Origin of the sequence: Gymnodinialimonas ulvae (genome assembly GCF_037543845.1) — a bacterium.
Classification (GTDB): Bacteria; Pseudomonadota; Alphaproteobacteria; order Rhodobacterales; family Rhodobacteraceae; genus Gymnodinialimonas; species Gymnodinialimonas ulvae.
In genome coordinates, this window is sequence record NZ_JBBIFX010000001.1 from 620,235 (window position 1) to 731,431 (window position 111,197).

General features: G+C 63.8%; 112 protein-coding genes, 1 tRNA gene and 1 other RNA gene (2 of these 114 cut by a window edge). 64 read left to right on the forward strand and 50 right to left on the reverse strand.

The annotated features are described in order from the left end of the window. Positions 1-2,109, forward strand: the 3' portion of a protein-coding gene (locus V8J83_RS02960; protein ID WP_339983329.1) for a Hint domain-containing protein. The gene continues 1,230 nt to the left of window position 1, outside the view; the window shows 2,109 of its 3,339 coding nt (coding positions 1,231-3,339); its start codon lies beyond the left edge, outside the window; the stop codon is at positions 2,107-2,109. A gap of 112 nt (positions 2,110-2,221) precedes the next feature. Here V8J83_RS02960 and V8J83_RS02965 read toward each other — a convergent pair whose 3' ends face one another. The 4 genes from V8J83_RS02965 to V8J83_RS02980 all read right to left on the reverse strand — a co-directional run bounded on the left by V8J83_RS02965 (position 2,222) and on the right by V8J83_RS02980 (position 7,316). After that, complete coding sequence (locus V8J83_RS02965) at positions 2,222-2,809, reverse strand: nucleotidyltransferase family protein (RefSeq protein WP_339983331.1); 588 nt, start codon at positions 2,807-2,809, stop codon at positions 2,222-2,224. Further along, the gene (locus V8J83_RS02970) at positions 2,806-5,214 is read right to left on the reverse strand and encodes a GcvT family protein (protein WP_339983333.1); all 2,409 of its coding nucleotides are present in this window, start codon (positions 5,212-5,214) and stop codon (positions 2,806-2,808) included. Before V8J83_RS02970 ends, V8J83_RS02965 begins: the two co-directional genes overlap by 4 nt. A gap of 417 nt (positions 5,215-5,631) precedes the next feature. After that, a complete protein-coding gene (gene aroB / locus V8J83_RS02975) occupies positions 5,632-6,744 on the reverse strand; it encodes a 3-dehydroquinate synthase (protein ID WP_339983334.1) in 1,113 nt (370 codons plus the stop codon). Beyond that, positions 6,741-7,316, reverse strand: coding sequence for a shikimate kinase (locus V8J83_RS02980; protein ID WP_339985956.1), 576 nt, complete (start codon positions 7,314-7,316; stop codon positions 6,741-6,743). The genes aroB and V8J83_RS02980 overlap by 4 nt, the downstream gene beginning before the upstream one ends. 137 nt (positions 7,317-7,453) lie before the next feature. On the opposite strand from V8J83_RS02980, the gene V8J83_RS02985 reads away from it, so the two are divergent. The 4 genes from V8J83_RS02985 (at position 7,454) to V8J83_RS03000 (ending at position 11,482) form a co-directional block, all read left to right on the forward strand. Further along, positions 7,454-7,588 (forward strand): hypothetical protein, encoded by a 135-nt coding sequence (locus V8J83_RS02985; RefSeq protein ID WP_339983336.1) that lies wholly within the window; start codon positions 7,454-7,456, stop codon positions 7,586-7,588. Between the two features lie 19 nt (positions 7,589-7,607). After that, positions 7,608-9,107 carry a hypothetical protein gene (locus V8J83_RS02990; protein WP_339983338.1) on the forward strand — a complete coding sequence of 500 codons (1,500 nt, stop codon included), beginning with the start codon at positions 7,608-7,610 and terminating at the stop codon, positions 9,105-9,107. Between the two features lie 4 nt (positions 9,108-9,111). Further along, the gene (locus V8J83_RS02995) at positions 9,112-10,053 is read left to right on the forward strand and encodes a tyrosine recombinase (RefSeq protein WP_339983340.1); all 942 of its coding nucleotides are present in this window, start codon (positions 9,112-9,114) and stop codon (positions 10,051-10,053) included. A 100-nt stretch (positions 10,054-10,153) separates the two neighbouring features. Beyond that, positions 10,154-11,482, forward strand: coding sequence for an HlyC/CorC family transporter (locus V8J83_RS03000; RefSeq protein WP_339983342.1), 1,329 nt, complete (start codon positions 10,154-10,156; stop codon positions 11,480-11,482). A gap of 222 nt (positions 11,483-11,704) precedes the next feature. On the opposite strand, the gene V8J83_RS03005 is transcribed toward V8J83_RS03000, so the two are convergent. The 4 genes from V8J83_RS03005 to fabI all read right to left on the reverse strand — a co-directional run bounded on the left by V8J83_RS03005 (position 11,705) and on the right by fabI (position 14,306). Next, positions 11,705-12,076: a hypothetical protein gene (locus V8J83_RS03005; RefSeq protein ID WP_339983343.1), complete on the reverse strand. Its 372-nt coding sequence runs from the start codon at positions 12,074-12,076 to the stop codon at positions 11,705-11,707. Positions 12,077-12,361: 285 nt separating this feature from the next. Then, positions 12,362-12,880, reverse strand: a complete 519-nt coding sequence (gene gpt, locus V8J83_RS03010) for a xanthine phosphoribosyltransferase (protein ID WP_339983344.1) — start codon at positions 12,878-12,880, stop codon at positions 12,362-12,364. After that, positions 12,877-13,497, reverse strand: coding sequence for a LysE family translocator (locus V8J83_RS03015; protein ID WP_339983345.1), 621 nt, complete (start codon positions 13,495-13,497; stop codon positions 12,877-12,879). Before V8J83_RS03015 ends, gpt begins: the two co-directional genes overlap by 4 nt. After that, positions 13,494-14,306, reverse strand: a complete 813-nt coding sequence (gene fabI, locus V8J83_RS03020) for an enoyl-ACP reductase FabI (protein WP_339983348.1) — start codon at positions 14,304-14,306, stop codon at positions 13,494-13,496. Before fabI ends, V8J83_RS03015 begins: the two co-directional genes overlap by 4 nt. Before the next feature lie 138 nt (positions 14,307-14,444). Between fabI and pdxH the strand changes: the two genes are divergently transcribed. From pdxH to modC, 8 genes are all read left to right on the forward strand, one after another. Then, complete coding sequence (gene pdxH, locus V8J83_RS03025; RefSeq protein WP_339983350.1) at positions 14,445-15,065, forward strand: pyridoxamine 5'-phosphate oxidase; 621 nt, start codon at positions 14,445-14,447, stop codon at positions 15,063-15,065. Between the two features lie 168 nt (positions 15,066-15,233). Further along, positions 15,234-15,752 (forward strand): cold-shock protein, encoded by a 519-nt coding sequence (locus tag V8J83_RS03030; protein WP_339983352.1) that lies wholly within the window; start codon positions 15,234-15,236, stop codon positions 15,750-15,752. Positions 15,753-15,819: 67 nt separating this feature from the next. Further along, complete coding sequence (locus V8J83_RS03035) at positions 15,820-16,299, forward strand: DUF192 domain-containing protein (protein WP_339983354.1); 480 nt, start codon at positions 15,820-15,822, stop codon at positions 16,297-16,299. Between the two features lie 112 nt (positions 16,300-16,411). Continuing rightward, a tRNA-Pro gene (locus V8J83_RS03040) sits at positions 16,412-16,488 on the forward strand. Between the two features lie 571 nt (positions 16,489-17,059). After that, entirely contained in the window at positions 17,060-20,734 is a 3,675-nt protein-coding gene (locus tag V8J83_RS03045) for a vitamin B12-dependent ribonucleotide reductase (RefSeq protein ID WP_339983356.1), read from the forward strand. A gap of 357 nt (positions 20,735-21,091) precedes the next feature. Further along, a complete protein-coding gene (gene modA / locus V8J83_RS03050; protein ID WP_339983358.1) occupies positions 21,092-21,820 on the forward strand; it encodes a molybdate ABC transporter substrate-binding protein in 729 nt (242 codons plus the stop codon). Beyond that, entirely contained in the window at positions 21,817-22,518 is a 702-nt protein-coding gene (gene modB, locus V8J83_RS03055; RefSeq protein ID WP_339983360.1) for a molybdate ABC transporter permease subunit, read from the forward strand. Before modA ends, modB begins: the two co-directional genes overlap by 4 nt. After that, positions 22,511-23,554: a molybdenum ABC transporter ATP-binding protein gene (gene modC, locus V8J83_RS03060; protein WP_339983362.1), complete on the forward strand. Its 1,044-nt coding sequence runs from the start codon at positions 22,511-22,513 to the stop codon at positions 23,552-23,554. The genes modB and modC overlap by 8 nt, the downstream gene beginning before the upstream one ends. Before the next feature lie 41 nt (positions 23,555-23,595). On the opposite strand, the gene V8J83_RS03065 is transcribed toward modC, so the two are convergent. The 6 genes from V8J83_RS03065 to miaA all read right to left on the reverse strand — a co-directional run bounded on the left by V8J83_RS03065 (position 23,596) and on the right by miaA (position 32,209). Beyond that, the gene (locus V8J83_RS03065) at positions 23,596-25,683 is read right to left on the reverse strand and encodes a dipeptide ABC transporter ATP-binding protein (RefSeq protein WP_339983364.1); all 2,088 of its coding nucleotides are present in this window, start codon (positions 25,681-25,683) and stop codon (positions 23,596-23,598) included. Positions 25,684-25,858: 175 nt separating this feature from the next. Beyond that, positions 25,859-27,310 carry an ABC transporter permease gene (locus tag V8J83_RS03070; RefSeq protein WP_339983366.1) on the reverse strand — a complete coding sequence of 484 codons (1,452 nt, stop codon included), beginning with the start codon at positions 27,308-27,310 and terminating at the stop codon, positions 25,859-25,861. 13 nt (positions 27,311-27,323) lie between these two features. After that, entirely contained in the window at positions 27,324-28,412 is a 1,089-nt protein-coding gene (locus tag V8J83_RS03075) for an ABC transporter permease (RefSeq protein ID WP_339983368.1), read from the reverse strand. Positions 28,413-28,580: 168 nt separating this feature from the next. Further along, entirely contained in the window at positions 28,581-30,236 is a 1,656-nt protein-coding gene (locus V8J83_RS03080; RefSeq protein ID WP_339983370.1) for an ABC transporter substrate-binding protein, read from the reverse strand. 244 nt (positions 30,237-30,480) lie between these two features. Further along, on the reverse strand, positions 30,481-31,287 hold the full coding sequence (locus tag V8J83_RS03085) for a helix-turn-helix transcriptional regulator (RefSeq protein WP_339983372.1): 807 nt from the start codon (positions 31,285-31,287) through the stop codon (positions 30,481-30,483). Between the two features lie 55 nt (positions 31,288-31,342). Beyond that, the gene (gene miaA / locus V8J83_RS03090; RefSeq protein WP_339983374.1) at positions 31,343-32,209 is read right to left on the reverse strand and encodes a tRNA (adenosine(37)-N6)-dimethylallyltransferase MiaA; all 867 of its coding nucleotides are present in this window, start codon (positions 32,207-32,209) and stop codon (positions 31,343-31,345) included. 116 nt (positions 32,210-32,325) lie between these two features. On the opposite strand from miaA, the gene pyrH reads away from it, so the two are divergent. Next, on the forward strand, positions 32,326-33,072 hold the full coding sequence (gene pyrH / locus V8J83_RS03095) for a UMP kinase (RefSeq protein WP_339983376.1): 747 nt from the start codon (positions 32,326-32,328) through the stop codon (positions 33,070-33,072). A 173-nt stretch (positions 33,073-33,245) separates the two neighbouring features. Here the strand turns inward: pyrH and V8J83_RS03100 are convergent, their stop codons facing one another. Further along, entirely contained in the window at positions 33,246-33,884 is a 639-nt protein-coding gene (locus V8J83_RS03100) for a CHRD domain-containing protein (protein ID WP_339983378.1), read from the reverse strand. 374 nt (positions 33,885-34,258) lie between these two features. Here V8J83_RS03100 and frr point away from each other — a divergent pair, with 374 nt between their 5' ends. The 11 genes from frr to lpxB all read left to right on the forward strand — a co-directional run bounded on the left by frr (position 34,259) and on the right by lpxB (position 45,614). Next, complete coding sequence (gene frr, locus V8J83_RS03105; RefSeq protein WP_339983380.1) at positions 34,259-34,813, forward strand: ribosome recycling factor; 555 nt, start codon at positions 34,259-34,261, stop codon at positions 34,811-34,813. A 70-nt stretch (positions 34,814-34,883) separates the two neighbouring features. Next, entirely contained in the window at positions 34,884-35,600 is a 717-nt protein-coding gene (gene uppS / locus V8J83_RS03110) for a polyprenyl diphosphate synthase (protein ID WP_339983382.1), read from the forward strand. An 8-nt stretch (positions 35,601-35,608) separates the two neighbouring features. Then, positions 35,609-36,439, forward strand: coding sequence for a phosphatidate cytidylyltransferase (locus V8J83_RS03115; RefSeq protein WP_339983384.1), 831 nt, complete (start codon positions 35,609-35,611; stop codon positions 36,437-36,439). Further along, entirely contained in the window at positions 36,436-37,623 is a 1,188-nt protein-coding gene (gene dxr, locus V8J83_RS03120) for a 1-deoxy-D-xylulose-5-phosphate reductoisomerase (RefSeq protein WP_339983386.1), read from the forward strand. Before V8J83_RS03115 ends, dxr begins: the two co-directional genes overlap by 4 nt. Further along, a complete protein-coding gene (rseP, locus tag V8J83_RS03125; protein WP_339983388.1) occupies positions 37,624-38,949 on the forward strand; it encodes an RIP metalloprotease RseP in 1,326 nt (441 codons plus the stop codon). It begins immediately after the preceding gene. 518 nt (positions 38,950-39,467) lie between these two features. Next, positions 39,468-41,726, forward strand: coding sequence for an outer membrane protein assembly factor BamA (gene bamA / locus V8J83_RS03130; protein ID WP_339983390.1), 2,259 nt, complete (start codon positions 39,468-39,470; stop codon positions 41,724-41,726). A 5-nt stretch (positions 41,727-41,731) separates the two neighbouring features. Then, positions 41,732-42,307: an OmpH/Skp family outer membrane protein gene (locus V8J83_RS03135; RefSeq protein ID WP_339983392.1), complete on the forward strand. Its 576-nt coding sequence runs from the start codon at positions 41,732-41,734 to the stop codon at positions 42,305-42,307. 108 nt (positions 42,308-42,415) lie between these two features. Beyond that, a complete protein-coding gene (fabZ, locus tag V8J83_RS03140; RefSeq protein ID WP_339983394.1) occupies positions 42,416-42,889 on the forward strand; it encodes a 3-hydroxyacyl-ACP dehydratase FabZ in 474 nt (157 codons plus the stop codon). Beyond that, positions 42,889-43,695: an acyl-ACP--UDP-N-acetylglucosamine O-acyltransferase gene (lpxA, locus tag V8J83_RS03145; protein WP_339983396.1), complete on the forward strand. Its 807-nt coding sequence runs from the start codon at positions 42,889-42,891 to the stop codon at positions 43,693-43,695. Before fabZ ends, lpxA begins: the two co-directional genes overlap by 1 nt. A 4-nt stretch (positions 43,696-43,699) precedes the next feature. Next, positions 43,700-44,473 (forward strand): LpxI family protein, encoded by a 774-nt coding sequence (locus V8J83_RS03150; protein ID WP_339983398.1) that lies wholly within the window; start codon positions 43,700-43,702, stop codon positions 44,471-44,473. 13 nt (positions 44,474-44,486) lie between these two features. Beyond that, a complete protein-coding gene (gene lpxB / locus V8J83_RS03155) occupies positions 44,487-45,614 on the forward strand; it encodes a lipid-A-disaccharide synthase (RefSeq protein ID WP_339985958.1) in 1,128 nt (375 codons plus the stop codon). On the opposite strand, the gene V8J83_RS03160 is transcribed toward lpxB, so the two are convergent. Beyond that, a complete protein-coding gene (locus V8J83_RS03160) occupies positions 45,598-46,077 on the reverse strand; it encodes a YbaK/EbsC family protein (RefSeq protein ID WP_339983400.1) in 480 nt (159 codons plus the stop codon). The genes lpxB and V8J83_RS03160 overlap by 17 nt on opposite strands. Positions 46,078-46,142: 65 nt before the next feature. Between V8J83_RS03160 and V8J83_RS03165 the strand changes: the two genes are divergently transcribed. Both V8J83_RS03165 and V8J83_RS03170 read left to right on the forward strand, forming a co-directional pair. Continuing rightward, a complete protein-coding gene (locus V8J83_RS03165) occupies positions 46,143-48,956 on the forward strand; it encodes a [protein-PII] uridylyltransferase family protein (RefSeq protein ID WP_339983402.1) in 2,814 nt (937 codons plus the stop codon). Then, entirely contained in the window at positions 48,949-49,236 is a 288-nt protein-coding gene (locus tag V8J83_RS03170) for a hypothetical protein (protein WP_339983404.1), read from the forward strand. Before V8J83_RS03165 ends, V8J83_RS03170 begins: the two co-directional genes overlap by 8 nt. A 19-nt stretch (positions 49,237-49,255) precedes the next feature. Here the strand turns inward: V8J83_RS03170 and V8J83_RS03175 are convergent, their stop codons facing one another. Continuing rightward, positions 49,256-50,251 carry a GlxA family transcriptional regulator gene (locus tag V8J83_RS03175; protein WP_339983406.1) on the reverse strand — a complete coding sequence of 332 codons (996 nt, stop codon included), beginning with the start codon at positions 50,249-50,251 and terminating at the stop codon, positions 49,256-49,258. A 202-nt stretch (positions 50,252-50,453) separates the two neighbouring features. Between V8J83_RS03175 and V8J83_RS03180 the strand changes: the two genes are divergently transcribed. Further along, positions 50,454-51,827 carry a class II 3-deoxy-7-phosphoheptulonate synthase gene (locus tag V8J83_RS03180; protein WP_339983408.1) on the forward strand — a complete coding sequence of 458 codons (1,374 nt, stop codon included), beginning with the start codon at positions 50,454-50,456 and terminating at the stop codon, positions 51,825-51,827. A 33-nt stretch (positions 51,828-51,860) separates the two neighbouring features. Here the strand turns inward: V8J83_RS03180 and V8J83_RS03185 are convergent, their stop codons facing one another. After that, on the reverse strand, positions 51,861-52,571 hold the full coding sequence (locus V8J83_RS03185) for a PAS domain-containing protein (RefSeq protein WP_339983410.1): 711 nt from the start codon (positions 52,569-52,571) through the stop codon (positions 51,861-51,863). A gap of 189 nt (positions 52,572-52,760) precedes the next feature. Between V8J83_RS03185 and V8J83_RS03190 the strand changes: the two genes are divergently transcribed. Genes V8J83_RS03190 through V8J83_RS03200 form a run of 3 tightly spaced genes read left to right on the forward strand, consistent with a single transcriptional unit; the run spans position 52,761 to position 54,792 of the window. Further along, positions 52,761-53,624: a YicC/YloC family endoribonuclease gene (locus V8J83_RS03190; protein ID WP_339985960.1), complete on the forward strand. Its 864-nt coding sequence runs from the start codon at positions 52,761-52,763 to the stop codon at positions 53,622-53,624. Between the two features lie 2 nt (positions 53,625-53,626). After that, entirely contained in the window at positions 53,627-54,274 is a 648-nt protein-coding gene (gmk, locus tag V8J83_RS03195; RefSeq protein WP_339983412.1) for a guanylate kinase, read from the forward strand. Beyond that, positions 54,271-54,792, forward strand: coding sequence for a gamma carbonic anhydrase family protein (locus V8J83_RS03200; RefSeq protein WP_339983414.1), 522 nt, complete (start codon positions 54,271-54,273; stop codon positions 54,790-54,792). Before gmk ends, V8J83_RS03200 begins: the two co-directional genes overlap by 4 nt. Here V8J83_RS03200 and V8J83_RS03205 read toward each other — a convergent pair. After that, the gene (locus V8J83_RS03205) at positions 54,789-55,412 is read right to left on the reverse strand and encodes a histidine phosphotransferase family protein (RefSeq protein ID WP_339983416.1); all 624 of its coding nucleotides are present in this window, start codon (positions 55,410-55,412) and stop codon (positions 54,789-54,791) included. The two genes, V8J83_RS03200 and V8J83_RS03205, sit on opposite strands and share 4 nt — an antisense overlap. A gap of 34 nt (positions 55,413-55,446) precedes the next feature. On the opposite strand from V8J83_RS03205, the gene V8J83_RS03210 reads away from it, so the two are divergent. From V8J83_RS03210 to olsA, 3 genes are all read left to right on the forward strand, one after another. After that, positions 55,447-55,635: a DUF3553 domain-containing protein gene (locus V8J83_RS03210; protein ID WP_339983418.1), complete on the forward strand. Its 189-nt coding sequence runs from the start codon at positions 55,447-55,449 to the stop codon at positions 55,633-55,635. 156 nt (positions 55,636-55,791) lie between these two features. After that, positions 55,792-56,565, forward strand: coding sequence for an L-ornithine N(alpha)-acyltransferase (olsB, locus tag V8J83_RS03215; RefSeq protein ID WP_339983420.1), 774 nt, complete (start codon positions 55,792-55,794; stop codon positions 56,563-56,565). Then, on the forward strand, positions 56,562-57,437 hold the full coding sequence (olsA, locus tag V8J83_RS03220) for a lyso-ornithine lipid O-acyltransferase (protein WP_339983422.1): 876 nt from the start codon (positions 56,562-56,564) through the stop codon (positions 57,435-57,437). Before olsB ends, olsA begins: the two co-directional genes overlap by 4 nt. Here olsA and V8J83_RS03225 read toward each other — a convergent pair. Next, positions 57,434-58,066, reverse strand: coding sequence for a thiamine phosphate synthase (locus tag V8J83_RS03225; RefSeq protein ID WP_339983424.1), 633 nt, complete (start codon positions 58,064-58,066; stop codon positions 57,434-57,436). The genes olsA and V8J83_RS03225 overlap by 4 nt on opposite strands. 107 nt (positions 58,067-58,173) lie before the next feature. Between V8J83_RS03225 and V8J83_RS03230 the strand changes: the two genes are divergently transcribed. The 3 genes from V8J83_RS03230 (at position 58,174) to V8J83_RS03240 (ending at position 61,684) form a co-directional block, all read left to right on the forward strand. After that, positions 58,174-58,941: an RNA methyltransferase gene (locus V8J83_RS03230; protein WP_339983426.1), complete on the forward strand. Its 768-nt coding sequence runs from the start codon at positions 58,174-58,176 to the stop codon at positions 58,939-58,941. A 137-nt stretch (positions 58,942-59,078) separates the two neighbouring features. Beyond that, positions 59,079-60,218, forward strand: coding sequence for a heme A synthase (gene ctaA / locus V8J83_RS03235; RefSeq protein WP_339983428.1), 1,140 nt, complete (start codon positions 59,079-59,081; stop codon positions 60,216-60,218). Then, positions 60,218-61,684, forward strand: a complete 1,467-nt coding sequence (locus tag V8J83_RS03240; RefSeq protein ID WP_339983430.1) for a carboxypeptidase M32 — start codon at positions 60,218-60,220, stop codon at positions 61,682-61,684. Before ctaA ends, V8J83_RS03240 begins: the two co-directional genes overlap by 1 nt. Positions 61,685-61,788: 104 nt before the next feature. On the opposite strand, the gene V8J83_RS03245 is transcribed toward V8J83_RS03240, so the two are convergent. After that, positions 61,789-62,580, reverse strand: a complete 792-nt coding sequence (locus tag V8J83_RS03245; protein WP_339983431.1) for an enoyl-CoA hydratase — start codon at positions 62,578-62,580, stop codon at positions 61,789-61,791. Positions 62,581-62,651: 71 nt separating this feature from the next. Between V8J83_RS03245 and V8J83_RS03250 the strand changes: the two genes are divergently transcribed. Continuing rightward, a complete protein-coding gene (locus V8J83_RS03250; RefSeq protein ID WP_339983432.1) occupies positions 62,652-63,071 on the forward strand; it encodes a PaaI family thioesterase in 420 nt (139 codons plus the stop codon). Between the two features lie 124 nt (positions 63,072-63,195). On the opposite strand, the gene speD is transcribed toward V8J83_RS03250, so the two are convergent. From speD to V8J83_RS03265, 3 genes are read right to left on the reverse strand one after another with little or no spacing between them, the layout of a single operon-like run. Beyond that, positions 63,196-63,582, reverse strand: coding sequence for an adenosylmethionine decarboxylase (gene speD / locus V8J83_RS03255; protein ID WP_339983435.1), 387 nt, complete (start codon positions 63,580-63,582; stop codon positions 63,196-63,198). Then, a complete protein-coding gene (locus tag V8J83_RS03260; protein WP_339983437.1) occupies positions 63,539-64,036 on the reverse strand; it encodes a hypothetical protein in 498 nt (165 codons plus the stop codon). The genes speD and V8J83_RS03260 overlap by 44 nt, the downstream gene beginning before the upstream one ends. 9 nt (positions 64,037-64,045) lie before the next feature. Further along, the gene (locus V8J83_RS03265) at positions 64,046-64,312 is read right to left on the reverse strand and encodes a hypothetical protein (RefSeq protein WP_339983439.1); all 267 of its coding nucleotides are present in this window, start codon (positions 64,310-64,312) and stop codon (positions 64,046-64,048) included. Positions 64,313-64,550: 238 nt separating this feature from the next. On the opposite strand from V8J83_RS03265, the gene rplM reads away from it, so the two are divergent. From rplM to V8J83_RS03295, 6 genes are all read left to right on the forward strand, one after another. Beyond that, positions 64,551-65,012 (forward strand): 50S ribosomal protein L13, encoded by a 462-nt coding sequence (rplM, locus tag V8J83_RS03270; RefSeq protein WP_339983441.1) that lies wholly within the window; start codon positions 64,551-64,553, stop codon positions 65,010-65,012. Beyond that, on the forward strand, positions 65,012-65,506 hold the full coding sequence (rpsI, locus tag V8J83_RS03275; protein ID WP_339983443.1) for a 30S ribosomal protein S9: 495 nt from the start codon (positions 65,012-65,014) through the stop codon (positions 65,504-65,506). The genes rplM and rpsI overlap by 1 nt, the downstream gene beginning before the upstream one ends. Before the next feature lie 251 nt (positions 65,507-65,757). After that, positions 65,758-66,774: a hypothetical protein gene (locus V8J83_RS03280; RefSeq protein ID WP_339983445.1), complete on the forward strand. Its 1,017-nt coding sequence runs from the start codon at positions 65,758-65,760 to the stop codon at positions 66,772-66,774. A gap of 102 nt (positions 66,775-66,876) precedes the next feature. Then, positions 66,877-67,941 (forward strand): ABC transporter permease, encoded by a 1,065-nt coding sequence (locus tag V8J83_RS03285; RefSeq protein WP_339983447.1) that lies wholly within the window; start codon positions 66,877-66,879, stop codon positions 67,939-67,941. After that, complete coding sequence (locus V8J83_RS03290; protein WP_339983449.1) at positions 67,938-68,744, forward strand: ABC transporter permease; 807 nt, start codon at positions 67,938-67,940, stop codon at positions 68,742-68,744. The genes V8J83_RS03285 and V8J83_RS03290 overlap by 4 nt, the downstream gene beginning before the upstream one ends. Next, positions 68,741-69,820 carry an ABC transporter ATP-binding protein gene (locus tag V8J83_RS03295; protein WP_339983451.1) on the forward strand — a complete coding sequence of 360 codons (1,080 nt, stop codon included), beginning with the start codon at positions 68,741-68,743 and terminating at the stop codon, positions 69,818-69,820. Before V8J83_RS03290 ends, V8J83_RS03295 begins: the two co-directional genes overlap by 4 nt. 131 nt (positions 69,821-69,951) lie before the next feature. Here V8J83_RS03295 and V8J83_RS03300 read toward each other — a convergent pair whose 3' ends face one another. Beyond that, positions 69,952-70,194, reverse strand: a complete 243-nt coding sequence (locus V8J83_RS03300) for a sulfurtransferase TusA family protein (protein WP_339983453.1) — start codon at positions 70,192-70,194, stop codon at positions 69,952-69,954. Positions 70,195-70,288: 94 nt separating this feature from the next. On the opposite strand from V8J83_RS03300, the gene V8J83_RS03305 reads away from it, so the two are divergent. From V8J83_RS03305 to V8J83_RS03315, 3 genes are read left to right on the forward strand one after another with little or no spacing between them, the layout of a single operon-like run. Beyond that, positions 70,289-71,044 (forward strand): cytochrome c biogenesis CcdA family protein, encoded by a 756-nt coding sequence (locus V8J83_RS03305; protein ID WP_339983455.1) that lies wholly within the window; start codon positions 70,289-70,291, stop codon positions 71,042-71,044. 41 nt (positions 71,045-71,085) lie between these two features. Next, the gene (locus V8J83_RS03310) at positions 71,086-72,315 is read left to right on the forward strand and encodes a hypothetical protein (RefSeq protein WP_339983457.1); all 1,230 of its coding nucleotides are present in this window, start codon (positions 71,086-71,088) and stop codon (positions 72,313-72,315) included. 56 nt (positions 72,316-72,371) lie between these two features. Continuing rightward, complete coding sequence (locus tag V8J83_RS03315; RefSeq protein ID WP_339985962.1) at positions 72,372-73,661, forward strand: cytochrome P450; 1,290 nt, start codon at positions 72,372-72,374, stop codon at positions 73,659-73,661. 83 nt (positions 73,662-73,744) lie between these two features. On the opposite strand, the gene V8J83_RS03320 is transcribed toward V8J83_RS03315, so the two are convergent. From V8J83_RS03320 to V8J83_RS03360, 9 genes are all read right to left on the reverse strand, one after another. Then, complete coding sequence (locus V8J83_RS03320; protein ID WP_339983459.1) at positions 73,745-73,966, reverse strand: ribbon-helix-helix domain-containing protein; 222 nt, start codon at positions 73,964-73,966, stop codon at positions 73,745-73,747. Next, the gene (locus V8J83_RS03325; protein WP_339983461.1) at positions 73,963-74,466 is read right to left on the reverse strand and encodes a hypothetical protein; all 504 of its coding nucleotides are present in this window, start codon (positions 74,464-74,466) and stop codon (positions 73,963-73,965) included. Before V8J83_RS03325 ends, V8J83_RS03320 begins: the two co-directional genes overlap by 4 nt. Beyond that, entirely contained in the window at positions 74,459-74,638 is a 180-nt protein-coding gene (locus tag V8J83_RS03330) for a DUF4169 family protein (protein ID WP_339983463.1), read from the reverse strand. The genes V8J83_RS03325 and V8J83_RS03330 overlap by 8 nt, the downstream gene beginning before the upstream one ends. Positions 74,639-74,647: 9 nt before the next feature. Next, positions 74,648-76,036: a class II fumarate hydratase gene (gene fumC, locus V8J83_RS03335; protein WP_339983465.1), complete on the reverse strand. Its 1,389-nt coding sequence runs from the start codon at positions 76,034-76,036 to the stop codon at positions 74,648-74,650. An 83-nt stretch (positions 76,037-76,119) separates the two neighbouring features. After that, positions 76,120-76,680 (reverse strand): class I SAM-dependent methyltransferase, encoded by a 561-nt coding sequence (locus tag V8J83_RS03340; RefSeq protein ID WP_339983467.1) that lies wholly within the window; start codon positions 76,678-76,680, stop codon positions 76,120-76,122. A 37-nt stretch (positions 76,681-76,717) separates the two neighbouring features. Continuing rightward, entirely contained in the window at positions 76,718-77,230 is a 513-nt protein-coding gene (locus tag V8J83_RS03345; RefSeq protein WP_339985964.1) for an SspB family protein, read from the reverse strand. Between the two features lie 99 nt (positions 77,231-77,329). Then, positions 77,330-77,695, reverse strand: coding sequence for a DUF4345 family protein (locus V8J83_RS03350; RefSeq protein WP_339983469.1), 366 nt, complete (start codon positions 77,693-77,695; stop codon positions 77,330-77,332). Between the two features lie 470 nt (positions 77,696-78,165). After that, positions 78,166-78,520: a transfer-messenger RNA gene (ssrA, locus tag V8J83_RS03355) on the reverse strand. Further along, positions 78,513-79,145, reverse strand: a complete 633-nt coding sequence (locus tag V8J83_RS03360; protein ID WP_339983471.1) for a GntR family transcriptional regulator — start codon at positions 79,143-79,145, stop codon at positions 78,513-78,515. Before V8J83_RS03360 ends, ssrA begins: the two co-directional genes overlap by 8 nt. 79 nt (positions 79,146-79,224) lie before the next feature. Here V8J83_RS03360 and V8J83_RS03365 point away from each other — a divergent pair, with 79 nt between their 5' ends. Then, complete coding sequence (locus V8J83_RS03365) at positions 79,225-79,788, forward strand: phosphatase domain-containing putative toxin (RefSeq protein ID WP_339983473.1); 564 nt, start codon at positions 79,225-79,227, stop codon at positions 79,786-79,788. Between the two features lie 368 nt (positions 79,789-80,156). Here V8J83_RS03365 and V8J83_RS03370 read toward each other — a convergent pair whose 3' ends face one another. Beyond that, on the reverse strand, positions 80,157-81,191 hold the full coding sequence (locus tag V8J83_RS03370) for an extracellular solute-binding protein (RefSeq protein WP_339983475.1): 1,035 nt from the start codon (positions 81,189-81,191) through the stop codon (positions 80,157-80,159). A 187-nt stretch (positions 81,192-81,378) separates the two neighbouring features. Between V8J83_RS03370 and V8J83_RS03375 the strand changes: the two genes are divergently transcribed. Continuing rightward, positions 81,379-82,287 (forward strand): hypothetical protein, encoded by a 909-nt coding sequence (locus V8J83_RS03375; RefSeq protein WP_339983477.1) that lies wholly within the window; start codon positions 81,379-81,381, stop codon positions 82,285-82,287. Here V8J83_RS03375 and V8J83_RS03380 read toward each other — a convergent pair. Beyond that, positions 82,257-83,012, reverse strand: a complete 756-nt coding sequence (locus V8J83_RS03380; protein WP_339983479.1) for a FadR/GntR family transcriptional regulator — start codon at positions 83,010-83,012, stop codon at positions 82,257-82,259. The two genes, V8J83_RS03375 and V8J83_RS03380, sit on opposite strands and share 31 nt — an antisense overlap. A gap of 301 nt (positions 83,013-83,313) precedes the next feature. Here V8J83_RS03380 and V8J83_RS03385 point away from each other — a divergent pair, with 301 nt between their 5' ends. The 3 genes from V8J83_RS03385 to V8J83_RS03395 are packed head-to-tail and all read left to right on the forward strand — an operon-like array spanning position 83,314 to position 85,276. Then, on the forward strand, positions 83,314-84,033 hold the full coding sequence (locus V8J83_RS03385) for a DUF2182 domain-containing protein (RefSeq protein WP_439649769.1): 720 nt from the start codon (positions 83,314-83,316) through the stop codon (positions 84,031-84,033). A gap of 13 nt (positions 84,034-84,046) precedes the next feature. Continuing rightward, positions 84,047-84,760 carry a DUF1326 domain-containing protein gene (locus tag V8J83_RS03390; protein WP_339983483.1) on the forward strand — a complete coding sequence of 238 codons (714 nt, stop codon included), beginning with the start codon at positions 84,047-84,049 and terminating at the stop codon, positions 84,758-84,760. A 27-nt stretch (positions 84,761-84,787) separates the two neighbouring features. Continuing rightward, positions 84,788-85,276, forward strand: coding sequence for a DinB family protein (locus tag V8J83_RS03395; RefSeq protein WP_339983485.1), 489 nt, complete (start codon positions 84,788-84,790; stop codon positions 85,274-85,276). Here the strand turns inward: V8J83_RS03395 and V8J83_RS03400 are convergent. Continuing rightward, positions 85,273-85,734 (reverse strand): hypothetical protein, encoded by a 462-nt coding sequence (locus V8J83_RS03400; RefSeq protein WP_339983487.1) that lies wholly within the window; start codon positions 85,732-85,734, stop codon positions 85,273-85,275. The two genes, V8J83_RS03395 and V8J83_RS03400, sit on opposite strands and share 4 nt — an antisense overlap. A 74-nt stretch (positions 85,735-85,808) precedes the next feature. Here V8J83_RS03400 and V8J83_RS03405 point away from each other — a divergent pair, with 74 nt between their 5' ends. Together V8J83_RS03405 and acuI are read left to right on the forward strand one after the other, a co-directional pair. After that, on the forward strand, positions 85,809-86,912 hold the full coding sequence (locus V8J83_RS03405) for a dimethylsulfoniopropionate demethylase (protein ID WP_339983489.1): 1,104 nt from the start codon (positions 85,809-85,811) through the stop codon (positions 86,910-86,912). Between the two features lie 45 nt (positions 86,913-86,957). Further along, positions 86,958-87,950: an acryloyl-CoA reductase gene (acuI, locus tag V8J83_RS03410; protein ID WP_339983491.1), complete on the forward strand. Its 993-nt coding sequence runs from the start codon at positions 86,958-86,960 to the stop codon at positions 87,948-87,950. A 211-nt stretch (positions 87,951-88,161) separates the two neighbouring features. Here acuI and arsC read toward each other — a convergent pair whose 3' ends face one another. The 5 genes from arsC to V8J83_RS03435 all read right to left on the reverse strand — a co-directional run bounded on the left by arsC (position 88,162) and on the right by V8J83_RS03435 (position 93,790). Further along, on the reverse strand, positions 88,162-88,566 hold the full coding sequence (gene arsC, locus V8J83_RS03415) for an arsenate reductase (glutaredoxin) (RefSeq protein WP_339983493.1): 405 nt from the start codon (positions 88,564-88,566) through the stop codon (positions 88,162-88,164). Between the two features lie 353 nt (positions 88,567-88,919). Then, entirely contained in the window at positions 88,920-90,134 is a 1,215-nt protein-coding gene (locus V8J83_RS03420) for an NADP-dependent isocitrate dehydrogenase (protein WP_339983495.1), read from the reverse strand. 298 nt (positions 90,135-90,432) lie between these two features. After that, positions 90,433-92,625, reverse strand: coding sequence for an NADP-dependent isocitrate dehydrogenase (locus V8J83_RS03425; RefSeq protein ID WP_339983497.1), 2,193 nt, complete (start codon positions 92,623-92,625; stop codon positions 90,433-90,435). 271 nt (positions 92,626-92,896) lie between these two features. Continuing rightward, positions 92,897-93,130: a hypothetical protein gene (locus tag V8J83_RS03430; protein WP_339983499.1), complete on the reverse strand. Its 234-nt coding sequence runs from the start codon at positions 93,128-93,130 to the stop codon at positions 92,897-92,899. 6 nt (positions 93,131-93,136) lie between these two features. Next, on the reverse strand, positions 93,137-93,790 hold the full coding sequence (locus V8J83_RS03435; RefSeq protein ID WP_339983501.1) for an alpha/beta hydrolase: 654 nt from the start codon (positions 93,788-93,790) through the stop codon (positions 93,137-93,139). A gap of 193 nt (positions 93,791-93,983) precedes the next feature. On the opposite strand from V8J83_RS03435, the gene iscR reads away from it, so the two are divergent. The 10 genes from iscR to V8J83_RS03485 all read left to right on the forward strand — a co-directional run bounded on the left by iscR (position 93,984) and on the right by V8J83_RS03485 (position 103,479). Continuing rightward, entirely contained in the window at positions 93,984-94,442 is a 459-nt protein-coding gene (iscR, locus tag V8J83_RS03440; protein ID WP_339983503.1) for a Fe-S cluster assembly transcriptional regulator IscR, read from the forward strand. 138 nt (positions 94,443-94,580) lie between these two features. Continuing rightward, positions 94,581-95,624 (forward strand): cysteine desulfurase family protein, encoded by a 1,044-nt coding sequence (locus V8J83_RS03445; RefSeq protein WP_339983505.1) that lies wholly within the window; start codon positions 94,581-94,583, stop codon positions 95,622-95,624. Positions 95,625-95,673: 49 nt separating this feature from the next. Then, complete coding sequence (sufB, locus tag V8J83_RS03450; RefSeq protein WP_339983507.1) at positions 95,674-97,191, forward strand: Fe-S cluster assembly protein SufB; 1,518 nt, start codon at positions 95,674-95,676, stop codon at positions 97,189-97,191. 205 nt (positions 97,192-97,396) lie between these two features. Then, positions 97,397-98,233: an FkbM family methyltransferase gene (locus V8J83_RS03455; protein WP_339983509.1), complete on the forward strand. Its 837-nt coding sequence runs from the start codon at positions 97,397-97,399 to the stop codon at positions 98,231-98,233. Beyond that, a complete protein-coding gene (locus tag V8J83_RS03460) occupies positions 98,230-99,036 on the forward strand; it encodes a polysaccharide pyruvyl transferase family protein (protein ID WP_339983512.1) in 807 nt (268 codons plus the stop codon). The genes V8J83_RS03455 and V8J83_RS03460 overlap by 4 nt, the downstream gene beginning before the upstream one ends. Further along, the gene (sufC, locus tag V8J83_RS03465) at positions 99,029-99,784 is read left to right on the forward strand and encodes a Fe-S cluster assembly ATPase SufC (RefSeq protein WP_339983514.1); all 756 of its coding nucleotides are present in this window, start codon (positions 99,029-99,031) and stop codon (positions 99,782-99,784) included. The genes V8J83_RS03460 and sufC overlap by 8 nt, the downstream gene beginning before the upstream one ends. Further along, positions 99,784-101,085 (forward strand): SufB/SufD family protein, encoded by a 1,302-nt coding sequence (locus V8J83_RS03470; protein ID WP_339983516.1) that lies wholly within the window; start codon positions 99,784-99,786, stop codon positions 101,083-101,085. Before sufC ends, V8J83_RS03470 begins: the two co-directional genes overlap by 1 nt. A gap of 5 nt (positions 101,086-101,090) precedes the next feature. Then, the gene (locus V8J83_RS03475) at positions 101,091-101,663 is read left to right on the forward strand and encodes a hypothetical protein (RefSeq protein ID WP_339983518.1); all 573 of its coding nucleotides are present in this window, start codon (positions 101,091-101,093) and stop codon (positions 101,661-101,663) included. Continuing rightward, on the forward strand, positions 101,660-102,259 hold the full coding sequence (locus tag V8J83_RS03480; protein WP_339983520.1) for a Yip1 family protein: 600 nt from the start codon (positions 101,660-101,662) through the stop codon (positions 102,257-102,259). The genes V8J83_RS03475 and V8J83_RS03480 overlap by 4 nt, the downstream gene beginning before the upstream one ends. Next, positions 102,256-103,479: a cysteine desulfurase gene (locus V8J83_RS03485; RefSeq protein ID WP_339983522.1), complete on the forward strand. Its 1,224-nt coding sequence runs from the start codon at positions 102,256-102,258 to the stop codon at positions 103,477-103,479. The genes V8J83_RS03480 and V8J83_RS03485 overlap by 4 nt, the downstream gene beginning before the upstream one ends. Positions 103,480-103,581: 102 nt before the next feature. On the opposite strand, the gene V8J83_RS03490 is transcribed toward V8J83_RS03485, so the two are convergent. The 8 genes from V8J83_RS03490 to V8J83_RS03525 all read right to left on the reverse strand — a co-directional run. After that, the gene (locus tag V8J83_RS03490) at positions 103,582-104,199 is read right to left on the reverse strand and encodes a TetR/AcrR family transcriptional regulator (protein ID WP_339983524.1); all 618 of its coding nucleotides are present in this window, start codon (positions 104,197-104,199) and stop codon (positions 103,582-103,584) included. Beyond that, positions 104,199-105,086, reverse strand: coding sequence for a polyphosphate kinase 2 (gene ppk2 / locus V8J83_RS03495; RefSeq protein ID WP_339983526.1), 888 nt, complete (start codon positions 105,084-105,086; stop codon positions 104,199-104,201). Before ppk2 ends, V8J83_RS03490 begins: the two co-directional genes overlap by 1 nt. A 71-nt stretch (positions 105,087-105,157) precedes the next feature. After that, complete coding sequence (locus tag V8J83_RS03500) at positions 105,158-106,102, reverse strand: alpha/beta fold hydrolase (protein ID WP_339983528.1); 945 nt, start codon at positions 106,100-106,102, stop codon at positions 105,158-105,160. After that, the gene (locus V8J83_RS03505) at positions 106,099-107,040 is read right to left on the reverse strand and encodes a homoserine O-succinyltransferase (RefSeq protein ID WP_339983530.1); all 942 of its coding nucleotides are present in this window, start codon (positions 107,038-107,040) and stop codon (positions 106,099-106,101) included. The genes V8J83_RS03500 and V8J83_RS03505 overlap by 4 nt, the downstream gene beginning before the upstream one ends. A 123-nt stretch (positions 107,041-107,163) precedes the next feature. Beyond that, on the reverse strand, positions 107,164-108,318 hold the full coding sequence (locus tag V8J83_RS03510; protein WP_339983532.1) for a hypothetical protein: 1,155 nt from the start codon (positions 108,316-108,318) through the stop codon (positions 107,164-107,166). 206 nt (positions 108,319-108,524) lie between these two features. Further along, complete coding sequence (locus V8J83_RS03515; RefSeq protein ID WP_339985966.1) at positions 108,525-109,379, reverse strand: ATPase; 855 nt, start codon at positions 109,377-109,379, stop codon at positions 108,525-108,527. A gap of 27 nt (positions 109,380-109,406) precedes the next feature. Next, positions 109,407-110,324 carry a DMT family transporter gene (locus tag V8J83_RS03520; RefSeq protein ID WP_339983534.1) on the reverse strand — a complete coding sequence of 306 codons (918 nt, stop codon included), beginning with the start codon at positions 110,322-110,324 and terminating at the stop codon, positions 109,407-109,409. A gap of 135 nt (positions 110,325-110,459) precedes the next feature. Next, positions 110,460-111,197: the 3' portion of an OmpP1/FadL family transporter gene (locus tag V8J83_RS03525; RefSeq protein ID WP_339983536.1), read on the reverse strand. It continues 366 nt past the right edge of the window; the window shows 738 of its 1,104 coding nt (coding positions 367-1,104); its start codon lies beyond the right edge, outside the window; it ends in the stop codon at positions 110,460-110,462.

Genomic DNA, 111,197 nt, shown 5'->3' on the forward strand with positions numbered 1-111,197 from the left:
ACGCTTCTGGGCGGGGACGGCGACGATGTGATCCGCGGCGAAGGGGGCAACGATAGCCTTCTTGGCGGTGCCGGGGCGGATGTGATCGACGGCGGGGCGGATGCCGACACGATCGTGGGCGGCACGGATGGCGACGTCGTGGATGGCGGTACGGGATCTTCCGCGCCGGGCGATGCAAATGACGACGATATTCTGGACCTGAGCGGCGACGGGCCGTTCCGGGTGATCAATGAGACACTGGACGCGGACGGCAATTCCACCTCCGGGACGGTTGAGTTTCTTGATGCGTCCAGCGGCGATGTGACCGGAACGCTGGCGTTCACGGAAATCGAGACGATTCTGGGCAATCGGATCGAAGACGGCGTCGAGGTTGTGGCCGCCGACAATGCCTTCACCCTGGACGAGGATGACCCGCCCGGCGGCGTGGAGGGCAACGTCCTGTCCAACGACAGCGCACCCGCCGATACAACCCTTCGCGTAGTGTCGGTCAGCAACGGAACCGATACGGCCAGCGTGTCTGATCCCTTTGGCCGCCTTGGTCAGGGGATGGTGGTCAGCGGCGACAATGGCGGTGTGATCCGGATCAACAATGGCGGCAACGTCCTGTTCAATGCCAATGGGGATTTCGAAGGCCTGGCCGGGGGCGAGAGCACGACGACCTCCGTCACCTACACGATTTCCGATCGGGCAGGCAGCACGGATACCGCAACCGTCACCTTTACCGTCACTGGGGTAAACGACGCGCCCGATGCAGTGGATGACGGCGATGTCACGGATTTCGAGACCGCAGTCGTGATTGACCTTTTGGCCAATGACACCGATCTGGATGGCGACACTTTGAGTGTGACGTCGGCCAGCGTGCCAAGTGTTCAGGGCTCCCTCGAAGACCTTGGCGGCGGGGCTTATCGGTTCACGCCTGCCGATGGGTTCGAGGGCGTTGCCGTTGTCTCCTACGCCATTTCGGACGGCAATGGCGGCACCGATAATGCGGCCCACGTTGTGCAGGTCAACGCCGACCCCACGCCCGCCGATGGCATCGTCGATGGCGAGGATTTCGCCGAAACTATGGGTCCGGGCTACAACGATGCGAACCTGCCAAGCGATGGTGGCGGCGATCAGATCGACGGCGACGACGGGCTGGATGATGTGATAGCTGGCAATGGTGGCGACGACACCATTGACGCCGGGCTTGGCGATGACGTCGTGCGGGGTGGCGACGGTGACGATCTGCTGCTTGGCGGGCAGGGGGCTGATCGCCTGGACGGCGGGGACGGTGACGATGTCTTCGATTTCGATGCGGGGCAGGACGGCGCCGGTGACACCATTGTCGGCGGGGAGGATGTTGATAGCGGAGATCGCGATAAGCTTGACCTGAGCGGTTCGGGGCCGCTTCGCGTGATCTTTGATGACAGCGTCGATCCAACCGGAACGCCGGGCGAAGCGGGGACGGTGATCTTCTACACCGACACCACGCAGACCGAAGTAGCGGGCCGTCTAACGTTCCGCGAGATCGAAAATGTCGTGCCCTGCTTTACGCCCGGCGCGATGATTGCGACGCCACGGGGGGAGTTGCCGGTCGAAAACCTGCGCGTCGGCGACAAGGTGATTACCCGCGACAATGGCATTCAGGAGATCCGTTGGACCGGCAAGCGCACGCTGACCCGGATGGAGCTGGCCGATCACCTCAACACAAAACCGATCTTCATCAAGGCGGGTGCCTTGGGTCAGGATCTTCCGGAACGTGACATGCTGGTCAGCCCGCAACACCGGGTGCTGATCGCCGGCGAAACACCGCAGCTCTATTTCGAGGAGAGCGAGGTTTTGGTGGCTGCCAAGCATCTGGTCGGACGGCAGGGCATCGGCATCATGGATACACTGCGTGCAACGTATATTCATTTCATGTTCGACCGCCACGAGGTCGTGCTTTCGGACGGCGCATGGACAGAAAGCTTCCAGCCGGGTGATCAATCCCTTGGCGCCTTGGCATCGGACAGCCGGGACGAGATCATTGCGCTGTTCCCCGAGCTTGCCACCCGCAGCGGGCTAACCAATTACGCGGCCGCGCGCCGCGCGCTTAAGGCACATGAGGCGACGCTTTTGCATCTCTGATTGTGCCTGGGGACCGCGTGTTGCTCGCACCGCGCGCGGTCCCAACCACTCTGCAGCCTGGGCGGTCCGTTTCTTGGGGAAACGAACCGCCCTATTTGCGTGTAGGGGGCATCTATCGGTTGGTCTTTACCCGCCAGGCCGCCCAATCCTCGGGAGTGTCGAGGTCGATCAAGGCCCGTCTGTCGGCCAGCGGGATCAGGGCCACGTCACGCGCATGCGCTTGCAGGATCGATCTGGCCCCTTCGTCGCCTTGCAGCTTTGCCAAATGTTTCAGGTATTTGGCCGCGAAGACCACTGGCTGGCCGGGTTGTCCGTCGGCGCTCGCCGCTTGCACGATCGGGCTGAGGTTTTGGGCGGCAAGCCCCAGAAGAAGGTGCAGGTCGGAGGCCGTGATCTCCGGCATATCCGCCAGCACGATCATCACCGCGCGGGCTTTGACGCCGTGCACACCGGCCCGGATCGACGCGGCCATGCCGTCGGTGTCCGCCGCTTCGACGATCTCCAGAGACAGGTCCTCAATGGCCGCGCGCCGCGCCGTTTGGCCTGGCCCCAGCACCACGCGCGTGTCTCCCGCCTTGACGCAGCGCTCGGCCATCAGACGCAGCAGCGGCATGCCGTCCACCTCCTCCATCAGCTTGTCTGCGCCGCGCATACGGGTCGAGCCGCCAGCGGCGAGCAACACGATCATAGGCGCGCTCATGCCCGCATCCTCGCGCCATCGGCATCAAAAAGCGGCTCGGTGACAAGCCGCGCCGGGCGCCTGCCGCCAAGGATCTCTATTTCGACCTCCAGGCCCGCAACCGCTTGATCGGACGGCACAAATCCAAGGGCGATGCTTTTGTCGGCATGGTGGGAATAGCCGCCCGAGGTGCAAAACCCTTTCACCTGTCCGCCGATCCAGATCGGTTCATAGGCCACGACATCTGCGTCATCTGCGTCCACCTCGAAGGCGGCGAGGATGCGGTCGGGCGGCACCGCGCGTTCGGCCTCCACCGCCGCGCGCCCGATGAAATCCGCGTTCTTCTTCCACGAGATGAAGCGGTCCAAGCCGGTCTCGGCGGGCGTGTAATCGGGTGAAAACTCTCGCATCCACGACCCGAAAAATTTGTCGAGGCGCAATGACATCATCGCTCGCATGCCAAAGGGGGCCATGCCCATCGGCGCCCCTGCGGTCCAGATCACGTCCCAAAGCGCGCGCTGCTCCATCGCGTCGACGTAGATCTCGAAGCCGAGATCGCCGGTATAGCTGACGCGCTGCACGATGGCGGTCGAGCACCCTATGGTCAGATGGCGCACGTCCATGAACCTCATGTCGCTGACCTCTTCGCGGGCCACGGCCTGAAGAACGTCGCGCGCCAGGGGGCCGGCAATCTGGAACCCCGTGCGGCGGTCGGAGAGGTTTTCGACTCTGACCCCGTCTTCCTTGTGCTGGTCGAACCAGCGCATGTGAAAATCCTGCGCGCCGTAGGAGCCGGTCAGAAGGAACTCGGTGTCGTTCAGGCATGTGATTGTGAAGTCGCCAATAATCCGTCCGCGCGGCGAAAGCATCGGGCTCAGCGACAGGCGACCGGGCGGCGGGATGCGCCCCGCCATGATCCGGTCGAGCCATGCACGCGCACCCGGCCCCGTGACGTTGTATTTGCCGAAATTCTGCACCTCGTTGATGCCGACCGCCCCACGCACCGCGGCCACTTCGCGCGCGGTGGCGGCGAATGCATTGGAGCGCCGAAACGACGGCGTCTCATAGCGGTCTTCGCCGGGATGCGCGAAATAATTGGGCACCTCAAGGCCGAATTGCTGCCCCCAGACGGCGCCCATCTGGTCGAACACATCATACATGGGCGTGGTGCGGAACGGGCGCGCGGCGGGCAGTTCTTCGTTGGGATAAACCACGGAAAAGCGCGTCTGATAATTCTCGATGACCTTGGGCAGGGTGTAGCCGGGTGTCAGGATGCGGCCAAAGCGGGCCACATCCATCGCCATCACGTCGCGCGCGGGCTCGCCCTCGATCATCCATTGCGCAAGGCTCAAGCCGACGCCGCCGCCCTGACTGAAGCCTGCCATGACGCCACAGGCCGACCAATAATTGCGCAGGCCGGGAACGGGGCCCACCAACGGATTGCCATCGGGGGCAAAGGTAAAGGGGCCGTGGATGACCGATTTGATGCCCGCGCGTTCCAGCACGGGGAATCGTTTGAAGGCAAACGCGATCGAGTCGGTGATCTTGTCGAAATCATCGGGCAGCAATTCGTGCCCGAAGTCCCATGGCGTGCCATCCACGGCCCAGGGGCGGCAGGTTTTCTCATAAAACCCGATGCACAGCCCGCGCCCTTCCTGCCGCAGATAACTTTCGCCTGCGGGGTCCATCACATGCGGGTGCTCGGTCGCGCGTTCGTAGATTTCCGGCGTCTCTTCGGTCACCAGATATTGGTGTTCCATCGGGTGAAGCGGCAGGTAACAGCCGGCCATCGCCGCCACTTCCCGCGCCCAGAGGCCTGCCGCGTTCACCACATGCTCGGCCACCAGAGCGCCTTTGTCGGTGACGATCTCCCACGTTCCATCCACACGAGCATTGGTCTCCAACACCTTGGTATGAATGTGAATTTCGGCGCCACCCATACGCGCGGCCTTGGCATATGCATGGGTCGTGCCGGAGGGGTCGAGGTGTCCGTCCAGTGGGTCGTAAAGCCCGCCAAGCACGCCGTCAGTGTTGGTGATCGGGGCCAGCGCCTTGATCTCGTCGGGGCCAATGATCTCGGTTTCCAGCCCCATGAAGCGGTGCTTGGCGCGCTCGGCCTTGAGCATATCCAGCCGTTCGGGCGTGTCGGCCAGTGTCACACCGCCCACATGGTGCAGCCCGCACGACAGGCCGGTGAGAGCCTCCAGCTCTTTGTAGAGGCGGATCGTGTAGCCCTGAAGGGCGGCCATGTTGGTATCGCCGTTGAGGGTGTGAAAACCGCCCGCTGCGTGCCAGGTGGAGCCGCTGGTCAGCTCGGATCGCTCCAACAGCGTCACGTCCGACCAGCCCAGTTTCGTCAGGTGATAGGCCACCGAACAGCCGACGACGCCGCCGCCGATGATGCAGACACGGGTGTGGGATTTCATGGACGGCCCTCGGGTTGGTTTTCCGCGCATCTGAAGGCGGGACGCGGCGCGGGGCAAGCCGGAAAGCGACACGGATGATCCAGATCAAGGTGGAAATGGGCGACGGGCGTTAACCTTGGTTAATTCTTGTAGAGGAGCGGATGTTTTGCGGGGTCTGAGGGTCATTGCTGCCACCGCTGTGGTCGGGGTCATCGCCACGGGCGCAGTCGCGCAGGCCGTGTCGAGCCCGGTCGGCACCCTGATGAGCCCTGAAAATATCGAAGGTTTCTGGGATGTTGTGGACCGTCTGCGAGATGACGATCCGGTGGTTCAATATGTCTATTGCTGCCGGGTGTGTCGGACGGGATACGCCTGCGGGAACTCGTGCATTAGTCGCAGCTACCGTTGCCACCAACCGCCCGGATGCGCCTGCAACGGCTAAAGCGCGGACAAACGCTCGGCCAGAAGGGTGTGGACCGTCTCGGACGGCACATCCGCCGTCACGAACGCCGCGCCGATGCCGCGTGCGAGGATGAAGCGCAACTGACCCGCAACGACCTTTTTGTCCTGCGCCATCAGGGCGAGAAGCGCATCGGCATCGGGGAGGTTGCCGGGAATGTCGGCGAGATCGCGTTTCATGCCCATCTGGGCCAGATGCGCGCGCACGCGGCTTGGATCTTCCTGCGCACAAAGGCCAAGGCGCGCGGACAGCTCGAACGCCAGCGCACATCCGATGGCCACCCCCTCGCCATGCAGCAGGCGGTCGGAATAGCCGGTCGCAGCCTCCAACGCGTGGCAGAACGTGTGGCCAAGGTTCAAAAGGGCGCGGTCGCCTTGTTCCGTCTCGTCGCGTGCCACGATATCGGCCTTCATCTGGACTGAGCGTCGCACGGCCTCTTGGCGTAGCGCGGCATCATCGGCCAGCGCGGGTCCGTTGACCTCAAGCCAGTCGAAGAAATCCGCGTCGCCAAGCAACCCGTATTTCGCAACCTCTCCGTAGCCCGCAAGAAAATCACGCGCCTCAAGGGTGCCAAGCACGTCGATATCGGCCAACACAAGCGAGGGTTGATGGAACGCCCCGATCAGGTTCTTGCCTTGGGCGGCGTTGATCCCGGTCTTGCCGCCAACCGAGCTGTCGACCTGCGCCAGAAGCGAGGTGGGCACTTGCACAAAGCGAATGCCGCGGCGGTGGATGGCGGCGGCAAAGCCCACAAGATCGCCAATCACGCCGCCCCCGAAAGCCACGACAATATCGCGGCGTTCGACCTTTTCAGTCAAAAGCCAGTCGGCCACGCGCTGCAGGTGGGGCCAGGATTTCGTCGCCTCGCCGGGGGGCAGGATCAGGGTGTCGTGGGCGACGTCAGCCGCCTCCAATCCATTCTGAAGGGCAGACAGGTGCAGCCTGGCGACGGTTTCCTCGGTGACGATCCAAACCTTCGGCCGGTCCAGAAGCGGCGCGATCTGCGCACCGGCGGAGGCCACAAGGCCCTGTCCGATGCGTACGTCATAGCGCCGCGCGCCCAAGGGCACCGATACGGTTTGGGTCTTCATTCGGCGCGGGCCCCCGTTGTCACCGTGCCGGTGGCGCGCAGGATCATCATCACGGCATCTGCGGTCTGGTCGATGGACCAATGCGGCGCAACGCGGACCTTGTGCGGGGCCAGCGCGTAGGCTGGTGTGCGCGCCTCCAGCAATTCGGCCAGGGTCGCCTTGGGGTCCGATGTGCGCAGCAAAGGGCGGTGAGATTTGTGTTTGACGCGCGACCATAGCAGATCGAGATCGGCCTCCAACCAGACCACGCTGGCCTTCGCGGTCAGCATTGCGCGGTTCACCTCAGACAACCATGCCCCGCCGCCCGTCGACAGGATGCACGGCGGCCCTTGGAGCAGGCGGGCGATCACCTGCCCTTCTTTCTCGCGAAAAAATGCCTCGTCGTATTTGTCGAATATCTCGGCGATGGAGAGCCGCGCGGATTTGACGATCTCGGCATCGGAATCGCGCAACTCCACGTTCAGCGTGGCCGCCAGCGCCCGCCCGATCGCGGTTTTGCCCGCCCCCATCATGCCCACCAGCACGACGGATCGCGTCAGCCGCATTTCGCCCTGTGGCACGCTTTCGCCCATCACCGAAAAATTTGCCTCCTGAAGTGGCGAAATCCCGCCGTCCATGGCTTATATGGAAAACACGGCGGCGGCAAACGCCTCGGGGTTTGCGCAAGCACGCGCAAGGGCAGGGAACAAAACGGGGTCCGGGCGCAGGCATGGGACGTATTATCATCACGCTGATTTTGCTCGGACTTCTCGGGTTCCTTGGGCTGCTCGGGTATGCCTATTCCGGTTTTTTGCAGCCCGATGTCGAGACGGTCACGCAACCGGTGACGTTGGATGTGGACTAGCGCTCGGGCCATTTTCTGCTTGGCATTGCTTGCCGGTCCGGCGGCCGCGCAGCAGGCGGATATCGACCTTTCGGGTTTGCCGGAACTGGGCACGCCGGATTGGCTGTCGGATGCGATCACGCGGCCCCATGCCAACGTGGCCTCCGATGCGTCTGTCCCGGAAATCACCGTCTTGCCGCTCGATACGATCCAGTTGGATGCTGTCGGACTCTTGCCGGCCACGATCACCGGCCTGCCGCGCGGATTGTGGGGCAATTCCGACATCGAGACGCTGGCGCGGTTGATGCGCGGCCAACCGGTGCAGGGCCTGCCAGCGATGCAGGCCTTCACCGAAGTGCTCGCCCTTGCCGAGCTTGACCCGCCGCGTGATGCCCCGCCTGAAGGCTCGGACCTGTTCGTGGCGCGGCTGGACATGTTGCTCGACCGCGGCGCATTGGACCCGGCTCAGGCCTTGATGGAGCGGGCGGGCCCGACCCAGCCCGACCTCTTTCGGCGCTGGTTCGATGTTTCGCTTTTGACGGATCATTCCGACCGGGCCTGCGCGACGATGAATGCCAACCCCGATATTGCGCCGACCTTTCCGGCGCGCATCTTCTGTCTGGCGCGCGGCGGCGATTGGTCGGCGGCGGCCCTGTCGCTTGGCACCGGAGAAGCGCTGGGGCGAATTACCGAGGATGAAGGCGATTTGATTGCTCGGTTCCTTGACCCGGAATTGTTCGAAGATGAACCGCCCCTGCCACCCGATCCGACGCTGACCCCGTTGGAATTCCAGATGCGCATGGCCATCGCGCAACGCCCCGATATGACCGGACTGCCGTTGGCGTTTCTCTACGCCGATCTCTCGCCGCTGGCAGGGTGGCGTGCGCAACTGGACGCGGCCGAACGCCTGACCCGGTCGGGCGCGATTGCGCCGCAGGAATGGATCGCGATCTACACGTCGCAATCTCCCTCGGCCTCTGGTTCGATCTGGGACCGTGTGGCGGCGGTGCAGGCGTTGGACGCGGCGCTTCTGGCGGGCGATCCGGTGGAAACCTCGCGCCGGTTGCCGCCGGCGTGGGCCGCGATGCAGGAGGCCGGGCTGGAAGTGGCGTTTGCCGACATATATGGCGAGCGGCTGTTGCGGATGCCGTTGGTGGGTGAGGCCGGGATCCTCGCGCGGCGGGTGGGTCTTTTGTCGCCGATATATGAACAGGTGGCGCAATCGGCCGTGGCGCAGGATGAGACCGAGCGTTTCGCGCTGGCCATCGCGCGGGGCCTGCCGCCTGAGGCCACCAACAGTCCTCTTGACCGCGCGATTGCCGCGGCGTTTGCGCGGGATTTGCCACCGCATCGCTACAGTCTGTTCCTGGAGGACGATCGTTTGGGCGAGGCACTTTTGCGCGCGGCGCTTGTCCTGGCGCGGGGTGGGACGGAAAGTGATGTCGATGACCTGACCGATGCGCTGGCGCTGTTCCGGGTCGCGGGCCTTGAAGACGTCGCACGCCGAACCGCGTTGCAATTGTATCTGCTGCGGGTCTGACCGAATGGCCGGTCCCGCCCATGATGCCGATTGGATCGCACTCTACCTTGATGCGGCGGCGGCGGAGCAGGGCGCGGCGCAGAACACGTTGTTGGGCTATGGTCGCGACTTGAAGGATGCGATGGGATGGCTTGTGACGCGGGGCGGGTTTGCGGGTGCGGATCGCGCCGGTCTGGAAGCCTATATCGCGAGCCTTGAGGCCGACGGGCTGGCCCCGGCCACCCGCGCGCGGCGGTTATCCTCGTTGAAACAGCTTTATCGCTTTGCGCATGAGGAGGGCTGGCGCGCGGACAATCCGACGCTGCAGATCAGCGGGCCTGCGCGGGTGCGCAAACTGCCCGGCACGCTGAGCCTGGAGCAGGTCGATGCGCTTCTGGCAGCCGCAGAGCGCCACGGCCGCACGGATCCCGAGCGGTTGCGCACCAAGTGTTTGATGCAGATCCTTTATGCCACGGGCCTGCGGGTCACGGAGCTTGTGTCGCTTCCGATCAATGCGCTGCGCGGGGATCCGGCGATGTTGCTGGTGAAGGGGAAGGGGGGCAAGGAACGGATGGTGCCGCTTAGCCCTCCGGCGCGGGCTGCGGCGGCGGCTTGGCTGGCGCATCGCGAGGCCGAGGATACGCAGGCGCACGCCGAGACGGGGGCAAAACCCAGCCCCTTTGCGTTCCCCTCACGCGGCAAGGCGGGGCACCTGACACGGGTGCGGTTCTTCACCTTGATCAAGGAGCTTGCGGCGGCGGCGGGCCTCGACCCGGCGGAGGTCACGCCCCATACGTTACGCCACGCATTCGCGACGCATCTGTTGCAGAACGGCGCAGATTTGCGGGCGATCCAGACGCTTCTGGGCCATGCGGATATCGCGACGACCGAGATCTATACCCATATCCTCGATGAACGGCTGAAGGCGCTGGTGCTTGAAAAGCATCCTCTGGCGCGCGACGGGTAGGCGGCAGCCGCCCTTCCTCCGGCCTGCGGCTGTCCTCGTGGAGGTGCTGTTTTTCGCGGGTTGACTTGAACGGCGCGGGCTGCGGCCCCATAACCCGGAAATGGAAAATGAACTTCCCCTTCCGGAGCCATCGGCGCTGGCCGACCCGACAAATTGGATCATCGCCGCGGTGATCGTGTTCCTTTTGATGTGCTCGGGCTTCTTCTCGGGCTCGGAGACGGCGTTGACGGCAGCCTCACGGGGCAAGCTGCGTTCGATTGCCGGGCGCGACAGCGGCCCTGCGAAGGGGGCGCAGCGGGCGTTGGATTTGAAAGAAGACAACGAGCGGCTGATCGGCGGCATCCTTCTGGGCAACAATCTGGTCAACATCCTGGCGACGGCTTTGGCGACGGCATTGTTCACCGCGATCCTCGGCGAGGGGGGCGTGGCGATTGCGACGCTGGTGATGACGGCGCTGGTCCTGATCTTTGCGGAGGTGCTGCCGAAGACCTACGCGATCAACAATCCCGAGACATCCGCCGCCCGGATCTCGCGGCCAATCGGGTTGATCATTGCGGTGATGGCGCCGGTTGTGGCCGTTGTGCGGGTCATCGTGCGCGGTGTCTTGCGGCTTTTCGGGACGCGGATCGAGGCGGGCGACAACATGTTGTCGGTCAAGGAAGAGATCATGGGCGCGTTGTCGATTGGCCATGAAGAGGGCTCGGTCGAGAAAGAGCAGCGCGACAGGCTTCTGGGCGCGCTCGACCTGCATGAGCGGACAGTGGAAGAGATCATGCTGCACCGCTCGGGTATCGAGATGATCGACGCCGATGCCATGCCCGAGGCGATCCTGACGCAATGCCTGCAAAGCCGACACACACGGTTGCCGGTGTTCAAGGACGAGCAGGAAAACATCGTGGGCGTGGTCCATGCGAAGGATCTCTTGCGGGGCATCGATAAACTGACGCGGGGCGAAAAGGCCAAGGGATTGGGGGCGTTCGACATCGCGGAGGTGATGATGAAGCCCTATTTCGTGCCCGAGACGACAACGCTGGATGATCAGATGCGGCAATTTTTGCGACGGCACACGCATTTTGCGCTGGTCGTCGATGAATATGGCGCGCTGGCGGGGTTGATCACGCTGGAGGACATTCTCGAAGAGATCGTCGGTGAGATCACCGATGAGTTCGACACGCCCGATGCGCCGGTCTTGAAGGCCGACAGTGCCGGCAATTACACGATCGAGGGCGGCATGACGATCCGCGACCTGAACCGGGCCGCCGATTGGACGCTGCCCGATGACGAGGCCAACACGGTTGCGGGGCTGGTGATCCATGAGGCGCAGACGATCCCGTCGCCGGGTCAGTGCTTTGCATTCCACGGATTCCGGTTCGAGGTTGCAGAGCGGCAGCAAAACCGTCTGACGAAGCTTAAGGTGCGGCGGTTGTGAGGCCGGTTGCAAGGTTGCAACCTTAGGTTAAGGTGTTGAAAACTTGAGAAGAAGGATTTCTTCTTAACGTTTCAGGAACCATGTTCTCGCGACGCATCGCGCGGTTTCCCCGATCGCGCACTTTGGGCCACCAAACGCAGCGCCCAACCTGCTCCGCGTGGGTGGAGAGCAGGTTGGGCACGACAGCCCGTTTGGTGTATTGGTGGCCGCGCTTTGCGGCGTTTACGCAACCTGACAGGCTGCCTGCGCATCAAGGTTCTTCTCAGCGAAGCGCTTTGGCAAGGCGCGGCGCAGGATATCCGCGGAAATCGGAAGCTCTTCTTGTGCCGCCGCATTGAGGTCACGGTTGCCCTTGGTGCACGTTTGCGGCTGCATGAACGCGCCGGCCTCTGGTGCCGAGACCGTGCGTTCCGCGACCGGCTCTGCGACATCCGGCTTGCCAAAAGCTTCCATGATCAGAGGTTTCGCCAAGGCGTCCGGCGATTTGCGCGCCGGCCTCGGTATGGCGTGGCGTTCGATTTCCGCGCGGTCCCTCACACGACAGTTTTGAAACCTCGTGAGCTGCGCGTCCTCCTCCACCTCGGTGATGTCCACGATGGTGTCGAAGCGGGTGTATCTCTTCTCTTCGATCACATCGAGAGACGGTTTGTTCGGCGAACCGAGCGATTTCAGAAGTCCAAGCATTAACCTATCCCCAAGCTAACTGACCTGAACATCGGCCGCGAACTTGCTCGGAGGATGGAGAAAGTTTGTCTTTAATTTGACCGAATTTTCGACGGACCGACCTGTGCGATCGACGCCGTGCAGGCAGTGTCGCTTGTTGGTGTTCGGGCGGCAGGCCGTGCCTTGGAAAATCGGTCTGGCTTGGGGCGGTGTGGGTCAATCCGTACCGCGATAGGGCTCCACATATTGCAGGGCCATGTCCCAGGGGAAGAAGATCCAGGTGTCCTGACTCACGCCGGTGATGAAGGTGTCAACCATCGGCTCGCCCTTGGGCTTGGCATAGACGGTCGCGAAATGCGCCTTGGGATAGAGCGCGCGCACCAGCTCCAGGGTCTTGCCGCTGTCGACGAGGTCATCGACGATCAGAATCCCCTCACCATCGCCCATCAACTCGGCATCGGGGGATTTCAGGACCTCGGCCTCGCGCTGCTGATCGGCTTTGCCGCCCCCGGCGTGGTAGGATTTCACCGCGATCGTGTCGACCGTGCGGATGTCCAACTCGCGGCTGACGATCATCGCGGGCGCCATGCCGCCGCGTGTGATCGCGACCACGGCGCGCCACGCGCCATCGTCGGGGCCGTGGCCGTCGAGCCGCCACGCCAAAGCGCGCGCATCACGGTGGATCTGATCCCAGCTGACGTGGAAGCCTTTTTCGTGGGGGAGCGGTGTGATCATGGTGAGCCTCGTTCAAGGAGCAATCGCAGGCCAAGCGCGCCGAGGACGCTCGCCGCAATGCGATCAAAGATGGATTTGGCGCCGAGATACCGCGCCCGCACCGCCGCCGTCGAGAGGGCAATGGCCAGAAGCGGCTGAACACTCAGTTCAACCGCAAGGTGGTTAAGGAATATCAGGGCCTTATCCGCCGTTGTTAAACCTTCGGGGAAGATCACAACAATCACCGCAGCGGCGAAGAGCACGGATTTCGGATTTGCGAGATTGACCAGCAGGCCCTGCCGGAAGGCGTGGCCCCGGTTGGCGTCAGGCGCACAGCCCGCGGGTGCACAGGCATGGCGCCAGGTTTGCACCGCGATCCAGATGAGGTAGGCGGCGCCGCCGAGTTTCACCGCCGTGTAGGCCCATGGGAAAAGGGCAAAGAGTGCATCGAGGCCGAGGAGGGCTGCCAGCGTCCAGAGGGATGCCATGAGCCCAAGGCCTGCCGCCGCTGCGAGGCCTGCCCGGCGGCCTTGGGCCATCGAGGTGCGGATCAGGAACAAAAGTGAGGGACCGGGCGATGCGATGGCCGCGAGCAGGGTCGCGTTGAAGGCCAGGACATGCACCCAGTTGATCGTCATTCGCCCTTTTTCTCAAGCGTCATGTCGGGGGCTTCGGGGTTCTTCATGCCAATGACGTTGTACCCGGCATCGACGTGGTGCACCTCTCCGGTGACGCCAGAGCCCAGATCGGAGAGCAGGTAGAGCGCAGATTTTCCGACCTCGTCCTGGGTGACGGTGCGGCGCAGGGGGGCGTTGTTTTCGTTCCACTTCAGGATGTAGCGGAAATCGCCGATGCCTGAGGCCGCGAGCGTCTTGATGGTGCCCGCAGAGATCGCGTTGACGCGGATATTGTCGCGCCCGAGGTCTTCGGCCAGGTACATGACGGAGGCCTCAAGCGCGGCCTTGGCGACGCCCATGACATTATAATGCGGCATCACGCGTTCCGCGCCGGAATAGGTGAGCGTCAAGAGCGAGCCGCCGTTGGGCATCATCTTTTCGGCGCGTTGGCAGACGGCGGTGAAGGAATAGACCGAGATGTCCATCGTCATGGCGAAATTCGCCGAAGAGGTCTCCACATAGCGTCCGCGTAGTTCGTTTTTATCAGAAAAACCAATGGCATGGACGACGAAGTCCAGGCTGCCCCACGCGTCTTTAAGCCGCTCGAAAAGCGCATCGAGCGAGGCGGGATCGCCGACATCGCAGGGAACAACCAGCGAAGAGCCCACCTGTTCGGCGAGCGGACCCACCCGTTTCAGGAGCGCGTCGCCTTGGTAGGAAAACGCCAGATCCGCGCCCTCGGCGGCGAGTGCCTTGGCGATCCCCCAAGCGATGGATTTATCGTTGGCGAGGCCCATGATCAGCCCGCGCTTGCCATCCATCATGCCCATTGGTGCTGTCCCTGTCCCTTGACTTCTTCTGGCCTGTCGTAGGCGATTGGCCGCAGGGCTTCAAGATGGCCTGCCCCTTGCCGGGCCGGGGGGGTGGGGATAGCTGACAGTGCAGGTTACAACACGGGGGGGATGGCTATGGCTGTTCGGGACGGCATTTTCGCAGGCGACGATCCGTTCGCGTTGGCGCGTGATTGGCTGGCGGAGGCCGAAGCGACAGAGGTGAACGATCCCAATGGTATTGCCTTGTCGACGGTGGATGGCGCAGGCCTGCCGAATGCGCGCATGGTGCTGTTGAAGGAGATCGAGGTGCACGGCGGCGGTCGGGGCGGCTTCGTATTCTACACGAATTACGACTCCGCCAAGGGGCAAGAGATCGCGCAGGCCGGCAAGGCCGCGTTCGTGATGCATTGGAAGTCGCTGCGGCGGCAGGTGCGGGTGCGGGGTTTGACCGAGCGGGAGGATGGCGCGCAGGCGGATGCTTATTTCGCGTCGCGATCCCTCAAGAGCCGGTTGGGCGCCTGGGCCTCGCGGCAGTCGCAGCCGCTGGCCAATCGGGCGGCGTTGATGGCGGATGTGGCGCGGGTCACGGCGCAGCACGGCACGGATCCGGCGCGGCCGCCGTTTTGGGGCGGAATTCGGATCATTCCTCTGGAAATCGAGTTCTGGGCCGATGGTGCCTTTCGGTTGCATGACCGGTTCCGATGGACCCGCAACGATCCGAATGCGGATTGGGAAGTGACCCGTCTGAACCCCTGAGTCGCGTTAACGTTTTGGCGTTGTTGACGTTAACGTTACCTCGCTATGGGTGTGACCTATTTACAATTTCGTGCTACGTGAAAATGTAATACTTTGTAACGCAGGTGTTTTTTAAGCTTGTTTCTGCGCGCGGCATCGTCACGATGGGCCGTGAGTAGGGAGCTTGTTATGCAAGTAGCGGACGGGACACCGCAAGCGGACGCGGTTGTCGGCCATGTGAAGTGGTTTGATGCCAATAAAGGATTCGGATTCGTGCTCGCCGATGATGGTGGGCCGGACATCCTTTTGCATGCGAACGTGTTGCGCAATTTCGGACGTGGTTCGGTGTCGGAAGGCGCGCGTGTCATGCTGCGCACGCAAGAGACCGGGCGCGGATTGCAGGCCACCGAAGTGATCTCGATCGAAGCTCTGCCCGAGGCGGAGCCAGACGAAGAAGGCGCCGGTATTGATCTTCCAGATGTGACCGACGTGCCCCTTGTTCCGGCGCGCGTGAAGTGGTTTGACAAGGGCAAGGGCTTCGGTTTCGCCAATGCCTTCGGCAATGCGGACGATATCTTCGTGCATGTCGAGGTGCTGCGCCGGTTCGGGTTCTCCGAGCTGCAGCCGGGCGAAGCGGTGTCCTTGAAGATTGTGGATGGTCCCCGCGGGAAACTTGCGGCGGAAATCCGAACCTGGGATCACACCTGAGGGCAGGCCTTTGCGCGGGCGGTTGCCCGGATCGCCCCGAGATGGGGCGCGCGCGGAAAGGCTGGCCATGAAATTCATCACTATCCTGTTCGGAGTGCTTCTTGCGTTTGGCACGCTCTCGCCTGCTCAGGCGGCGTGCAATGACAGCCGCGTGGAGTTGCGCGGCGAGTGGGGCACGGCGCGAATCCGCGTGGCGCTGGCCGATACACCGCAGGAGCGCGCACAGGGTCTGATGCATGTCGAGGAGATGCCGCGGTTGAGCGGGATGCTGTTTGTCTACGAGCGGCCTCAACCGGTGCGCTTTTGGATGGAGAACACGCTGATCCCGTTGGACATGATTTTTGCCGGGCCAGATGGCGTGGTGCGTCACGTCCACGAGAACGCGATCCCGCTCGACCGCACGGGCATCCCCGGCGGCAGCGATGACATCCAGTACGTCCTGGAAGTGAATGGCGGTGTGGCGGGGGATTTCGGCATCGCCGAGGGCACGCAGATGCGCCACCCGTCCATCAACCAAAACCGGGCGGCCTGGCCCTGCGACGAGTAGGGATTGCCGCGGTTGGTTCGGCCACGCGTCGCGGTGCGCGTTTCGACGCGCGTGAAGGCTTGCATGAGGACTTGCGCAGAGCCCCGTTTGCCCGATAAGACGCCGCCACGGTCGGGGCGTGGCGCAGTCTGGTAGCGCACCTGTTTTGGGTACAGGGGGTCGTGAGTTCGAATCTCGCCGCCCCGACCATTCCTCTAAATGTAGTGGCAAACGTTAACACTGGCGCAGGATGTTGCGATCGGTGGCGCTTTCTGTGGCGAAAAGACGACATGTTGTAGGGGCTGATCCGACCTGTGAGAAAATTTTTTGCCGTGCGCCGGGTTAATTTTCCTTCATGCGATACATGCGGAAAATCGCCTATCTAGGCCGTAAATAAAGAAAACATCTACATCTTGAAATTGTTAACATCGACAGGGGAATCGGGGCCGATCTGACGCCTGTCAAAATGCAAGGGATTTTTGGCGAAAAACCGTTCAAAAACCCGTTGACCAGATAGGGTCGGACACGTCAGGTTGTGTGGGCCGGGTCAAGCGCCACCACATATAGCGCACCCCGGCAGGGGCAGAGGGTTACTTCCTCAGCAACACAATCAAAGCGCGGTCGAGCAGCGGATGCAACGTCATTCGATGGACGGCTTTGTGCGGGCAACCGGCAGCGGTGGCCCATTTGAGCGAACGGTCAGAGGGCAGACGTCCCTGGCAGGCCGGACATATTTTGAACAGGGGGTCCGGACCGGGACCCGGGCGACGATGAGGCAACCATGAAAATTGACCGCAGATTTACCCGCGACGGAGCAGACCTGTACGCGGACCTCGACTTCACCACGACGACCTCGGAGATCCGTAATCCCGACGGCACAGTTGTGTTCAAGCTCGACAATGTGGAAGTCCCGCAGGGTTGGAGCCAGGTCGCCTCGGACGTGATCGCGCAGAAGTATTTCCGCAAGGCGGGTGTGCCCGCCGCGACGAAGCCCGTGAAGGAAAAGGGCGTGCCCGCATTCCTTCAGCGCCACGTGGCCGACGAAAAGGCGCTGGAGGCTATGCCGGAAGATCAGCGTTATGGCGGCGAGACGTCCGCCAAGCAGGTCTTCCGGCGCCTTGCCGGTGCCTGGGCATACTGGGGCTGGAAGGGTGGTTATTTCACCGCCGAGGCCGATGCGCGTGCCTATTTCGACGAAATGCAGCTGATGCTGGCGCGCCAGATGGCCGCGCCGAACTCGCCGCAATGGTTCAACACGGGCCTGCATTGGGCCTATGGCATCGACGGCCCGGCCCAAGGCCACCATTACGTGGACTACAAGTCCGGTAAGCTGACGAAATCCACCTCGTCCTACGAGCATCCGCAACCGCATGCCTGCTTCATTCAGGGCGTGAAGGACGATCTGGTCAATGACGGCGGGATCATGGACCTTTGGGTGCGTGAGGCGCGTCTGTTCAAATATGGCTCGGGCACCGGCACGAACTTCAGCCACCTGCGCGGTGAGGGCGAGAAACTGTCGGGCGGCGGCAAGTCGTCGGGCCTTATGGGCTTTCTCAAGATCGGCGACCGCGCGGCGGGCGCGATCAAGTCGGGCGGCACCACACGCCGCGCGGCCAAGATGGTGATCGTCGATGCGGATCACCCCGATATCGAGGATTTCATCGAGTGGAAGGTGCTCGAAGAGCAGAAAGTGGCCTCCATCGTGGCGGGCTCCAAGATGCACGAAAAGATGCTCAACGGCATTTTCGCAGCGATCCGCGAATGGGACGGCAGCCTTGAGGATGCCGTGGACCCCGCCAAGAACCCATCGCTGAAATCGGCGATCCGCGAGGCCAAGAAGGTCGCGATCCCAGAGACTTACGTCAAGCGCGTGCTGGATTATGCCAAGCAGGGCCACACCTCGATCGAGTTCCCGACCTACGACACCGATTGGGACAGTGAGGCGTATAATTCCGTCTCCGGCCAGAATTCCAACAACTCGATCCGCGTCACCGATGCCTTCCTCAAGGCGGTCGAGAACGACGAGACATGGGAATTGATGAACCGCAAGGACGGCTCGGTCGCCAAAGAGATCAAGGCCCGTGACCTGTGGGAAAAGGTGGGCCATGCGGCCTGGGCCTGTGCCGATCCCGGCATCCAGTACCACGACACCGTCAACGCGTGGCACACCTGCCCGGAAGATGGCGAGATCCGTGGATCGAACCCGTGCTCGGAATACATGTTCCTGGACGATACGGCTTGTAACCTGGCGTCGATGAACCTGCTGACGTTCTATTCCAACGGCGTCTTTGATGCAGAAAGCTACATGCATGCGACGCGGCTTTGGACGCTGACGCTGGAAATCTCGGTGATGATGGCGCAGTTCCCGTCGAAGGAAATCGCGCAGCTGAGCTATGATTTCCGCACGCTGGGTCTGGGCTATGCCAACATCGGCGGGCTGCTGATGAACATGGGGTATTCCTACGACAGCGCCGAGGGCCGTGCCCTTTGCGGCGCGCTGACCGCGATCATGACCGGTGTGGCTTATGCGACCTCGGCCGAGGTGGCGAGCGAGCTGGGGCCGTTCGACGGCTATGCCAAGAACCGCGAGCACATGCTTCGGGTGATGCGCAACCACCGCAACGCCGCCTACGGCAAGTCCGATGGCTATGAGGATGTGAACGTGAACCCGGTGGCGCTCGACCACGGCAATTGCCCTGATCAGACGCTGATCGGGCTGGCCAAGCAGGCCTGGGACGAGGCGCTCACCCTCGGCGAGCAGCACGGCTACCGCAACGCACAGGCCACGGTGATCGCCCCCACGGGCACGATTGGCCTGGTCATGGATTGTGACACGACAGGCATCGAGCCGGACTTCGCATTGGTGAAGTTCAAGAAGCTGGCCGGTGGCGGATATTTCAAGATCATCAACCGCTCGGTCCCCGGCGCGCTTGAGGCGATGGGCTATTCGTCCAGCCAGATCGAGGAAATCATCGCCTATGCGGTCGGTCACGGCACCATCGGGCAGGCGCCGGGCATCAACCACACCAGCCTCATCGGGCATGGTTTTGGCCCGGCAGAGATCGAAAAGATCGAAGCCGCCCTGCCGCAAGCCTTCGACATTCGCTTCGTCTTCAACCAATGGACCCTTGGCGCGGAATTCTGCACCGAGACCCTTGGCATCCCGGCGGACAAACTGAACGATCCCACCTTTGACCTGCTACGGCATCTGGGCTTTTCCAAAGCCGATATCGACGCCGCGAACGACCATGTCTGTGGGACCATGACCTTGGAGGGCGCGCCGTTCCTCAAAGACGAACACCTGTCCGTGTTCGACTGCGCGAACCCCTGCGGGAAAAAGGGCAAACGCTTCCTCAGCGTCGACTCGCATATCCACATGATGGCGGCGGCCCAATCCTTTATCTCGGGCGCGATCTCCAAGACGATCAACATGCCGAACAATGCGACGATCGAAGATTGCCAGAAGGCATATGAGCTGTCGTGGTCGCTCGGTGTGAAGGCCAACGCGCTTTATCGCGATGGCTCGAAACTGTCGCAGCCGCTGGCCGCAGCGCTGGTTGAGGATGATGACGAGGCCGCCGAGGTGCTGGAGAACGGCACCACGATGGAAAAGGCTCAGGTCGTGGCAGAGAAGATCATCGAGAAGGTGGTCATTAAGGAGATCATCAAGGCGCACCGCGAAAAGCTGCCCGAGCGCCGCAAGGGGTATACCCAGAAGGCGATCGTTGGGGGCCACAAGGTCTACCTGCGCACCGGGGAGTACAAGGACGGCAACCTTGGCGAGATCTTCATCGACATGCACAAGGAAGGCGCGGGCTTCCGGGCGATGATGAACAACTTCGCCATCGCGGTCTCGGTCGGTCTGCAATACGGCGTGCCGCTTGAGGAATTCGTGGATGCGTTCACCTTCACCAAGTTCGAACCCTCGGGGATGGTGCAGGGCAACGACTCGATCAAGAACGCCACTTCGATCCTCGACTACATCTTCCGCGAGCTGGCCGTGTCCTACCTTGACCGGACCGACCTGGCCCATGTGGCCCCGGAAGGTGCGAGCTTCGACAGCATCGGGCGCGGGGCAGAGGAGGGCGTATCCAACGTCACCGAAGTGCCCGACAGCCGCGGCTCGGACCCGCTGGAAGTGCTCAAACAGGTGGCCTCGACCGGCTATCTGCGCAAGCGCGCCCCGCAGGAGCTGATCGTGTTGCAGGGCGGGGCCGATCCGGTCGCCGTGCTGGAGACGCTGGTGCCCGAGACGTCGAATGGCGGTGGGACCATGGCGGCGGTCACATCGACCACCGCAGTGACCACCGGCACCGTCGAGATCGACGCCCGTACCAAAGCCAAGATGCAGGGCTATGAGGGCGAGGCGTGCGGCGAATGCGGCAACTACACCCTGGTGCGCAACGGCACCTGCATGAAGTGCAACACCTGCGGCGGGACGTCGGGGTGTAGCTGAGGAGATTAATGCCCGGCACCGGCCCGATTGCGGGCTGGTGTTGGGACAACAATCGGATGCGCGTCCCTCACCGTTCGCGCATCTGTACCAACGGGGTGGGACCCGCGAAGTCTTCGGTTTTCGCTACATCCCACTCCAAGAGTTTTCATTGGAAAGCTCTTGGTTTCCGGGGTGGGTGCGCTCACCCTTGGCGCGGATCAGGCCGCAGGCAGAAAACACGGGCAGTTAATTATCAGAGCCTGATCAGCGAAACTGGGGTCCCTTCGGGGGCCCCATTCTTTTTGGGCGGAGGGCCGCTTGGGGATGTCCGCACCACGCGCTCTTGCCGCCCCGACCGCCCCACGCAATAGTCGCGCCATGCGCTGGCCCTGGCTTCTTTCCCTGTTCCTGATCTCACCCGCGTCGGCGGAGGATATCACGGTGTTCGCGGCGGCGAGCCTTGCCGGGCCGCTTGATCGCGTGGCGCACGCCTTCACCGCGCAGACCGGCCACGAGGTAACGCTGTCCTACGCAGGCTCGTCGTCCATCGCGCGGCAGGTCGAGCAGGGGGCCCCGGCGGATGTGGTGTTCCTGGCCAACATCGACTGGATGGACCATCTGGAGGCCGCGCAGGCGATCCGCCCCGGGACCCGCCGCGACCTCCTTGGCAACCGGTTGGTGATCGTGATGAACACCACCCACCTCGCCGATGCGGATGTGCCTCCCGGGATCGGCGACGGGCGCATTGCCATGGCGCTGGTCGATGCGGTTCCTGCGGGCATATATGGACGGATGGCGTTTGAGGCGTCGGGCGTTTGGGACGCCTTGCGCCCGCAGGTGATCGAGACGGACAACGTGCGCGCGGCGTTGCGTCTTGTGGTCCTGGGCGCGGCACAGACCGGGGTGGTTTACGCGACCGATGCGATGGCGGAGCCGGGGGTGGCGGTGATCGAAACGCTGTCCGCCACGTTGCATCCGCCCATTGTCTATCCGGCCGCGTTGACGCCGCATGCCCCGGAGCCGGGGCGGGCGTTTCTGGATTGGTTGGCAGGCGATGCGGCGCGGGCGTTGTTTCGCGACGCGGGTTTCGCGGTGATTGACGAATGACCGGGTGGCTCGGGCCCGCGGAATGGCAAGCGGTGGCCCTGTCGCTGCGCGTGGCCGTGGTCGCGACGCTTCTGAGTCTGCCATTGGGAATTGCGGTCGCCTGGGTGCTGGCGCGCAAGCGCTTCCCGGGACATGCCGTATTGAACGGGGTGGTGCATCTGCCGTTGATCCTGCCGCCGGTGGTGACGGGGTATCTTCTGTTGATCTCGTTCGGTCCGCAGGCCGGGTTGGGCGGATGGTTGGAGGCGATGGGCTTGGGCGTTGCGTTCCGCTGGACGGGGGCGGCGCTGGCGGCGGCGATCATGGCCTTTCCGTTGATGGTGCGCGCGATCCGTTTGGCCCTTGAGGCGGTCGATCCGGGGTTGGAGGAGGCGGCGGCGACGCTTGGCGCGTCGCGCTGGCGGGTGTTTTACTCCGTGACCCTGCCGCTGATCGCGCCGGGGGTTTTGACGGGGGCAATCCTCGCCTTCGCCAAGGCGATGGGCGAATTCGGTGCGACGATCACGTTCGTGAGCAATATCCCTGGCGAGACACGCACGGTGCCCTCGGCGATCTATGCCTTCCTGCAGGTGCCGGGTGGTGAGGCCTCGGCCTGGCGTCTGGTCATCGTGTCGGTCGTGATCGCGATGGGAGCGTTGTTGGCCTCCGAACTTCTGGCGCGCCGGGTGGCGGCGCGGATCGGGGGGCGCGATGCTTGAGGTTTTGATCCGCCATGATTTCGGCGGTTTCCAGCTTGATGCGGCCTTTGAGGCGCCTGCGGGCGTCACGTGCTTGTTCGGTCGGAGTGGCGCAGGAAAAACCAGCGTTGTCAGAGCGGTGGCGGGCCTTCTTAATGCGGACGAGGCGCGGATTGTGATTGGGCGGCAGCGGGTCGACCCATTGCCTGTGCACCGACGCGGGATCGGCTATGTGTTTCAGGAGCCGCGCCTGTTTCCGCATATGGATGTGCGCGGCAACCTCAGTTATGCGCGCGCGGGGGCGGATGCGGGCCCAGTGGTCGAGATGCTCGGCATCGGCCATCTTCTGGACCGGCGGCCTGCGGATTTGTCGGGCGGCGAGGCGCAGCGTGTGGCGATCGGGAGGGCGCTCCTGAGCAAGCCGCGTCTGTTGCTGCTGGACGAGCCATTGGCCGCGCTGGACGAAGCCCGCAAGGCCGAGATTTTGCCCTATCTCGAACGGGTCCGCGACGCCGCCCGCGTGCCGGTTCTGTATGTGTCGCATTCCGTGGCCGAGGTGGCGCGACTGGCCACGACCTTGGTCGCACTGGAGCAGGGCCGTGTCGTGCGCGTCGGGCCGGCGACAGAGCTGCTGTCCGATCCCGACATCGCGCCGGTCATCGGCATCCGGGACGCGGGCGCGCTGGTGACGGCGCGGGTGGTGCGCCACCATGACGACGGCTTGACGGAATTGGCCTGCTCGGGCGGGGCTTTGTGGCTGCCGCATGTCGCCGCCGACGAAGGCGCGCAGGTCCGTGTGCGGATTGAGGCACAAGATGTGATGCTGTCGCGCGCCCTGCCCGAGGGGATATCGGCGTTGAACGTTCTGCCCGTGCGCCTCAGCGCGCTGCGCGACGGCGACGGGCCGGGAGTGATGGTGCAGGTGGTGGCCGGTGACGACCGTTTGCTGGCCCGCGTCACCCAGAGATCCGCAAAAGCAATGGGGCTTTCCGAGGGGTGGTGCGGCTATGCCGTGGTAAAATCCGTTGCCGTCGCGTCCGGAAATGTCAGCCGCTAGGGCGCGTCTAACTTATTGATTTTCAATAATAAATATCCCGTTTATTCGGCCGCGATCTTGATGACGGGTTCCATTCGCGCAAGAATATCTTCAGCGAGGTGGCATTTGATCTGGTGTCCATCGGCCAGCGTGCGTAGGGGCGGAACCTCAGTGTCGCACAGGCCGCCGGGTACGTCGGACTTCCAGCGGCAGCGTGTCTGGAACGGGCAGCCAGGGGGCGGGTTCATCGCCGAAGGGATGTCACCGTCGAGCACGATATGCTTCTTTTCAATGGAGGTGTCCGCGATCGGAACGGCGGACAGAAGCGCCTCGGTGTAGGGGTGATAGGGCGGGCTGAAGACCTGCTCGGTGTCGCCCAATTCGACCACATGGCCAAGATACATGACCATGACGCGGTCGCTCAGGTAGCGCACGATCGACAGGTCATGGGAGATGAACAGAAGCGTGGTTTTCTCGCGGCGCTGGATCTCCATCAGAAGATCCGTCACTGCGGCTTGGACCGATACATCCAACGCGCTAACCGGTTCATCTGCCACGACAATCTTGGCGTCACCGGCGAAGGCGCGGGCGATGCCGACGCGCTGTTTCTGGCCGCCGGACAACTGCCGGGGCATGCGGTCGGCGAAGGCTCGGGGAAGTTTTACTAAATCGAGGAGCTCCAGCATCCGCTCGCGGCGCTCGGCCTCGTTCTTGCCGATCTTGAAGATTTCAAGCGCGCGGATGATCTGGCGGCCCACGGTCATCGAGGGGTTCAGCGTGTCGAACGGGTTCTGGAACACCATCTGCACATTCGACACGGTCGCGGTGTCGCGCTCTTCGATGGGGGTGTTGCCGATGGATTTGTTGCCGAGGGTGATTTCGCCATCGGTGGCCGTCTCAAGCCCCATCAAAACCTTCGCGAGCGTGGACTTGCCGCAGCCGCTTTCGCCCACGATGGCCAGCGTCTCGGATTCGCGTGCCTCAAACGTAAGTGTCTCGTTTGCCTTGACAACTTTCTTGTCGCCGCCGCCGAAGAGCGCGTTTGCCGCGACCTCGTAATACTTCTTGAGGTTGTCGATCTTGAGGACCACGTCGCCGATCGTGGCCTTTTCGGTGGTGGCGGCCAGTTCGGGCGGGGCGTTCCAGTCGATCTCCGCAAAGCGCAGGCAGCGGCTTTCGTGGCGGTCGCCGTGGGCGACGTCGAACATCGGAATGGCGTCAGCGTTGCAGCGGCCTTCCTCGAAATAATTGCAGCGGGGGCCGAAGTTACAGCCCGGCGGGCGCTCGTGCGGCAGGGGGAAGTTGCCCGGAATGGCGATCAGCGGGCGGGCATTCTTGTCAGCGCCGGGCAGGGGGATCGAGCGGAACAAAGCCTGCGTATAGGGGTGCTGCATGTTGTCGAAAACATCGGCGATGCGGCCCGTTTCCACGGCCTCGCCGGAATACATCACGCACAGCCGATCACAGGTTTCCAGCACCAGCCCGAGGTTGTGAGAGATGAACAGCATCGAGGTGCCGTATTTCTCGCCCAGACCCTTCACGAGGTCCACGATCCCGGCCTCAACCGTCACGTCGAGCGCGGTGGTGGGCTCATCCAGGATCAGCAAGGAAGGCTTTGACATCAAGGCCATAGCGATCACGATGCGCTGCTGCTGACCTCCGGAAAGCTGGTGCGGATAGCTTTTGAGCATACGTTCCGGGTCGGGCAGGCGGACGTCGGTGACGACGCCGAGGGCCATCTGATAGGCCTCGTCCTCGGACTTGCCTTCGTGGATCATCGGCACTTCCATGAGCTGCTTGCCGATGCGCATGGCGGGGTTCAGGGAGGCCATGGGTTCCTGATAGATCATGGCGATCTCGGAGCCGCGCAATTCGCGAAGCTCTTCCTGGCTCATCTTGTTGAGGTCGCGGCCCTTGAACTTGATCGTGCCGCCGACAACGCGCCCGTTCACGCCGAGATCCTGCATCACGCCAAGCGCCACGGTGGATTTGCCGCAGCCGCTCTCGCCCACAAGGCCCATCGCCTCCCCGGGCATCACGGTGCAGGAGAAATCCATAACGGCGGGAATCTCGCGCAGGCGGGTGAAAAAGGAGATCGAAAGGTTTTCGATTTCCAGGATCGGGCCGTCATAGGGTGTGCGATCTGCCATGTTAGATTTCCTTAAGTGACGGGCCAAAAGGCAGGTGAATTTTTCTGTAGTTTATTTGTAGTTTTTCTGTAGTGCATCGCGGCTTTTTTTGGGGCCAGATCCGACCCGGCGGCACGTTTCCAGCCGGGTCTGGACCTTGGGGATTGGCCCGCCACGCCGATGGGCGTCAGCGGCATCAATCCTTCAGGCTTTCTTCGCGCAGGCCATCAGCCAGCAGGTTGAGGCCAAGCACGAGCGACATCAGCGCCAATGCGGGCGGCAGGGCCGGGTGCGGATATACCGTCAGAAGGCGGCGGCCTTCGTTGATGGTGGACCCCCAATCCGGGCTTTCCGGCGAGAGGCCCAGGCCGAAGAAGCCCAAGGTGCCGAGAAGGATCGTGGTGTAGCCGATGCGCAGGCAGAAATCGACGATCAGCGGCCCGCGCGCGTTGGGCAGGATTTCCCACAGCATGATGTACCATGGGCCTTCGCCACGGGTTTGGGCGGCGGCCACGTAGTCGCGGGTCTTCACATCCAAAGTGATGCCGCGCACGATGCGGAACACGGTGGGCGAGTTCACGAAGACCACGGACACGAACACGATCAGCAGGTTGCCGGGGATGTTGAACAGGTCGAGAGACTCGGGCCAGAAGCGCACGGCCGATTCCGTATCGGCGCGATCGGAGATCAGCGAGAAGTAGAGCCAGAAGCCGATGATGGCGGCGATGGCCACGAGGATGTTCCGGGTCATCGGCTGCGTGTGGTAGCGCGAGTTGAACAGCACCACGAGGAAGATGATCGGGAACAGGAACAGGACCATCGACATGTATTGCGGCACGCCCGCCTGCACGATTTCCGGCGTCACCAGCAGGTAGAAGAGCAAGATGACGGGGAAGGCGAGGACGAGGTTGGCCACGAAGGTCAGGATCGTGTCGAGTTTTCCGCCGACGTAGCCCGCAGGCAGGCCAAGCGTGATACCGACCATGAAGGCGAAGAGGGTGGCGAGCGGTGCGATCTGCAGCACATAGGTGGAGCCCAGGACCATGCGCGAGAAGACATCGCGGCCCAGGCGGTCGCCGCCAAAGAGGTAGTGGGTGTATGCCTCGCCCTCCGGCGTGGGGGTGCCGGGGAGTTCGTTGCGCATCGAGCTGATCTGATCGAGGGCGTCGAAGGGGGCGACCCATGTGGAAAAGATCGCGGTGAAGACCCAGAACATCACGAGGCCAAAGCCGACCATGCCGATGGGGCTGTCGAAGAGTTTGCCGTAGAGGCCGAGCTTGCGCTTGAAGGTGATCGAGACGGCGAAGGTCACGATGAGCGCGACCCAGACCGGCAGGAAGCGCGCGCCGGCGGCGCCGATGATGCCCTTCTGTTCGGGCGTGGGCAGCACCAGGCCGCCGATCACGAAGCCCAGGCAGCACAAGAGGAACAGGATCACCGCGTATTTCATCGTCGCCAGTGCGTAGTCGGCGGGCGTGTGGGTGATCGCCATGGTGCCGTCGGCGTTGAGTTCCAGTTCGCCGGGGCGCACGCCCGCGAGGGTGAGGACGAAGTTTGTCAGGAAGCCCACGACGAACATCACCACCGCCACGAGGATCAGGGGGGTGAGGAAGCTGCCGAATTGGCCGGTCCAGGTAAGAAGGTCCATGTCTGTGATCTCCTTACGCGATACGGATGCGGGGGTTGAGGAAAACGTAGCCGATATCGGAGATCAGCTGCGTCACGAGGACCACGAAGACCGCCACGATGGAGCAGGCCAGAAGCAGTTCGATGTCGTTGTTGGAGGCGGCCTGCACGAGGGTCCAGCCGAAGCCGTTGTAGTTGAACAGCGTCTCCACGATCACCACGCCGGTCAGCAGCCACGGGAATTGCAGCATGATGACGGTGAAGGGTGCTATGAGCGCGTTGCGCAGCGCGTGTTTCATCACGATGTTGCGGAAGTTCACGCCCTTGAGGCGCGCGGTGCGGATGTATTGCGCGGTCATGACCTCGGCCATCGACGCGCGGGTCATGCGCGCGATGTAGCCCATGCCATAGAGCGCGATGGTCACGACGGGCAGGGTGAAGTTCCAGAAGGTGATGTCGTCCATCGCGGAGCGGGCCGAGCCCAGGAACAGCGTGCCGCCGTCGATCCAGCCCCAGCTTTCCAGAAGCGGCGAGAGGCCTGCCTGTGACGAGGCCAGGAGCACGATGAAGATCACGCCCGAGACATATTCGGGTGTCGCGGTGGAGGCGATGGAGACGGTGGAGAGGGATCGGTCGAGCCGGGAGCCCTCGCGCATGCCTGCCAGCACGCCGATCAGCAGCGCCGCAGGCACCATGAGCGCAAAGGCCCAGAACATCAGGATGCCGGTCAATTGCAGGCGTCCGCCGATGATCTCGCCGACCTCGGCATCGGAGACTGTCGAATAGCCCAGGTCGCCCTGCAAAATGCCGCAGAAGCGCGGCGCGTCTTCGGGGTTTGTGTCAAAATCGATGCAGCGGCCGGTGATCTCTCCGGTTTCGGCATCTTCGCGGGTCCAGCCGGGCACGATGCCCAACCATTCGCCGTAGCGCACGATCAGGGGGCCGCCGTAGCCGTTGCGGTCAAGCCAGGAGACAACTTCGGTGTCGGTCATGCGGGCATTGCCTTGGGTTTTCGCGAGCTTTTCGAGGTTCGGGAAAAGGTTCGTGAGAAAGAAGACCACGAAGGTCAGGCAAAGCGCGGTCAGGATCATCACGCCTACGCGGCGCAGGATGAAGGCTGCCATATCGGTTGGTCCCCTGTGGTCTGGGCGGCGCGGCTGCGTGGTGGTCGCGCCCCCTGGATGTGACTGTCCGGTCTTGGTTCGTGCGGGCCGGATCAGCCGTGGGCGGTTTGGTGCACCGCCTATCAGAAAACCGGCGCCCCCGAGGGAGCGCCGGTCAAACCGTTCAGATCAGGCCGAGAAGCCGAGATAGTGGACGTTGATCTCGAACTTGGTATGCATGTCCGCGTTGACCACATTGTCCTTGTGGTGCCGGAACAGCGAGCGCCAGTACGGCTGGATCGTGACGCCTTCGGTCTGCATGATCGTCTGCAGCTGCGCCATGATCTCACGGCGGGCGTCGGCATCCTGAATGCCGTTGGCCTCGGTCAGAAGCGCGTCGAACTCGTCATTGGCAAAGCCGGACTCGTTCCACGGCACACCGGAGCGGTAGGCGAGGTTGAGGATCTGCACGCCAAGCTCGCGGTGGTTCCAGTTCGTCGAGCTGAACGGGTAGGTTGTCCAGTCGTTCCAGAAGGTCGAGCCGGGGATGATCGTCCGCGTCACGTTGAAACCTGCGTCGCGCAGCTGCGCGCCGACGGCATCGGTGGTGTTCTTGCGGTAATCATCGTCGATGGAGACCAGCTCGAACTCGAAATCGGCGTGACCGGATTCCTCAAGCAACGCACGCGCGCCTTCGGGATCGAAGGTCTGCGGGGGAAGCTCGGCATATTCGGGGTGGATCGGGCAGACGTGGTGGTTTTCCGCCGTCACACCCTGGCCGTTGATCCCGAGATCGAGGCAGACCTGATTGTCGACGGCCATGTGGATCGCCTGACGCACACGCACATCGTCGTAAGGTGCGTTGTTCTGGTTCGGGCGGATCACCACGGTGGCCGCGGTCACAACCTCGGACTGGGTCCAGCCGATGGCCGAGAACAGATCCACGAATTCGCCGACCGTTTCGTAGGTCATGTCGAATTCATCGGCTTCTGCGCCGGCGAACCATGCGGCGGGATCCTGGCCCAGGTCGACGAAGACGATCTCGTCGAGATAGGTGTCCCGCCAGTAGGTGTGGCCTTCCTTGCGCACGAGGCGGGCCTGAACACCGACTTCGTATTCGGCGATTTCATAAGCGCCGGTGCCGATGCCGTGGTCGGCGGGGTTGGTGCCGATCATGTCACGGTGCTGGATCGCCGACGGATAATCCGCCACGCCGGGCACGAAGGTGATGTCGGGGTTCGGGTAGGTCACGCGGACGGTGAAATCGTCAACGACTTCGATCGCGCCTTCGCGGGCCACGCCGGTTTCCGCATCGACCAGTTCCCCCATGCGGGTGGCCATTGAGTTGCCTTCCACGGTGGTGTCGCAGAACCCGATCAGGTTCGCGGCCACGTCGTTGGCATCGAAGGGGTCGCCGTTGTTCCAGGTGATGCCCTGGCGCACGTTCAGCGTGTAGACGGTGGCGTCGTCATTGGCTTCCCAGCTTTCCAGCAGGATGCCTTCGAACGTGCCGTCGTTGTTGTACTGGATCAGGTATTCGAGGAAGCCGCGGGTGACGTTGGCCATCTGCGACCAATCGAAGGTGCGCGGGTCTTTGAGCGCGCGCACTTCCTGCTGGATGCGCAGGGTGCCACCGGCGGCGGGCACGGCGCGGTGGCCGTCGGCGGATGCGGGCGACGCACCGATCAGCGAATAGGCGGCAGCGGCGGACAGGCCAAGTGCCGTGGAACGCACGAGAAACTCGCGGCGGTCGAGTTTGCCGGCCTTATGCTCGGCTGCATACATTTCGGCGACCGGATGGGTCGCCAGGCCTGCTTCGGCCTCAACGTGAGTGAAGTCTTTCATCTGCGTCGTCTCCCTGTGACGTCTTGATATGTTTTGTTTGGGTGAGCTCGTTTTCGCGTTGCACGACCTGGCGCACCCTCAGTCGCATTAGCAACCGGATTGTCCGTGGGCGTCAACGGCTAGTTGCGCCCGGAAATTGCTTGTTTGCGACATCGATGCGCAACAAAACCGACATTGCCCCGAGATGCAACCTTGAAGAAGTATACAGCTGACCCCATGGCACAGGCGCCGCATGCGGCCCGGATCAATGCGTCAGGCGCGGCTTGCGGAAGGCCTTGGGGGTCTGCCCGACCGCCTGGCTGAAGGCGCGGGTAAAATAGGCGGCGGAGGAAAAGCCAAGCTGCTCGGCGACTTCGCGGGCGGGCAGATCGGTGTCGAGGAGCAGGCGGCGCGCCTCGTACATGATGCGTTCGTTCAAGAGCGCAAGCGCGGGCCGTCCGGAGGCATCGCGGCAGACGCGGCTGAGGTGGGTGGGGGTGACATGCAGGTCACGGGCGTAATCGGCCACGCCTTTGCCGGTGCGAAAGCCGTGTTCCATGCGGTCGGCGAAGACCTCGACCAGTTTGTGCGACCGTTCGCGCCCGGTCACGCCTTCCTGCCGGGCCAGTTCGCGGGTCATCCAGGCCGAGATCAGAAGCGAATAGGCGGTCAGGGCGCGGTCCATGGCGGGGGCCTGCGCGGCCAGTTCGCCTTCGATCTTTTCGATATGCGAGGTGACGGCGGCCTGGCTTTCGATGTTCGACACGCGCAGGTGGAACGGCAGGTCGGGCAACGTCAGGCTGTTGTCGGGCGGCAGGCAAAGCTCAAGCCCCTGGGTCTGCGCGGCCAGCTCAAGCGCCATGGGCACGCGGGCGGGCACGAAAACGGCCGTGTTGGGCCCGTAGCCGCGGGTGATGCAATTGACGGTCACGCGTCCCTGGCCGCGGGTGATCCAGTAAAGCCGGGCGCGCGGGGCGGAATGCAGCAGTTCAAGCTTCCACTTGCCCTGCATGCGCAATTTGCCGAGGGAGGCCACGGAATGGGCGATGGGGCGACGGTTGGTCTCGAACATGGGCCGCAGGGTAGCCGTCGGGCGGGTTGGCGCAAGTGCAAAGCGGGTGGGCGGCTCAGGGCAGCGAAATGTGAGTCCAATCGGCCATATTCGAGCGGAACCAGGTCCGTTGGCGTTTGGCGTATTGGCGGCTGGCGATGATGGCGGCGTCGCGGGCGGCGTCCAAGGTCATCTGCCCTTGCAGATGGGCGATCAGCGCGGGCGCGCCGATGGCCTTGGCCGCCCCGCCCGCATGGGGCCAGCGGGGCAGGTTGGCGCGGGCCTCCTCCAGCGCGCCCTGGGCCAGCATCTGGTCGAAGCGGCGGGAGATGCGATCGGCGAGCCAGTCGCGCTCGGCGTTGAGCAGGAGGGCGGTGGTGCGGGCAAGCGGCAGGGCGGGGGGCGGGGTCTGATCCTGCCAGTGCGACAACGGCGTGCCGGTGGTGCGCGAGACCTCCCAGCCGCGCTGGATGCGGGCGCGGTTCTGGCGGTCGATGCGCTGCGCGAGGGTGGGATCGTCGCGGTCGAGGTCGGCCAGCAGGGTCGCGGTAGGCAGGGCATCGGCGGTGGCCCGGATGTCGGGCGGGGTGAGGGGGATTTCGGCCAACCCCTCGGTCAGCGCGCGGAAGTAGAGCCCGGTGCCGCCGACGATGACGGGGTTGTGCGGCAAGAAGGGCGTAACCTCGCGGAGCCATTGGCCGACGCTGTACTCGGCCTCGAACGGGACATGGCCGAAGAGGTGATGCGGTGCGGCGGCCTCTTCCTCGGGCGCGGGGCGCGCGGTGAGCACGCGCCAGCCGTCATAGACCTGCAGCGCGTCGGCGTTCACGATGGACCGGTTCTGCGCCTGTGCGATGGATATCGCCAAAGCGGTTTTGCCCGACGCGGTCGGCCCGGCGATCAGGACCGGCAGGTCAGGGGATATTTTATCGATGTATATCAATAATCTACGGGCCGTTCTTCATGTAGACCCCAGCGGAAAGCGCGGCGAAATCGGGGCGTTGAACCGGGGCGGGGTTTAGACCATTGTGCGCGGCAAGATCAACGAAGGACATCCCCATGCCAGCCGACCAGTCCCCCGCCCCCTACGCCAGCGCCGCCCGGTACAGGCGCGTGATGCTCAAGATTTCCGGCGAGGCGCTGATGGGCGATCAGGGGTTCGGCCTCAACCCGCCGACCGTCGAGCGCATCGCGGCGGAGATCAAATCGGTCCATGACCTTGGCGTCGAGATTTGCCTGGTGATCGGCGGCGGCAACATTTTTCGCGGCCTGCAGGGCAGCGCGCAGGGGATGGAGCGGACCACGGCGGATTACATGGGCATGCTGGCCACGGTGATGAACGCGCTGGCGATGCAATCGGCGCTGGAAGGCTTGGGTGTTTATACGCGGGTGATCTCGGCAATCACGATGAACGAGGTGGCCGAGCCGTACATCCGCCGCCGCGCCGTGCGACACCTTGAGAAAAAGCGCGTCTGCATCTTTGCCGCCGGAACCGGCAACCCGTATTTCACCACCGACACGGCCGCGACGCTGCGCGCGTCCGAGATGGCCTGCGAGGCGATCTTCAAAGGCACCAAGGTTGACGGCGTCTATGACAAGGATCCGGCCAAACACACCGATGCGAAGCGGTTCGAGACGGTGACCTATGACGAGGTCCTGGCGCAGCACCTGGGCGTGATGGATGCGAGCGCCATTGCGCTGGCGCGGGAAAACGATCTGCCGATCATCGTCTTCAGCCTTGATGCGCCGGGCGGGTTCCGGTCGATCCTGGCCGGGGAAGGGACGTTTACGAAGGTTTCGGATTGAGCGCAGGGGCAGGCGGGCCGCGCATCGCGCCAGTCCGCGCCGGATGAAACGAAAACAGGGCGCCCGGTTGGAGCGCCCTGTTTTTTGGGCTGTGGGCTGTGGCCTGTGGTGTGCGGTGGGCCGTTGCGCAGATCTGTTGTGGCTGCGCGCGGATCCAAGGCCGAGAGGCCGGATCAGGCCGTGGCGGCCGCCCGCTTCTTGCTGCGGACGCGCCATGCGCCGAACGCAAGCATGCCGCCGAGCAGCAGGCCGGAGGCCGGAACCGGCACCGGTGCGATGACCGCTGCGACCTGACCGCGAATCTCGCCGCCCGCGAAGGCGTCGGTGTGGACGTTGAAGTAGATGTCGCCCGCATTCAGATCGCGCACGAGCTGGTGAAACGTGCGGCCAAGGAAGTCATCGGCGGTCAGGTCATTGGCAACCAGTTCGAAACCGAGGTCGGTGCCGATGCTGGTGTAGTTGTCACCAAAGCCGAAGGGCACGACGATCGGGCCATTCACGCCAACGGGGGCGCGGTGCAGGTGCACGGGACCAACCGGAGCGGCGACGAGGCCGTCGTTGAGGTCATCGAGCGAGATGCCCAGAACCGTCAGTGACACGTCGATGCTGCGCGCGCGGTAATCGACGTTGATCACGCCGGCACCAAGCGCCGGGCTGTCATTGGGTGCAGGAACCGAGGTCGGACCCGCGCCGGCCACTTCCTGAGCGCCGTTGAGCAGGCTTTCGAACGTCACCGTGCCCGCATGTGCGGCAGTCGACACAACGACCGCAGCCACGAAAGGCACAATTGCCTTCAAGTTAAACATTTTCATTTGTCTTTCTTTCCCCACGTAAGGATTTTACAAGTAAAGCCAACATCTTATCGGCTGTACGCAGACCTGTCTCGCCCGAGGGGCGGGCTAACATGCTTTGACTGTCACGGACAACTGACATGGCGGTGATTATTGCGTGTGCGTCCGTCCGGCAACGGTTCTGGTGGTCTGATGGACGCAAGCTGCGGCGCATGGGCTGGCCCGGGCCGGGCGGCACGAGGCGGAGGGTTGTGTGGGGATGCGGCATCGCCGGGTGGGCGGCGCTGCAAGGCGGGGCGTTGCGCGGGCAGAGGCGCGCGGATGCACCTATACAAGCGACCGCTAAGCCCCTACAACCGCGTGAAAGTTAAAGCAGCCTGACGGAGAAACGGGTTATGTCCGACGACTTCATGCTCGATACCGACGATCTCGAGCGCCGGATGGACGGGGCGATTGCGTCGCTTCGCACCGAGTTCGCATCGCTCAGAACGGGCCGCGCCTCGGCCTCGATGCTGGAGCCGGTGATGGTGGATGCCTATGGCGCGATGACACCGATCAACCAGGTTGGCACGGTCAATGTGCCCGAGCCGCGGATGGTGACGGTCAATGTCTGGGACAAGGGCCTTGTCGGCAAGGTCGAGAAGGCGATCCGCGAGAGCGGGCTTGGCATCAACCCGCAGCTCAACGGCACGATCATCATGCTGCCGATCCCGGAACTCAACGAGGAACGCCGCCGCGAACTGGGCAAGGTGGCGGGCACCTATGCCGAGAACGCGCGCGTGTCCATCCGCAACATCCGCCGGGACGGGATGGATCAGGTCAAGAAGGCCGATACATCCGAAGATGATGCGAAATTCTGGGAGGGTGCAGTGCAGGAATTGACCGACACCTATATCAAGCGTGTGGACGAGGCGCTGGAGACCAAGCAGCAGGAGATCATGCAGGTTTGAGGCCGGTGCCGCAAATGCACGGGTCCGGACGGCATGGCGACAGGCTGTGTGCGCCGCGAAAGGACGCCCGATGACGGAAAACAAGGCATCGCCTGACCATGTGGCCATCATCATGGATGGCAACGGCCGGTGGGCGCAGATGCGCAATCGCCCGCGTCTTGTGGGCCACCATGCGGGGGCCAAGCGGGTGCGCGAGATCCTGCGTGCCTCGGTCGAGCTGGACATCAAGTACCTGACGATCTTCGCGTTTTCGACCGAGAACTGGAAGCGCACGCAGACCGAAGTCGCGGGGTTGATGAAGCTGTTCAAGCGCTACATCCGGCGCGAGTCGCAGAACCTGTTTCAGGAAGGCGTGCGGGTGCGGTTCATCGGCGACCGGGTGCGGTTGGAACCGGCGTTGGTCGATCTGATGGACGGGCTGGAGCTTTTGACGGCGGACAATGACCGCGTGCACCTGACGATCGCGTTGAATTACGGCGGTCGCGACGAGGTGGCGCGCGCGGCGCGGCGGCTGGCCCATGACGTCGAGATGGGCAAGCTGAACCCGCGCGATGTCTGCGACGAGACCTTCCCGCGCTACCTTGATACCCATGTGTTGCCTGACCCCGATCTGGTGATCCGCACCAGCGGCGAGGCGCGGATTTCGAACTTCCTGCTGTGGCAATCGGCCTATGCGGAATACGAATTCATCGAGACATTGTGGCCCGATTTCACCGCCGAGATCTTTGCGGAGGTGGTGGGCCGCTATGCCGTGCGCGACCGACGCTACGGCGCCGTTCTGGCCTGAGCTGCGCGATGGCGGGCGGGCCGAAATTCGCGGATCTTGTCCCGCGCGTGTTGTCGGCTTTGGTGCTGTTGTCGGTGGCGGGGATCGGACTTTGGCTGGGGGGGCTGGTTCTGGCGCTTTTGCTGTCGGTGTTCGGTGCCATCATGCTTTGGGAATACTTCCGCCTGATCATTCGCCTGACCAAACCGTTCGCGCGGGTGGCCACGGTGATCAGCGCGGCGTTGCTGGCGCTGGCGTTGATCCTTGAGGATCGCATGAACGTTGGGGCGGAGGTTCTGGCCTTGTCGCCGGCGGCGGTGGGGGTCTTGGTGCTTACGATGGTCACGGTGATGATCCCGGTGCGCAAAAGCCGGTTGGAGACGCTTTTTGGCGGCATGATCCCGTTGGCGACGTTCCTGTTTTTCTATCTGCACCAATCGGTGCCGCTGGCGATGTGGTTGGTGGTTGCGGTGGTGATCTCAACGGATGTGGCGGGGTATTTCTTCGGCAAGCTGATCGGCGGGCCGAAATTCTGGCCGAGCCTGAGCCCCAACAAGACGTGGTCGGGTACGGTGTCAGGCTGGGTGATGGCGGCGATCATCGCGATTGCCGTGGGCCTGCGCGCGCAGGATCCGGTGCCTGCGGTGATCGTGGGCGTGGTGTTCCTGGTGCTGGTCGCCTTCGCGGCACAAATGGCCGATATCGCGGAAAGCGCGTTGAAACGCCGGGCCGGCGTCAAGGACAGTTCGAAGATCCTGCCGGGCCACGGCGGCGCGCTGGATCGGTTCGACGGCATGCTGGGGGCGTTCACGGTTGCGGGTCTGGCCTTTGTGCTGGCCGGTTTCGCGGTGACACCATGAGCCGCAGGCGCGTGTCGATCTTCGGGGCGACCGGCTCCATCGGACAGAACACCATCGACCTGATCGCGCGCGATGCGCAGGCCTATGAGGTCGTGGCGCTCACCGGGGCGTCGAACATCGCACAGCTGGCAACGGACGCACGGCGGTTGGGGGCACAGATTGCCGTTACTGCCGAGGCGCGCCTGTTGCCGGAGTTGCGCGCGGCGCTGGAGGGCAGCGGCGTGGAGGCCGCAGCCGGGGAGGCGGCGCTTCTGGAGGCCGCGGACCGGCCCGCCGACTGGATCATGTCGGCCATCGTGGGCGCGGCGGGGCTGGCGCCGGGGTTCCGCGCGCTGCGCCACGGCGCGACGCTGGCGCTGGCCAACAAGGAAAGTCTGGTCACGGCGGGCCCGCTTCTTTTGCAGGAGGCGCGGCAGCACGGCGCGCAGATCCTGCCCGTGGACAGCGAGCATTCCGCCGTTTTTCAAGGCCTCGTCGGCGAGGATATGGCGGCGGTCGAGCGCATCATCATCACCGCCTCGGGCGGGGGCCTGCGCGATTGGCCGATCGCGGCGCTGGCCAATGCCACGCCCGAAGACGCCGGGGCGCATCCGAATTGGGACATGGGTCAGCGGATCACCATCGACAGCGCGTCCATGTTCAACAAAGCCATGGAGCTTATTGAAACGAAAGAATTTTTCGGTGTTGTGCCCGCACAGATCGAGACCGTTATTCACCCGCAAAGCATCGTGCATGCGCTGGTGGGCTTCAACGATGGTGCATTGATGGCGCATCTGGGCGCGCCGGATATGCGCCACGCGATTGGGTATGCGCTGCATTATCCCGACCGCCGCGACCTGCCGGTGGCGCGGATCGATCTGGCGCAGCTTGCGACGCTGGAGTTTTACGCACCCTGCGCCACGCGGTATCCGGCGTTGAAACTGGCGCGCGCGGTGATGGAAGCGGGCGGTCATGCGGGCTGCGTGTTCAATGCCGCCAAGGAGACCGCGTTGGACGGTTTTCTGGCCGGGCGCATCGGTTTCATGGACATGAGCGGCGTGGTTGAAGCGACCCTTGACGCGATGTCGTCAAAGATCGGCCTTTCAAATGCCGTCGAAACCCTTGAGGACGTGCTGCAAACCGACCACATGGCACGTAAGACCGCCTGGACCGCAATCGAGCATCACGAGAAAGAGGCACGCTAGATGGATCTTCTTCCCGCATTCGGCAATCTTGGCTTCACGCTGTTGGCCTTTGTCGTCGCTTTGTCGATCATCGTGGCGATCCACGAATACGGCCACTACATCGTGGGCCGCTGGTCGGGGATCCATGCGGAAGTGTTTTCCATCGGCTTCGGTCCGGTTCTGTTCAGCCGCGTCGACAAGCGCGGCACGCGGTGGCAATTGGCGGCCTTGCCGTTCGGGGGCTACGTCAAGTTCCTGGGCGATGCGAATGCGGCCTCGGCCGGGGCAGATGGCGCGGTGCTGGATGCGCTTGATCCGGTCGAGCGGCGGCGCTCGATGCCCGGCGCGCCGCTTTGGGCGCGGGCGCTGACCGTTGCGGCGGGACCGGTGTTCAACTTCATCCTGTCGATTGCCATTTTCGCGGGCATTGTCATCGTCAGCGGTCAGGCCGTTGAAGAGGCCCGGGTGGGCGCGCCCAAGGCGCTTCCGGCGGAGGTCGTGACGCTGGAGCAGGGCGATCTGATCACCGCCATTGAGGGCGAGCCGGTCGAGGCCCTGGCCGATGTGTTCGAATTGGCCCGCGCGCTCGATCCGGCGGCGCTTGTGACTTATGACATCCTGCGCGACGAGCAGGCGATGCAGGTCGACGCGGCCTTTCCCCTGTTGCCCATCGTGCAAAGCGTGGCGCCGCAATCGGCGGCCATCGCGGCGGGAATCGAGGAGGGCGACGTGATCCTGACGGTGGACGGCACGCCGATCCACGGCTTCAGCCAATTGCGGAGTTTTGTCGATGCATCCGAGGGCGCGCCGCTGGCACTTGAAGTGTGGCGTGCGGGCGAGGTCCTGAACCTGACGCTGAGCCCGCGCCAGACCGACCTGCCGACCGGCGACGGGTTCGAGACGCGTTGGCTGATCGGGATCACCGGCGGTCTGATTTTCGAGCCCGAGACCCAGAGCGTCGGCCCGTGGGAGGCCGTGAGTTTCGGCTTCAACCAGGTGACGTTCATCATCGAAAGCTCGCTTGACGGGCTGTGGCACATCATCACCGGCGCGATTTCAAGCTGCAACCTGCAAGGCCCCATCGGCATTGCGGAGACCTCGGGCGCGGCGGCCAGCCAGGGGTTGGACAATTTCATCTGGTTCATCGCGGTGCTGTCGACGGCGGTCGGTCTTTTGAACCTGTTCCCGATCCCGGTTCTGGACGGCGGGCATCTGGTGTTCCATGCGTACGAAGCGGTGACCGGCAAGCCGCCGTCGGACAAGGTCCTGCGGGCGTTCATGTCGGTGGGCCTGTTCATGTTGCTGTCGCTGATGCTGTTTGCACTGACCAACGACATCTGGTGCTGACCCGGTCGGACCTTGCGGGTCGGACAGGGTTGCGAAACCGTTAAATCTCCACCTGCGGACCAAGGTTCTGACACATTTGGGCGCGATGATTGATGCATCGCAAACCCTTCATGGAGCCCGTGACGTCATGCGTTACCTAGCCCAAAGCACCCGCGGAATGACCCAGCTCGTTTGGGTCAATATGGATCGGTTCCTGACGCCGTTGCTGATCACGGCGGCGCTGTTCCTTGCGGGTTGGGTTTTGAGCCTGACCTGAGGCGGCGGTTTCACCACAACCCACGGAATTGGCGCCGTTTTTCGGCGTGGTCCGCGTCGCAACTGCGTGCCGGATCGGCCACAGGTTGTGACAAAGGGCGAGAAAGACACAACACTTCCACCACATGCGTTTGACTAGGCCTTGGGGGCAGGCTACCCAAGGCATGTCTGCAAACTTGACCAATGGGTGGGATTCTATGGTCCTCCGTGCTTTTTCGCACTTGTCTGGCTTCACCGCACGCGCTGTGACGGCCACCGTTTTGATGTGTGTTCTGCTGCTGTCGGCACCCATTGCAACTGCGCAAACCTTCAATTTCAACACGATCGACATTCAGGGAAACGCACGTACCAATGATGCGTCTATCCTTGATGTTGCAGGGCTGACGCCGGGCCAGTCGATTTCGGCCGGGCAGGTCAACGATGCGCTGCAACGGTTGCAGAATTCGGGCCTGTTCGAGCGTGTCGATGTCGCGCCACGCGGCAACACGCTGGTGATCAGCGTGGTCGAATTCCCGACGATCAACCGCATCGCCATCGAGGGCAACCGCCGGGTCGATGACGAGGACTTGCTTGGTGTGATCTCGTCGACGCCGCGCCGGGTCTATTCGCCGATCACCGCCGAACGTGACGCCGCCGCCATCGCCGAGTTTTATCGAGAGTCCGGTCGCCTGACTGCGACGGCGGTGCCGCAGATCATCCGCCGCGACGAAGGTCGTGTGGATCTGGTGTTCGAAGTGACCGAGGGCGCGGTGGTCGAAACGCAGCGCATCGCCTTTGTCGGCAACCGTGATTATTCCGACCGTCGCCTGCGCCAGATCCTGGAGAGCACACAAGCGGGCCTGTTTCGCGCGCTGATCCGGTCGGACACGTTCATTCAGGACCGCATCGCGCTGGACCGGCAGTTGCTGACCGATTTTTATCAGGATCGCGGCTATATCGATTTCCAGATCCTGTCGGTCACACCGGAGTTGAGCCGGGACCGCGGTGCCTATTTCGTGACGTTCAACATCCGCGAAGGTCAGAGCTACCGCATCGGCAACCTCAATGTGCGCTCGGAGCTGCCCGACGCGGATGCCAATGATTTCCGCGATGCGATCAACATCCGTCCCGGCGTGCGCTACAGCCCGCGCATCATCGACAATGTCATCACCCGGATGGAAAATCTCGCCGCCGATCAGGGCCTGCGGTTCGTGCGCATCGAGCCGGTGATCACCCGCGATGACGCCAACCTGATCGTGAATGTCGAGTTCCTGATCACCCGTGGTGAGCGTGTGTTCGTGGAGCGCATTGACATCGAAGGTAACCAGACAACGCTCGACCGCGTGATCCGCCGTCAGTTCGACGTGGTAGAAGGCGACCCGCTGGACCCGGCCCAGATCCGTGCCGCCGCAGAGCGTATTCGCGCCACCGGCTTTTTCCGTGATGTGGTTGTCGACGGTCGTCCCGGCACGTCGGAAGAGCAGGTGATCATTGATGTGGACGTCGAGGAACAGCCCACCGGCTCGCTCGGGTTCGGCGCCAGCTATTCGACCGACGGCGGTGTTGGGTTCTCAGTGAATTTCTCGGAGGAGAACTTCCTCGGGCGTGGGCAGGCCGTCTCGCTTAACCTCAACACGGTTGATGGATCGCAATCGCTCAGCTTCGCCTTCGAGGAACCCGCCTTCCTGCGCCGCGATCTGGCCCTTGGGGTCAGCGCCTACTACACCCAGACGCAGCAGCAAAACACCGACTCCTTCGACACCATCCGCTACGGCGTGGGCACCAGCCTCGCCTTCCCGATCAGCGAAAACGGGCGTGTGCGCCTGTTCTACAACTTCGATCATGATGAGGTTTCGGGGCTGGATGCGGACGACTCGCCGATCCTGACGCGGGAGCCGTCGGAGGCGGACACATCGCGGGTGGGCTTTACCTACAGCTTCGACAACCGCGCCACGGGTCTGAACCCGAATGCCGGTGTCGCGTTCGCCTTTACCGGGGAATATGCCGGGCTTGGCGGGGATACGGAATTCATCCGCTCGAATATCCGCGCGATTGCCGAGACCCGCGTGGCCCGCGAGGAAGTCACCCTGCGCGCCACGTTTGAAGGTGGCGCGATCAATGCGCTTGGCGATGATGGCACGCGGATTGCGAACCGGTTCTCGCTCAACTCGCGTCAGATGCGCGGCTTTGAGAGCGGTGGCTTGGGCCCACGTGATGTGAACGCGGACAACCAGAACTTCCTCGGCGGCAATTATTTCGCTGTGGCCCGGTTCGAGGCGGCCTTCCCGCTTCCGCTGCCGGATGAATACGGCATCTCGGGCGGCGTGTTTGCCGATGTCGGCTCGGTCTGGGGGCTTGATGACACGGTGGGTGCCGGTGGCGCCGAGGTTGATGACAGCTTCAGCCTGCGCTCTGCGGTTGGTGTGTCGGTGTTCTGGGACACTGCACTCGGGCCGCTGCGCTTCAACTTCTCGCGTCCGATCCAATCCGAGGATTTCGACCGGACCCGGAATTTCGACTTCACGGTCGAGGCGCGTTTCTGACACCGATGGCCGGGATACGTCATGTCTTGCACGCCGCCGCCTTCGGGTTGGCGGCGCTTGCGTTTGCAGCGCCCGAGGGGGCCGCGCAATCCACGCCGGTGTCCGGCGATATCCTTGTGCTCAACCAAGACCGGCTTCTGAGCCAGACGCAATACGGACAACGCATTCAGCGCGAGCTTGAGGCGGCTTCCTCGGCGCTGGCGGCCCAGAACCGCGAGATCGAAGCGCAACTCACCGCAGAAGAGCTCGAGCTGACGGATTTGCGCGCGACGCTGGAGCCCGCCGATTTCCGCGAAATGGCCGACGAGTTTGACGAGCGGGTCAGCAGCATCCGCGCGGCACAAGACGCCAAGACCCGCGATCTGCAGTCGCAGGCCGAGGCCGCCCGGCAACGGTTCTTCGAGGAGATCGTGCCGATCCTACTGGATCTGGTCGAGTCCGAAGGGGCGGCGGTTTTGCTGGACAGCCGGACGGTGCTTTTGTCGGCAGGCAGCGTGGATATCACCGATCGCGCAATTTCCGAGATCGACACGGCCCTTGGTCAGGGTGGCGTGGCACCCCTGTTCACCACCTTCGACTGAACGCGCCTTTGCAGACCGCGATCGGCCGAAAGCCGCGCCACATCTTGCCGCGCGCGGGTGGAGTTGCTAGGCCACCGCGAGTATATGTCCCAGCATCGGAGCGTTGCCATGAGTGTCGAGACCCCGACCACCGCCGATATCGACCTGATCCAGCGCATTCTGCCGCATCGTTATCCGTTCCTCCTGATCGACAAGGTCCGTGACATCGACCCGTTCACATCCGCCGTAGGCCTCAAGAACGTCACCGTGAACGAGCCGCATTTTCAGGGGCATTTTCCCGGTGTGCCCATCATGCCCGGTGTCACCATCGTTGAGGCGATGGCGCAGACGGCGGCGGTGATGGTGGGGGTGTCGGCGGATTTGGCCGACAAGAATTTCCTGGTCTATTTCATGGGCATCGACGCGGCCAAGTTCCGCCGCAAGGTGGTGCCCGGCGACGTGCTGGAATTGCAGGTCCACGTGACGCGCGGCAAGCCCGGCGGCAAGGTCTGGAAGTTCGATGGCCGCGCCGAGGTCGAGGGGGAGTTGGCTTGCGAATGCAGCTTCACCGCGATGATGGATCTGCCGCAGGGACACGCCTGATGGCGGTTGATCCTTCGGCTCAGGTGCATTCTGCGGCGGTTGTCGAAGACGGTGCGGTGATCGGCCCGGGCTGCACCATTGGGCCGTTTTGCGTCGTGGGGGCCGAGGTTACGCTTGGCGCGAATGTCACGCTGAAATCCCATGTGGTTCTGGCGGGTTGGACCGAGGTCGGCGACGGCTGCGAAATCTTCCCCTTCGCCTCCATCGGAGAGATCCCGCAGGACAAGAAATTCGGCGGGGAGCGCACGCGCCTGATCGTGGGCAAGCGCAACCGCATCCGCGAGGGCGTGACAATGAACACCGGCACCGCGGGCGGTGGCGGCGTGACGCGCGTCGGCGACGATGGCTTGTTCCTCGCAAACGCCCATGTGGCGCATGATTGCGTGGTGGGCGACCGGGTCGTGATGGTGAATTCCGCGGCGCTGGCGGGCCATTGCGTAGTGGGCGATGACGTGATCCTCGGCGGTCTGTCGGGGGTGCATCAATTCGTGCGCATCGGGCGCGGGGTCATCGTTGGCGCACTGAGCATGGTGACCAATGACGTGATCCCCTACGGCCTTGTGCAGGGTCCGCGCGGGCGGCTTGATGGGCTGAACCTTGTGGGCCTCAAGCGGCGCGGGGTGGCCAAGGCGGATATCACGGCGCTCAGGGCTGCGCTTCAGGCGCTCAAGCAAGGTGAGGGGGCCTCGTTTCAGGAACGCGCGCGCCGACTTGGCGAAAGTGACGAGATCGACAGCGATTATGTGCGCGATATCGTCGATTTCGTGATGGGTGAAAGCGACCGTTCCTACCTGACACCGGAGTAGATGCATGCGCGCGATCCTTGCGGGGGCCGGTGCGTTGCCCGGCCTGCTTCTCGAAGCCGAAATGGCCTATGTTGTCCAATTCAAGGACAGTGTGATCGACCGTCACAAGGCGCCGCCGATCAAGGCCCGGTTCGAGCAATTGGGCAAGCTGTTCGACGAGTTGCGCGCCAAGGATGTGCGCGAGGTCTGCCTTGCAGGCGCCATGGGCCGTCCGGCGCTGGACCCGGTGGCGTTTGATCCGTTCACCGCATCGAAAATGCCGCTTCTGATGAAGGCCATGGGGCAGGGCGACGATGCGCTGTTGCGGGCGGTGATTGCCGTGATTGAGGCGGAGGGCTTTGCCGTCATCGCAGCGCAGGACATCCGGCCCGATCTGGTCGCTCCGGCGGGTGTGATCGCCGGAGAGCCGGTGGCAGTGGAAGATGCCGCGCGGGCGCGGGCGGTGTTGGAGGCGCTCGGGCCGCTTGATGTGGGCCAGGGTGCGGTGGCCGCACGGGGGCAGGTTCTGGGGATCGAGACGTTGCAGGGCACGCAGGCGATGCTGGAATTCGTGGCCCGCACTGCGCCCGGATCGGGCGGCGTCTTCGTGAAACGCCCCAAAGCGGGGCAGGATCTGCGTGTGGATATGCCCGCCATCGGGCCGCAGACGATCCGGCAGGCGGCCGATGCGGGCCTTGCGGGCATCGAGATTGCGCCGAACGCGGTGTTGATGCTGGACCGCGCGGCGATAAAGGCGGCCTGCGCCGAGACCGGCGTGCACCTCTGGGCAGGGCCGTGAGGTGGGCGGCGCGCTGAAGCTGTTCATGGTCGCGGGAGAACCCTCGGGCGACCGGCTTGGGGGCGCACTGTTGGCCGGTTTTCGCGCGGCCGGGGCCGATGTGGACGTCCACGGCGTTGGCGGGCCGGAGATGGCCGCGCAGGGGCTGGGATCGCTGTTTCCATACGAAGAACTGGCCGTCATGGGCATTGCCGAGGTGCTTCCGAAATACCGCCAGCTCAAGCGCCGGATCGCACAAACGGCACAGGCCGCGATTGCGTCGGATGCGGCGGCGTTGATCACCATCGACAGCCCGGATTTCGGCTTGCGCGTGGCCAGGCAGGTGAAGGCCGCCCGCCCCGACATGAAGACGATCCACTACGTGGCGCCCTCCGTCTGGGCGTGGCGTCCGGGGCGCGCGGCGAAGATGGCGAAGGTCATCGACCATGTGCTGGCGCTTTTGCCGTTCGAGCCGCCCTATATGCAGGCTGCAGGCATGACGTGCGATTTCGTGGGCCACCCGGTGGTGGCCGAGCCACTGGCCACGGATGCGGAGGCGGCGGCGTTTCGGGCACAGAATGGCATCGGCGCAGACGGGCGGTTGATCTTGGTCCTGCCGGGATCGCGCCGGTCCGAGGTGACGCGGCTCGCGCCCCTTTTCGGGGCGGCGTTGCAGGGGGTGGAGGCGCGCCTGGTCCTGCCGACCTTGCCGCATATCCGGCAAGCCGTGGTGGAATTGACGGCGGATTGGTCGCCCGCGCCGCTGATCGTGGATGCAACCGACCTGCCGATGAAACGCGCGGCCTTCAGGGCGGCGGATATCGCGCTTGCGGCATCGGGGACGGTGTCGTTGGAGCTCGCGGCCAGTGGCACGCCAATGGTCATCGCCTATGATTTCAACTGGCTGACCCGCGCGCTGGTCAAGCGCGCAATCAAGGTCGACACGGTCACGTTGGTCAATCTGGTGTCCGAGACGCGCGCCGTGCCGGAGTTTCTGGCCGAGGCCTGCCGCCCGGAGCTGATCCGCGCGGGCGTCGAGGCGGTGCTGGCCGATCCGGGCGCGCAACGGGCCGCGATGGCCGAAACAATGGCGCGCCTCGGGCAAGGGGGGGCCGCGCCGGGCCTGCGCGCGGCGCAATCGGTGCTCAATGCGCTTGGGTGACGAAATCCGCGCGCGATGCGCCGGACATCTTCTGCAAGATATCAGGGGCGATTGGGAAGATGTGGCGCGGCGTTCCGGCGGCGGCATAGACCACATCAAACTCCGACAGGAGCGGATCCCACCAGGCGCGGATCGGGCTCAGGTGCCCGATGGGGGCCACGCCACCGATGGCGAAACCGGTTTGCGCGCGGATCAAGGCGGCATCGGCCTTGCCAAGCGGCTCGCCCGCCACGGCGCTGGCCTTTGCGATGTCGACCTGATGGCCGCCTGCGGTCACGAACAGGACCGCTTCGCCGCTGGTCTCAGCCCGGAAGATGATGGATTTGGCGATCTGATCCAGCGCGCAATGCGCCGCCGCCGCAGCTTCCGCCGCCGTGCGGGTCCCGTCGGCCATTTCGAGCACCTCGGCCGCTACATTGGCCGCGTCCAGCGCGCGCTTCACCCGTTTCAACGATTTCGACATGATCCACCGCTTGCCAATTCGCGCCGAGCTTACAAGGATCAGGCCGGGCCACAAGAGAATCCCCCATGAGTTTCGCCAACCGTCTTTCCCGCGCACCGATCCCGTTTGTTACCGAAAGGGGCGACGACGCGCTGGCCGCCGTGCCGCACCTTGCGCCCGAGCTTGCGGAGTTGATCCGGGGCGTCGGCGGGTCGTCGCCCTATCTGGCCGGGTTGATCGCGAAGGAGGGCCATTGGCTGTCGCATGCGTTGGAGCGCGCGCCGGAGGATGTGATCGCCGAGCTGATCGCCGAGACCGGAACGCTTGAGGCCGCGACGCTCAATTCCGGGCTGCGGCAGGTCAAGCGCCGCGCGGCCTTGATCGTGGGGCTGGCCGATCTGGGCGGGGTTTGGGCCTTGTCGACGGTCACGCAGGCCTGGACCGATTTCGCCGATGCCTGCGTTGCGGCGGCGCTGGCCATTCACGTGGCGGCACAGGCGCGGCGCGGTAAGATCCCCGGCATGAGTGAGGAAGACGCGCTGCGCGATGGCGCGGGGATGGTGGCGCTTGCGATGGGCAAGATGGGGGCGGGGGAGCTGAATTATTCCAGCGATATCGACCTGATCTGCCTGTTTGACGAGACGCGCTTCGATGGCCCGTCCGAGGAAATGGAGGCGCGCGCGGCGTTTATCAAAGCCACCCGCGCGATGGCCGCGACGCTCAACGATGCCACGGCGCAGGGCTATGTGTTTCGCACCGACCTGCGCCTGCGTCCCGATGCGAGCGTCACGCCGGTGTGCATCTCGATGGCCGCGGCGGAGCGCTATTACGAGGCGGAAGGGCGCACATGGGAACGCTCGGCCTATATCAAGGCGCGCGCGGCGGCCGGCGATGTGGCGGCGGGGCAGCGGTTTCTTGAGACGATGACGCCGTTCGTGTGGCGCAAGCACCTCGACTTCGCGGCGGTGGCCGAGACGATGGACATGCGGCAGCGGATCCGCGACCACAAGGGCCTGCATGGGCACGCGCTTGAGGGGCGCAACGTGAAACTCGGGCCCGGCGGCATTCGCGAGATCGAGTTCTTCGCGCAAACCCGGCAGCTTGTGGCGGGCGGGCGCGACCCAAGCCTGCGTGCGCCGCGCACCGTCAAGGCGTTGCAGGCGCTGGCGCGGGCCGATTGGATCACGCGCGAGGTCGCCGGGACGCTGGCCGATCATTATACGGCGCTGCGCGAGGTAGAGCATCGGTTGCAAATGGTCGACGATGCGCAGACCCATAGCCTGCCGAAATCCGACGAAGGCTTCGACCGGCTCGCGCGGCTGAGCGGCGAGGGGGATACCGCGCGGTATCGCGATGCATTGGCGGCGCGGTTGGCCGCCGTCGATGAGATCACCGGCGATCTTTACGAATCGAAGACACGGAATGGCGCGGCCCCGACACTTGGCGATGCGGCGCAGGACATCGTCGCGCGCTGGCCCGGTTATCCGGCGTTGCGCTCCGAGCGGGGGCAGGGGATCTTTGAGCGGCTCAAGCCGGATCTTCTGGCCCGTTTTGCCCGCGCCGACCGGCCCGAAGAGGCGCTGGCCAATTTCGACGGCTTCCTGCGCGGTCTGCCCGCCGGGGTGCAGTTGTTTTCCCTGTTCGAGGCGAACCCCAGCCTTGTGGATCTCCTGGCCGATATTTGCGCCACTGCGCCGGGGCTGGCCACGTATCTGTCGCGCAATTCGCGGGTTCTGGACGCGGTTCTGGACGGACAATTCTTTGCCGCTTGGCCCGGGGTTGCGGCGCTGAGCGCGGATTTGGCGGCGGCTCTGGAGCCGCTGGACTACGAGGCGCAACTCGACACCGCGCGGCGCTGGCAGAAGGAATGGCATTTTCGGGTTGGCGTGCACATGTTGCGCGGCCTGATCGGGGCCGACGATGCCGCGCAGCATTATTCCGATGTGGCCGAGGCGGTGATCGCGGGGCTCTGGCCCTGTGTCTGTTCCGAGATCGCGCGGCGTCACGGGCCTGCGCCGGGGCGGGGCGGGGTGATCCTTGCGATGGGCAGCCTGGGGACGACGTCGATGACGGCGGGCTCGGACCTCGACCTGATCGTGATTTTTGATGCGGGCGATGTCGAGATGACGCAAGGCCCGCGTCCGTTGGACCCACGCGGCTGGTTTGCAAAGGCGACCAAGGCGATGATCACCGCGCTGAGTGCGCCCACGGGTGAGGGCAAGCTTTACGACGTGGATATGCGCCTGCGGCCTTCGGGCGGGCAGGGGCCGGTGGCGACGGCCCTGTCGGCCTTTGACCGCTATCAACGCGAAGAGGCGTGGACCTGGGAACATATGGCGCTGACGCGGGCGCGGGTGGTGGCCGGGGAGCAGAGCCTCGCGCGGGATGTGGAGGACGTGCGCTGCGGTGTGATCGCGGCGCGGGCCGGGGACCTTGACGGCGTGCTGCGCGACGCTGCCGAAATGCGCGCGCGGCTGGCCAAGGCGGGGCGCGCGGGCAGCACCTGGGAGGTACGGGATGGGCCGGGCGGTCTGCAGGACATTGCATTATGCGCGCAGGCGTTGGCGCTTGCCACAGGCAGTTCGGCGCGGCGGGTGGATGCGCAATTGGCCGCCGCGCGCGATGCGGGCCATCTGGCGGCGGATGCGGCCGCGGATCTGATCGCGGCGCAGGCGCTTTTTGCAGCGCTGCAGCAGGGCGGGCGGTTGTTGACGGAAAAGCCGCTCAGCCCCGAGGCCTGCGGCGCGGGCGGCATGGGCTTTCTGCTGCGCCTGCTTGAGATGACGGAGCCGGACGTTTTGGTGACGCAGCTTGACACGTTTCGCGCCAAGGCCGCCGTTAGGGTGGACGATATCATCGGCAGCGCGGCATTGCAGCAGGGGGGCGAGGGTGATGCGTGACAGCGATACGAATGACCCAAAGGGCCTGATCCGGGAAGCGTTTCGGATCGAGGGGATCACGGCGGCGGAATGCCGGTCGATCTTTGTGGATTGGGCGTTGAGCCTGAGCGCGGCGGACCCGAAACCGGCGATCCGCGCCTTGCTGACCAAGCACGGTGGCGAGCCTGCGGAACACCCGATGACGGCGGTTCTGACCGAGGGGCTTGCGGAGGCCCCGGAGCGGCGGCGCAAGGGCGGGCGGGCCGCGCATCTGGCCCGCCGCCCGGGCGCGGAAGACTAGGGGCGCACGGGGCGGTTCATCAGCCTTTGACCCGTGCCGCATGGGTGCCGCGTTCGCGGTAAGGCGTGGTGTCATAATGCGCGCGGTAGCATTTCGAAAAATGCGACGGCGAGGCAAAACCGCAGGCCAGCGCCACGTTGATCACGCTCATGTCCGTCTGCATCAGAAGGTTGCGTGCCTTCCCAAGGCGCAATTCCATGTAATAGCGCTTGGGCGAGCGGTTGAGATACCGCCGGAACAGCCGTTCGAGTTGTCGGGTGGACATGCCGACATCCTCGGCCAGTTGCGAGGGGCTGATCGGGTCCTCGATGTTCTGTTCCATCATCCGGATGACCGCGCCAAGCTTGGGATGGCGGACGCCGATGCGCGTCGGGATCGACAGGCGTTGCGTGTCCTGGTCCGTGCGGATCGAAGTATAGATCAGCTGATCGGCGACCAGATTGGCCATTTCCTCATCCTGATCCTCGGCAATGAGTTTCAGCATCAGGTCGATGGAGGCGGTGCCGCCCGCGGTCGTGATCCGGTTCCCGTCGACCACGAAGACCGATTTGGTCAGCGTGACCTCTTCGAATTCCTCGGTGAAGCTGTCCTGATTTTCCCAATGGATCGTCGCACGTTTGCCATCGAGTAGCCCGGCCTTGGCCAGCGTGTAGCCCGCCGTGCACAGCCCGCCGATCACCGGTCCCTTGCGCGCCTCGCGCCGGAGCCAGCTGAGCAGGCGCTTGGTGGTGGCCCCGGCCACGTCGATCCCGCCGCACAAAAGCACCACATCTTCGCGGCGTACGTCATCCAGATCACCGTCCAGCCGGAACCAGATGCCGGCGGAGCTTTGCGCATAGTCGCCGCCTTCGCCGATCAGCACCCATTCGTAAAGCGTCTGGCCCGACATGCGGTTGGCGATCCGCAGCGCTTCGACCGCCGACGAGAAGCACAGCATGGTGAATTGGTCGAGTAAGACGAACACGAACCGCTTGGGGCCGTCACCGGGACGGGTTCTGGCTTGGATGTCGGTCATCCTACATTCTCCTGCGGGTGGGCTTGGTTTACCACAAGGCCTCGCTCCCCGGAAAAAACCGAAAGCACCAAACGCGGGTCCATGCAATCCCAGAATCGCTCACAGCGCCCGGGAAGGACAGCACGTTTTTGGCAAATGCGGTGTTGGAAGCCGTTGGGCGCTTGTGTAGAGAGGGGGCCGACCCTTTGAGATGGAGACGACCATGGGCTCTGCAACGACCTGGACGAAATCGGATTGGCGCGCGAAGCCGCGGGTGCAGATGCCGGATTACCTGGACGCGGCTGCGTTGAACGCGGTCGAGGCGCAGCTGTCGAAATACCCGCCGCTGGTGTTTGCCGGTGAGGCGCGCACGTTGAAGGATGAGCTGGCGGCTGTGGCCCGTGGGCAGGGCTTTTTGCTGCAGGGCGGCGATTGCGCCGAAAGCTTTGCAGAATTCTCCGCCGACAACATCCGCGACACGTTCAAGGTGATGTTGCAGATGGCCACGGTTCTGACGTTCGGCGCAAAGGTGCCGGTGGTCAAGATCGGGCGCATGGCGGGTCAGTTTGCCAAGCCGCGCTCGGCCCCGACCGAGGTCAAGGATGGGGTGGAGCTGCCATCCTACCGCGGCGACATCATCAACGAGCTGGACTTCACGCCCGAGGCCCGCATCCCGAACCCGGCGAAAATGCTGCAGGCCTACACGCAGGCGGCTGCATCGCTGAACTTCCTGCGCGCGCTGTCGAAGGGCGGCTATGCCGACATTCACCGGGTGCATTCGTGGACGCTTGGGTTCACCGATATCGGCGATGCCGAACGCTACGCCGATATGGCCAACCGTATTCAGGACGCGCTCGATTTCATGACCGCCGCCGGTGTCACCTCGGGCACGACTCATGAATTGGGGCAGGTGGATTTCTATACCTCGCATGAGGCGTTGCTTCTGGAATATGAAGAGGCGTTGTGCCGTCTCGATACGACATCGGGCAAGTGGCTCGCGGGGTCGGGTCACATGATCTGGATCGGCGACCGCACCCGACAGCCGGACGGCGCCCATGTGGAATTCTGCAAGGGTGTGCAAAACCCGATCGGGATCAAATGCGGCCCGTCGATCAGCCGCTCGGACCTCAAGGAATTGCTTGATACGCTGAACCCGACGCGGGAGGCCGGGCGCATCGTCTTGATCAACCGCTTCGGCGCGGGGGCAGTGGCCGATCATATGCCAAAGTTGATCCGTGCGGTCGAGGAAGAGGCCCATCCCGTGGTGTGGTCCTGCGATCCGATGCATGGCAACACGATCAAATCTGACAGCGGATACAAGACCCGCCCGTTCGAAAGTGTGCTGCGCGAAGTGCAGGAATTCTTTGCCGTTCATCGAGCCGAAGGCACAGTTCCCGGCGGTGTGCATTTCGAGATGACGGGTCAGGATGTCACGGAATGCACCGGCGGCGTGCGCGCCGTGACCGATGAGGATCTGTCGAGCCGGTATCACACGGCCTGTGATCCGCGCCTGAACGCGTCGCAATCGCTGGAACTGGCGTTCCTGGTGGCCGAAGAGCTTTCGGCCTCGCGTCAATCGTTGCGCGCGGTCGGCTAAAGCCTGCGCGCGGACGGGCTGGGGGCCGCGCGATTAACTGCGGCCGCCGTCGATCACCTGGAAAACGGGGCGCGTGTGGTGGTCCAACACGCGCGCTTCGACCCGCGGGGCGGCCTGCGCCCGGGTCGGCGTGGCCGGAGTGGTGCGCGCCTGCTTGGTTTTTGGCAGCGCATGGATCGGTGCCCGCGCCGAGAGGCCCGGCAAAGCACCGGTCTCGGGGATTTCCAGCATCCGGTGATCGGACACCTGGAACCGGCCCCGCAAATTGTTGACATACGGCGTCGCGGTGGCGGTTTCGGAATAAAGCGCGATGGCGCGGGTCAGACCGCCCTGGGTGTCCGACAAGGGCAGGATCGCCATCTGCGCCTCGTGTTGAGGGCCGGTATGGTCGGCGCGCTCCAGCGACAGAATGCTGATCGAGGGGGTGACAATGGCCGTCTCAGCTGCATCCATGGCCTGCGCGCGGTCATCAACCTCGAAGAGCGACCGGAACGGCATGCCACGCAGCTCCATTCCCATGCGGCCCGACAGGGTCGCGCCCGCCAGTCGAATGCGCACGGTTCCGGCGCGCGGACGCTCCAGAATGCAAACGCGCGACAGATGCCGCGCGATGCTGGCCGGGCTCACTTCGATGCGTGCGGGCACCGGACGACCGGCGCGCAGATGATCCCAATACCGCATCAAGGACACGATGCGCTCGTCCAGAAGGTCGAGGGAATTTGGTCCACTCAGAATGTCACTCATCGGTCGGCCTCCGCACAATCGCGTCAATTCGTCAGTCTCGGCCCCCGCCCCGGAACACGCCGCCTTGACCCGGCGGTGTTGCTCCTGTCCTGTTCTCAATACACTGAATAAAATTTTATGGGCAGGGGGAGTCTTGCGGGATGGTTAACGGAACGGTGGCAGATCGTGGGATCTGACGCGCTCGCCTCGATGACTGCGTTTGCCTCCTCGGATGGCAATGACGGGGCGATCGGCTGGCAGTGGGAAATCCGTGGCGTGAACGGGCGCGGCCTTGATCTGCGGCTGCGTCTGCCTGATGGACTTGGCGCGCTGGAGCAACCGTTGCGCACCGCCCTGCAAAAGGCGCTCGCGCGGGGCAATGTCACCGTGTCGCTGAAACTTCAGCGGGCCGCGGGCAGCGCGGCGCTAACCTTGCAGGAGCCGCTTCTCGATACGGTTATGGCCGCGCTGCAGGTTGTGCAGGCGCGCGCGGGGGATCGTTTGGCGTCGTCGACGGCCGCCGAAATCCTCGGTCTGCGCGGTGTGATGGAGGCTGACGACAGCGTCGCTCTTCCGGAGCCCAAGCGCCTGTTGGCCGAAGCCGACACGCTGATCGCGGCCTTCGTGGCGATGCGGCGCAGCGAGGGCCGCGCGCTGGCCGAGGTCATGGCGGGTCAACTCGACCGGATCGCCAGCCTGACCGACGCCGCCGCCGAGACCGCAACGCTGCGCGCGGCGGCGGCGGGCACGCGCCTGCGCGCCCAGGTGGCCGAGTTGTTGGAGGCCACGGAGATTGTAGATGAAGCCCGGCTGGCGCAGGAGCTGGCGGTGCTTGCGGTCAAGGCCGATGTCACCGAAGAGATCGACCGTCTGCGCGCCCATATCACCGCCGCGCGCGATTTGATTGCCAAGGGTGGACCGGTCGGGCGCAAGCTCGACTTCCTGATGCAGGAGTTCAACCGCGAGGCCAACACGCTGTGTTCGAAATCCGGCGATGCCGCGTTGACCGCCATTGGTCTTGACCTGAAACTGACCATCGATCAGATGCGCGAACAGGTTCAGAACGTGGAATGAGCATGCACGATCCAAATCGCCGTGGGCTTTTGATCATCCTGTCCTCCCCGTCGGGGGCCGGCAAATCCACGCTTGCGCGCCGGCTGATGGTCTGGGACGAGACGCTGCGGTTCTCGGTTTCGGCCACGACGCGCGCGCCGCGCACGGGCGAAGTCGATGGGCAGGATTACCATTTCCTCGACGAGGCGCGGTTCAAGGCGATGGTGCGCGATGGTGAGATGTTGGAGCACGCGCATGTCTTCGGGAATTTCTACGGCTCGCCGATGGGCCCGGTGTCCGAGGCGATCGAGGCCGGGCGCGATGTGTTGTTTGACATCGACTGGCAGGGCGCGCAGCAGATCCAGAAAAGCGCGCTCGCCCCGCATGTCCTGTCGATCTTCATCCTGCCGCCCTCGATTGCCGAATTGCGGCGACGGCTCGAAAGCCGGGGGCAGGACGACGTCGAGACCATCGCCAAGCGCATGCAGAAAAGCTGGGACGAGATCAGCCATTGGGACGGGTATGATTACGTTTTGATCAACGACGATCTTGATGGCACAGAGGTGAAGCTGAAAGCGATCCTGACAGCCGAGCGCATGAAAGCCAGCCAACAGCCCGGCCTGATGGACCATGTGCGCCGCCTGCAATCGGAATTCGAGGACACGCCATGACATTGTATGCACTGGACGGGACGGCCCCGAAAATCGCCGATGACACTTGGATCGCGCCGGATGCGAATCTGATCGGCAACGTGGTGCTGGAGGAGGGGGCGAGCGTTTGGTTCGGCTGTACCCTGCGCGGCGACAACGAGGAAATCCGCGTCGGACGCGGGACCAATGTTCAGGAAAACGTGGTCTGCCATACCGATCCAGGCTGCCCCCTGATCCTCGGGGCGGACTGCACGATCGGGCACAAGGCGATGCTGCATGGTTGTGAGATCGGTGAGGGCTCGTTGATCGGGATGGGGGCCACCGTTTTGAACGGCGCCATTATCGGCTCAGGCTGCCTGATCGGGGCAGGTGCGTTGATTTCAGAGAACAAGACCATCCCCGACGGCTCGCTTGTGATGGGGATGCCGGGCAAGATCATACGCACCCTGACCGAGGCCGAGCAGGCGGGGCTTTTGGCCTCTGCTGCGCATTACCGTGACAACATGCGCCGGTTCCGCGCGGGGTTGGGCGCGCTTTAAATCAGCTGAAGCGTCATCGCCTCAGTGGTGGCGCTGAACGTGACGACACGGCCCAAGGCCTTCGCCACATGGGCCAGGACGACGAATTGCGCATCCGACGGGCGTAGATTTCCGGTGGCGGCCAAATCGGCGTCTTGCAACAGCTCCCACACGTCGGCCTTGATGTTGATCCGCCCGCCACGCGCCTCAAGGCTCCAAGGGCCATCGCTGGCCTGCGTGATGGCGATCTCACCGCCCATCGGAAGGGTGGTTTCGGCACACAGCAGCATCAGGAAGGCGAGCTTGGTCTCCAACCGGGGCCGGTCGCCATCAATGCGCCAATCGGCCACGATGCGGCTTTGGTGGAAGTAGCCTTCGACCGCCTGCCGTGCCTCGCGCAGGCTGGTGTTCTGATCCGGCCCGGCGCTTCCGAATGCGAGCCGGAACAAGCGAATGCGGGCCTCCGCCGCGTGCACCGCATCGCGGATCAATTCCATTTCCGGCCCGTCGGCCTTGCCGGTCATCTCCAACAGCTCAACGCCATTGCCGATAGCACCGAGAGGGTTAACTAGATCATGACAGAGCCGAGAGGCGACCAGGTCGGCCAAGCGGGTCGGAAGCTGGGAATGGACATCAAGCATGGCACGAGGGTCCCTTTGATCTATGGCAAGCAACATGAACGCGGAAGATATCACGTCCATCCTTGAGCCGGGAATGTATGTTCAACACCCTGCCGCTCCGGAATGGGGCTTGGGGCAAGTGCAATCGAACATCGGCGGCAAGGTCACGGTCAATTTCGAGCATGAGGGCAAGGTCGTTGTGGATGGTCGGCATGTTGCACTGGACATCGTCACACCCTCCTGATGCCGTCACCCTGTCTTAGTCCCGGGTGGTTAACAGTATCTTAACACGGGGTTCGGGCAATTCACTCTTTAGGTGTGGCTTGCTTGCAAATGGCCATGGGGCCGCTTAACCCTGCGCCGACCAACCGCTGCGCAACAAGGACGAAGCTGGCACCGCATGCCGATGGATGAGCCCCAATTCGAGCTGCGCCTGGCCGAGACCGCCGCGGATATCCTGGCCGCGCAAAGACTGCGTTATGCGGTTTTCGTGCAAGAACTTGGCGGCGATGGGGCATTGGTGGACCATGATGCCCGGATCGAGGCCGACCGGTTCGACCCGTTTTTCCAACATCTGCTGCTGCGCGATCTCAACCGACCCGAAGACGACCGCGTTGTCGGGGTCTACCGGCTGATGTGCGAAGAAGGTGCTGCCCGTGCGGGGCGGTTCTATTCCGAGGATGAATACGACCTTGGTCCGTTGCGCCGCTCGGGGCGGCGGTTGTTGGAATTGGGGCGGTCCTGCGTGCATCGCGAGTATCGCGGCGGGGCGGCGATGATGCATCTGTGGACCGGCCTGGCTGACTACATCGCTACCCATGAGATCGAGTTGATGTTCGGCGTGGCCTCTTTCCACGGTCTCGACCCGGCGCCGTTGGCCGGTCAATTGTCACTCTTGCATCATCGCCATCTGGCCCCGGAAGACATCCGTCCGGTCGCGCGCGCGGAGGCTTATCAGAGGATGGACCTGATCTCACAGGACGTGTTGGATCGCCCCGCCGCCATCCGCACGATGCCCGCCCTGATCAAGGCCTATCTCCGGCTTGGCGGGTTCGTCGGGCAGGGTGCTTATATCGACCGTCCGTTCAATTGCATCGACGTCTGTCTGGTGATGGATGTGGCGCGGATGTCGGACACGCATCGCGCGATTTATCAACGCGGTGTGGGCCGATGAACGGGCCTCCCGACGGGGCAGGGCCGGGCGCAACGGACACCGACACCTGGCAAAGCGACGAGGCCCCGCCCGAGCCGCGCGCGATCGGCACGAATGAGGCGCTGCGCATCGCGTGGCGCGGTGGGCCGTTGCTGGTGATCTTGCTGATCTGCTTTCCGCTTCTGCTGGTTCTGCGGCTGCCTGAGCGTGCGATCTGGGGCCTGAGACGCCCGGTGACGCCTTACATCACGCAGTTTGTCTGCATCTGGGCCTGTCGGCTTCTGTCGCTGCGGCGGGAGGTGGTGGGCACGCCGATGCGCACGCCGGGGGCGTATGTGTGCAACCATGTCAGTTTCCTTGATATTTTCGTGCTGAACGCGTGCAAACGTCTCTATTTCGTGGCGAAATCCGAGGTCGGTGGCTGGCCCGGCGTGGGGTGGCTGGCGCGCGGCACGGGGACCGTGTTCATCCGCCGCGACCGGCGCGAGGCGGCGGCGCAGACAAAGCTGTTCGAAGATCGCCTCTTCGCCGGACACCCCCTGTTGTTCTTTCCCGAAGGCACCTCGACGGACGGGCGGCAGGTGTTGCCGTTCAAGACCACGCTGTTTGCGGCGTTCTTCTCGGAGCGGTTGACGGGCGAGATCGCGGTGCAGCCGGTCAGCCTGCGCTACCGTGCGCCTGCGGGCGTTGATGCGCGCCATTATGGCTGGTGGGGGGATATGGATTTCGGGCCGAGCCTTGTGCAGATCCTCGCCACACCAGGGCGCGGGCAGGTGCAGGTGGTCTACCATCCGCCGATCCCGGTCACAGCGGCGAGCAACCGCAAAGCGCTGGCCAAAGCGGCCGAGCAGGCGGTGCGCTACGGTCTGGAGAACGGCAGGGCGTTTGGTTAACGCAGCGGTGCGGTCAAGCGGCGCAGTGCGGCCAGCGGGTCGTCCTCCGACCAGATTTCCGGACCGATGGCGAAGAAATCGGTGACGGGCGCAAGGGCTTCGACAAGCCCCGTGTCGAGCGCGCCTTCGGCCACAACCGGCAATTCGATCATCTGCGACCACCAGGCGAAAAGGTCGACCTCCGCGCGGGTGCCATCGCCGAGGTTGCTGTCGCCGACGGGGCCGAAACTGATGTAATCCGCGCCCGCCTCGCCCGCGTTCATGCCGTCGTGGCTGGAGGCGCCGCAAAAGCTTCCGAGGATCGCGTCAGCACCAAGCGCCTTGCGCGCCGCGCGGATCGAACGCGCCCCATCGCCCAGGTGCACCCCGTCGAGGCCAAGCCGTTCCACCAGCTGGATATGGCGGTCGATCACGATCGGCACGTCGCGGGCATGGGCCACGTCGCGGCACGCATCGGCGGCGCGCGCCAGCGTGTCTTCATCCTCCCCGGCAAGCGCCATGCGCAGGCACGCGATCTGTGTCCCGTCGAGCACATCGGCCAGTTGCGGTGCAAAGTCATCCGGCGCGAAGCTTTGCGGCGTGATCAGGTAGATCTGCGGGCGGTCGTCTTGTGCGGCATCATCGGCCATGGCGCTCTCCTGCCAAGCGGGTTTGGGGCGCTGATAGCCCTCCGGCTGTGGCGGGGCAATGGGGGGACGGCTTGCAGCAGGGCGGACCATTGGCTAAGCGGCGGCCCATGTCCGATACGCAAACCACCCCGCGCCAACCCGCCTTTGTGCTTGTCCGCCCGCAAATGGGCGAAAACATCGGCGCGGCGGCCCGTGCGATGTGGAACTTCGGCCTCGATCATATGCGGGTCGTGGCCCCGCGTGATGGCTGGCCGAACGAGCGCGCGGTGGCGCTGGCCAGCGGGGCGGGGCGTCTGTTGGATCAGGCCGGGCTGTTCGACGACGTGCCCGGGGCGCTGCACGATTGCACCTATGTCTTTGCGACCACGGCGCGTGAGCGGGGCATGACCAAGCCCGTTGTCACGCCCGAGCGCGCGATGGAACAAGCCCGCGCCATTGCGGCGCAGGGCGGCAAGGTGGGCGTCTTGTTCGGGCCGGAACGTGCGGGGCTTGAAAATGCGGATATCGCGCGCGCGGATGCGATCATCTCGGTGCCGGTGAACCCGGATTTCCCGTCTCTGAACCTCGCGCAATGTGTGCTGCTGTGTGGCTACGAATGGCGCAGGCAATCCGTCGATGTGGCGCCTGAGGTTATGGAATTGGCCAAAACGGAGTTTGCCAACGGAGCCGAAATTGCGGCCCTGGGTGATCATTATGAGGCGCAGATGGAGGAGGCCGGGTTCTTCTGGCCGCCGCACAAGGCCGACAGCATGAAACTGACGCTGCGCAATCTTTGGGGGCGGCTGCCGCTCACCAGGGCCGATGTGCAGACCCTGCACGGCGTCCTGCGGCAGATGGCGCGTTGGGCCGATGGCAAGCGCAAGGATCACAATTAGCGCGGTCCGCTGGCGGCAGGATCCGACAAGGGCGTGGGAGCAGGCCGCAAGCGGCGCCCCCGCGCAAGGTGTCGCGGGCGCTTGAAGGGCGGTGGGGGCCGGGTTAGGTCTGCGCACAAGAGCGAAGAGGGACGATCATGGCCGGTGGACGCAGCATTTTCGAAGAGGTCGGCGAGGCGCGGAAACCCGCCGCCACACCCGGTGGTGTGACCGGGGATCGTGGGCGCGGGCGGCGGCGTGTGCGGCTGTTCATCATGATCCTGTTCGTGATGGTGGTGATCCAGATCGCGGTCGGCGGTTTGACCCGTCTGACGGACAGCGGGCTGTCCATCACCGAATGGGCGCCGATCTCGGGCGCGATCCCGCCGCTGAACGAGGCCGCATGGCAGGCCGAGTTGGAGGCCTACCGTGCGACCACGGAATATCAGGAACAAAATCGCGGCATGTCGATGTCGGAGTTCCAGTTCATCTACTGGTGGGAATGGGGCCACCGGCAGTGGGCGCGCTTTCTTGGGGTTGTGTGGGCGGTCGGATTTGTGGGCCTTCTCGCCACCAAATCGGTGCCAACCGGATGGAGCGGGCGTCTGCTTTTGTTGGGCGCGCTTGGCGCACTCCAGGGCCTTGCGGGGTGGTGGATGGTGCATTCCGGCCTTGCGCCGGGGATGTTCGATGTCGCCTCCTACAGGCTGGCGGTGCACCTGGTGTTGGCGTTTGTGATCCTCGCATTGATGGCGTGGTATATCCTGACGCTCGGGCGGCAGGAGGCGGAATTGATGACCGCGCGCCGGGACGGCGACCGCAAGCTGCATGGGATGGCGACGGGTCTGTTGCACCTGACGTTCGTGCAGATCCTGATCGGTGCGCTGGTCGCCGGGATCGATGCGGGGCGCAATTACATCGACTGGCCGTTGATGGCGGGAGGGTTCACGCCGCCGGATATGTGGGTTCTGGAGCCGTGGTATCGCAACCTGTTCGAGAATGACGGCACGGTGCAGTTTCTTCACCGGATCACCGGCTATGTGCTACTGCTCTTCGGGATCGGGGCGTGGATGGCGTCGCGTCGGTCGTCGCGGGCGGCCACGAAGCGGGCCTTTGATTGGGTGGGCGTGATGATGTTCGGGCAGGTCGTTCTGGGCATTGTAACGGTGATGCATTCCTCGCCCTGGTACCTGGCGATCTTGCACCAATTCGGGGCTGTGGTCCTGATCACCCTGATTTTGCGGGCGCGGTTTCTGGCGCGTTATCCGCTGCCCCAATCCGTGAGAGGAGCCGCCTGATGGCCGCGATGGACGAACTTCTGGCGCACCAGCGCACGACCGAGGCGCTGGGTCAGGTGATGGGCCGATTGGGATGGGATCAGGAAACAATGATGCCGCCCGGTGCGAGCGCGCAGCGCAGCGAGGAGATGGCGGCGCTGGAATCCGTGCTGCATGCCCGACGGACCGATGGCCGGGTGGGCGAATGGCTTGATCAGGCGCGCCCGGCGGATGATGTGGAAGCGGCGCAATTGCGTGAGATCCGCCGCAGCTATGACCGTGCGGTGAAGGTGCCGGCGGATCTGGCGGCGGAACTGGCGCGGCTGACCTCGGTCAGTCAGGGGATCTGGGCCAAGGCGCGGGCCGAGGATAACGTGGCGGGCTTTTTGCCAACGCTGAAGCAGGTGGTTGCTCTACGCCGGGAAGAGGCCGCGGCGGTTGCCGCGGGGGGCGATCTCTATGACACTCTTTTGCAGGATTACGAGCCGGGAACGAATGCAGCCGAGATTGCGGCCCTGTTTGATCGGATGCGGCCCCGGTTGGTTGCCTTGCGCGATCGCTTGTCGGGCGTTCAGATGCCCGCACCTTTGCGGGGGCGCTTCTCGAAGCAGGCGCAGCTTGACCTGAGCGCGGAGATCGCGCGGGTGTTCGGCTATTCCTTCGACACCGGGCGGATCGATCTGGCGGTGCATCCGTTCAGCTCGGGGTCCGGCGCGGATGTGCGGATCACCACGCGGGTTGATGAGGCGGAGCCGCTGGGGTGCCTTTACTCGACCATCCATGAGGTGGGCCACGCCTGCTACGAGCAGAACATCGCGCCCGCGCTGCGCCTGACGGCGTTGGGGCAGGGCGTGTCGATGGGCGTGCACGAGAGCCAGAGCCGGATCTACGAGAACCAACTGGCGCGGTCCGCGCCGTTCACGCAGTACCTGCATGGTCACATGGCCGCGCATTTCGGCGGGCTTTCGACAGGGGCGGAGGATTTCGCGCGGGTGATCAACCGGGTCGAGACCGGATATATCCGCACCGAGGCCGACGAGGTGCATTACAATCTGCATGTGATGCTGCGCTTTGATCTGGAACGGCAGCTCTTTGGTGGCGCGTTGGAGGTCGAGGATCTCGAAGAGGCTTGGAACGCGCGGTTCGCGTCGGATTTCGGGATGCAGGTCGACCGGCCCTCGAACGGGATGTTGCAGGATGTGCATTGGTCGGTGGGGCTGTTTGGGTATTTCCCGACCTATGCGCTTGGCAATGTTTATGCCGGGTGTCTGCATGCGGCGTTGCGGCGCGACGTGCCGGATCTGGACGCGGGCCTTGCGGCAGGCGATCCGTCGAGGGCGCTTGAATGGTTGCGGGACAATGTGCAGCGCCACGGGGGTCTGAGACCGCCGCGAGAGACGATCATGCAGGCCACGGGCGAGCAGATCAGCGAGGCGCCTTTGCTGGACTATCTGGATGCCAAATACGGGGCGTTGTTCGGGGTTTGAGGTGCGGTTGCAAGGTTGCAACCCTATGTCAACATGCTGAATAGAAAAGAGAAAGACGTTTTCGTTTACTTTTTCTTAACACTGTGGAGCGTCCCGTTCTGCCCTCAGGACCACTCGGGCGGGCGTTTTTCCAGAAACGCGCTGATCCCTTCGTCGGTATCGCGGTTCAGCATGTTTTCGACCATGACCTCGCCGGTGAGCGCGTAGGCCTCGGCGGTCGTGAGCTCGGCCTGCGCATAGAACGCCTGTTTTCCGACACGCACGGCGGAGCCGAGTTTGGCGGCGATGGTTTGGGCGAGGTCGTTTGTTGCGGCCTCCAGCCGGTCCAGAGGGGCCGTGCGGTTGATGAGGCCCGCGCCTTGCGCCTCTGCGGCGGTCAGGAACTTGCCGGTGGTGAGCATTTCGAACACCTGCTTGCGGGGCATGACGCGGGAAAGCGCGACCATGGGCGTGGAGCAAAAGAGGCCAATGTTGACGCCGTTGACGCCGAATTTCGCGTCCGTCTCGGCCACGGCGAGATCGCACGACGCCACGAGCTGACACCCGGCGGCGGCGGCGAGGCCGTGGACCTGCGCGATGACGGGTTGGGGCAGGCGGGGGATGGTCTGCATCAGGTGGGCGCAGCGGTCGAAGAGGTCTTTCCACGCAGCCGCGCCGTTGTCGGGGGATTGGCGGGCGGCTTGCATCTGCTTGAGGTCATGGCCCGCACAAAACGCCCGGCCCGCGCCTTTGAGCACGATGACCTTCTGCTCGGGTGAAACGGCGAGGGCGTCGAGCGCATCTTGCAAAGCGGCCAGCATCTCATCGCTCAAGGCATTGAGGTTTTTCGGTGAGTTCAGCGTCAGATGGGTGATGGGCCCAAGATCGTCGCGCAGGACGAGGGGATCGGTTGACATGGGCGCGGCTCCCTTGCGCAGGTGGGTCGGTTTGGCAAAGGTACCTGTGGAGCAGGACAGGGGGAAGAGCCATGGCGGTGAAGATGCAGGCCGATGAGGTCGCGGCCTATCTTGATGAGGTGTTTCCGCAGGTGCGGGGCGATTTCGTCATCGAAGAGGTGGCCGATATGGCGGTGCGGGTGCGGATGCCCGTGGCCGAGCGGCACTTGCGGCCCGGCGGCACGGTGTCGGGGCCTGCGATGTTCGCGCTGGGGGATGTGTCGGTTTACGTGGCGGTGATTGCGATGCTCGGGCGCGAGGCGTTGGCGGTGACGACAAGCGGCTCGTTCGATTTCATGCGCAAGCCGGTGGCGGGGGTGGACATGATCTGTGAGTGCCGGTTGCTCAAGCTGGGTCGGGTTTTGGCGGTGGGGGAGTGTTTGATCTTTTCCGACGGGGTTGCGGGACCGGTGGCGCGGATGTCGATGACCTATTCGATTCCGCCGAAGTGATTGGTTGGGTTGGGATTGGGGGGCGTTGCCCCCCGCCCACGGTCCTTTGGGACCGCAGCCTCCCCCCAGAGTATTTTTGAAACAAGGAAGCGGGGGCGGTGTTTGGGCCGTGTCTTCGGAGCCGTCAGGTTGCGCCGCGATGCAGTTCGGTGACGCGGATGTCGGGGGTCTCGAAGGCCGCTTGCAGGATTGGGATGGCGGCGTGGGGATCGGTGGCGCCGCACATGAAGATATCAAACGCCGCAAAGCCGATTTCGGGCCATGTGTGGCACGAGATGTGGGATTCCGCGAGGATCGCCATGGCGGTGACACCCTGGGGCGAGAAATGGTGGGAATGCAGGCTCAGGAGCGTGGCACCGGTGGCTTGAGTCGCGTCGCGGAGCGCCTGTTCGATATGGGGGCGGTCGTTGAGGTTTTTGGCGTTGTGGACGTCGATGATGAGGTGCGTGCCGGCGTAGGTGGTGCCGTCATGGTGGGTCAGGTGGTCCGGAATGGTTCGGTCGATCGTCATGCTCGCGACGATCTAGACAGTCGAGCGTGAATGCAATGGGCGGCGGTGGGTTTTCCGATGGAACGACCTCGGTCGAGAAAGCGCCTGCGGAAAGGTCGTTGGCCAACCTGTTCTCGGCACAAATATGTCTGTAACGAGCACCATCCAACATTCGACCATAATGGTTTGGAAGCCATTGGAGCAATGGCTCAACAATGCCTGAAGTCCTTGGCTCATCCGTAATTTCGAGTGTTATGGAAACCAAGCGGACGCCTTGACCGAAGGTTTCGGCAAGATTGCCCGGATCGACCGTTGTAATGGTGCTGGGTGCGTGTAGATCGGCGAACGTTACTAACCGTGGCCAGAACCCCTCGGTCAGCTCCACCGGCTCCGTTTGATCTGGCGTCGCCGCCAGCCACGCGCCGCGATCTTGTAAAGGAATCCCACCAAACTGATCCGGGGAGGCGCGGTACATCCGTTCTGCCTACTGGCCAAACAATGTGAAGAGCCACCGGCCGGGAAGGACTTCCACGGCCACCACTTCGCCACGGTAGCCATAGCCCACTTCGATATCGCCCGCGAGGCCGCAGCCGTCCGGGCAATAGGTGGCGTTGACTTCGATCACCGAAGAGCTTTCCACGATGCCGTCCGGTGTCTCCACCACCAGCGTCATGCGCTGGTTCCACGTGTATTCCCTTGGCCCGCAGGCGGCGAGGGGGAGGAGCGCGAGGATGAGGAGAAGGCGTTTCATGTCAGTAGGGGTGGCATGGGTTTGGGGCGGAAGTTTGGGGGTATTGGAGAAAGGGGGCGGCAAAAAATGTGGGGTAAAATAAGACCCCATATGTAAGGCGTTGTTTTTGTGTGATTTGTGAGGGTTTGTGGCGCTTGACGCGGACGCGTAGATGGTTAGAAGACGGCGTAGTTCGGGGGGCACGCGCCCCTCTTTCGTTTTTCTAGGCCGGATCGGCCCCCGAAAGGAAACGTTCGATATGAAAACCTTCTCTGCCACGCCGGCGGACATTGACAAGAAATGGATCCTGATCGACGCCGAAGGCATCGTTCTGGGCCGTCTTGCGTCGATTGTCGCCATGCGTCTTCGCGGCAAGCATAAGCCGTCGTTCACGCCGTCCATGGATATGGGCGACAATGTCATCGTCATCAACGCCGACAAGGTGCAGGTGACGGGCAACAAGCGCGACAAGCCGAACTATTGGCACACCGGCTATCCGGGTGGGATCAAGTCGCGCACGACCGGCCAGATCCTCGAAGGCAAGCACCCCGAGCGGGTTGTCATGCAGGCCGTCAAGCGGATGCTGCCGGGCAACAAGTTGAGCCGTCAGCAGATGACCAACCTGCGGGTTTATGCAGGTGGCGAGCATCCGCATGAGGCCCAGGATCCTACCGTTCTCGACGTGGCGTCGATGAACAAGAAAAACACGCGGAGCGCATAATGGCTGAGACACTTACATCGCTCGACGAATTGCGCGACAGCGTCGAGGGCACCGAAGCCGCAGCGCCGGTGATCGACGCGACCCCCCGTGAGCCGCAGCGTGATGCGCTGGGTCGGTCTTATGCGACCGGCAAGCGGAAGGATGCGGTGGCCCGCGTCTGGATCAAGCCGGGCTCCGGCAAGGTGGTTGTGAACGGCAAGGAAATGTCGACGTATTTCGCCCGTCCCGTGTTGCAGATGATCCTGCGCCAGCCGTTCACCGTGGCCGGTGTGGATGGCGAGTTCGACGTGATGGCGACCGTCAAGGGCGGTGGTCTTTCGGGCCAGGCCGGTGCGGTCAAGCACGGCATCTCGAAGGCGTTGCAGCTTTATGAGCCGAGCTTGCGCGGGGCGCTGAAGGCAGCGGGCTTCCTGACCCGCGACAGCCGCGTGGTGGAACGCAAGAAGTATGGCCGCCGCAAGGCGCGCCGGAGCTTCCAGTTCTCCAAGCGCTGATCCACGGCACTTGCCAGGAATTCAAAGGGGCCGCCCGGTGGGGTGGCCCTTTTTTATGGGCTGTGCACGCGTGCACATCGGGGTCATGTGATTGATATCGCGCAGTTTTCGCGATTCTCTTTACACTTTTTTAACCCCGCATTCCGGGCCGGCGCGGCGCTGGAGAGCCGCCGCATTTTGGCTCCATTTGCGTCGCGCGCGTGCCCATTTCCGCGCGTATCACGGGCAAAAGTTTGCTCGGAGTTCGTATTGTGGCCGATCACGTTAAGCAATTTGGCAAATCCATCCTGTTGGACCATCTAGGGGGGCTGGCGATCGCGTTTGCGGCCTGTTTCGCGGCCTCGTGGATGATGCAGGCGGTCGGCGCGCGGGATGCGGCGATCACGACGGCATCCTTGTTCGTCTTCGTGACTTTCGTGCTCGCGGACCCGGTCGGGGCATGGCGCGGCGCGCAGAGCTGGTCGAAGTTCCGGATCAAACTGGGCAGCGGCGGGCTTCTGGCGGTTGTGCTGGGGATGGCGTTCAGCCTGGCGGACGTGGAACGCACGATCCTAGGCGCGATCAGCCCTATCCTGTTGCTGCCTCTGGTCATCCTGCCGGTGCTGTTCATGGGGCCGTTGGTGGAGCGGATCATGTCGGGCAAGGGTCCGGATGGCGCCCGGCTGACCTGGGATGATGTGCAGATCGGACTGACCTTTCCGCTTTATGTCACGGGGCAGTTCCTTTTGATCGGGGCGATTGCCGTGGGGCTGTGGATGGTTGGAGTGCCTTGGGCCGTGGGCTTGATGGTGCTGTCGGGCGGGATCGTTGCGGCGGTTGTCGATGCCTGGCTGGCCCGGCCGGAAGACAATCTGCCGGATTGGCAAAGCGTGCATGGCTGGCAGCCGCGTCCGGACAACGCGCGGATGGCATGGGACGGGTTGCGGCGGGCGTTTCGCGCGTCGTTCCCATCGGCGCTGTTTCTGGGCGGGTCGGCCTTCACGATCGTGGCGCTCGCGGTCTCGGGCGGGCAGGGCGGGGCCGTATCGGCGGCGGGGCTGTTGATCCTGCTGGCGGAACTGGCGCAGATCGGCACCGTGGTTCTGGCTGCATTGGTGTGCCTTGCGGTCTTTGCCGTGGTCTTGGCCTCGGCGATGGCCTTCGTGATTGCCCGGCGCCATGGAATGGACACGCGGTCGATCGAGGCCGTGGTGCGGCAATCGCTTGCACGGTTGTTCATGGGGGGTCTGGGCTTCGTGCGCCCGGATACGGTGGACGCGGCGGCGTAAGCACGCCCGGAGGGCACGCGCGCCCAAACCGAACCGCCCCCTTGCGAAGGCCCCGTGATCCTGTGAAGACTTGGCCACATCCGAAATCGGAGAGGCCGGGGATTGGGTCAGGGGCTGACACGCGAAGCACGGCAAGGGTTGATCACGCTCAGCCCGGCACTGGTGTTTGCGATCCTGTTGCTGGCGGTGCCGCTTCTGACGATCATCCTGTTCAGCTTCTGGACGCAGAACTTCCTGGAGATCGACCGGACCCTCACGCTTGAGAATTACCGCGAGGCGCTGACCGATCCGCTGTATCGCGCGTTGATGATGCGGTCGTTGCGGATCTCGGCGAGTGTCACGGCGGTGACGGTGATCCTTGCGTTTCCGATTGCCTATTACATCAGCTTCTACGTGCGGCCCGAGAAAAAGGCATTGTGGTTGTTCCTGATCACGATCCCGTTCTGGACCAGCTATTTGATCCGGATTTTCCTGTGGCGCGTGATCCTGGCCTATGACGGGCCGATCAACGGGACGCTGGTGGAATTGGGCCTGATCGAGGAGCCTCTGCCTTGGATCCTTTACAACGCCAATGCGGTGGTGATCACGCTGGCCCATGCGTTCGCGCCGTTCGCGATCCTGCCGATTTTCGTGAGCCTTGAGAAGATCGACCGCAACCTGTTGGAGGCGGCGAAGGATCTGGGCGAGGGGGCGGTGATGACATTCTTCCGCGTGACCCTCCCGCTGGCGATGCCGGGGGTCTTGGCGGCGGTTCTGATCGTGTTCATCCCGACGGTGGGCGATTACGTGACGCCGCGTCTGGTGGGCGGATCGGGCGGCACGATGATCGCCAACATGATCTATGTGCAGATCTTTGACCTGAGCAATCGGCCGATGGGCGCGACGCTGGCGGTGGTGGCGATGTTGTCGGTGACGATCACGCTGGCCTGGGCGATTTTGCATGTGCGGTTCTGGGTGCATCTGAGCGACCGGGTGGGCGGCGGTGCGGCGGGCCTGGCGCTGGCGGGTGTCGCGGCGGTGGTCGATATCGGGGTGCTGTGGGGACTGTGGCATTACGGTGAGGCATGGTTGGGCCCGGCGGGCACGCTGGGGGCGATGGCGGCGATCATGGCGGGGGGCGCGGTTGCCATCGCGGTGTTCCTGCCGAAGGGGAGGTGGGGGATATGAAGCTCCGGCCCCTTGGCGTGTTTGCGGCGCTTTATCTGGTGTTTCTGTATGCGCCGATCGTGCTTCTGCCGCTGTTTGCATTCAACGATGGGACGGTCATTGCCTTTCCGCTGCGCGGCTTCACCTGGGGCTGGTTCGCCGAGTTGGCCAATATTCCGGCGCTGCATGAGGCGACGGTCAATTCGTTGATCATCGCGGTGTCGGTGGCGGTTCTGGCGACGTGTCTGGGGCTGTTCGCGGCGCGCGCGGCGACGCGGTACCGGTTCCCGCTGAAGGCGGGGTTGATGGGGTTCATCATGCTGCCGCTGGTCTTGCCGGAGGTGATCGTGGCGATTTCGCTGTTGGTGGTGTTGATGCAACTGGGGATCGACACGTCGATCTTTACCATCATCCTTGGTCATACGTTGTTGTGCATGCCGTTTGCGATTGCGATCTTGCAGGGCAGTTTCGCGGGCCTGGATCAATCGCTGGAAGAAGCGGCTGTTGATTTGGGCGAGACCCGCGCGGGCGCGTTCCGGTTGGTGATCCTGCCGCTGGTGGCGCCTGGGATCGTGGCGTCGTTGTTGATCTGTTTCATCATCTCGCTGGACGAATTCATCATCGCCTTCTTCCTGTCGGGCAATGAGCCGACGCTGCCGGTGTATTTGTGGGGCCAGCTGCGGTTCCCGGCGCGCTTGCCGGTGGTGATGGCGTTGGGGACGATCCTGGTGGCGTTGTCGATTGTGTTGCTGGTGGTGGCCGACGGGTTCCGGCGGCGGGGATTGCGGAAAATGGGCCAGAATGATGCGGGAGGGTTCTTGTGAGTGAACCGCTGATCGCCCTGCGTGGCGTGAACAAGTATTACGGCGAGTATCATGCGTTGCGCGATATTACGGCGGAGATCGGGGCGGGGGAATTCTTCTCGCTGCTGGGGCCGTCGGGCTGTGGCAAGACCACGCTTCTGCGCGCGATTGCGGGCTTCGAGGAGATCTCGGGCGGGTCAATCACCCTGTCGGGCAAGGACATGGCGGGGGTGCCGCCGAACCTGCGGCCCACGAACATGGTGTTCCAGAGCTACGCGATTTTCCCGCATCTCAGCGTGGAGCAGAATGTGGGCTTTGGGTTGCGCAAATCCGGCATGGGCACGGGCGACAAGACCCGCGCGATTGGCGAAGCGCTGGAGATGGTGGGGCTTGGGGCGTTCGGGGGCCGCGCGGCCCATGCGCTTTCGGGCGGGCAGCGCCAGAGGGTGGCCTTGGCACGCGCGTTGATCTTGAAGCCGAAGGTGTTGTTGCTCGACGAGCCGCTCTCGGCGCTGGATCGCAAGATGCGCGAGGACATGCAGGTGGAGTTGATGAAGCTGCAGCGCGAGGTGGGGATTACCTTTGTGCTTGTGACCCATGATCAGGAAGAGGCGCTGGTGATGTCGGACCGCATCGCGGTGATGTTCGAGGGCGAGATCGCGCAGCTTGATGACCCCGAGGATCTGTACCGGCGGCCTGCAACCAAGCGGGTGGCGGATTTCATCGGGGTGATGAATTTTCTGCCCGCGGTGGCGGGCGATGGTTTGGATGTGGCCGGTTTGGGCCGGGTCGAGATCGACGGCGTGTTCTGCCCGCAAGGGGCGGTGTCGGGGGCGTGTTCGGTGGGGCTCAGGCCCGAGACGCTGTCGCTCTTGTATGAGGGCGAGGTGGCGCGTGCGCGCGAGGTGTCCGGCGTGATCGACGAGGTCGTCTACTACGGCGACATGACCTATTACGACGTGCGCCTTGCGGGGTTGGACGCGCCGGTGCGCCTGTCGATGCGCAATGTGGTGGGCCGCGATGTGCTTGAGGTGGGGGCGCCTGCGCGGGTGGCCTGGGATCCGGCGGCGATGGTGGTGTTTCCCGAGGGAGCCTGAGCGGTTTTGGCCCGGAGTGCGCTTGGGGCGCGGGCGGAGGTGCGCGTGGAACGTGCGGACCCTCCGGGGGAGGTATTTCAGACCCAGTGGAAAACAGGGCCGCGCGTATTGGGCGGGTGGCGGCGCAGGTGTTAACCGCCGCGACGAATGTGGTAGCGGGTCGCGCCGCCCTCTTCGAGGCTCGACACCAGGGTGTGGCCCTGCTCGGCGCAGAAATGCGGGACATCGACATGGGCGGCGGGATCGGTGGCCAGAAGCATGACCTCGGTGCCCGGCGCGGCCGTGGCCAACGCCTTGCGCAGGCGCAGCACCGGCAAAGGGCACAGCAGGTCGCGGGCGTCGATCAGGAGCGGGTCAGGGGACGGGACGGGCATGACAGCGGTGCTAACGTGACACGCTTCTCACGTCTACGCGATTGTGCGGCTTTGGCGGGTGACGGGGTGCGGCGCGGCGTCTAAGGGTGAATGTATGTTCGGTATTGATCTGTTTGACGCATCGCTTTTGCCCGCGATGCTGGTGGCGCTGGCGGCGGGGGTGTTGAGTTTCCTGAGCCCCTGCGTGTTGCCCATTGTGCCGCCGTATCTGGCCTATATGGGCGGGATCACGATGACCGACATCGAGGAAGAAACCGCGACGGCCCGGCGCAAGGCGCTTTTGCCGGCGTTGTTTTTCGTGATGGGTCTGTCGACGGTGTTCATCTTCCTTGGGTTCACCGCCTCGCTCCTGGGGCAGTTTTTCTTGCAAAATCAGATCCTTCTGGCGCGGATTTCCGGGGCTGTGGTGATCATCTTCGGGCTGCATTTCCTGGGCGTGATCCGTATACCGCTTTTGGACCGCGAGGCGCGTCTGGATGCGGGCGACAAGGGGGGCTCGACCTTCGGGGCCTATGTGCTCGGGTTGGCGTTTGCGTTTGGCTGGACGCCGTGCATCGGGCCGCAGCTTGGCGCGATCTTGTCGATTGCGGCCACGGAATCGAGCGTGGAGCGGGGCACGATGTTGTTGGCGGTCTATGCCGTGGGCCTCGGCCTGCCGTTCCTTTTGGCGGCGGCGTTCATCGACCGGGCGCAGGGTTTGATGGCGCGGATGAAGCGGCACATGAAGATGATCGAACGGGTCATGGGCGTGCTGTTGGTGGGTGTCGGCATTGCGTTGATGACGGGCGCGTTCTCGGCCTTTGCGTTTTGGTTGCTTGAGACGTTCCCGGCACTGGGTTTGCTTGGCTGAATTAACCTAGCCTTGACCCGCGCGGTGGTTATGGTGCGCCCATGGCGCGCGTGACCCGCAGGCATGTTCTTTATATTCCCGGCTTTGACCCGGTGCCGCCGCGTGCCTATCGCGAGCGGTATCGCCGGGAGGCTGCGCGGCAGGCGCAGATCTCGGGCTATGTGGTCGAGCATGGCGAGCCGCCCGAAGGCGTGCGGTTCGGCTGGCATGTGGATGCGGTGGTCGAGGGCGAAGAGGTCGCGGTCGATCTGGAGGTGCTGTATTGGGCCGATCTGGTGCGCGCGCAGATGCGCGGCGGGGTCGCGGCCACCTATTGGGCGCTGCTGCGCACGGCGTGGATCTATGTCAGCTCGGGCGCGTTGTGGCGGTTGATGCGGTTGCGCAAGGGGCCGGTGATTGCGGCGCTCTATCCGGTGTTGGTGCTGCTGGGGCAGTTGGTCTTGGCCGGTGTCGGGGCGCTGGCGCTTGGAGCGGTAATTACGTGGCTTGGCGGACGGGCGGGGTTTGAGGAGATCATGGTCGGGCCTGCCTATGGTGCGGGACTTGTGCTTGGGATTGCGTTTCTGCGGTGGTGTGCCGGTCGCGACCATTTCTACGCCTGGTATTTGATGAAGGATTACGCGTTCGCGTCGTCTTTGAGGGGGGCGTATCCGCCGGACCAGGCGGCGCGGATGGCGGCGTTCGCGGACCGGATTGCAGAGGTTTTGCAGGGTGACGCGGATGAGGTTTTGGTCGTTGGCCATTCCTCGGGTGCGTCTATCGCGGTGTCGGTTCTGGCCGATTTGATCCGGGCGGGGCGCGTGCCGGAGGGTGGCCCGATCTTGTCGCTTTTGACGTTGGGTCAAGTGGTGCCGATGGTGTCCTTCCTGCCCGAGGCGCGGCGGTTGCGGGGCGATCTGGCGTTGATGAGCGGGGCGGACGTGCCCTGGGTCGATGTCAGCGCGCCGGGCGACGGGTGTTCATTCGCGCTGTGCGATCCGGTGGCGGTTACGGGCGTGGCGCCGGAGGGGCAGCGTTGGCCGTTGGTTGTGTCGGCGGCGTTTACGCAGACCCTGTCCGAGGCGGCGCGGGCGGGGTTGAAATGGCGGCTTTTCGACCTGCACTTTCAGTATCTCAACGCGTTTGATGCCCTGCCTGAGGGTCGGGATGCGTATGAGTATTTTCGGGTCACATTGGGGCCGATGACCTTGTGGGAGCGGTTCGGTGCGCGCGCGCCGTCGGGGTCGCGGATTGCGCGGACGGTGAACCGGTACACGGATATCGCGCCTTGAGCGATGTGCCCCCAAAGCCCGAGGCCAGGGCCGAACGCGTGTCGCTTTGGCGGTATATGCGTCTGTTTCGGAAGGATATCCTGTCGGCGCAGCCGGAGCGGTTGTATCGCGCGTGGATGGCGGAATTCCGGACGCCGTTTTTTCGGTCCTATATGATCAACCAGCCGGAATTGGTTGCGGAGGTGTTGAAGGCGCGGCCTTTGGATTTCCCGAAATCCGGCCGCGTGGGCGAGGGGTTGCGGCCGCTTTTGGGAAACGCGGTGTTCCTGACCAACGGGGCTGAGTGGCAGAGACAGAGGCGGATCATTGACCCGGCGTTCGAGGGCGGGCGGCTGCGCGATACGTTTCCCGCGATGTGGGCGGCGGGTGCTGCGGCGGTGGCGCGCATGCCCGAGGGGGTTGCGGAGGTCGAGGAAGAGATGAGCCATGCGGCGGCGGATGTGATCTTTCGCACGCTGTTTTCCCTGCCGATCGAGGCGGAGATTGCCAGCCGCGTGTTCCATGCGTTCCGGGCCTATCAAAGGACGCAGCCGATCCTGAATGCGGCGGCATTTGTGCCGTTGCCGAAATGGCTGCCGCGCGGGCACAAGGCCCGGACGCGGGAGGCGGCGGATGAAATCCGGGCGTTGATCACGGACATGACGCAGGCGCGGATGGCAGAGATTGCGGCGGGCACAGCGCCCGATGATCTGGCCACGAAGATCATGACGACGCCGGACCCGCAGACGGGGGAGCGGTTCACGGCCGAGGAGATGGTCGATCAGGTGGCGATCTTCTTTCTCGCGGGCCATGAGACGAGCGCCTCGGCGCTGGGGTGGGCTTTGTACCTGCTGGCGCGGTATCCGGAGTGGCAGGAGCGGGTCGCGCAGGAGGCGGCGGGCTTGCCCGATGCGCCGGATTTCGCGGTTCTGTCGCGATTGGCGGTGACCCGCGATGTGTTTCGCGAGGCGTTGCGACTGTATCCGCCGGTGCCGATGATGGTGCGGCAGACGACGCGGCCAGAAGTGTTTCGCAAGCGCGTGGTGAAGCGTGGCAGTCAGGTGGTCATCTCGCCCTGGCACCTGCATCGGCAGGCGCGGCTGTGGGACGATCCCGACGGGTTCGATCCGGGCCGCTGGCAGACGGAAAACGGCAAGACCTGCGCGCGGGAGGCATTCATCCCGTTCTCGGCGGGCGCGCGGGTGTGCACGGGCGCGGGGTTCGCGATGGTGGAGGGGGTATTGTTGTTGGCGATGTTGTGCCGTGCGTTTCGGTTTGAGCGGATCGCGGGCGACGATCCGGTGCCGGTGGCGCATCTGACGGTGCGGGCGAAGGACGGCATTCGGTTGCGCGTGTCGCGGCGATAGCGGCGCGGCTCGGGCGGGGAGGTTGCGCCAGATCACGATCAGATCGGCATTCCCGACCGCGCGGTTGCCGCGGCAAGGCCCGCTTAGCCGTCTTTCAGCGCCTGCAGGATATGCACCCGGATGGCGGAGGCGAGACCCGCCGACACGCCCCGGGCGGCGTCGATCTCGGCCACCAGCGCGTTGACGGACAGGCCCCGCTCCTCGGCCAGCGCCTGCAATTCGTCCCAGAACGCATCTTCGAGCGACACGCTGGTGCGGTGCCCTTGCAAGGTGAGCGAGCGTTTGCGGGGGCGGGCGTCTTTCATGAGGAGGGGGCGACCCAGGCGCGGGTGTCAGGGTTGAAATCGAAACGGATGCCACAGGCCTCTGGCGTGACCGGCGGGCCGGTGAGGGTCCATTCGATCCGGACCGCAGGCAGGAGAGCGGCCAGCACGACCCATAGCGTCAAGACGCCCACGGCCAGCAGGATCAACTGCACCCTCTTGGAATAGGGGGGGCGCGATTGCATCATGTTAGGGTTGCTGGCCCACATGCACGCCAGGACGAAAGCCGTGGCCAGCGCGACGTTCAAAGCATAAGGCCCCGCCCAGATGCGCCGTTCCAGCGACGAGATGACACCGTCGCCGGTAGAGTGAAAGACCGCCCCACCCAAATAGCGCAGAAGCGCCGGGTCCGCCGGGCCACAATCGGCGACGCGGAAGGGGGCGAGATGGGTGGCAACGAAGCCGAGGGCGAGGGCCGTCAGCCCAAGGGCGGTGAGGGTGCGGCGTTTGTCCGCCGGGGACCAGGGCGCGAGGTCACTCATCGCGCTTGTGCCCGTCGACCCGCTTGTCGGCCAAGGCCTTACGCGCGGCGTTCCGGTCCCGCGCGGCTTTGGGCCGTCCGTGTTTCACCGCGTTCTCGTCGGCTTGTTTCCTCGCTGCATCGCGCGCGCGGGATTTGCGGGCCTTCGACAGGCTGACGAGTTTGCCGCTCATCCGTGCCTCCTACTTCGGGCCGATCATGGTTTCGGGCCGCACGACGCGGTCGAAGGTTTCCTCGTCCACGAAGCCAAGGCCAATGGCCTCTTGCTTGAGGGTGGTGCCGTTCTTGTGGGCGGTTTTGGCGACCTTGGTGGCATTGTCGTAGCCGATGGTGGGCGCGAGCGCGGTCACAAGCATGAGGGATTCATTCATGATCTTGTCGATGCGCCCGGTGTTGGCCTCGATCCCCGCGACGCAATTGTCGGTGAAGGCCACGGCGGCATCGCCGACGAGTTGCATGGATTGCAGTACGTTGTAGGCCATCATGGGCTTGTAGACGTTGAGTTCAAAGTGCCCCTGCGAGCCCGCGAACCCCACGGCGGCGTCGTTGCCGATGACATGGGCACAGACCTGCGTCATGGCCTCGCATTGGGTGGGGTTCACCTTGCCCGGCATGATGGAGGAGCCGGGTTCATTTTCGGGCAGCATCAGCTCGCCCAGACCGCAGCGCGGGCCAGAGCCGAGCAGGCGGATGTCATTGGCGATCTTGAAGAGTGCTGCGGCCGTGGTTTTCATCGCACCAGACATCGCGACCATGGCGTCGTGGGCGGCGAGCGCCTCGAACTTGTTGGGGGCGGTGACGAAGGGCAGCCCGGTGATGCGGGCCATGTTGGCCGCGACCTCTTCGCCCCAGCCTTTGGGGGAGTTGAGGCCGGTGCCGACGGCGGTGCCGCCCTGGGCCAGCTCGTAGATGTCGCCAAGGGCGGCCTCGATGCGTTCGATGCTTTTGCGGACCTGATGGGCGTAGCCGCCGAATTCCTGTTCCAGCGTGAGCGGCGTGGCGTCCATCGTATGGGTGCGGCCGATCTTGATGATGCCCGCGAAGGCCGCCGCACGCTCTTCCAGCGCGGCCAGCAGTTTGCGCAGGCCCGGCAGCGTCACATCGCGCGCTGTCATCGCAGTGGCGATGTGCATGGCGGTCGGGAAGGTGTCGTTGGACGACTGGCCCATGTTGCAATGGTCGTTGGGGTGGACGGGCGTTTTGGAGCCGATCTCGCCGCCGAGGATCTCGATTGCACGGTTGGCGATGACCTCGTTGGAATTCATGTTCGATTGCGTGCCCGAGCCGGTCTGCCACACGACGAGGGGGAAGTTGTCGTCAAGCTTGCCGTCGATGACCTCTTGCGCGGCGTCGATGATGGCGTCGCCCACACCGTCGAGCTTGCCGGCCTTGTGGTTGGCCTCGGCGCAGGCGCGTTTGATCACACCGAGCGCGCGGACGATGGCCACGGGCTGTTTCTCCCAGCCGATGGGGAAGTTCAGGATCGAGCGCTGCGTCTGCGCGCCCCAGTATTTGTCCGCGGGGACCTCCAAGGGGCCAAAGCTGTCGGTTTCGGTGCGGGTCTGGGCCATGTCTGTCCTCCGGTCTGAGTTGGGGGCGGTTTACCGGGGGGAAGGCGGGCGCGCAATGTGCGGGCGGTCGCAGTTTTGCGCTATCAGGCGGTTTGGCTGAAGCGGTAGACGCGGGCGGGCGGCACGTTCCACCAGATCTTGCCGGATTTGCGCCAGGTCAGGTTCAGCTCGTCGCGGACGATCTTGGTGACGGGCGGCTTCGGGCCATAGGTGAATTGGACGTAATCGCCGCCGGGCGCGACCTTTTGGGCGAACCCGGTCATGATATCGCGTTGCAACTCGGTGGGCATCGACAGGAGCGGCAGGCCCGAGACGACGGCTTGCACGTTGTCCACGGGCAGGGTGCCGCAATCGCCCGCCGACATCTGATAGACGTTGAGGCCGGGGAAATTGGCGCGCAGGCGGTCGCAGAAATCGGGGTTCATCTCGATGGAATGGCAGTTTTCGGGTGCGATGCCTGCGTCGAGGATGGCGCGGGTAATGTTGCCGGTGCCCGCGCCCAATTCGATGACGGCTCCTTTTACAGGGTCGAGTTCGGCGGCCATCTCGGCGCACAGGCCGCGCGAGGAGGGGGCCAGCGCCACGACCTGATGCGGTTTGCGGAAAAGCTGACCCATGAACAGGGCGAGGTCACTGGTGGCCAAGGCGCGGCTCCGGAGCGGTGGGTCGGGGACAGGGCGGTCAGGTGTTCTTGCGGAAGGTATCGAGGCTGACGACGTCGGCTTTTTGCGTGTCGCCGGGATCGGATGCGTCGGGCTCCGCATCGGGCGTGTCGGGCGTGTCGGGCGCGTCGGCTGTGTCGGGATCCGTGTCCGCGACGGTGCCGTCGGTGTCGCCCTCTTCGTTGCGCTCGAAGCGCCAGCCGAATTCAACCGAAGGATCGACGAAGGTGAGGATCGCGTCGAACGGAACGGTCAAACGTTCGGGCGCATCGCCGAAGTTCAGCGTGACGGCGAATTGGTCATCGTCCACCTGCAGATCGTCATACCAGTTCTGGATCACGATCATCATTTCCTCAGGGTAGCGGTCGCGCAGCCAATCGGCGATATCCACCGCATCGTGCCGGGTGTTGAAGGTGATGAAGAAGTGGTGATCGCCGGGCAATCCGCTTGCCGCAACGCCCCTGAGCACCTGCCGGATGACGCCGCAGACGGCCTCGTGCATGAGACGGCCATAGGGAATGGAGGATGGCATATCCGACATGAGTGAGACCCGTTGCGTGCAGCAGACCCGCGCAGCATAGGGGATTCGCGGCGATATGAAAGCGGGACGACGCGGGGCGGTTGGCGGCCGTCAGCTTGTTGGCAGGTTGGCCAGCACAAGCCAGGCCCCAAGGGCCGCCTCGGTGCCGAAGAATGTCCAGCTTTGACGCGAGCCCGCCTGATCGCGCAGGATCGAGGTCACGCGGCCCACGGCGGCGCCCGCATAGGCTAGGCCAAGGGCGACCCAGGCCATGGGCTCGTTGAGGTAGATCACGCCCGCGCCGATGCCCACGAAGAGGCAGCCCGAGACGGCCGAGACCTCGGTCAGCGCCATGTTGGTGGGCCCGGATTTCATATCGAGCACGCTCATCGTCCAGCGCGGGGCGAGCCAGCCGCACAGGCCAAGCCCGATGGTGAGGAGTGCGACGGCGAAGTTGATATAGTCGATGGCGGTCATGTTTGGGCAAATCCGATTGCGTACGTGTTGTGAGTTAAACGGCGCGCGCGCGGGTTTGGATCACTTCGGGTGAAAGTTTGTGAGAGGAAGGTGGTGGGGTTTGAAGGTGGGGCGCTGCCCGAACGTGGCCGCCATGGACGACCGCGAGACATGCTCAGGGGGTGGAAAGGGCAGGCTTCTGTTGCCCAAGCGTCGTCGCGTGCGACGGCGCGATGCCTGCGGGCGGGTCAAGCGATGCGAAACGACAAGGGACGCGCAGGGGGTGGAAAGTGCAGGCTTCTGTTGCCCAAGCGTCGTCGCGTGCGACGGCGCGATGCCTGCGGGCGGGTCGAGCCATGCGAAACTGCAAGGGATGCGCAGGGGGTGGAAAGTGCAGGCTTCTGTTGCCCAAGCGTCGTCGCATGCGACGGCGCGATGCCTGCGGGCGGGTCAAGCCATGCGAAACTGCAAGGGATGCGCAGGGGGTGGAAAGTGCAGGCTTCTGTTGCCAGGTGCCTGCGAACCCCGCCAGCTCTGGCTAGAGAACTGGGCTTAAAGTCGGCGACTCAGGACAGCTTACGCTGCGAGAGCCATTGCCGGAGCACGATTGTCATTTGCAATTGTACTTGTCGGGCCGATACGGTGGCACCCCGCCGAGACAAAGCTAACCCCTTTAGACGTTCGTCGATCCTATTTCGGCCCCCTACCTTCCCCAAATGAAGGATATTTGGTGGAGCCGCCGGGTACCGCCCCCGGGTCCGATCCGCTTATTACGAGCGCGTTTATGTCCATAGTCCCCGAGGGGACACCTTACATATACGTTGCGGGCGGTCGTGTTTCAACTGCCGTTGGAATGGGTCGGGACGTCGGATGCCATGCTTTGCGCTTCGAGCAGAGCGCGCAAGGTTCCGATGCGGGTGGCCTCGGCCATGCGGGTCATCACCTCGGTCAGGCGCGGGTCGATGCCGGAGGAGCTGTCGGCGGCCTCGGCCATGCGCCAGCGGAACAGCCGCCAGAGGGCTGCCTTGAGCGCATTGCCGAGGATATCACTGTTCATCTCGTTGGTGATGATGTTCAGCGAGGTGGAGCGGATTGTGAAATTGGTCTCAAGGTCGATCTCGTTGGCGGCGTTCACCTGCCGCTCCAGCGCCACGATATAGGCGTTGGCTTCGACCGAGAGGGGGCGATCGCCCTCGATCTCGGAGGCCACTTTGAGCAGGGAAAACGCAAGGTCGATGTCGCGCTGCTTGTCTTCGACTTTCAGCGCCGAGACGACCGTGCCGACGCCTGATCGGACCTCCACCAGACGCTCATAGGCCAGCCGTTGCAGGGCCTGCCGGACCGGGGTGCGTGACACGCCGAACTCATGTGCCAGCTCTTGTTCATGCAGGACCGGGCTTTGGGTCGGCGGTTCAAGACAGATGCGCTTGCGCAGTGAATTGGCGATGGTCTCGGCATTATGTTTGGCCATATCGGATCCCGTTAAGCTTTGTTGGCAATGCCTCCCAAGTGTGTATATCTGTATACAACACCTGTGGAAAGTCATTCCCATGACAGTTGAAGACGGCCTCAACGCCGAGCACGCCCCCCCGTTCCCGGGGTCGATCCGGGCCGCCATTCCGCATCCGGCGGGCGGTAGGGTCGTGATGTCCGGGTTTCCGGGGCTTGAGACGACGGTGGACGGGATGGCGGTGTTCGATCCGGTGGCCTGCCGCGAGACGCTGCTCGGGCTGCGGGAGTTGGGGGCCGCGACGCTGTGCGTCCTGATCGAAAGTGATGAGTTGGACGCCGAGTTCCTCCCGTCGCTTGAAGCGTTGGCGGGTGAGGTGGGCCTTGACGTGGCGCATTTCCCGATTGTCGACTACGCCGCCCCGACGCAGACCCGTGCTCAGCAATGGGCCACGACGGCACAGGCACGGGCGCAGAGTTTCGCGGCAGGCGCGACGCTGGCATTTGCCTGCCAATACGGCGCGGGCCGCAGCGGCACGATGGCGGCGCGCTGCCTGATCGAAGGGGGAATGACGCCCGAGGCGGCCATCGCGCGGGTCCGGGAACATTTTTCCGAGGCCATCGAAAGCAAGGCGCAGGAAGACTGGTTGATGTCGGGTAAATGACGTTACGTCACATGCCCAAAAGTCAGCCATTTCGGAGGATTTGAACGAGTTCGAGACTTGTATACCAGTCTAAACACATGTATACAGGTATGTGGGAGCGAGGCGATTGAAGCGTGCCCGGAGCAATCCGGAAATCTTTTTGCCCCCATTACCTTTGCGGTCGCGGCCGACTTACCCGTGTCGCGGCTGCGGCCGCAAAGGTCACCTACAAACGCCACCGACGATACGGTGGTCTGGCCATAGGGCCGCCTGGAACGCGACGAGCTCAGCCTCTGTCGCGTTTTTCTTTGCTTGAACGGCGTCGAACATGAAAAAACGCGCCCGGTTGTGCGGGCGCGCCTTGGTTGCGTTGCAGCGTTTGGCGAGAATCAGAACCCTGCCTTGATCCGCTCGAAGGCTTCGGCCTGCCGCTCGCGTTGTTCGTTGGAGATCGGCAGCTGTGCCAGAACGGGTACGGTGACCTCGCCCAGACCGGCGGCTTCCATCGCCTCGGCCCCGAGCGCTTGCAGGGCGGCGTCGTTGGCCGACCCGAAACCGTTGGCCAGAAGCGGGCCGGCGGAGGCATCGGACAGAAGCGCATTGACGTAGTCATAGGCCAGCGCTTCGTCGGCGGTGCTTTCGACCATGTTGACGTAGCCGCAGAGCCACACGGAGGTGCCCTCAGACGTGTTGCGCGCGAAGCCGACGTTGAAGCCTTCCTCGGCCATCGCGACGGGCACTTCGTTCCAGACCCAGGCGGCGAGAACTTCGCCCGAGCCGATCAGCTGGCTGATCTCGGCGGGGTCGGTCCAGTAGGTGCGCAGGTTCTGGTGGATGCCACGCAGCCAATCGGTGGCGGCTTCAAATTCCGCATCGCTGGCATCGGCCCAATCGGTGACCCCGGTCGCAAGATAAGCCAGCGCGTAGGCGTCATCGACATTGTCGGGGATCGACAGGCGGCCGGCGTATTCGGGGTTGTTGAAGATCTCGAGCGAGGTGACATCGTCGGCGCTGAGTTCATCGGCGTTATAAGCCACAGCGGTGGAGCCGTAATCCGTCGGCAGGAATAACAGCTCTTGGGAGCCCGCGAGGACGTCCTGGCCCACGAGATCGGCGTTGAGGGTGTCGAAAGCGGCGATCTGGTCGCTGTCCCAGGCTTCGATGATGCCGGAGGCCTGCCAGCGCGGCACGGAGCCTGCGCAGATGTGGGTCACGTCGGATTGGAAGCCCGCGAGCAGGCGCTGGAACGCCTCGTCCTCATCGCCGAAGAATACGAATTCGGGCGCGCCGTGGGCGTCGATGAAAGGCTGATGGAAGGCGGGGTCTTCAAAGCCGGAATAATCGAAAACGGTGAGGCCCTGAGCCGTGGCGGCGCCCGCAAGGGCAAGGGTCGCGGCGGAGGCGAAAAGCGTGGTTTTGGTCATGTTTTATGGTCCCTGTTGGCGTCGTTTTACGATCAGACTGGGGTGGAATTTAAGGCGCGTGCGCCATGGGGTCCAGCGGATTTGCAGGGCGCTGCTCACGGCTAAGCAGAGGGGTGAAGCCCTTGCGTGGCATGCACAAAGCGCATCTTGGGACCTTTTGCTTAACCATGTCTCAGCGCAGACTCCCTTGACCATACCCGCAATCGCGCGAGGATGGGGCCGTATCGTCACGGGGGCCGAGATGAACCAGCGCGCAACCGCCCGATCGCTTTTCTTTGGCGCGATCGGGGACTTGCTGAGCAATTTTGGCGCTGTGCTGCGGATCGGGGGCGTGTGGTTTGCCGCCTACATCGCGCTGAACGCGTGGGCCGGCCGGATCTATGCCCATTGGGTGTTGTATGATGTGGACCAGATCAGCGCCGGGCCGCCCGGCGAATGGTATGTGAGCGCGCTGTTTCTGGGGATGCTCGGGATCGTCGCGTCAGCATGGCACCGGTTCATCTATCTGGGCGAGACCGCGCGGGTGATCCCGCGGATGCGGTTGGTCATTATCGGGAAATACATGGTGGCGTGGGTCGTCATCGGAAGTGTCGCCACAATGAGCGCTGTGGTGTTGGTGTGCATGCCGGTCCTTGGCCTGTTCCTGGCTCTGGGCACCAGCGCTTTGGACGTATTGGGGGCACTCTTTGTTGCCGATTGGATGCGCCTTGGGGGCATTTCCCCGTGGCTGATCGGATCGCTCATCGCAATGATTGCCGTGAGCGTATGGGTGTCGATCTTTTTGCTGTTGCGGATCGGTCTTGGCCTGCCGTCGATCGCGGTTCTGGACGGGCAGGGGCTTGCGCTTGGGGCGTCTTGGCGCGCGACCCGGAGCCTTGGGCGTGCGATTTTCGGCGCGAGCCTATGGGCGGCTTTGGCGACCTGCGTGCTTTACGGATTGGTTGTGGCCCTCACGCCGGACCTTGGCGAGAGCTTTGATGCCAGCAGGGAAGTCGGGTTCCGCCTTGCCGGAGCGGCGGTGGATATCATCACGATGCTGGTGGGCGCGGCGATGCTGACCCGGATTTACGGGGCGGTGCCGTCGGACGCGCTTTGAGACTTGGCGCGGGCGGCGAAGACGGATTGGGCGAGCGCCTTGGTGTAGGTTTCAAGTTCCGACAGGGCGGCGACGACCGCCTCGCCATCGCGGGTCTCTTCGGCGTCGGCGATCAGCGCGTGGAGGCGCACGATTTCGGCGCGGTCGCGCGCGGTGAAGGTGATCATGTTCATCAGCGGCTGCATCGCCTCGACCGCGCCCGCGAGTTGATAGGACATCACCGGGTTGTCCGCCCCGTCGACCAGCGCGCGGTGAAAGGCAACGTCGGAGGCGCAGAACGCCTCGTCCGAGAGGCCGGGTTGTGCCTGGCGGACGATCTCGGCGCGCATGGTGGCGAGGTGGTCGGCATCGCGGCGCGCGGCGGACAGGCGCGCGCAGGCCCGTTCCAGCGCAAACCGCGCTTCGCAGGCGGTGTCGAAACTGACGTTGTTCATGCCCAGAAGCAGCGTCGAGGTGGTGATATGGCCGCGATAGGCATCCTCATAAGACAGCCGGTTCACGAAGGCGCCGCCAAATGCGCCGCGTTGCGTGCGGATCAGCGATTGCGCGGCCAGCCGTTTGAGCGCCTCGCGCACGGTGGAGCGCGACACGTCGAAGTGATCGGCCAGCTCGGCCTCGGACGGCAGGCGTTCGTCGACGATGAGCTTGCCACTGACAATTGCATCGCGGATTGCGGCGGCGATTTGCACGGACAGATCGGCGGAGGAGTTTGGATCGATTTTCATTTGTCAGACATTTAAATGTCTGACATAGCGAAAGCCAAGCAGAATCGCCTTTGGGAGGAGCGTTTCCATGCATCTCGTGCGCAACACACTCTGGCTTGGCTTCTTTGGCGGCATTCTGGTCGCGTGGGTCATTCTGTACCAGATGGCGACGGGCATGGGGCTGGATTGGGTCGGCCGGATGAGCATGGACATGGGCGGCATGGAGATGTCCGATACCATGGAGATGTCCGGGGCGGAGGAAATGTCCGGGGCCATGGAAGGCGACGGCATGGCCATGGACGGCGACGCGGACGGCATGGCCATGGACGGTGGCGAGATGGCCGCCGGTGAGATGGCCTCCGACGCGATGGCGACCGACGGGATGGCGGGCATGGACGGCATGGAGATGGGCGGCATGGATATGTCGGCCATGACGCGGTTCGGGCCATTGTTTGGCATGTGGTCGATCATGATGGCGGCGATGATGCTGCCGACGCTGGTGCCCACGTTGGTCAATTATGAGCGTCTCATGGCGTCGGCCGATGGCACACGGGCCGGGTGGTTGGGTGTGTTGGGCGGCTATTCCGTGGTGTGGGTCGGCGTGGCCGCGATCTTCGCGATGGTGCAGATCGGCCTGCTGCGCGCCGGTGTGATCGACGCGATGGGCATCGCGCAGAGCACGTGGATCGCGGGCGGATTGTTGATCGCGGTGGGCGGGTTTCAGTTCACCCGCGCCAAAGAGGTCTGCCACGGGGTGTGCCACGCGCCGATGAATTACTTCCTGGGCCATTGGCGCACGGGCTTTGCCGGGGGTATGCGCATGGGCGCGGGCCTTGGCGCGTTTTGCGCAGGGTGTTGTTGGGGGTTCATGGCGCTTGGGTTTGTGGGCGGCATGATGAGCCTGTTGTGGATGGGATTGGCCACGTTGTTCATGGTGATCGAAAAACTGCCCCAGATCGGGCATTATGTGACCAAGCCCATGGGAGTGGTGCTGATTTTGGGCGGATTGGGTGTGTTGGCATACCCGTATCTTGCCCCATGAGGAGAGAGATTTCATGGCCGTAAAGAAACGCCCCGACGCGGATCGGTTGCCCGTCAGCCAGCGCATTGATCAACGCATGGACAACCCCAAGCGGCGGCAGATGAAGCCGCGCGATTGGGCCATCAAGGGCGAGTTGATCCTGAATTGCTCGTGCACGGTGTTTTGTCCGTGCGTCGTGAGCCTTGGCAAGCACGAGCCGACCGACGGCGATTGCAAGGCGTGGATGGGAATTGCCATCGACGAGGGGCATTTCGAGGGCGAAGACCTGAGCGGTCTGAACGTGGGCCTGATGGTCTACATCCCCGGCAAGATGGCCGAAGGCGGCTGGCAGGTGGCGGCCTATGTCGACGAGCGCGCGTCGGGCAAGGCGTATCAGGGGCTGCTGGAGATTTTCTCGGGCGCGGCTGGCGGGACCACGGGGCTGTTTACGCTTTTGGTGTCCGACATCGTGTCCGCGGAGCGTGAGAAGGTCGAGATCACCCGCGACGGCAAGAAACGCGGGCTGTTCGTGGGCAAGAAGATTCAGGGCGAGATCGAGATGATCGACGGTGCAAGCCCGGATCATCCGGTGATGATCACCAATTCGAAATACTGGATGGGGCCCGATATCATCGCGGCGCGCGGCCTGAAATCCAAGGTGCGCGATTTCGGCAAGATGTGGGATTTCTCGGGCAAGTCGGCGGAAATCTGTCCCATCGAATGGGGCGGACAGGCGGGCGGCAAGTAAGTGGTCGGCCCCGATTATGCGCGCGTGATGGCGCGCTACAACGCGTGGCAGAACCAGTGGATGTATCACGCCTGCGATGGGCTGAGTGCCGCGCAGCGCGAGGCGGATTGCGGGCTGTTCTGGGGCTCGATCCAGGGCACGCTGAGCCATGCGTTCTGGGGCGACATGATCTGGATCGCACGCTTTGACGGGGGGCCGGGACCGGACGCGCCACTGGCCGAGACGGCGGGGGCCTATGATTGGGCCGCGCTGATGGCCGCGCGTCCGCAGCTTGACGCGCGTATCGCCGCCTGGGCGTGGAGCACGGATGGCAGCGATTTTGACGGGGATCTGACGTGGTATTCAGGCGCTGCGGGGCGTGACATGACGCAGCCGCGCGACCTGTGTGTGATGCAGTTGTTCAACCACCAGACACACCACCGGGGCCAAGTCCATGGCGCGCTGACGGCGCTTGGGGTCAAGACCACGGACACCGATCTGCCGTTCATGCCGGATGAGGTGCCGGAATGGGACTAGGGCGGATCGGCGGCGCGGGCCTCGTAGCTGGCGCGGGGCATGCGGCCCACGCCCTGGTAGCCCCATGGGCTGTAGTCCGTATCGCGGGCAAGGCGCAGCACGAAATAGAGCTCGCCCGCGCCAGCACTCAGCGACACGGGGCCATCGGGGCCGCTGATGGCGAAGGGCACGACTGCGAGGTAGCGTTCGAACCGCGCCGGATGCATCTGCCCATCCCATTGCGCGGCCGCCTGCGCGGCTGCGGGGTCAAACAGGGTCGCGGCGTCGATCTCTCCATCCACAATGCGTTGCAGGCGCAGGGCGCTGACCGTGGTGGCGTGCCGTTGGATCGCGGCCACGTCGGCATTCACGAAGCCCGTCAGGATCGCCGCCGCCGTGACATCGGCCTGCCGAACCTGAGCCGCGGCATGGGTTGCAATCAAGCCCGCAAGCAGCATTGCGATAACGCGAAATCTCATCGGACGGGTCCCTTACATGCAGGCCCCAAGCCTATGACACAAAAGACCATTCGCCAAGGTAAGGAGACCCAGCCATGGCCCTGATCTCGCCCTCTCGTCGTCTGCGCCGCACCCCGTTCTCGGATGGGGTCGAGGCCGCTGGCGCGAAAGCTTACACGATCTACAACCGGATGCTTTTGCCGACGGTGTTCCGCTCGGTCGAAGAGGATTACCACCACCTCAAGGAGGCGGTTCAGATCTGGGACGTTTCGGTCGAACGTCAGGTCGAAGTGCGTGGCCCCGATGCGGGCAAGCTGATCCAGATGCTGACCCCGCGCGATCTGCGCGGCATGCTGCCGGGGCAATGCTATTACATGCCCGTCGTCGACGAGACGGGGGGTATGTTGAACGACCCGGTGATCCTGAAACTGTCCGAGGATCGGTGGTGGATTTCCATTGCCGACAGCGATTTGTTGTTGTGGGTCAAGGGTGTGGCCTATGGCTACCGCTTGGATGTGCTGGTTGATGAACCCGATGTCGCGCCGCTGGCGGTGCAGGGGCCGAAAGCCGACGAGTTGATGGCGCGGGTCTTCGGCGACGCGATCCGTGACGTGCGGTTCTTCCGCTTCGGCTGGTTCGATTTCAACGGCCAGAGCTTTGCGGTTGCGCGCTCGGGCTATTCGAAACAGGGCGGCTTCGAGATTTACGTCGGCGGCTACGACAACGGCATGCCGATGTGGAACGCATTGATGGAGGCGGGCCGCGATCTGGATGTGCATCCGGGGTGCCCGAACGCGATCGAGCGGATCGAAGGCGGATTGTTGAGCTACGGCAATGACATGACGGACGACAACACGCCCCATGAATGCGGCCTTGGCCGGTTCTGCAACACGGCCACGGCCATCGGGTGCATTGGCCGCGACGCTCTGCTACGGGTGGCTATGGAAGGCCCGGTCAAGCAAGTGCGCCCGATCGCCATCGACGCCAAGGCGTTGCCGTCCAGCGACCGGCCCTGGCCGTTGCTGGCGGGCTCACGCAAGGTGGGGCAGGTGACTTCGGCCGCGATCAGCCCGGATTTCGGGGAAGGCGTGGCCATCGGCATGGTCCGCATGACCCATTGGGACCCGGGCACGCCGCTGCACCTCGAAACGCCTCAGGGCAGTTTCGACGCCGAGGTACGGGAAAAATTCTGGAATTGATCGCAAGGGCTTACGGCGCGATCTTAATGTAACGGGAGAGATGAGATGAGCTTCAACGCCTTGATGGTCGAAAAGGATGACGAGGGCAAAACCAGCGCCTCGATCCAGCAAATCACCGAAGACCAATTGCCCGCGGGCGACGTGACGGTGGCCGTCGAATATTCCACCGTGAACTACAAGGACGGGTTGTGCATCGGGCCGGGCGGCGGGCTTGTGCGCCATTATCCGCATGTGCCGGGCATCGACTTCGCGGGGACGGTCGAGGCCTCGGATGACGACCGTTACAAGCCGGGCGACAAGGTCGTGCTGACCGGCTGGCGCGTGGGTGAAGCGCATTGGGGCGGCTACGCGCAGAAGGCGCGGGTGAAGGCCGATTGGCTGGTGCCGTTGCCCGAGGGGCTGAGCACGCGGCAGGCGATGGCCGTGGGCACCGCTGGGTTCACCGCGATGTTGGCGATCATGGCACTTGAAGATCACGGCCTAAAGCCCGGAAATGGCGAGGTTTTGGTGACAGGCGCTGCCGGGGGTGTCGGTTCGGTCGCAACCGCGATCCTTGCCAATTTCGGTCATGAGGTTGCCGCGGTCACGGGCCGTCCGGAGCAGGAAGGCTACCTCAAATCGCTGGGGGCCACGCGGATCGTGGCGCGCGAGGAATTGAACGAGACGGTCAAGCGTCCGCTGGAGGCCGAGACCTGGGCGGGCTGCGTCGATGCGGTGGGCGGCGACATGCTGGCGCGCGTCTTGGGGCAGATGAAGTACGGCGCCTCGGTCGCGGCGGTGGGCCTTGCGGGGGGCGCGGGCCTTCCGGCGACGGTGATCCCGTTTCTGCTGCGCGGGGTGAACCTGTTGGGCATCGACTCCGTGATGCAGCCCTATGAAAACCGGGTGCGGGCGTGGAATTTCATCGCCAAGGACCTGCCCATGGACAAGCTCGAGGCGATGGTGGAGCCCGCGACGCTGGCCGATCTGCCCGATCTTGGGCGTGCAATCCTGAAGGGGGGCGTGCGGGGCCGTGTCGTGGTGGACGTGAACGCTTGAGCCAGCGACACGATTTCTTAACCGTTTGAAGGCAGGCTCACGGGGCAGGATCCGGTCGGACCGTCGGACGCGCCCGCGGGGCAGTGTGGGCTGCGTCGATCACTCACGGAACGCCGCCGATTAGACGGTCCTCACCGAAGCGACGGGACGGGCGCGGGTATTGATCCGCGTCCGTGCCGCGCGGAGGGGCGTGGTTGAGGCCTGGTGCGCCTTAGGGGGCGGGCCAGATCTGCGTGCCGGTCTCGTCGAGCACCGGGCCATCGGGCGGCGTGGGCAGCAGGTCAACCACCGTATGAGACGGACGGCACAGCGCCACGCCTTTGGGCGTGCAGACGATGGGGCGGTTCACCAGGACCGGGTGGGCGAGCATCGCATCGAGGATGGCGGCATCGGATGTCGCCGGATCGGTCAGGCCAAGCTCTTCGGCGGGAGATTTCGACGTCCGCAGGGCCGTGCGCGGGGTGAGATCGGCGGCGGCAAACAGGCCAAGAAGCTGCGCCCGGCTCCAGCCGGTTTGCAGGTATTCGATAACCTCAGGCTCAACGCCCGTGGCGCGGATCAGGGTCAGGACATTGCGCGACGTGCCGCAGTCGGGGTTGTGGTGCATGACGATCATAGCGGCAGTGTCGCACGCGATTGTAACCGCGACATGTCAGGGCGGTGTTTTTGTGAGATGCGATGGCGCTTGGTGAGGCGCAGCAACCCGGACAGGAGCGGCGGCGATCGGAAACAGGTCGCCGCGTTCAGCAACCCAATCGCCCCATGCGCGATGTCCCGGCATTCGGCGACGTGCGCGCCGGGATAGACACGCCAAGCCGTGCAGACCTCCCGAATTTCAATGGAAGACCCCGCGCTGTGCGGTGATCAAAGTGCCCACGCCCGCCGCACCCAACGACAGGATGCGAAAGGGTTTTCGGGCCAGGCCGGATGTGGCGGCGTGGCCCAGGAATGTGGGCGGAGCGCTGCGCCTTAGCCCACCAGCGCCTTGTTGAGGTTCTCGTCGATCTTTTCGAGGAAACCCATGGTGGTCAGCCATTTCTGATCCGGGCCGACCAGCAGCGCGAGATCCTTGGTCATATCGCCGGCCTCGACGGTTTCGACGATCACGCGCTCCAGCGTTTCGGCGAATTCCATCAGCTTGGCGTTGTCATCGAGCTTGGCGCGGTGCTTGAGCCCGCCGGTCCACGCATAGATCGAGGCGATGGAATTGGTGGAGGTCGCCTTGCCCTCCTGGTGGTTGCGGTAATGGCGGGTGACGGTGCCGTGGGCGGCTTCGCTCTCGACGATCTTGCCATCGGGGGTCATCAGGACGGAGGCCATCATGCCGAGCGAGCCGAAACCCTGCGCCACGACGTCGGATTGCACGTCGCCATCGTAGTTCTTGCAGGCCCAGACGAAGCCGCCGTTCCATTTGATCGCGCAGGCGACCATGTCGTCGATCAGGCGGTGTTCGTACCAGATACCCTTTTCCTCGAAGGCGTCCTTGAATTCGGCATCGAAGACCTCCTGAAAGATTTCGAGGAAGCGGCCATCGTATTGTTTCAGGATGGTGTTTTTCGTCGAAAGATAGACCGGCCAGCCGAGGTTGAGGCCGTAATTGAGCGAGGCGCGCGCGAAGTCGTAAATCGAGGCGTCGATATTATACATCGACATGAACACGCCCGCGCTGTCGGCTTTGTAGACCTCGTGTTCGATCTCGGTCCCGTCTTCGCCCACGAATTTCATCGTCAGCGTGCCCGCGCCGGGGAACTTCATGTCCGTCGCCTTGTACTGGTCGCCAAAGGCGTGGCGGCCCACGACGATGGGCTTGGTCCAGCCGGGCACAAGGCGGGGGACGTTCTTGCAGATGATCGGCTGACGGAAAATGACGCCGCCGAGGATGTTGCGGATGGTGCCGTTGGGCGAACGCCACATCTTCTTGAGGCCGAATTCCTCGACGCGCGCCTCATCGGGGGTGATTGTGGCGCATTTGACGGCCACGCCCACGTCGAGGGTTTTCTCGGCGGCGTCGACGGTGATCTGGTCGTCGGTCGCATCGCGGCTTTCGATGCCCAGATCGTAATAGAGCAGGTCGATGTCGAGGTAGGGGAGGATGAGTTTTTCCTTGATGAACGCCCACATGATGCGGGTCATCTCGTCGCCGTCCATCTCGACGATGGGGTTGTCTACCTTGATTTTGGTCATTTTGGCGGTCCTGTTGGGTCGCGTCTGGGTTGTATTCGGTTAGAGCGGAGTGGGGCGTGGGTGGCAAGGGGCGCGCCGTGCCGGGCTGTCCTTCACCCCGTTCCCCATCCCGGCAATTGGCTGGTGTCTGCGCGCGAGCATGGGGTTGGAGTGTTCTGCGGAGACGCGGTTCAGGGTCAGGTCTGCCCTGAACGCGCGTAATCGAACGTGTTCCCAGGCGTGGGGCGATCAAGGACAAGCGGCCATGGGCCGTCGCGTGGCGCGATCCTTGACAGCCCCAAGACACGGGGCGCGCGGGCTAGCCGATGATGCGGTTAAGCGTGGCCGAGGGGCGCATGACCGCCGCGAGTTTGTCATCGGTGTTCATGTAATAGCCGCCGGTATCGGCCGCAGCGCCCGCGCTGGTGTCGAGCTCTGCGATGATGGTGGCCTCACTGTCCGCCAGCGCCTTGGCCATGGGGGCGAATTCCGCCGCAAGGTCGGCATCGGGGCCGTTTGCCAGCGCCTCGGCCCAATAGCGGGCGAACCAATAATGGCTGTCGCGGTTGTCGGGCAGGCCAAGTTTGCGCCCGGGCGAGCGGTTGTCGTCGAGGATGCCTTGGGTGGCTTGTTCCACCGCGTCGCCGAGCACCTGCGCCTTGGCGTTGCCGCGCGCGTCGGCGAGGAACTTGAAGCTTTCGCCCAGGGCGCAGAATTCGCCGAGGCTGTCCCAGCGGAGGTGATTTTCGCCGTGCAATTGTTGGACGTGCTTGGGCGCGGAGCCGCCCGCGCCGGTCTCGAACAGCCCGCCGCCCTGCATCAGCTTCACGATCGACAGCATCTTGGCCGAGGTCGCCAATTCAAGGATCGGGAACAGGTCGGTGAGGTAATCGCGCAGCACGTTGCCGGTGATCGCGATGGTGTTTTCGCCCTTGGTGATGGTCTCAAGCGAGGCGCGGGTGGCCTCACGCGGGGCCATGATCTCGAATTTATCCGCAACGCCAGCGGCTTCCAGGATCGGCTTCACGTAGGCAATGAGCTGTGCGTCATGGGCGCGGTTTTCATCCAGCCAGAAGATCGAGCGGAACCCGGTCGCCTTCTGCCGCGAGATGGCCAGTTGCACCCAGTCTTCGATGGGCGCCTTGCGGGCGGAGGCCGAGCGCCAGATATCGCCCTTTGCGACATCGTGGGAGTGCAGGATCGTGCCATCGTCGAGGATCATCTTGACGGTCCCCGCCTCGGGCATCTCGAAGGTGGTGGGGTGGGAGCCGTATTCCTCGGCCTTCTGCGCCATCAGGCCAAGGTTTTGCACGGTGCCTGCGGTGGCAGGGTCAAGCGCGCCGTTGGCTTTGAAGAACTTGATCGTCTCGTCATAGACGGGCGCGTAGGAATTGTCGGGGATCACGCAGACCGCGTCGGCCTCGGCCCCGTCCGGGCCCCATCCTTTGCCACCGGCCCGGATTAGCGCGGGCATGGAGGCGTCGATGATGACGTCGGAGGGGACATGCAGGTTGGTGATGCCCTTGTCGCTGTCGACCATGTACATCGGGGGGCGGTCGGCCATGCAGGCGTCGATGGCGGACATGATTTCCGAATGTCCGTTCACACGTTCCAGCAGGTCGCCGAGGCCGGAATTGGGGTTCACGCCAAGCGCGGCCATTTCATCGCCGAATTGCTCGAAGACGGGCGCGAGGAAGGTTTTGACGGCGTGGCCGAAGATGATCGGATCCGACACCTTCATCATGGTGGCCTTCATGTGCAGCGAAAACAGGACACCTTCGGCTTTGGTCTTTTCGATCTCGGCGGCGAGAAACGCGTCGAGCGCGGCGGCCGACATGTAGGTGGCGTCGACCACGGTGCCGGCGGGGTAGGTGAGACCGTCTTTGAGCGTCGTGGTGCCGGAGGCGGTTTCGAGCACGATCTTGGCGCCGGTGGCCTTGGGCAGGGTCGCGGAGACCTCGTTGGAGAAGAAATCCCCGCCCGACATGGCGGCAACGCGCGTCTTGCTGTCTGCGGTCCATTTGCCCATGCGGTGTGGGTTCGACTGTGCATAGGATTTGACGGCGGCGGCGGCGCGGCGGTCGGAATTGCCTTCGCGCAGGACCGGGTTCACGGCGGATCCCTTGATGCCGTCATATTTCGCGCGGATCGCCTTTTCGGCGTCGGTTTGCGGGTTTTCCGGGTAGTCGGGGAGCGCGTAGCCCTTGGCCTGCAACTCTTCGATGGCTGCGACGAGTTGCGGGACCGAGGCGGAGATGTTGGGCAGCTTGATGACGTTGGCGTCGGGGGTTTTGACCAGCTCACCCAAGGCGGCGAGGTCATCGGGGATGCGTTGATCTTGGCTGAGGTGCTCGGGGAAGGTCGCCAGGATGCGGCCCGCCAGCGAGATGTCCTTGGTGCCCACCGTGATGCCCGCGGCCGAGGCGAAACGCTGGATGATCGGCAGGAGCGAGGCGGAGGCCAGCTCGGGCGCTTCGTCAACTTTGGTGTAGATGATGTCTGGGGTGGTCATTGGAGGCCCTCCGGTCCGGGGTAGGAGAATTTGCGCCCGTCTTAACGGAGGCAGGGCGGTCTGGGAAGGGGGTATACGATGGTATACCGCGAGGCGCGGTGTCGCGGGTGAGCATCAGGGCAGAGTTCGAGAAAAGTGTGTGCTCGTTCCGGATCCGGCGGGGCCTGCGCCCTACGTTTTGAGGGCCACGCAAGGGATTGCGGCCTGTATCCACAGGGCGTTTGTGATGATATAGTATTAGATTACAGCGTCTTGCCGGACGACGCTCACCCTAGGATGGCGGCGGCGCGGTGATCACGGCAAGCTTTTCCTGCAGAAGACGGCGGGCGCGGCGCTCGGCGACGAGTGTGCGCACGGCGGTGCGGAACAGCTCTTCGGTGGTGGGGGAGGACGCGCCGACGGATTTTGCAATCGTCTCGGTCAGGGTCTCGTCGCCAAGCTTGTCAGCGGCGTCCACTGTGTCGATTGCGAGTTGTTCGGCAAGCTCTTGGGCAAGGCGGCTCATGTCGGTTTACCGTGTGTTTTCAGTCAGGCGGCGGCGGACGTAGGTCTGCACATGGTCTATCATCGGATCCATGGCGGGGTCTTCGAAGAAATGGCCCGCGCCCTCCATCTCCTCATGGGTGATCGTGATGCCCTTCTGCTCGTGCAGCTTGTCGACGAGAATGCGGGTGTCTTGCGGTTTGGCCACCCGGTCGGCGGTGCCATTGATGATCAGGCCCGAGGACGGGCAGGGGGCGAGGAACGAGAAGTCGTACATGTTGGCGGGCGGCGAGACCGAGATGAAGCCGGTGATCTCGGGACGGCGCATCAAAAGTTGCATGCCGATCCAGGCACCGAAAGAGAAACCGGCGACCCAGCAATGCTTGGAATTGGGGTTCATTGACTGCAGGTAATCGAGCGCGCTCGCGGCATCCGAGAGCTCGCCGATCCCCTGATCGTATTCGCCTTGCGAGCGGCCCACGCCCCGGAAATTGAACCGCAGCACGGTGAAGCCCATCTGATGGAAAGCGTAGTGCAGATTGTAGACGACGCGATTGTTCATCGTGCCGCCGAACTGAGGATGCGGGTGCAGGATGATCGCGATCGGAGCGTCTTTGGCCTTCTGGGGGTGATAGCGGCCTTCGAGCCGGCCTTCGGGTCCGGGGAAAATGACCTCGGGCATCCTGTCTCCTTCGTGTGTCTTCGCGTGCTCGGGACCTGGGCGGCTTTCTTGACGGGCCGCCTGAGTGTCCTTAGAACGATTCCAAATTGGGGCGCGTACGTCCGCTGCGCCCCAAAGTTATCCGCAGTTAAGCGGGAGGGCCGCAAAGGTCAATCGGAAGGGCGGGTTGCGCCCTTGTTTTTCGGGGGTGACGATGAAACTGAGCACCAAGGGGCGCTATGCGATGGTGGCGATGGCCGACCTTGCGCTACAGCCCGAAGACGCCCTGACGCCGTTGTCGGAATTGTCCAAGCGGCAGGACATCTCTTTGCCGTATCTCGAACAGCTCTTCGTTAAGCTGCGCCGGGCCGATCTGGTGACGTCGGTGCGTGGGCCCGGCGGAGGCTACAAGCTGGCGCGCATGGCCAGCGATATCCGCGTGGTGGAGATTTTCGAGGCGGTCGATGAGACGGTCTCGGCGCTGCACACCGGGGCGGGGGCCTCGGGCGGGGCGTCGGGCAGCCGAGCACAAAGCCTGACCAACCGGTTGTGGGAAGGGTTCTCGGCCCATGTCTATGTGTTCCTGCATCAGACGCGATTGTCGGATGTGGTGAAGAACGATCTTGTGCCGTGCCCGGCGGTGCCGAACCTGTTTGAGTTGGTGGATGAGTAGCGCGCGGGGTCGTGCGTGTCGCGGGCGGGGGCGCGACATGGCGTGGCCTGTGCGGGTTGAGGCTGCGGAGCCTCCGGCGGGAGTATTTTTGAAACAAGGAAGCGGGGGCGCGTTTTGTGGCGGGCCGGGGAGCGTGGTGTGAGGGCGCGGGTCTATCTTGATTGGAATGCGACCGCCCCGCTGAGGCGGGAGGCGCGGGACGCGATGGGGGCGGCTATGGATATCTTGGGCAATCCGTCGTCTGTCCATGCGGAAGGGCGCGCGGCCAAGGCGATGATGGAGCGCGCGCGCGCGCAGGTGGCCGAGGCCTTGGGCGCGCAGGCGGCGGATGTAGTGTTTGTGTCGGGCGCGACCGAGGCGGCCGGTTTGGCGATGGCGGGGCGCGGGCTGTCGGTGGCCGGGGTGGAGCATGACGCGGTGCTGGCCTGGGGCGCGCAGGATCTGGCGGTGTCGCGGGACGGGATCGTGGCGGTGCCGGAGCCGGGGCGCGCCTGCGTGCAGGTGGCCAATTCCGAGACCGGTGTGATGCAGAAGATGCCCGCGGGGCTGGCCGTGAGCGATTGGACGCAGGGCTTTGGCAAGGTGCCGTTGGCGTTTGATTGGTCGGGGGTGGAGATGGTGTTCGTGTCGGCCCACAAGATCGGCGGGCCCAAGGGGGTCGGCGCGTTGGTGATGAAGCGCGGGCTTGATGTTGAGGCGCGCATTCGCGGCGGCGGGCAGGAGTTGGGGCGACGCCATGGGACCGAGAACCTGATCGGGATTGCCGGATTTGGGGCCGCAGCCGAGGCGGCAGCGCAAGATTTGGGGCGGGGCGTCTGGGCCGAGGTGGAAAAACTTAGAAATATTCTAGAAGGTGCTCTGGAAGCCGGCGCACAATCGACTATTTTTGTCGGGAAAGGCGCGGACAGGTTGCCGAACACGTCGATGTTCCTCACCGAAGGGTGGAAGGGTGAGACGCAGGTGATGGCGATGGATCTGGCAGGGTTTGCTGTCTCGGCGGGCTCGGCCTGTTCGAGCGGCAAGGTCAAGGCATCGGGCGTGTTGCGCGCGATGGGGTATTCGGAGGCCGAGGCGGGATGCGCGTTGCGCGTGTCGTTGGGGCCGGAGACGACGGAGGCGGAGGTCATGGCGTTTTGCGACGCGTGGCTTGGCGCCCGAAGAAAGAAATTGGCCCCCGCCTGAGGGGGGCTTGCAGGAAACTGGCGCAAGTGTCGCCGCAGGAGGGTTTGAGATGAGCGCGATGGAGACCGATGTGGCCGTCAAGGATGGCGTCGATCAGGACACTGTGGATGCGGTCAAGGATCTGGGCGGCAAGTACAAATACGGTTGGAACACCGACGAGATCGAGATGGAATACGCGCCCAAGGGCGTAAACGAGGATATCGTCCGCCTGATCAGCGAAAAGAACGGCGAGCCGGAATGGATGCTGGATTGGCGTCTGCAGGCCTTCAAACGCTGGAAGCAGATGCAGGAGCCCGAGTGGGCGATGGTCGATTACCCGAAGATCGACTATCAGGATCAGTATTACTACGCGCGCCCCAAGAGCATGGAGGAAAAGCCGAAATCGTTGGATGAGGTCGATCCCAAGCTGTTGGAAACCTACAAAAAGCTGGGGATTCCGCTGAAGGAGCAGGCGCTTCTGGCCGGTGTGGAGCCGGGGCCGGAGGATCGCAAGGTGGCGGTCGATGCGGTCTTTGACTCTGTGTCCGTAGGCACGACGTTCAAGGCGGAGCTGGCCAAGGCGGGCGTGATCTTCTGCTCGATCAGCGAGGCAATCAAGGATCACCCGGATCTGGTGAAGAAATACCTCGGCTCGGTCGTGCCGATCACCGACAATTTCTTTGCCACGCTCAACAGTGCGGTCTTCTCGGACGGCTCGTTCGTCTACATTCCGCCCGGCGTGAAATGCCCGATGGAATTGAGCACCTATTTCCGGATCAATGCGGAGAACACGGGCCAGTTCGAGCGCACGCTGATCATCGCGGACAAGGAGTCCTACGTCTCTTACCTCGAAGGTTGCACCGCGCCGATGCGCGACACCCACCAATTGCATGCGGCAGTTGTCGAATTGGTCGCGCTGGACGATGCGGAGATCAAGTATTCGACCGTGCAGAACTGGTTTCCGGGCGATGAGAACGGCAAGGGCGGTATCTACAATTTCGTCACCAAGCGCGCCGATTGCCGGGGGGATCGGTCAAAGGTGATGTGGACGCAGGTGGAGACGGGATCGGCGGTGACGTGGAAATATCCGTCCTGCATCCTGCGCGGCGACGACAGCCAGGGGGAATTCTACTCCATCGCGATTGCCAACAACATGCAGCAGGCCGATACCGGCACGAAAATGGTGCATCTGGGCAAGCGCACGAAGAGCCGGATCGTGTCCAAGGGGATCAGCGCGGGCAAGGCGCAGAACACCTACCGCGGGCTGGTGTCGATGCATCCCAAGGCCAAGGATAGCCGCAATTACACGCAATGCGACAGTCTTCTGATCGGTGACAAATGCGGGGCGCACACGGTGCCGTATATCGAGGTGAAGAATAATTCGTCGCGGGTGGAGCATGAGGCGACGACATCCAAGGTCGACGATGATCAGATGTTCTACTGCCAGTCGCGCGGCATGGACGAGGAAGAAGCCGTCGCGCTTATCGTGAACGGGTTCGCGCGCGAAGTGTTGCAGGCCCTTCCGATGGAATTCGCCATGGAAGCGCAGCAGCTTGTGGCGATTTCGCTGGAAGGGTCGGTGGGCTGATCCATGCCACTGCGCCGGATCATAATGGGCGTGGCCGGTCTTTCGTTGTTGCTGGCAGTTGTGCTTGCCACGGGAACCGGGACCCTCGGAGCACTTGATCCGACATTATGGGGCACAGGTACCGCAGAAGCGGCCTATTGCCATCGCTTCTCTTGGCTTGGACGCCCCATTTGCTGAGAACAAAGACCAAGATTGATTCCATGATATGCACTTCCAGACATGCTATCGGCCGACCCGGATGGGGGGCATGCGCGTGATCCACGACGCCCTCCATACTGCCTATGGCACTTGCCAAAGCGATGCCGTTTTGGCGCGTTTGCTCAGTGCGGACGTGGAGGATCTGGCGTCCGTGGGTGTGACGGAGTGCGAGATCGAGGGGCAGGCGGTCCACTTCGCGACCGATATGGAGCGCGACCCCATTCAGCGCACGCACCGCAACGGCGCGTTTTTCGAGCCGGAAGAACTGGCCCTGATACGCCAGCATTTGCCGTCGGGCGGTACGTTTCTGGATATCGGGGCCAACGTGGGCAATCATAGCCTCTTCGCCGGGCTGTTTTGTGGCGCGGGTCGGATTATTCCGTTCGAACCCAATCCTTTAGCCTATCGTTTGCTGGTTTTGAACCTTGTGATGAACGATCTGCACGGCCGCACGACGTTCGATTATGTGGGCTTCGGCGCGTCCGATGTGGACGCCGAAGGGTTCGCCATGTCCGAGCGGCGCAAGAACCTTGGCGCGGCGCGGATGATGCCGGGGCAGGGCGGCATCGCGACCCTGCGTCCCGATGATTTCCTGTCCAACGAGACGCCAGATTTCATCAAGATCGACGTCGAGGGGATGGAGATGGAGGTCTTGCGGGGCCTGTCCAAGACCATCAAACGTATGCGCCCCGTGCTTCTGGTCGAGGTCGACCGCGGCAATATCCACGACTTCGCCGATTGGCGGCTGGCCCATGGTTTCGCGCTGCCGGCGTCGGTCAAGCATTATCCGGAAAACCGCAATTTCCTTTGCGTGCCGGAAGAGCGGATGGAGACGCGCGCATGACACCGCCGCTGCGCCTTTACTATTGGCCCGCGCCGAATTTCGGCGATGCGTTGAGCCACCTGATCGTGGAGCATGTGTCGGGCCGTAAGGTCGAACAGGTGCGCCCGAAACAGGCGGAGCTCTTTGCCTTGGGGTCCCTGATGCATGTGATCGCCAAGCATTGGACCGATCACAGCCGGGGCGAGGGGCCGATCTTGTGGGGGACGGGGGTGCTCAACCCGTTCATGCGCAAGGAGTTTCTTGAAAACGTGCGCGTGCGTCTGCTGCGGGGGCCGATCACGGCGGCGTTTTTGCGCCTGAAGGTGACGGAGTTCGGCGATCCCGGGCTTCTGGCGGATGCGGCCATCGGGCCCGCGCCCGCGCGGCGGGACCGCATCGCAATCGTGCCGCATCACAGCCAGATGGACGACCCGCGGTTCGCGCAGATGGTGGCCGATGATCCGGCGCTGCACCTGATCGACGTGCGTGGTGATCCGGTGACGGTCTGCCGAGAGATCGCGGCCTCGGCCCATGTGTTTTCGGCCAGCCTGCACGGGTTGATCGTCGCCGATGCCTACGGCGTGGCGAACACCTGGTTGGACCCCGAAGACCAGGGCCGTCTGAAATACCACGATTATGCCGCATCCATCGGGCGCGACATGACCTATCCCACTGAAATCGCGGATCTTCCTGCGGCGGCGCGTGCCGTCAAGGACCGCCCGATTCCCTACAAAGAAGGTATCGAGCGTTGCCGCGAGAGCCTTTTGCGCCATTTCCCGGCAGAGCTGCGCGCTGCCCAACCTGATGAGGTATCCCATGCTTGAGATCAAAGGCCTGGCCGTAAAACTGGAAGAAGAAGACAAGCAGATCCTGAAGGGCGTCGACCTGAGCGTCGAGGCCGGCAAGGTGCACGCGATCATGGGGCCAAACGGCTCGGGCAAGTCGACCTTGTCCTACGTGTTGTCGGGGCGCGACGGCTATGAGGTCACCGGCGGGGCGGCGACGCTGGAGGGGGCAGACCTGCTGGATATGGACCCCGAAGAGCGCGCGGCGGCGGGCCTGTTCCTGGCGTTCCAATACCCGGTCGAGATCCCCGGCGTGGGCAACATGACCTTCCTGCGCACGGCGCTCAACGCGCAGCGCAAGGCACGTGGCGAGGACGAGATCAGCGCGGGCGATTTCCTCAAGCTGATCCGCGCCAAGGCGAAGGATCTCAAGATCGACGCGGACATGTTGAAGCGTCCGGTCAATGTGGGCTTCTCGGGCGGCGAGAAAAAGCGCAACGAGATCCTGCAGATGGCGATGCTTGAGCCGAAGATGTGCATTCTGGATGAGACGGATTCCGGCCTCGACGTGGACGCGATGAAGCTGGTCTCCGAAGGGGTCAACGCGCTGCGCGATGCGGGGCGTGGGTTCCTTGTGATCACGCATTATCAACGGCTGCTCGACCACATCAAACCCGATGTCGTGCACATCATGGCCGATGGCCGCATCGTGAAAACCGGCGGCCCGGAACTGGCCCTTGAGGTCGAGAAGAACGGCTATGCCGATATCCTGGCGGAGGTGGCGTAATGGCGGCCCCTGCTGCGAAAATGGATGCGACCGAGGCGCGGATTGCCGCGCTGTCCATGCCCGACGGCGCGACCTGGGCGCAGGAGGCGCGCAAGGCCGCGCTGGCCCGCGTGCGTGAGATGGGTCTGCCGACGCGGCGCGATGAGTATTGGCGCTACACCGACCCTGCGAGCCTGGTACAGGCCAGCGCGCCGCGCGCCGCGATCTTCGATGACCGTGACGAGCCGCCGGTGTTCGGCGATATCGACAAGCTGAACATCGTGTTTGTCGATGGCGTGTTCGACGCCGACCGCTCTGATCCGCTGGAAATGGCGGGGTTGGAGATCGAGCGTCTGTCCGATGCGATGTCCACCGACATCCACTGGGCGCGTGATCTGTATGGCGTGCGGGAGACGGCGGGTCAGGACCCTGTGGCGCGGCCCCTGGCGGCGCTCAACACCGCATTTGCCACCGATGGCGTGGTGATCCGCGCAACCGGCAGGGCGGCCAAGCCGGTGTGCTTCATCTACCTGCACCGCGACGAAACCTCGGACGCGATCCTGCACCATCTGGTGAAGGTCGAGCCGGGCGCCGAGGTCACGATTCTGGAGCTCGGGCCAGCGGCGGCGCGCTTCAACAAATGCATGGAGATCGACGTGGCCGACACCGGCGCGTTCCACCATGTCCGCGCGCAGGGCCGTGACCACGAACGCCGGGCTGCGACGCATATGTTTGGCCGGGTCGGGGCGGAGTCCTTGTACAAGAGCTTCACGCTGACCGCGAATGGTGTGATGACACGCAATGAGCATGTCATTGAAATCGTGGGGGATAATTGCTCGGCCCATGTGGCCGGGGCCGCCTTGGGCGATGCCAAGGGCGCGCCGTTCCACCATGACGACACGGTCTTCGTGACCCATGATGCCGTCGGCTGCGAAAGTCGCCAGGTGTATAAGAAGGTGCTGCGCAACGGGGCCGAGGGCGTGTTTCAAGGCAAGATTCTTGTCAAAGAAGGCGCGCAGAAAACCGATGGCTATCAGATCAGCCAATCGCTCCTTCTCGATGACGACAGCTCGTTCCAGGCCAAGCCAGAGCTGGAAATCTACGCCGATGATGTGGCCTGTTCACATGGCTCGACCACCGGCGCGATTGACGAGACGGCGTTGTTCTACCTGCGCTCGCGCGGCGTGCCCACCGATATCGCGACGGACCTTCTGGTGGTGGCGTTCCTGGCCGAAGCGATTGACGAAATCGACAGTGAGGATCTGCGCGATGACATTACCGCGCGGCTGATGCACTGGCTGGAGCGGCGCAGGCAGGGCTGAAGCGAATGGCACTTGTCCCCGATATCGTCGGCTCCTACAGGCGCCCGCGCCCGGTGTTTTCCGGGTTGCTGGCGCGTGGGGCCGACGAAAAGACGGGTCTGGTGTTCCTGCTTCTGGCGATGGCCATGGGCTTCGTGTCGCAATTGCCCGGCGTCTCGCGCCGCGCAAACCTGCCCGACCCGGAGTTCGAGGCCGCGATCGCCGCCGAACGCAACGATGTGCGTCCGATCGAGGGCGTCGAAGTGCCCGCGGGCATGGTGGATGCCAAATTCGACGCGCTGTTGTCGGCGGAAATCATGGTCTGGTTCCTGATCCTGCCGCTGGTGTTTTATGGGGTGGCGATGATTGGTCATCTGATCGCAAAGCTGCTCGGCGGCAAACCGGACACCACGGCTTCGCGGCTGGCGTTGTTCTGGGCGTTGGTGGTGGCGGTGCCGCTCAAGCTGTTCCACGGGCTGGTTTTCGGCATGATCGGGCCGGGTCCGGCGCTGAGCGTTGTGGGCTTCATGTGGTTCGCGGTGTTGATGTGGAACTGGACGATGAACCTGCGCGTCGCGGGATGGGAGGGGCCGAGATGAGTGATCTGTTGCGGCTTCCGGTCCTGATGGAAATGGTGCGCCAGACAGTTTCGGACCCGTCCGAAGGCGCTGAGGCGATCCTGCGCCTTGGCCTGCCGCGCGCGGCACTTTGGTTGGCGTTTTCGCTGATGATCGTGCTGTCGATGATCCTCGGGATTTTGGTCATGTTGGCGCTTGGCCCGCCCGAAGACGGCCCGCTGACGGGGCAATCGCCCGTGGTCCTTGGCCTTTTGCAGGGCGCGTTCCTGTTCCTCGGCGTGCACGCGATCGTCCGTATCGGGCACATCTTCGGCGGCACCGGCGGGTTCGACGGCGCGCTGGCGCTGGTGACCTGGCTGCAGTTCATCTTCATCGTCTTGCAAGTCGTGCAATTGGTGTTTGCCCTTGTTGTCCCGCCCTTGGCCGGCATCGTCTCGTTGCTCGCGATTGCCCTGTTTTTCTGGCTTCTGAGCCACTTCATCACTGTGCTCCACGGCTTTACTTCGGTCGGTCAGGTCTTCCTGATGACGCTGCTGAGCTTTTTGGGCATCCTTTTCACCCTCAGCCTGGTCCTGACCCTGCTTGGGATCGGGCTTCCGACGGAACCATCGATATGAGCTATGACATCCATGCGATCCGCGCCGATTTCCCCATCCTCGCCCGCGAGGTGAACGGCAAACCGCTGGTCTATCTCGACAATGGCGCCTCGGCGCAAAAACCGCAGGTGGTGATCGACGCCATCACGCAGGCCTACGCACAGGAATATTCCAACGTGCACCGCGGCCTGCATTACCTCAGCAACCTCGCGACCGAGAAATATGAGGGCGTGCGCGGCACGATTGCGCGGTTCCTCGGCGCGAAGGATGAGGATGAGATTGTCTTCACCTCCGGCACCACCGAGGGGATCAACCTTGTGGCCTACGGATGGGCCATGCCCCGGATGCAGGCAGGCGACGAGATCATCCTGACCATTGCCGAGCATCACGCCAATATCGTGCCGTGGCATTTTCTGCGCGAGCGGCAGGGCGTGAAGCTGGTGTGGGTCGATGTGGATGCCAATGGCGATCTGGATCCGCAGGCGGTGATCGACGCGATGGGCCCGAAAACCCGGCTGATCGCCATGAGCCACATGTCCAACGTGCTTGGCACCGTCTTTGACGTCAAAACCGTGGTCGAGGCGGCCCATGCGCGCGACATCCCGGTGCTTGTCGATGGATCACAGGCGGCGGTGCATATGCCGGTTGACGTGGAAGAGATCGGCGCCGATTTCTACGCGATCACCGGCCACAAGCTTTATGGCCCGAGCGGGTCGGGCGCGATCCATATCCGCAAGGACCGCATGGCCGAGATGCGCCCGTTCCTGGGCGGCGGCGACATGATCCGCGAGGTGCACCGCGATGCGGTCACCTGGAATGATCCGCCGATGAAGTTCGAGGCCGGCACACCGGGTATCGTGCAACAGATCGGGCTTGGCGTCGCGCTGGACTACATGATGGGCGTCGGCATGGACAGGATCGCCGCCCATGAGGCCGAGCTTGCGGGCTATGCAAAGGACCGGCTCGAGGGGCTGAACTGGCTGCAATTGCAGGGGAAGTCCGCCGGAAAGGGTGCGATTTTCAGCTTCACGCTTGAGGGCGCGGCCCATGCCCATGACATCTCGACAGTACTCGACAAGAAGGGCGTCGCAGTGCGCGCGGGCCACCATTGCGCGCAGCCGTTGATGGAACATATGGGTGTGAACGCCACCGCCCGCGCCAGCTTCGGGATGTACAACACCAAGGCCGAGGTTGATGTGCTGGTCGACGCGCTGGAGCTGTGCCACGAGCTGTTTGCGTAACTCGCGCCACTTGCGCGCAGCGCGTCCTTCTTTGCTGTAAAAATAAATCCGCCCGAGGCAATCCCACGGCAGGCCAGGGACGCGACATTCGCCGCTGACGCGCTACCCATCCGCCTCGATCAACCCAAGCCCCCGCAGGTAGATGCCGATCCCGGCCTCCAGCAGGTCTTCGGGCGGGAACGGCGCGTTGGCTCCGGGGCGCCCGCGCGCGAACAACTCCACCACACCGTGGCTCATCGCCCAGATATGGGCCGAGAACATCGACGGGGGCGGGCGTTTTTCGGGTGGAATATGCGCCGACAGCGCCTCTGCTGCGCGTTCCAGGACGTCGCGCGATTTGTTCGCCGCTGCGGCCAGTTCGGGCGTTGCGTTGGCCGATGTGCCGCTTTCGAACATCGCCATGTAGTGACCGGGAAACTTGCGCGCAAAGGCGAGGTAAGCCCGGCCCGTGGCCTCGAAGGCCGTCAGTGCCGAGGGTTGCCCACCGTTGAACGCATGGGCCATGAGGTCGGCGAAAATCTCGTGCCCCTGCCGCGCGCATTCCGCGATCAGATCCTCGCGCCCCTCGAAATGGCGATACACCGCCGCCGGGGTCACGCCCGCGTTCTTCGCGGCCTCCGACAGGGTGAAGCCCGTCGGTCCCTTCGTCTCGATCAGGCGCAGGGCCGCATCGACCAGGGCCTGTTTGAGGTTGCCGTGATGGTAGCCGCGTTTTGGCATTACCGCGTCACATGTCCGGGATCGGACCAGATCTCGGGCCCGCCGGTGATCTCGGGATCGGGCGCGCCGGTCACATCGCTGTCCTTGCCGTCATACTCCAGCCCCTGCAGCACCGCACGGATCACCGCCAGTCGCGCCCGGCGTTTGTCGTCGGAGCGGATGATCGTCCAGGGCGCGGCGGTGGTGTGCGAACGCTCCAGCGTCTCGGCAATCGCCTCGGAATAGGCGTCCCATTTCTGCAGGCCGTCGACATCGATCCAGCTCAGCTTCCATTGCTTGAGCGGATCCCCCTCCCGGTCGAGAAACCGGCGCAATTGCTCGGCCCGCCCGACATTCAGCCAGATCTTCGTCAGGTGGATCCCGTCCTGCACAAGGGTGCTTTCAAAGCCGGGCAGTTGGGCAAAGAACGTTTCGCGCTGCGCGTCCGTGCAGAAGTCAAAAACCTGCTCCACAACTCCGCGATTGTACCAGCTTCGATCAAACAGGCGGATTTCGCCGGCGGCGGGCAAGTGCTTGATATAGCGTTGGAAATACCATTGTCCGGCCTCGCGCTCGGTCGGTTTCGATAGCGCCACAACACCCGCCGCGCGGGGGTTGAGGTTCTCGCGCATGCGCTTGATGGCGCCGCCCTTGCCGGCCGCGTCGCGCCCCTCGAACACCACCGCCACGCGCGCGCCGCTCTCGCGCACCCAGGCCAGCATCTTCACCAATTCGATCTGCAGCGCGGCCAGATCCTCTTCATACGCACCCTTCTCCATCCGCTTGCCATAGGGATAGGACGGGTCGAGCACGCGGTTCTTCTTGGCCGCCTTGATCTGATCGCGCACCCAATCGGGGGCGAGGTCGTCGAAATAGGCGCTGATTGCGCCGACATGGCTGTTGCTCATGGCTTGCCCGCCTCTCAAGGCCCGGTCTGACCGGGAATGTTATTGCCTATTACATTAGGCATTGCGGGCGCTTAACGCAAACCCGATACGGCATGCAACCGGTCGATGGCCTGGCTGAGCGCTTGCGGATCGGCATGTTGGGGCATGTGGCCGATCCCCTCCATCACCACAAGATTGGCGCCGGGGATGGCCTGCGCGAGGGGCTCGGAATGGATGTGGAGCGGCACGGTCAGGTCGGCGTCGCCATGCAGGATCTCGGTCGGCACTTCGATCTCGCCATAGCGCGGCGCCATGGCTTCGATCTGCGGCAGCAAATTCGCGCGTTGCTGCGCATTTTCCAGAAGCGAAAAGCGGCGCAGAGTCAGGCCGGGACCAAAGTGCGCCACATAGCCATCGGGCGCGTCTTGCGGCGCGAACACCGCCTCGACACTGCGCGCGACATAGCTTTCGGGCACCCAGGCGGTGATCAGGTTGGCCAGGACCGGCCCGCTGATCGGATGCGACAGCAGCGTGTAATAGAGGCCTGTTCCGGTGTCCCACGGATGCGACGCCCCGGCCAGAACCAGCAAGCCCGACACTGCGTCGGGCCGTTCCAGCGCCCAGGCCAGCGCCACCGCACCGCCGTAGGAATGGCCCACAACGATGGGCCGCTCGGCCCCCAACGCCGCCGCCGCATCGGCCAGCAAGCGCGCCTGATCGGCGGCCTGGGCGTTGCGCCCGATCATATCCGTATAGCCAAGGCCCGGACGGTCGAAGGCGATCACGCGGTAGCGGTCGCTGAGCCGGGCCACCATGTCGAAGGTCCAGTCGTTCACATTGCCGGACGCGCCGTGGATCAGAACCACGCTCGGCCCGGACCCTGCCTCGACGTAATGCACGCGGGTGCCATTGACCTCGACGAATTGGCCCGCGGGCGGATGCTCGGCCCGTGCGGCGCGTTCGTGGGCAGCGGCGCGCCAAAGCGTGACAATCGCGACCCCGGTGAGGAGGACCAAGATCCCAAGAAGGAATTTCATTTCCGCAAATCCGTGCTCGCCAGACCGATCTGATCCATGTCGTAGGGGGTGGTCAGATAGAGCTCGGAGACCCAGTTGCCATAGAGCAGATGCGCATGGCTGCGCCATCGGTTCATCGGAGCGCGGCGCGGGTCGTCGGCGGGGTAGTAATTCACCGGCACGTTGATCGGCGTGCCCGCATCGACGTCGCGGTCATATTCCTGCTTCAGCGTATCGCTGTCGTATTCGAAATGGTTGAACACGTAGAGCGCACGATGCGCTGTATCCTCGACCAGCGCCGGGCCCACGTCATCGGACGCGACCAGCGTCTTGAGGCCCGCGCCTTCCATCTCGGCCTGTCGCATTTCGGTCCAGCGGCTGACGGGCATCACCACCTCGTCGGAAAAGCCCCGCAGATAGGGCGAGGCGGGCGCGATGTTGCGGTGCCGGAAGCAGCCGAAGGCCTTCGCCTCCAACATGTGTTTCGCGATGCCATGGAAATGATAGGCCATCGCCATGCCGCCCCAGCAGATGCCGAAGGTCGAATGCACATGGGTCTGCGTCCAGTCCATCACCCGGGTCAGCTCGTCCCAATAGGTGACATCTTCAAAGGCGAGGTGCTCGATCGGCGCACCGGTGATCAGGAGGCCGTCGAACTTTTCGCCCGTCGCCTCGACCTCCGCGAAGGGTCGGTAGAATGCCTCCATATGTTCGGACGAGGTGTTCTTGGTCTCATGCTCGGACATGCGGATCAGCGAAAACTCCACCTGCAACGGCGTCGCCCCGATCAGGCGCGCGAATTGCGTCTCGGTCTGGATCTTCTTCGGCATCAGGTTCAACAGCCCGATGCGCAGGGGGCGGATGTCCTGTTTCGACGCGCTGTCCTCGGGCATGACCATGACCCCCTCGCGGGCGAGGATGTCATAGGCGGGCAGGCTGTCGGGCAGTTTGATCGGCATCGCGTGGGTCCGGTGCGTCTTCGGGACGGGAACCCGTCAGATAATCGGAACGCGACCCGACAACAAGAAGCCCCCGCGCTTGGGCGGGGGCGTGTCACGGTCTTGTCAGGGAAGGGCGAGTGTTCAGGCGCTGGCCCGCGCGCGGGCCCGACGGCGCAGACCCACCAACATGCCACCCGCGGCAATCAGGAGCCAACCGCCAGCAGGCAGCGGCACGGGGGCCGGGGCGGCGTTGACGGAGAGGTTGAGCGCCCCGGGAAATGACGCAAAGACATAGTTTTGTTCGAACATGTATTCCATCTCGAAGATGAACGTCCCAAGCCCGGCGACTTCGCATCGCTGATAGAGGGTTGGGCTTCCCGAGCGCAGGCATGCGTCATATCCCGCCGCCATCGCGGACGACAGGTCCATGAAGGGGAGCGACCGGTCAAAAATATCGCGGCGGTCGCCTGCGGCGCTGATGGTCAGCGACACAAGATCGGTCAATTGCCCAAGCTCGCTTGGGTCGAGGTCCAACGAGACGGGGCCATCGTCGAGCAAATAATAATGGTGACCGCCGAGTTGCACCGGCTCAAAAGGACGCGACACGTCCAGATGTGTCGAAGCATCAACGCTTACGACGGATCCATCCGCCCGTTCGCCGGTAAACCGCAAATCGTCGTCGATCATTGCAAAGGCCATGGATTCCGCGCTCAGCGACGACCCTTGTTCGGGTTGAAAATATCCGAAGAGTAACTCGTGCGAGCGCCCAAACGTTCTGAAGTCCATGCCATCGAGTGAAAAGGACGCGCCATCGGGGCGGGTCACATTCATGAAGCTGAACGCACCCTCGCAACACCCGGTATCGCTCATGTACAAGTCACTGAACGACATATTGTAGTTTTGCATATCGCCCGCGATATCCGCGTCGAATGCGACGTCGAACCCACTTTCCTGCCAGACTTCTACACGACGACCGTATTGATTAGATTGGCTGTAGGGATCAAATCGCCGGTTGGGATCAAACGCGGCCAGCGCCCCGTTGCTTTCGTCAAACGTGATCCGCGCAGGCACTGGCCCGGAGCTGCTTGCGGACGCGGATGCGCCGGGGCCGCTTGCACTGGCGCTGGCGGAGGTGGTGGTGCCGTTCGGGCCCGAGGACGCGCTGGCACTGGCGCTTGAATTGCTGCTGGCCGTGGAGATGGCGTTGAATTCAACCGTTGTCGCATGGAGCGGTGCCGCGGCAAGCACGGCGGTTGTGACAGCAATGGACGAAAAAAGACGTGCGCGTCGGGCCATGAATTACTTACTCCACCTGGAAATTAACCTTCTGTTAAGAAATTGCACGCATAGCGTGTGGCGATCAAGCAATTCCTTAACAAAGCGTTAATTTATCGCAATTCCGGTTAACGAATTGGCCAAGGCTTGTCGAAAAAGCCTGGAGGCCGGTTTTCGAGGCGGATTTTCGCGCTGTTCGACCGGCCAAAAAGACCCCGATCCCTGCCTCAGCGTTGTGCTGCGGCGATCATCTCGATGGCATCTTTGGCATCGCGCACGGCTTCGACCTGCGCGGCCGTCACGCTGACGCCCCAGTTGCGCGCCATCGCGGCGTAGATTGGCGCGCGATGGTGGATCACCTTGGAAAAGGCATGCACCGCGAAGGCGTCGGGATCGACCTGCGCTTCGCTCAGCCCATGTTCCCGCAGGTAATCGTGCCAAAGCGTGTCGAGCAGGGCAGGCTGGTAATAAATCGGCTTCGGGTTGCTTTGGAAACGGCGGATCAATTCGGCCTCGTGGCCCTCGGGGCTTTCGATCCAGACCATGAGGCATTGCGCCGACAAGGCGCTCAGCACCTCGTCCTCGGGATCGGCTGGATCCACGACCTCGCAGATGGACCCGCCGGTGTCGCAGACGAAATTCGGATAGCCGTAAAGCTCGCGCGCGCGGTGAATGAACGGCGCGGTATCCAGCAATGCGTTCACCTCGGCACGGCGGTGCAGGGCCTGGCGGCGCTTGTATTCCGCAAACGGCAGCCCGCCCTTGGCCGGATCGCCGGGTTTGCCGAGATAGGTCGAAAGCGGTGCGAGATTGTCGAAGGTGATATTGGAGCCGATATAAATGGAATCCGAGCGGAATAATTCCGCCAGATAGGGCACCTGCATCGCCTGCCGTTTGAGATTGTCGGTGATATGTTCGCCCATATAGGCGGTGCCGATGCGGTAATCGATCGAGTAATGAAACCAATCGCCCTGCGCGCGCAGCCGCGAGGCGAGAACGGTTTTCCCAAGCCCGGACATACCAAAGACCGCGATCCGTTTCTCGGGTGCGGTGCGCAGTTCGGCGGGGCTTTTGTAGAGCAAGCTCATGGGCGGAGGCTTGCCACGCAGTCAGGTTTTGCGCAAGCGCCCGAGCGCAAGCGCGGGCAGGCGTCCGTCCAGGATGATCAGCCCCAGCGCCAGCAGCGCGAAGCCCGCAAACGCCTGCGGCGCCAACCGTTCGCCCAGGACCAGGGCGCCGAGAACGATGGCCACCGGCGGGATCAGAAGCGTCACGATCATCGCATTTCCCGACCCCGCCAGCGCGATGATCCTGTAGTAAAGCAGGTACGCAATCGCCGTGCCGACGATCCCGAAATATACAATCGCAGCCCAGGTCTGGGGCAGGGTGGGGACCTGCGGGGGGCCGTCGATGATCACCGCCACCGGCACGATGATCAGGCTGGCGCCGGTCAACATGCCTGCCGCCGAGACCTGCGGGCTCAACCCTGCCATGGTCTTGCGCGCCCAGGCGGCGGCAAGGGCATAGGAGATCGTGCCCCCGATCACCGCCAGTTGCGCCAGGCTTCGGATGTCGAACTGCCGGAAGCTCTCCAGCCCGATGGCCACGGCCACCCCGAAGAACGCCACCAATACGCCCAACGCCTTGCGCGGTGTCAGGCGTTCGTCGGCAAAGACGGCTGCCGCGACCAAGACGCCGAAAATGGCCGTGCCCGCGTTGAAGATCGAGGTCAGCCCGGTTTCGATAAATTGCTGCCCCCACGCCATGAGGCCGAAAGGGATGACGTTGTTGAGCAGCCCCATGACCGCAAACGCTCCCCAGATGCGCGGATCACGCGGGATCGCAAGCCGCCGCAGCAGGACATAGATCCACAGGATCAGACAGGCCCAGATCACGCGATGCGCCACAAGCGTCAGGAACGGGAGTTCCTCCAGCCCGATCTTGATCGCCAGGAACGACGCCCCCCAGATCGCGCCGAGCGCGGCCATCAGGGTCCAGGCGTGCGTGCTGACGGAGGTTTGGGTCATGGCTGCGGTCTAGGGCGATGGGCGGCGGGACGCGACCCGAAACCTGCGGGATGGGTGCGGGAGGCGGTCCGGTCAAAGAAAAAAACCCCGCGCGCCGGGTGGCGGGCGGGGTTTTCCGAATGCGGGTCTTGTGGCTCAGAAGCTGTAGCCGACGCGGAGGCCAAATCCGAAGGCGCTGTTGTCTTCGAATTCGTTGAACACGGCCGACGTGGTGGCATCGCCAAGGATCGAGTAGTTGATGCCACCGGTCAGGGTGATCTGATCGTTGACGTCGTACACACCGGCGAGCGACAGGCCAAGCAAACCATCCGTGGGCGCAAGGTTGGAGGCGTCTTCGCCATCCCCCGCCTCATAGGTGATACGGCCCACGAGCGCGAGGTCGTCCGTCACGCGCCGTGCCCCGCCGACCATCCAGGTAAAGACGTCATCGCTGCTGATCACGCCAAGCGCCGATTGGGTCGGAATGTCGGCCTCGGACCAATCGGTCCAGCGCACCGAGCCCATCACCAACGTGCCTTCCGCGACACCCGTCTGGAACGCCACTTCAAGCGATTGCGGCAGCGAATAGGACGTCGTGGCGGCGGCCGGGCCAAGTGCGGTCGGCGCGATCGAGGACACGATGTCGTTTTCGTGGTCCGTGGCCGAGTTGTAGGTCACGGTGCCGCGCAGGGCGATCTCGGGGATCTCGTAGGCGGCGCCAATCGTGTAGCCCCATGCACCATCGGATTCGTAATCCAGCGTCTGATCGGCGGCGATTGGGGCGGGTCCGACGTTGCCGCCTGCGATCAGGTTGATTTCGGCGCTCATCACGACATAGCGCAGGCCGCCGTAGATGCTGATGTTCTCGGTCGCCTGGTAGCGCAGGTAGGCCGC

Excerpts from the sequence above, each read along its gene's own strand:
- V8J83_RS03265 (WP_339983439.1), bottom strand. The coding sequence starts at position 64,312 with ATGAAACGCCTTCTCCTCATCCTCGCGCTCCTCCCCCTCGCCGCCTGC.
- V8J83_RS03310 (WP_339983457.1), top strand. The coding sequence starts at position 71,086 with ATGGCGCGCGTGACCCGCAGGCATGTTCTTTATATTCCCGGCTTTGAC.
- V8J83_RS03230 (WP_339983426.1), top strand. The coding sequence starts at position 58,174 with ATGTCCGATACGCAAACCACCCCGCGCCAACCCGCCTTTGTGCTTGTC.
- V8J83_RS03030 (WP_339983352.1), top strand. The coding sequence starts at position 15,234 with ATGCAAGTAGCGGACGGGACACCGCAAGCGGACGCGGTTGTCGGCCAT.
- V8J83_RS03485 (WP_339983522.1), top strand. The coding sequence starts at position 102,256 with ATGAGCTATGACATCCATGCGATCCGCGCCGATTTCCCCATCCTCGCC.
- V8J83_RS02995 (WP_339983340.1), top strand. The coding sequence starts at position 9,112 with ATGGCCGGTCCCGCCCATGATGCCGATTGGATCGCACTCTACCTTGAT.
- V8J83_RS03200 (WP_339983414.1), top strand. The coding sequence starts at position 54,271 with ATGACATTGTATGCACTGGACGGGACGGCCCCGAAAATCGCCGATGAC.
- V8J83_RS03325 (WP_339983461.1), bottom strand. The coding sequence starts at position 74,466 with ATGAGTGACCTCGCGCCCTGGTCCCCGGCGGACAAACGCCGCACCCTC.
- rseP (WP_339983388.1), top strand. The coding sequence starts at position 37,624 with ATGGATCTTCTTCCCGCATTCGGCAATCTTGGCTTCACGCTGTTGGCC.
- V8J83_RS03300 (WP_339983453.1), bottom strand. The coding sequence starts at position 70,194 with ATGCCCGTCCCGTCCCCTGACCCGCTCCTGATCGACGCCCGCGACCTG.
- V8J83_RS02985 (WP_339983336.1), top strand. The coding sequence starts at position 7,454 with ATGGGACGTATTATCATCACGCTGATTTTGCTCGGACTTCTCGGGTTC.
- V8J83_RS03165 (WP_339983402.1), top strand. The coding sequence starts at position 46,143 with ATGAGTTTCGCCAACCGTCTTTCCCGCGCACCGATCCCGTTTGTTACC.
- V8J83_RS03245 (WP_339983431.1), bottom strand. The coding sequence starts at position 62,580 with ATGTCAACCGATCCCCTCGTCCTGCGCGACGATCTTGGGCCCATCACC.
- V8J83_RS03180 (WP_339983408.1), top strand. The coding sequence starts at position 50,454 with ATGGGCTCTGCAACGACCTGGACGAAATCGGATTGGCGCGCGAAGCCG.
- V8J83_RS03470 (WP_339983516.1), top strand. The coding sequence starts at position 99,784 with ATGGCGGCCCCTGCTGCGAAAATGGATGCGACCGAGGCGCGGATTGCC.
- V8J83_RS03390 (WP_339983483.1), top strand. The coding sequence starts at position 84,047 with ATGGCCGTAAAGAAACGCCCCGACGCGGATCGGTTGCCCGTCAGCCAG.
- lpxA (WP_339983396.1), top strand. The coding sequence starts at position 42,889 with ATGGCGGTTGATCCTTCGGCTCAGGTGCATTCTGCGGCGGTTGTCGAA.
- V8J83_RS03075 (WP_339983368.1), bottom strand. The coding sequence starts at position 28,412 with ATGGCAGCCTTCATCCTGCGCCGCGTAGGCGTGATGATCCTGACCGCG.
- pyrH (WP_339983376.1), top strand. The coding sequence starts at position 32,326 with ATGCCAGCCGACCAGTCCCCCGCCCCCTACGCCAGCGCCGCCCGGTAC.
- olsA (WP_339983422.1), top strand. The coding sequence starts at position 56,562 with ATGAACGGGCCTCCCGACGGGGCAGGGCCGGGCGCAACGGACACCGAC.
- V8J83_RS03150 (WP_339983398.1), top strand. The coding sequence starts at position 43,700 with ATGCGCGCGATCCTTGCGGGGGCCGGTGCGTTGCCCGGCCTGCTTCTC.
- V8J83_RS03170 (WP_339983404.1), top strand. The coding sequence starts at position 48,949 with ATGCGTGACAGCGATACGAATGACCCAAAGGGCCTGATCCGGGAAGCG.
- V8J83_RS03360 (WP_339983471.1), bottom strand. The coding sequence starts at position 79,145 with ATGGCCAAACATAATGCCGAGACCATCGCCAATTCACTGCGCAAGCGC.
- olsB (WP_339983420.1), top strand. The coding sequence starts at position 55,792 with ATGCCGATGGATGAGCCCCAATTCGAGCTGCGCCTGGCCGAGACCGCC.
- sufC (WP_339983514.1), top strand. The coding sequence starts at position 99,029 with ATGCTTGAGATCAAAGGCCTGGCCGTAAAACTGGAAGAAGAAGACAAG.
- V8J83_RS02980 (WP_339985956.1), bottom strand. The coding sequence starts at position 7,316 with ATGGGCGAAAGCGTGCCACAGGGCGAAATGCGGCTGACGCGATCCGTC.
- rpsI (WP_339983443.1), top strand. The coding sequence starts at position 65,012 with ATGGCTGAGACACTTACATCGCTCGACGAATTGCGCGACAGCGTCGAG.
- V8J83_RS03260 (WP_339983437.1), bottom strand. The coding sequence starts at position 64,036 with ATGTACCGCGCCTCCCCGGATCAGTTTGGTGGGATTCCTTTACAAGAT.
- V8J83_RS03520 (WP_339983534.1), bottom strand. The coding sequence starts at position 110,324 with ATGACCCAAACCTCCGTCAGCACGCACGCCTGGACCCTGATGGCCGCG.
- V8J83_RS03505 (WP_339983530.1), bottom strand. The coding sequence starts at position 107,040 with ATGCCGATCAAACTGCCCGACAGCCTGCCCGCCTATGACATCCTCGCC.
- ctaA (WP_339983428.1), top strand. The coding sequence starts at position 59,079 with ATGGCCGGTGGACGCAGCATTTTCGAAGAGGTCGGCGAGGCGCGGAAA.
- V8J83_RS03190 (WP_339985960.1), top strand. The coding sequence starts at position 52,761 with ATGACTGCGTTTGCCTCCTCGGATGGCAATGACGGGGCGATCGGCTGG.
- fabZ (WP_339983394.1), top strand. The coding sequence starts at position 42,416 with ATGAGTGTCGAGACCCCGACCACCGCCGATATCGACCTGATCCAGCGC.
- rplM (WP_339983441.1), top strand. The coding sequence starts at position 64,551 with ATGAAAACCTTCTCTGCCACGCCGGCGGACATTGACAAGAAATGGATC.
- V8J83_RS03490 (WP_339983524.1), bottom strand. The coding sequence starts at position 104,199 with ATGCCAAAACGCGGCTACCATCACGGCAACCTCAAACAGGCCCTGGTC.
- modB (WP_339983360.1), top strand. The coding sequence starts at position 21,817 with ATGACCGGGTGGCTCGGGCCCGCGGAATGGCAAGCGGTGGCCCTGTCG.
- V8J83_RS03065 (WP_339983364.1), bottom strand. The coding sequence starts at position 25,683 with ATGGCAGATCGCACACCCTATGACGGCCCGATCCTGGAAATCGAAAAC.
- V8J83_RS03395 (WP_339983485.1), top strand. The coding sequence starts at position 84,788 with ATGGCGCGCTACAACGCGTGGCAGAACCAGTGGATGTATCACGCCTGC.
- sufB (WP_339983507.1), top strand. The coding sequence starts at position 95,674 with ATGAGCGCGATGGAGACCGATGTGGCCGTCAAGGATGGCGTCGATCAG.
- gmk (WP_339983412.1), top strand. The coding sequence starts at position 53,627 with ATGCACGATCCAAATCGCCGTGGGCTTTTGATCATCCTGTCCTCCCCG.
- V8J83_RS03420 (WP_339983495.1), bottom strand. The coding sequence starts at position 90,134 with ATGACCAAAATCAAGGTAGACAACCCCATCGTCGAGATGGACGGCGAC.
- fabI (WP_339983348.1), bottom strand. The coding sequence starts at position 14,306 with ATGGGCATGATGGATGGCAAGCGCGGGCTGATCATGGGCCTCGCCAAC.
- frr (WP_339983380.1), top strand. The coding sequence starts at position 34,259 with ATGTCCGACGACTTCATGCTCGATACCGACGATCTCGAGCGCCGGATG.
- uppS (WP_339983382.1), top strand. The coding sequence starts at position 34,884 with ATGACGGAAAACAAGGCATCGCCTGACCATGTGGCCATCATCATGGAT.
- V8J83_RS03205 (WP_339983416.1), bottom strand. The coding sequence starts at position 55,412 with ATGCTTGATGTCCATTCCCAGCTTCCGACCCGCTTGGCCGACCTGGTC.
- V8J83_RS03100 (WP_339983378.1), bottom strand. The coding sequence starts at position 33,884 with ATGAAAATGTTTAACTTGAAGGCAATTGTGCCTTTCGTGGCTGCGGTC.
- V8J83_RS03290 (WP_339983449.1), top strand. The coding sequence starts at position 67,938 with ATGAAGCTCCGGCCCCTTGGCGTGTTTGCGGCGCTTTATCTGGTGTTT.
- V8J83_RS03475 (WP_339983518.1), top strand. The coding sequence starts at position 101,091 with ATGGCACTTGTCCCCGATATCGTCGGCTCCTACAGGCGCCCGCGCCCG.
- V8J83_RS03015 (WP_339983345.1), bottom strand. The coding sequence starts at position 13,497 with ATGACGATCAACTGGGTGCATGTCCTGGCCTTCAACGCGACCCTGCTC.
- V8J83_RS03330 (WP_339983463.1), bottom strand. The coding sequence starts at position 74,638 with ATGAGCGGCAAACTCGTCAGCCTGTCGAAGGCCCGCAAATCCCGCGCG.
- V8J83_RS03320 (WP_339983459.1), bottom strand. The coding sequence starts at position 73,966 with ATGAAAGACGCCCGCCCCCGCAAACGCTCGCTCACCTTGCAAGGGCAC.
- V8J83_RS03045 (WP_339983356.1), top strand. The coding sequence starts at position 17,060 with ATGAAAATTGACCGCAGATTTACCCGCGACGGAGCAGACCTGTACGCG.
- acuI (WP_339983491.1), top strand. The coding sequence starts at position 86,958 with ATGAGCTTCAACGCCTTGATGGTCGAAAAGGATGACGAGGGCAAAACC.
- speD (WP_339983435.1), bottom strand. The coding sequence starts at position 63,582 with ATGACGATCGACCGAACCATTCCGGACCACCTGACCCACCATGACGGC.
- V8J83_RS03405 (WP_339983489.1), top strand. The coding sequence starts at position 85,809 with ATGGCCCTGATCTCGCCCTCTCGTCGTCTGCGCCGCACCCCGTTCTCG.
- ppk2 (WP_339983526.1), bottom strand. The coding sequence starts at position 105,086 with ATGAGCAACAGCCATGTCGGCGCAATCAGCGCCTATTTCGACGACCTC.
- modC (WP_339983362.1), top strand. The coding sequence starts at position 22,511 with ATGCTTGAGGTTTTGATCCGCCATGATTTCGGCGGTTTCCAGCTTGAT.
- gpt (WP_339983344.1), bottom strand. The coding sequence starts at position 12,880 with ATGATCACACCGCTCCCCCACGAAAAAGGCTTCCACGTCAGCTGGGAT.
- V8J83_RS03185 (WP_339983410.1), bottom strand. The coding sequence starts at position 52,571 with ATGAGTGACATTCTGAGTGGACCAAATTCCCTCGACCTTCTGGACGAG.
- V8J83_RS03500 (WP_339983528.1), bottom strand. The coding sequence starts at position 106,102 with ATGAAATTCCTTCTTGGGATCTTGGTCCTCCTCACCGGGGTCGCGATT.
- V8J83_RS03510 (WP_339983532.1), bottom strand. The coding sequence starts at position 108,318 with ATGGCCCGACGCGCACGTCTTTTTTCGTCCATTGCTGTCACAACCGCC.
- V8J83_RS03240 (WP_339983430.1), top strand. The coding sequence starts at position 60,218 with ATGGCCGCGATGGACGAACTTCTGGCGCACCAGCGCACGACCGAGGCG.
- V8J83_RS03370 (WP_339983475.1), bottom strand. The coding sequence starts at position 81,191 with ATGACCAAAACCACGCTTTTCGCCTCCGCCGCGACCCTTGCCCTTGCG.
- aroB (WP_339983334.1), bottom strand. The coding sequence starts at position 6,744 with ATGAAGACCCAAACCGTATCGGTGCCCTTGGGCGCGCGGCGCTATGAC.
- V8J83_RS03210 (WP_339983418.1), top strand. The coding sequence starts at position 55,447 with ATGAACGCGGAAGATATCACGTCCATCCTTGAGCCGGGAATGTATGTT.
- V8J83_RS03365 (WP_339983473.1), top strand. The coding sequence starts at position 79,225 with ATGACAGTTGAAGACGGCCTCAACGCCGAGCACGCCCCCCCGTTCCCG.
- V8J83_RS02965 (WP_339983331.1), bottom strand. The coding sequence starts at position 2,809 with ATGAGCGCGCCTATGATCGTGTTGCTCGCCGCTGGCGGCTCGACCCGT.
- V8J83_RS03315 (WP_339985962.1), top strand. The coding sequence starts at position 72,372 with ATGCGTCTGTTTCGGAAGGATATCCTGTCGGCGCAGCCGGAGCGGTTG.
- V8J83_RS03160 (WP_339983400.1), bottom strand. The coding sequence starts at position 46,077 with ATGTCGAAATCGTTGAAACGGGTGAAGCGCGCGCTGGACGCGGCCAAT.
- V8J83_RS03425 (WP_339983497.1), bottom strand. The coding sequence starts at position 92,625 with ATGACCACCCCAGACATCATCTACACCAAAGTTGACGAAGCGCCCGAG.
- V8J83_RS03480 (WP_339983520.1), top strand. The coding sequence starts at position 101,660 with ATGAGTGATCTGTTGCGGCTTCCGGTCCTGATGGAAATGGTGCGCCAG.
- iscR (WP_339983503.1), top strand. The coding sequence starts at position 93,984 with ATGAAACTGAGCACCAAGGGGCGCTATGCGATGGTGGCGATGGCCGAC.
- arsC (WP_339983493.1), bottom strand. The coding sequence starts at position 88,566 with ATGATCGTCATGCACCACAACCCCGACTGCGGCACGTCGCGCAATGTC.
- V8J83_RS03305 (WP_339983455.1), top strand. The coding sequence starts at position 70,289 with ATGTTCGGTATTGATCTGTTTGACGCATCGCTTTTGCCCGCGATGCTG.
- V8J83_RS03000 (WP_339983342.1), top strand. The coding sequence starts at position 10,154 with ATGGAAAATGAACTTCCCCTTCCGGAGCCATCGGCGCTGGCCGACCCG.
- modA (WP_339983358.1), top strand. The coding sequence starts at position 21,092 with ATGCGCTGGCCCTGGCTTCTTTCCCTGTTCCTGATCTCACCCGCGTCG.
- V8J83_RS03385 (WP_439649769.1), top strand. The coding sequence starts at position 83,314 with ATGGACGGTGGCGAGATGGCCGCCGGTGAGATGGCCTCCGACGCGATG.
- V8J83_RS03345 (WP_339985964.1), bottom strand. The coding sequence starts at position 77,230 with ATGCCATCCTCCATTCCCTATGGCCGTCTCATGCACGAGGCCGTCTGC.
- V8J83_RS03435 (WP_339983501.1), bottom strand. The coding sequence starts at position 93,790 with ATGCCCGAGGTCATTTTCCCCGGACCCGAAGGCCGGCTCGAAGGCCGC.
- V8J83_RS03380 (WP_339983479.1), bottom strand. The coding sequence starts at position 83,012 with ATGAAAATCGATCCAAACTCCTCCGCCGATCTGTCCGTGCAAATCGCC.
- fumC (WP_339983465.1), bottom strand. The coding sequence starts at position 76,036 with ATGGCCCAGACCCGCACCGAAACCGACAGCTTTGGCCCCTTGGAGGTC.
- V8J83_RS03070 (WP_339983366.1), bottom strand. The coding sequence starts at position 27,310 with ATGGACCTTCTTACCTGGACCGGCCAATTCGGCAGCTTCCTCACCCCC.
- bamA (WP_339983390.1), top strand. The coding sequence starts at position 39,468 with ATGTGTGTTCTGCTGCTGTCGGCACCCATTGCAACTGCGCAAACCTTC.
- V8J83_RS03135 (WP_339983392.1), top strand. The coding sequence starts at position 41,732 with ATGGCCGGGATACGTCATGTCTTGCACGCCGCCGCCTTCGGGTTGGCG.
- V8J83_RS03430 (WP_339983499.1), bottom strand. The coding sequence starts at position 93,130 with ATGAGCCGCCTTGCCCAAGAGCTTGCCGAACAACTCGCAATCGACACA.
- pdxH (WP_339983350.1), top strand. The coding sequence starts at position 14,445 with ATGGCTGTTCGGGACGGCATTTTCGCAGGCGACGATCCGTTCGCGTTG.
- V8J83_RS02970 (WP_339983333.1), bottom strand. The coding sequence starts at position 5,214 with ATGAAATCCCACACCCGTGTCTGCATCATCGGCGGCGGCGTCGTCGGC.
- V8J83_RS03250 (WP_339983432.1), top strand. The coding sequence starts at position 62,652 with ATGGCGGTGAAGATGCAGGCCGATGAGGTCGCGGCCTATCTTGATGAG.
- V8J83_RS03035 (WP_339983354.1), top strand. The coding sequence starts at position 15,820 with ATGAAATTCATCACTATCCTGTTCGGAGTGCTTCTTGCGTTTGGCACG.
- V8J83_RS03225 (WP_339983424.1), bottom strand. The coding sequence starts at position 58,066 with ATGGCCGATGATGCCGCACAAGACGACCGCCCGCAGATCTACCTGATC.
- V8J83_RS03400 (WP_339983487.1), bottom strand. The coding sequence starts at position 85,734 with ATGAGATTTCGCGTTATCGCAATGCTGCTTGCGGGCTTGATTGCAACC.
- dxr (WP_339983386.1), top strand. The coding sequence starts at position 36,436 with ATGAGCCGCAGGCGCGTGTCGATCTTCGGGGCGACCGGCTCCATCGGA.
- V8J83_RS03460 (WP_339983512.1), top strand. The coding sequence starts at position 98,230 with ATGACACCGCCGCTGCGCCTTTACTATTGGCCCGCGCCGAATTTCGGC.
- V8J83_RS03080 (WP_339983370.1), bottom strand. The coding sequence starts at position 30,236 with ATGAAAGACTTCACTCACGTTGAGGCCGAAGCAGGCCTGGCGACCCAT.
- V8J83_RS03175 (WP_339983406.1), bottom strand. The coding sequence starts at position 50,251 with ATGACCGACATCCAAGCCAGAACCCGTCCCGGTGACGGCCCCAAGCGG.
- V8J83_RS03455 (WP_339983509.1), top strand. The coding sequence starts at position 97,397 with ATGCACTTCCAGACATGCTATCGGCCGACCCGGATGGGGGGCATGCGC.
- V8J83_RS03350 (WP_339983469.1), bottom strand. The coding sequence starts at position 77,695 with ATGACCGCCATCGACTATATCAACTTCGCCGTCGCACTCCTCACCATC.
- V8J83_RS03115 (WP_339983384.1), top strand. The coding sequence starts at position 35,609 with ATGGCGGGCGGGCCGAAATTCGCGGATCTTGTCCCGCGCGTGTTGTCG.
- V8J83_RS03085 (WP_339983372.1), bottom strand. The coding sequence starts at position 31,287 with ATGTTCGAGACCAACCGTCGCCCCATCGCCCATTCCGTGGCCTCCCTC.